At 58.5% G+C, this 113,046-nt stretch carries 111 protein-coding genes (2 of these 111 only partly in view); 42 read left to right on the plus strand and 69 right to left on the minus strand.

Annotated features, from left to right (window positions below):
- From ACNFIA_RS17275 to ACNFIA_RS17290, 4 genes are all read right to left on the minus strand, one after another.
- Nucleotides 1-23, minus strand: the start of a protein-coding gene (locus tag ACNFIA_RS17275; protein ID WP_416786961.1) for a hypothetical protein. The gene continues 469 nt to the left of window position 1, outside the view; 23 of the gene's 492 nt are visible here — the first part of the coding sequence; its start codon is at nt 21-23; its stop codon lies beyond the left edge, outside the window.
- A 147-nt stretch (nt 24-170) separates the two neighbouring features.
- Nucleotides 171-446, minus strand: coding sequence for an HU family DNA-binding protein (locus ACNFIA_RS17280; RefSeq protein WP_416786964.1), 276 nt, complete (start codon nt 444-446; stop codon nt 171-173).
- 113 nt (nt 447-559) lie between these two features.
- Nucleotides 560-880, minus strand: coding sequence for a hypothetical protein (locus ACNFIA_RS17285; protein WP_416786967.1), 321 nt, complete (start codon nt 878-880; stop codon nt 560-562).
- 49 nt (nt 881-929) lie between these two features.
- Nucleotides 930-1,277 (minus strand): hypothetical protein, encoded by a 348-nt coding sequence (locus tag ACNFIA_RS17290; RefSeq protein WP_416786969.1) that lies wholly within the window; start codon nt 1,275-1,277, stop codon nt 930-932.
- A 156-nt stretch (nt 1,278-1,433) separates the two neighbouring features.
- Here ACNFIA_RS17290 and ACNFIA_RS17295 point away from each other — a divergent pair, with 156 nt between their 5' ends.
- From ACNFIA_RS17295 to ACNFIA_RS17310, 4 genes are all read left to right on the plus strand, one after another.
- Nucleotides 1,434-1,859, plus strand: coding sequence for a TraR/DksA family transcriptional regulator (locus tag ACNFIA_RS17295; RefSeq protein ID WP_416786972.1), 426 nt, complete (start codon nt 1,434-1,436; stop codon nt 1,857-1,859).
- A gap of 124 nt (nt 1,860-1,983) precedes the next feature.
- The gene (locus ACNFIA_RS17300) at nt 1,984-2,547 is read left to right on the plus strand and encodes a hypothetical protein (protein ID WP_416786974.1); all 564 of its coding nucleotides are present in this window, start codon (nt 1,984-1,986) and stop codon (nt 2,545-2,547) included.
- 275 nt (nt 2,548-2,822) lie between these two features.
- Nucleotides 2,823-3,647 (plus strand): hypothetical protein, encoded by an 825-nt coding sequence (locus tag ACNFIA_RS17305; RefSeq protein ID WP_416786976.1) that lies wholly within the window; start codon nt 2,823-2,825, stop codon nt 3,645-3,647.
- An 88-nt stretch (nt 3,648-3,735) separates the two neighbouring features.
- Nucleotides 3,736-4,470 carry a cold-shock protein gene (locus tag ACNFIA_RS17310; RefSeq protein WP_416786978.1) on the plus strand — a complete coding sequence of 245 codons (735 nt, stop codon included), beginning with the start codon at nt 3,736-3,738 and terminating at the stop codon, nt 4,468-4,470.
- A gap of 42 nt (nt 4,471-4,512) precedes the next feature.
- Here the strand turns inward: ACNFIA_RS17310 and ACNFIA_RS17315 are convergent, their stop codons facing one another.
- Complete coding sequence (locus ACNFIA_RS17315) at nt 4,513-5,166, minus strand: hypothetical protein (protein ID WP_416786981.1); 654 nt, start codon at nt 5,164-5,166, stop codon at nt 4,513-4,515.
- A 154-nt stretch (nt 5,167-5,320) separates the two neighbouring features.
- Here ACNFIA_RS17315 and ACNFIA_RS17320 point away from each other — a divergent pair, with 154 nt between their 5' ends.
- Nucleotides 5,321-6,523 (plus strand): GNAT family N-acetyltransferase, encoded by a 1,203-nt coding sequence (locus tag ACNFIA_RS17320; RefSeq protein WP_416786984.1) that lies wholly within the window; start codon nt 5,321-5,323, stop codon nt 6,521-6,523.
- A 31-nt stretch (nt 6,524-6,554) separates the two neighbouring features.
- Nucleotides 6,555-7,631, plus strand: a complete 1,077-nt coding sequence (locus tag ACNFIA_RS17325) for a hypothetical protein (RefSeq protein WP_416786987.1) — start codon at nt 6,555-6,557, stop codon at nt 7,629-7,631.
- A 15-nt stretch (nt 7,632-7,646) separates the two neighbouring features.
- Here ACNFIA_RS17325 and ACNFIA_RS17330 read toward each other — a convergent pair whose 3' ends face one another.
- The 4 genes from ACNFIA_RS17330 to ACNFIA_RS17345 all read right to left on the minus strand — a co-directional run bounded on the left by ACNFIA_RS17330 (nt 7,647) and on the right by ACNFIA_RS17345 (nt 10,654).
- Nucleotides 7,647-8,399 carry a hypothetical protein gene (locus ACNFIA_RS17330; RefSeq protein WP_416786989.1) on the minus strand — a complete coding sequence of 251 codons (753 nt, stop codon included), beginning with the start codon at nt 8,397-8,399 and terminating at the stop codon, nt 7,647-7,649.
- Between the two features lie 45 nt (nt 8,400-8,444).
- Nucleotides 8,445-8,975: a hypothetical protein gene (locus tag ACNFIA_RS17335; RefSeq protein WP_416786992.1), complete on the minus strand. Its 531-nt coding sequence runs from the start codon at nt 8,973-8,975 to the stop codon at nt 8,445-8,447.
- A gap of 134 nt (nt 8,976-9,109) precedes the next feature.
- Nucleotides 9,110-9,649 (minus strand): OB-fold protein, encoded by a 540-nt coding sequence (locus tag ACNFIA_RS17340; RefSeq protein WP_416786994.1) that lies wholly within the window; start codon nt 9,647-9,649, stop codon nt 9,110-9,112.
- Between the two features lie 84 nt (nt 9,650-9,733).
- Nucleotides 9,734-10,654, minus strand: a complete 921-nt coding sequence (locus ACNFIA_RS17345; protein ID WP_416786996.1) for an Abi family protein — start codon at nt 10,652-10,654, stop codon at nt 9,734-9,736.
- Nucleotides 10,655-12,037: 1,383 nt separating this feature from the next.
- Between ACNFIA_RS17345 and ACNFIA_RS17350 the strand changes: the two genes are divergently transcribed.
- The 5 genes from ACNFIA_RS17350 to ACNFIA_RS17370 all read left to right on the plus strand — a co-directional run bounded on the left by ACNFIA_RS17350 (nt 12,038) and on the right by ACNFIA_RS17370 (nt 16,539).
- Nucleotides 12,038-12,958, plus strand: a complete 921-nt coding sequence (locus ACNFIA_RS17350; RefSeq protein WP_416786998.1) for a hypothetical protein — start codon at nt 12,038-12,040, stop codon at nt 12,956-12,958.
- Nucleotides 12,959-12,981: 23 nt separating this feature from the next.
- Complete coding sequence (locus ACNFIA_RS17355) at nt 12,982-13,623, plus strand: XRE family transcriptional regulator (RefSeq protein WP_416787000.1); 642 nt, start codon at nt 12,982-12,984, stop codon at nt 13,621-13,623.
- A 189-nt stretch (nt 13,624-13,812) separates the two neighbouring features.
- Nucleotides 13,813-14,328, plus strand: a complete 516-nt coding sequence (locus ACNFIA_RS17360; protein WP_416787002.1) for a hypothetical protein — start codon at nt 13,813-13,815, stop codon at nt 14,326-14,328.
- Between the two features lie 76 nt (nt 14,329-14,404).
- Nucleotides 14,405-15,151 carry a hypothetical protein gene (locus tag ACNFIA_RS17365; protein WP_416787004.1) on the plus strand — a complete coding sequence of 249 codons (747 nt, stop codon included), beginning with the start codon at nt 14,405-14,407 and terminating at the stop codon, nt 15,149-15,151.
- Between the two features lie 584 nt (nt 15,152-15,735).
- Entirely contained in the window at nt 15,736-16,539 is an 804-nt protein-coding gene (locus tag ACNFIA_RS17370) for a hypothetical protein (RefSeq protein WP_416787006.1), read from the plus strand.
- Nucleotides 16,540-16,546: 7 nt separating this feature from the next.
- Here ACNFIA_RS17370 and ACNFIA_RS17375 read toward each other — a convergent pair whose 3' ends face one another.
- Both ACNFIA_RS17375 and ACNFIA_RS17380 read right to left on the minus strand, forming a co-directional pair.
- Nucleotides 16,547-17,194: a hypothetical protein gene (locus tag ACNFIA_RS17375; protein ID WP_416787008.1), complete on the minus strand. Its 648-nt coding sequence runs from the start codon at nt 17,192-17,194 to the stop codon at nt 16,547-16,549.
- Nucleotides 17,195-17,261: 67 nt separating this feature from the next.
- Entirely contained in the window at nt 17,262-17,507 is a 246-nt protein-coding gene (locus ACNFIA_RS17380) for a hypothetical protein (RefSeq protein WP_416787010.1), read from the minus strand.
- 320 nt (nt 17,508-17,827) lie between these two features.
- Here ACNFIA_RS17380 and ACNFIA_RS17385 point away from each other — a divergent pair, with 320 nt between their 5' ends.
- The 4 genes from ACNFIA_RS17385 (at nt 17,828) to ACNFIA_RS17400 (ending at nt 22,216) form a co-directional block, all read left to right on the plus strand.
- Nucleotides 17,828-18,946 carry a hypothetical protein gene (locus ACNFIA_RS17385; RefSeq protein ID WP_416787013.1) on the plus strand — a complete coding sequence of 373 codons (1,119 nt, stop codon included), beginning with the start codon at nt 17,828-17,830 and terminating at the stop codon, nt 18,944-18,946.
- A gap of 134 nt (nt 18,947-19,080) precedes the next feature.
- Complete coding sequence (locus ACNFIA_RS17390; protein WP_416787016.1) at nt 19,081-19,587, plus strand: ProQ/FinO family protein; 507 nt, start codon at nt 19,081-19,083, stop codon at nt 19,585-19,587.
- Nucleotides 19,588-19,732: 145 nt separating this feature from the next.
- A complete protein-coding gene (locus ACNFIA_RS17395) occupies nt 19,733-20,542 on the plus strand; it encodes a 3'-5' exonuclease (protein ID WP_416787017.1) in 810 nt (269 codons plus the stop codon).
- A gap of 540 nt (nt 20,543-21,082) precedes the next feature.
- Complete coding sequence (locus ACNFIA_RS17400; protein WP_416787020.1) at nt 21,083-22,216, plus strand: hypothetical protein; 1,134 nt, start codon at nt 21,083-21,085, stop codon at nt 22,214-22,216.
- A gap of 141 nt (nt 22,217-22,357) precedes the next feature.
- Here ACNFIA_RS17400 and ACNFIA_RS17405 read toward each other — a convergent pair whose 3' ends face one another.
- Both ACNFIA_RS17405 and ACNFIA_RS17410 read right to left on the minus strand, forming a co-directional pair.
- Nucleotides 22,358-22,537, minus strand: a complete 180-nt coding sequence (locus ACNFIA_RS17405; RefSeq protein WP_416787023.1) for a hypothetical protein — start codon at nt 22,535-22,537, stop codon at nt 22,358-22,360.
- A 150-nt stretch (nt 22,538-22,687) separates the two neighbouring features.
- A complete protein-coding gene (locus ACNFIA_RS17410) occupies nt 22,688-23,383 on the minus strand; it encodes a hypothetical protein (RefSeq protein ID WP_416787025.1) in 696 nt (231 codons plus the stop codon).
- Nucleotides 23,384-23,670: 287 nt separating this feature from the next.
- On the opposite strand from ACNFIA_RS17410, the gene ACNFIA_RS17415 reads away from it, so the two are divergent.
- From ACNFIA_RS17415 to ACNFIA_RS17440, 6 genes are all read left to right on the plus strand, one after another.
- A complete protein-coding gene (locus ACNFIA_RS17415) occupies nt 23,671-24,561 on the plus strand; it encodes a prepilin-type N-terminal cleavage/methylation domain-containing protein (protein WP_017516615.1) in 891 nt (296 codons plus the stop codon).
- Nucleotides 24,562-24,715: 154 nt separating this feature from the next.
- Entirely contained in the window at nt 24,716-25,549 is an 834-nt protein-coding gene (locus tag ACNFIA_RS17420) for an Ig-like domain-containing protein (RefSeq protein WP_024765034.1), read from the plus strand.
- Between the two features lie 263 nt (nt 25,550-25,812).
- On the plus strand, nt 25,813-26,802 hold the full coding sequence (locus ACNFIA_RS17425; protein ID WP_416787028.1) for an Ig-like domain-containing protein: 990 nt from the start codon (nt 25,813-25,815) through the stop codon (nt 26,800-26,802).
- A gap of 261 nt (nt 26,803-27,063) precedes the next feature.
- Nucleotides 27,064-27,492: a hypothetical protein gene (locus tag ACNFIA_RS17430; protein ID WP_416787031.1), complete on the plus strand. Its 429-nt coding sequence runs from the start codon at nt 27,064-27,066 to the stop codon at nt 27,490-27,492.
- Nucleotides 27,489-28,751 carry a translesion error-prone DNA polymerase V subunit UmuC gene (gene umuC / locus ACNFIA_RS17435; protein ID WP_416787034.1) on the plus strand — a complete coding sequence of 421 codons (1,263 nt, stop codon included), beginning with the start codon at nt 27,489-27,491 and terminating at the stop codon, nt 28,749-28,751. The genes ACNFIA_RS17430 and umuC overlap by 4 nt, the downstream gene beginning before the upstream one ends.
- Before the next feature lie 302 nt (nt 28,752-29,053).
- Complete coding sequence (locus tag ACNFIA_RS17440) at nt 29,054-29,461, plus strand: hypothetical protein (protein ID WP_416787036.1); 408 nt, start codon at nt 29,054-29,056, stop codon at nt 29,459-29,461.
- Between the two features lie 97 nt (nt 29,462-29,558).
- Here ACNFIA_RS17440 and ACNFIA_RS17445 read toward each other — a convergent pair whose 3' ends face one another.
- On the minus strand, nt 29,559-30,974 hold the full coding sequence (locus ACNFIA_RS17445) for a hypothetical protein (RefSeq protein ID WP_416787039.1): 1,416 nt from the start codon (nt 30,972-30,974) through the stop codon (nt 29,559-29,561).
- Between the two features lie 538 nt (nt 30,975-31,512).
- On the opposite strand from ACNFIA_RS17445, the gene ACNFIA_RS17450 reads away from it, so the two are divergent.
- The 3 genes from ACNFIA_RS17450 to ACNFIA_RS17460 all read left to right on the plus strand — a co-directional run bounded on the left by ACNFIA_RS17450 (nt 31,513) and on the right by ACNFIA_RS17460 (nt 35,318).
- Nucleotides 31,513-34,110, plus strand: a complete 2,598-nt coding sequence (locus ACNFIA_RS17450) for an autotransporter domain-containing protein (protein WP_416787041.1) — start codon at nt 31,513-31,515, stop codon at nt 34,108-34,110.
- 79 nt (nt 34,111-34,189) lie between these two features.
- Nucleotides 34,190-35,011, plus strand: a complete 822-nt coding sequence (locus ACNFIA_RS17455; protein ID WP_416787043.1) for an alpha/beta hydrolase — start codon at nt 34,190-34,192, stop codon at nt 35,009-35,011.
- A gap of 10 nt (nt 35,012-35,021) precedes the next feature.
- Nucleotides 35,022-35,318: a hypothetical protein gene (locus ACNFIA_RS17460; protein WP_416787045.1), complete on the plus strand. Its 297-nt coding sequence runs from the start codon at nt 35,022-35,024 to the stop codon at nt 35,316-35,318.
- A gap of 371 nt (nt 35,319-35,689) precedes the next feature.
- Here ACNFIA_RS17460 and ACNFIA_RS17465 read toward each other — a convergent pair whose 3' ends face one another.
- The 6 genes from ACNFIA_RS17465 to ACNFIA_RS17490 form a co-directional block, all read right to left on the minus strand.
- Entirely contained in the window at nt 35,690-36,076 is a 387-nt protein-coding gene (locus ACNFIA_RS17465; RefSeq protein WP_416787047.1) for a hypothetical protein, read from the minus strand.
- Nucleotides 36,077-36,407: 331 nt separating this feature from the next.
- Nucleotides 36,408-37,979 (minus strand): alkaline phosphatase family protein, encoded by a 1,572-nt coding sequence (locus ACNFIA_RS17470; protein ID WP_416787049.1) that lies wholly within the window; start codon nt 37,977-37,979, stop codon nt 36,408-36,410.
- A 144-nt stretch (nt 37,980-38,123) separates the two neighbouring features.
- Nucleotides 38,124-39,392, minus strand: a complete 1,269-nt coding sequence (locus ACNFIA_RS17475; RefSeq protein ID WP_416787052.1) for a phospholipase D family protein — start codon at nt 39,390-39,392, stop codon at nt 38,124-38,126.
- Between the two features lie 55 nt (nt 39,393-39,447).
- A complete protein-coding gene (locus tag ACNFIA_RS17480) occupies nt 39,448-39,921 on the minus strand; it encodes a hypothetical protein (RefSeq protein ID WP_416787055.1) in 474 nt (157 codons plus the stop codon).
- 10 nt (nt 39,922-39,931) lie between these two features.
- Complete coding sequence (locus ACNFIA_RS17485) at nt 39,932-40,660, minus strand: energy transducer TonB (RefSeq protein WP_416787056.1); 729 nt, start codon at nt 40,658-40,660, stop codon at nt 39,932-39,934.
- A gap of 102 nt (nt 40,661-40,762) precedes the next feature.
- Nucleotides 40,763-41,533 (minus strand): N-6 DNA methylase, encoded by a 771-nt coding sequence (locus tag ACNFIA_RS17490; protein WP_416787058.1) that lies wholly within the window; start codon nt 41,531-41,533, stop codon nt 40,763-40,765.
- Between the two features lie 158 nt (nt 41,534-41,691).
- Between ACNFIA_RS17490 and ACNFIA_RS17495 the strand changes: the two genes are divergently transcribed.
- Nucleotides 41,692-42,330 carry a DUF6988 family protein gene (locus ACNFIA_RS17495; protein ID WP_416787061.1) on the plus strand — a complete coding sequence of 213 codons (639 nt, stop codon included), beginning with the start codon at nt 41,692-41,694 and terminating at the stop codon, nt 42,328-42,330.
- A gap of 48 nt (nt 42,331-42,378) precedes the next feature.
- Here ACNFIA_RS17495 and ACNFIA_RS17500 read toward each other — a convergent pair whose 3' ends face one another.
- From ACNFIA_RS17500 to ACNFIA_RS17525, 6 genes are all read right to left on the minus strand, one after another.
- Nucleotides 42,379-43,347 (minus strand): DUF6685 family protein, encoded by a 969-nt coding sequence (locus ACNFIA_RS17500; protein WP_416787063.1) that lies wholly within the window; start codon nt 43,345-43,347, stop codon nt 42,379-42,381.
- A gap of 118 nt (nt 43,348-43,465) precedes the next feature.
- Nucleotides 43,466-44,746: a DNA methyltransferase gene (locus tag ACNFIA_RS17505; RefSeq protein WP_416787066.1), complete on the minus strand. Its 1,281-nt coding sequence runs from the start codon at nt 44,744-44,746 to the stop codon at nt 43,466-43,468.
- 114 nt (nt 44,747-44,860) lie between these two features.
- Entirely contained in the window at nt 44,861-45,217 is a 357-nt protein-coding gene (locus ACNFIA_RS17510) for a hypothetical protein (RefSeq protein WP_416787068.1), read from the minus strand.
- Between the two features lie 210 nt (nt 45,218-45,427).
- On the minus strand, nt 45,428-46,198 hold the full coding sequence (locus ACNFIA_RS17515) for a hypothetical protein (protein WP_416787070.1): 771 nt from the start codon (nt 46,196-46,198) through the stop codon (nt 45,428-45,430).
- Nucleotides 46,199-46,351: 153 nt separating this feature from the next.
- Nucleotides 46,352-46,996, minus strand: coding sequence for an SOS response-associated peptidase (locus ACNFIA_RS17520; RefSeq protein ID WP_416787073.1), 645 nt, complete (start codon nt 46,994-46,996; stop codon nt 46,352-46,354).
- A 344-nt stretch (nt 46,997-47,340) separates the two neighbouring features.
- Nucleotides 47,341-48,624, minus strand: coding sequence for a hypothetical protein (locus ACNFIA_RS17525; protein WP_416787076.1), 1,284 nt, complete (start codon nt 48,622-48,624; stop codon nt 47,341-47,343).
- 215 nt (nt 48,625-48,839) lie between these two features.
- Here ACNFIA_RS17525 and ACNFIA_RS17530 point away from each other — a divergent pair, with 215 nt between their 5' ends.
- Both ACNFIA_RS17530 and ACNFIA_RS17535 read left to right on the plus strand, forming a co-directional pair.
- Nucleotides 48,840-49,226 (plus strand): hypothetical protein, encoded by a 387-nt coding sequence (locus tag ACNFIA_RS17530; RefSeq protein WP_416787078.1) that lies wholly within the window; start codon nt 48,840-48,842, stop codon nt 49,224-49,226.
- Nucleotides 49,219-49,620, plus strand: coding sequence for a hypothetical protein (locus tag ACNFIA_RS17535; protein ID WP_416787080.1), 402 nt, complete (start codon nt 49,219-49,221; stop codon nt 49,618-49,620). Before ACNFIA_RS17530 ends, ACNFIA_RS17535 begins: the two co-directional genes overlap by 8 nt.
- A 20-nt stretch (nt 49,621-49,640) precedes the next feature.
- On the opposite strand, the gene ACNFIA_RS17540 is transcribed toward ACNFIA_RS17535, so the two are convergent.
- Nucleotides 49,641-50,180, minus strand: coding sequence for a hypothetical protein (locus ACNFIA_RS17540; protein WP_416787083.1), 540 nt, complete (start codon nt 50,178-50,180; stop codon nt 49,641-49,643).
- Nucleotides 50,181-50,807: 627 nt separating this feature from the next.
- On the opposite strand from ACNFIA_RS17540, the gene ACNFIA_RS17545 reads away from it, so the two are divergent.
- On the plus strand, nt 50,808-52,118 hold the full coding sequence (locus ACNFIA_RS17545) for a hypothetical protein (protein WP_416787086.1): 1,311 nt from the start codon (nt 50,808-50,810) through the stop codon (nt 52,116-52,118).
- Here ACNFIA_RS17545 and ACNFIA_RS17550 read toward each other — a convergent pair.
- Nucleotides 52,067-52,648 (minus strand): hypothetical protein, encoded by a 582-nt coding sequence (locus ACNFIA_RS17550; protein WP_416787088.1) that lies wholly within the window; start codon nt 52,646-52,648, stop codon nt 52,067-52,069. The two genes, ACNFIA_RS17545 and ACNFIA_RS17550, sit on opposite strands and share 52 nt — an antisense overlap.
- Before the next feature lie 110 nt (nt 52,649-52,758).
- Nucleotides 52,759-53,196: a hypothetical protein gene (locus tag ACNFIA_RS17555; RefSeq protein WP_416787091.1), complete on the minus strand. Its 438-nt coding sequence runs from the start codon at nt 53,194-53,196 to the stop codon at nt 52,759-52,761.
- Nucleotides 53,197-53,896: 700 nt separating this feature from the next.
- On the opposite strand from ACNFIA_RS17555, the gene ACNFIA_RS17560 reads away from it, so the two are divergent.
- Complete coding sequence (locus ACNFIA_RS17560; RefSeq protein WP_416787093.1) at nt 53,897-54,211, plus strand: hypothetical protein; 315 nt, start codon at nt 53,897-53,899, stop codon at nt 54,209-54,211.
- Between the two features lie 317 nt (nt 54,212-54,528).
- Here the strand turns inward: ACNFIA_RS17560 and ACNFIA_RS17565 are convergent, their stop codons facing one another.
- The 3 genes from ACNFIA_RS17565 to ACNFIA_RS17575 form a co-directional block, all read right to left on the minus strand.
- Nucleotides 54,529-54,831 (minus strand): hypothetical protein, encoded by a 303-nt coding sequence (locus ACNFIA_RS17565; protein WP_416787096.1) that lies wholly within the window; start codon nt 54,829-54,831, stop codon nt 54,529-54,531.
- 148 nt (nt 54,832-54,979) lie between these two features.
- A complete protein-coding gene (locus tag ACNFIA_RS17570; protein ID WP_416787098.1) occupies nt 54,980-55,552 on the minus strand; it encodes a hypothetical protein in 573 nt (190 codons plus the stop codon).
- A gap of 91 nt (nt 55,553-55,643) precedes the next feature.
- Nucleotides 55,644-56,786, minus strand: a complete 1,143-nt coding sequence (locus ACNFIA_RS17575) for a tyrosine-type recombinase/integrase (protein ID WP_416787440.1) — start codon at nt 56,784-56,786, stop codon at nt 55,644-55,646.
- Nucleotides 56,787-56,873: 87 nt separating this feature from the next.
- On the opposite strand from ACNFIA_RS17575, the gene ACNFIA_RS17580 reads away from it, so the two are divergent.
- The gene (locus tag ACNFIA_RS17580) at nt 56,874-57,743 is read left to right on the plus strand and encodes a DNA-binding protein (RefSeq protein WP_416787100.1); all 870 of its coding nucleotides are present in this window, start codon (nt 56,874-56,876) and stop codon (nt 57,741-57,743) included.
- Nucleotides 57,744-57,924: 181 nt separating this feature from the next.
- Nucleotides 57,925-59,079 (plus strand): hypothetical protein, encoded by a 1,155-nt coding sequence (locus ACNFIA_RS17585; protein WP_416787103.1) that lies wholly within the window; start codon nt 57,925-57,927, stop codon nt 59,077-59,079.
- Between the two features lie 39 nt (nt 59,080-59,118).
- Here the strand turns inward: ACNFIA_RS17585 and ACNFIA_RS17590 are convergent, their stop codons facing one another.
- From ACNFIA_RS17590 to ACNFIA_RS17600, 3 genes are all read right to left on the minus strand, one after another.
- Nucleotides 59,119-60,222 carry a TrfA gene (locus ACNFIA_RS17590; RefSeq protein ID WP_416787105.1) on the minus strand — a complete coding sequence of 368 codons (1,104 nt, stop codon included), beginning with the start codon at nt 60,220-60,222 and terminating at the stop codon, nt 59,119-59,121.
- Nucleotides 60,223-61,912: 1,690 nt separating this feature from the next.
- Nucleotides 61,913-63,211 (minus strand): tyrosine-type recombinase/integrase, encoded by a 1,299-nt coding sequence (locus tag ACNFIA_RS17595; RefSeq protein ID WP_416787107.1) that lies wholly within the window; start codon nt 63,209-63,211, stop codon nt 61,913-61,915.
- A gap of 133 nt (nt 63,212-63,344) precedes the next feature.
- Nucleotides 63,345-63,749, minus strand: coding sequence for a response regulator (locus ACNFIA_RS17600; RefSeq protein ID WP_024767799.1), 405 nt, complete (start codon nt 63,747-63,749; stop codon nt 63,345-63,347).
- A gap of 511 nt (nt 63,750-64,260) precedes the next feature.
- Here ACNFIA_RS17600 and ACNFIA_RS17605 point away from each other — a divergent pair.
- On the plus strand, nt 64,261-67,056 hold the full coding sequence (locus ACNFIA_RS17605) for an autotransporter domain-containing protein (RefSeq protein ID WP_416787110.1): 2,796 nt from the start codon (nt 64,261-64,263) through the stop codon (nt 67,054-67,056).
- A 607-nt stretch (nt 67,057-67,663) separates the two neighbouring features.
- Here the strand turns inward: ACNFIA_RS17605 and ACNFIA_RS17610 are convergent.
- Nucleotides 67,664-68,434: a hypothetical protein gene (locus ACNFIA_RS17610; protein ID WP_370602034.1), complete on the minus strand. Its 771-nt coding sequence runs from the start codon at nt 68,432-68,434 to the stop codon at nt 67,664-67,666.
- A 648-nt stretch (nt 68,435-69,082) separates the two neighbouring features.
- On the opposite strand from ACNFIA_RS17610, the gene ACNFIA_RS17615 reads away from it, so the two are divergent.
- Nucleotides 69,083-70,279 carry a hypothetical protein gene (locus ACNFIA_RS17615; protein WP_416787113.1) on the plus strand — a complete coding sequence of 399 codons (1,197 nt, stop codon included), beginning with the start codon at nt 69,083-69,085 and terminating at the stop codon, nt 70,277-70,279.
- 42 nt (nt 70,280-70,321) lie between these two features.
- Here the strand turns inward: ACNFIA_RS17615 and ACNFIA_RS17620 are convergent, their stop codons facing one another.
- The gene (locus ACNFIA_RS17620) at nt 70,322-70,453 is read right to left on the minus strand and encodes a hypothetical protein (RefSeq protein WP_416787116.1); all 132 of its coding nucleotides are present in this window, start codon (nt 70,451-70,453) and stop codon (nt 70,322-70,324) included.
- A gap of 233 nt (nt 70,454-70,686) precedes the next feature.
- On the opposite strand from ACNFIA_RS17620, the gene ACNFIA_RS17625 reads away from it, so the two are divergent.
- Nucleotides 70,687-72,645 carry a helicase gene (locus ACNFIA_RS17625; protein WP_416787118.1) on the plus strand — a complete coding sequence of 653 codons (1,959 nt, stop codon included), beginning with the start codon at nt 70,687-70,689 and terminating at the stop codon, nt 72,643-72,645.
- A gap of 69 nt (nt 72,646-72,714) precedes the next feature.
- On the plus strand, nt 72,715-73,824 hold the full coding sequence (locus tag ACNFIA_RS17630) for an AIM24 family protein (protein WP_416787121.1): 1,110 nt from the start codon (nt 72,715-72,717) through the stop codon (nt 73,822-73,824).
- Between the two features lie 376 nt (nt 73,825-74,200).
- Here the strand turns inward: ACNFIA_RS17630 and ACNFIA_RS17635 are convergent, their stop codons facing one another.
- Together ACNFIA_RS17635 and ACNFIA_RS17640 are read right to left on the minus strand one after the other, a co-directional pair.
- A complete protein-coding gene (locus ACNFIA_RS17635; protein ID WP_416787123.1) occupies nt 74,201-74,758 on the minus strand; it encodes an HNH endonuclease in 558 nt (185 codons plus the stop codon).
- Between the two features lie 93 nt (nt 74,759-74,851).
- Complete coding sequence (locus ACNFIA_RS17640) at nt 74,852-76,102, minus strand: TerD family protein (protein WP_416787126.1); 1,251 nt, start codon at nt 76,100-76,102, stop codon at nt 74,852-74,854.
- A gap of 199 nt (nt 76,103-76,301) precedes the next feature.
- Between ACNFIA_RS17640 and ACNFIA_RS17645 the strand changes: the two genes are divergently transcribed.
- Both ACNFIA_RS17645 and ACNFIA_RS17650 read left to right on the plus strand, forming a co-directional pair.
- Entirely contained in the window at nt 76,302-76,877 is a 576-nt protein-coding gene (locus ACNFIA_RS17645) for a hypothetical protein (RefSeq protein WP_416787129.1), read from the plus strand.
- Between the two features lie 58 nt (nt 76,878-76,935).
- On the plus strand, nt 76,936-77,127 hold the full coding sequence (locus tag ACNFIA_RS17650; protein ID WP_416787132.1) for a hypothetical protein: 192 nt from the start codon (nt 76,936-76,938) through the stop codon (nt 77,125-77,127).
- 57 nt (nt 77,128-77,184) lie between these two features.
- Here ACNFIA_RS17650 and ACNFIA_RS17655 read toward each other — a convergent pair whose 3' ends face one another.
- On the minus strand, nt 77,185-77,532 hold the full coding sequence (locus tag ACNFIA_RS17655; protein WP_024767810.1) for a hypothetical protein: 348 nt from the start codon (nt 77,530-77,532) through the stop codon (nt 77,185-77,187).
- A 159-nt stretch (nt 77,533-77,691) separates the two neighbouring features.
- Here ACNFIA_RS17655 and ACNFIA_RS17660 point away from each other — a divergent pair, with 159 nt between their 5' ends.
- Together ACNFIA_RS17660 and ACNFIA_RS17665 are read left to right on the plus strand one after the other, a co-directional pair.
- Complete coding sequence (locus ACNFIA_RS17660; protein WP_037012122.1) at nt 77,692-78,234, plus strand: hypothetical protein; 543 nt, start codon at nt 77,692-77,694, stop codon at nt 78,232-78,234.
- A gap of 33 nt (nt 78,235-78,267) precedes the next feature.
- Nucleotides 78,268-78,948, plus strand: coding sequence for a hypothetical protein (locus tag ACNFIA_RS17665; RefSeq protein ID WP_416787135.1), 681 nt, complete (start codon nt 78,268-78,270; stop codon nt 78,946-78,948).
- Nucleotides 78,949-78,992: 44 nt separating this feature from the next.
- Here ACNFIA_RS17665 and ACNFIA_RS17670 read toward each other — a convergent pair whose 3' ends face one another.
- From ACNFIA_RS17670 to ACNFIA_RS17700, 7 genes are all read right to left on the minus strand, one after another.
- A complete protein-coding gene (locus tag ACNFIA_RS17670) occupies nt 78,993-80,132 on the minus strand; it encodes a glycerate kinase (protein WP_416787138.1) in 1,140 nt (379 codons plus the stop codon).
- Between the two features lie 130 nt (nt 80,133-80,262).
- A complete protein-coding gene (locus tag ACNFIA_RS17675; RefSeq protein ID WP_416787141.1) occupies nt 80,263-81,348 on the minus strand; it encodes a sugar diacid recognition domain-containing protein in 1,086 nt (361 codons plus the stop codon).
- 139 nt (nt 81,349-81,487) lie between these two features.
- Nucleotides 81,488-83,089, minus strand: a complete 1,602-nt coding sequence (locus ACNFIA_RS17680; protein ID WP_416787144.1) for a hypothetical protein — start codon at nt 83,087-83,089, stop codon at nt 81,488-81,490.
- A 233-nt stretch (nt 83,090-83,322) separates the two neighbouring features.
- Nucleotides 83,323-84,537 carry a hypothetical protein gene (locus ACNFIA_RS17685; RefSeq protein WP_416787146.1) on the minus strand — a complete coding sequence of 405 codons (1,215 nt, stop codon included), beginning with the start codon at nt 84,535-84,537 and terminating at the stop codon, nt 83,323-83,325.
- Between the two features lie 9 nt (nt 84,538-84,546).
- Nucleotides 84,547-86,475, minus strand: coding sequence for a hypothetical protein (locus ACNFIA_RS17690; RefSeq protein ID WP_416787149.1), 1,929 nt, complete (start codon nt 86,473-86,475; stop codon nt 84,547-84,549).
- Nucleotides 86,476-86,483: 8 nt separating this feature from the next.
- Nucleotides 86,484-87,338 carry an SH3 domain-containing protein gene (locus ACNFIA_RS17695; protein ID WP_024767818.1) on the minus strand — a complete coding sequence of 285 codons (855 nt, stop codon included), beginning with the start codon at nt 87,336-87,338 and terminating at the stop codon, nt 86,484-86,486.
- Between the two features lie 26 nt (nt 87,339-87,364).
- Nucleotides 87,365-88,633: a hypothetical protein gene (locus tag ACNFIA_RS17700; RefSeq protein WP_024767819.1), complete on the minus strand. Its 1,269-nt coding sequence runs from the start codon at nt 88,631-88,633 to the stop codon at nt 87,365-87,367.
- 407 nt (nt 88,634-89,040) lie between these two features.
- Here ACNFIA_RS17700 and ACNFIA_RS17705 point away from each other — a divergent pair, with 407 nt between their 5' ends.
- Complete coding sequence (locus ACNFIA_RS17705) at nt 89,041-90,303, plus strand: VWA domain-containing protein (protein WP_416787151.1); 1,263 nt, start codon at nt 89,041-89,043, stop codon at nt 90,301-90,303.
- A 52-nt stretch (nt 90,304-90,355) separates the two neighbouring features.
- Here ACNFIA_RS17705 and ACNFIA_RS17710 read toward each other — a convergent pair whose 3' ends face one another.
- The 16 genes from ACNFIA_RS17710 to ACNFIA_RS17785 all read right to left on the minus strand — a co-directional run bounded on the left by ACNFIA_RS17710 (nt 90,356) and on the right by ACNFIA_RS17785 (nt 105,295).
- Complete coding sequence (locus ACNFIA_RS17710; RefSeq protein ID WP_235376428.1) at nt 90,356-91,012, minus strand: hypothetical protein; 657 nt, start codon at nt 91,010-91,012, stop codon at nt 90,356-90,358.
- 412 nt (nt 91,013-91,424) lie between these two features.
- A complete protein-coding gene (locus tag ACNFIA_RS17715) occupies nt 91,425-92,618 on the minus strand; it encodes a DUF4236 domain-containing protein (RefSeq protein ID WP_416787154.1) in 1,194 nt (397 codons plus the stop codon).
- Between the two features lie 65 nt (nt 92,619-92,683).
- Nucleotides 92,684-93,751 (minus strand): lysozyme inhibitor LprI family protein, encoded by a 1,068-nt coding sequence (locus ACNFIA_RS17720; RefSeq protein ID WP_416787156.1) that lies wholly within the window; start codon nt 93,749-93,751, stop codon nt 92,684-92,686.
- A 61-nt stretch (nt 93,752-93,812) separates the two neighbouring features.
- Nucleotides 93,813-94,391, minus strand: a complete 579-nt coding sequence (locus tag ACNFIA_RS17725; protein ID WP_024767826.1) for a TerD family protein — start codon at nt 94,389-94,391, stop codon at nt 93,813-93,815.
- A 32-nt stretch (nt 94,392-94,423) separates the two neighbouring features.
- Nucleotides 94,424-94,999 (minus strand): TerD family protein, encoded by a 576-nt coding sequence (locus tag ACNFIA_RS17730; RefSeq protein WP_037012137.1) that lies wholly within the window; start codon nt 94,997-94,999, stop codon nt 94,424-94,426.
- Between the two features lie 28 nt (nt 95,000-95,027).
- Nucleotides 95,028-96,062 (minus strand): TerC/Alx family metal homeostasis membrane protein, encoded by a 1,035-nt coding sequence (locus ACNFIA_RS17735; protein WP_316866239.1) that lies wholly within the window; start codon nt 96,060-96,062, stop codon nt 95,028-95,030.
- A gap of 11 nt (nt 96,063-96,073) precedes the next feature.
- A complete protein-coding gene (locus ACNFIA_RS17740) occupies nt 96,074-96,523 on the minus strand; it encodes a tellurite resistance TerB family protein (RefSeq protein ID WP_024767828.1) in 450 nt (149 codons plus the stop codon).
- 50 nt (nt 96,524-96,573) lie between these two features.
- Nucleotides 96,574-97,782 (minus strand): TerD family protein, encoded by a 1,209-nt coding sequence (locus ACNFIA_RS17745; protein WP_416787161.1) that lies wholly within the window; start codon nt 97,780-97,782, stop codon nt 96,574-96,576.
- Nucleotides 97,779-98,372: a TerD family protein gene (locus ACNFIA_RS17750; RefSeq protein ID WP_416787163.1), complete on the minus strand. Its 594-nt coding sequence runs from the start codon at nt 98,370-98,372 to the stop codon at nt 97,779-97,781. The genes ACNFIA_RS17745 and ACNFIA_RS17750 overlap by 4 nt, the downstream gene beginning before the upstream one ends.
- Before the next feature lie 2 nt (nt 98,373-98,374).
- On the minus strand, nt 98,375-99,103 hold the full coding sequence (locus tag ACNFIA_RS17755; protein ID WP_416787165.1) for an HAD family hydrolase: 729 nt from the start codon (nt 99,101-99,103) through the stop codon (nt 98,375-98,377).
- Complete coding sequence (locus tag ACNFIA_RS17760; RefSeq protein ID WP_416787168.1) at nt 99,100-100,050, minus strand: HpcH/HpaI aldolase/citrate lyase family protein; 951 nt, start codon at nt 100,048-100,050, stop codon at nt 99,100-99,102. The genes ACNFIA_RS17755 and ACNFIA_RS17760 overlap by 4 nt, the downstream gene beginning before the upstream one ends.
- Nucleotides 100,050-101,144, minus strand: coding sequence for a cysteine protease StiP family protein (locus ACNFIA_RS17765; protein WP_416787170.1), 1,095 nt, complete (start codon nt 101,142-101,144; stop codon nt 100,050-100,052). Before ACNFIA_RS17765 ends, ACNFIA_RS17760 begins: the two co-directional genes overlap by 1 nt.
- Nucleotides 101,137-101,895 (minus strand): trehalose phosphatase, encoded by a 759-nt coding sequence (locus tag ACNFIA_RS17770; RefSeq protein ID WP_416787172.1) that lies wholly within the window; start codon nt 101,893-101,895, stop codon nt 101,137-101,139. The genes ACNFIA_RS17765 and ACNFIA_RS17770 overlap by 8 nt, the downstream gene beginning before the upstream one ends.
- Entirely contained in the window at nt 101,885-103,012 is a 1,128-nt protein-coding gene (locus tag ACNFIA_RS17775) for a phosphoribosyltransferase domain-containing protein (protein WP_416787175.1), read from the minus strand. Before ACNFIA_RS17775 ends, ACNFIA_RS17770 begins: the two co-directional genes overlap by 11 nt.
- A gap of 71 nt (nt 103,013-103,083) precedes the next feature.
- The gene (locus ACNFIA_RS17780) at nt 103,084-104,220 is read right to left on the minus strand and encodes a trypsin-like peptidase domain-containing protein (RefSeq protein WP_416787177.1); all 1,137 of its coding nucleotides are present in this window, start codon (nt 104,218-104,220) and stop codon (nt 103,084-103,086) included.
- 76 nt (nt 104,221-104,296) lie between these two features.
- Nucleotides 104,297-105,295 (minus strand): ATP-grasp domain-containing protein, encoded by a 999-nt coding sequence (locus tag ACNFIA_RS17785; protein WP_416787180.1) that lies wholly within the window; start codon nt 105,293-105,295, stop codon nt 104,297-104,299.
- A 208-nt stretch (nt 105,296-105,503) separates the two neighbouring features.
- Between ACNFIA_RS17785 and ACNFIA_RS17790 the strand changes: the two genes are divergently transcribed.
- Entirely contained in the window at nt 105,504-105,902 is a 399-nt protein-coding gene (locus ACNFIA_RS17790; RefSeq protein WP_370601750.1) for a hypothetical protein, read from the plus strand.
- On the opposite strand, the gene ACNFIA_RS17795 is transcribed toward ACNFIA_RS17790, so the two are convergent.
- Together ACNFIA_RS17795 and ACNFIA_RS17800 are read right to left on the minus strand one after the other, a co-directional pair.
- Nucleotides 105,899-106,471: a hypothetical protein gene (locus ACNFIA_RS17795; RefSeq protein ID WP_024767838.1), complete on the minus strand. Its 573-nt coding sequence runs from the start codon at nt 106,469-106,471 to the stop codon at nt 105,899-105,901. The genes ACNFIA_RS17790 and ACNFIA_RS17795 overlap by 4 nt on opposite strands.
- 105 nt (nt 106,472-106,576) lie before the next feature.
- Nucleotides 106,577-108,994, minus strand: a complete 2,418-nt coding sequence (locus ACNFIA_RS17800) for a hypothetical protein (RefSeq protein ID WP_416787182.1) — start codon at nt 108,992-108,994, stop codon at nt 106,577-106,579.
- Between the two features lie 196 nt (nt 108,995-109,190).
- Here ACNFIA_RS17800 and ACNFIA_RS17805 point away from each other — a divergent pair, with 196 nt between their 5' ends.
- Nucleotides 109,191-109,844 (plus strand): cyclic nucleotide-binding domain-containing protein, encoded by a 654-nt coding sequence (locus ACNFIA_RS17805; RefSeq protein WP_024767839.1) that lies wholly within the window; start codon nt 109,191-109,193, stop codon nt 109,842-109,844.
- Between the two features lie 14 nt (nt 109,845-109,858).
- Here the strand turns inward: ACNFIA_RS17805 and ACNFIA_RS17810 are convergent, their stop codons facing one another.
- From ACNFIA_RS17810 to ACNFIA_RS17825, 4 genes are all read right to left on the minus strand, one after another.
- Nucleotides 109,859-110,920, minus strand: a complete 1,062-nt coding sequence (locus ACNFIA_RS17810; protein WP_416787185.1) for a hypothetical protein — start codon at nt 110,918-110,920, stop codon at nt 109,859-109,861.
- 96 nt (nt 110,921-111,016) lie between these two features.
- Nucleotides 111,017-111,793 (minus strand): hypothetical protein, encoded by a 777-nt coding sequence (locus tag ACNFIA_RS17815; RefSeq protein ID WP_370601755.1) that lies wholly within the window; start codon nt 111,791-111,793, stop codon nt 111,017-111,019.
- A gap of 32 nt (nt 111,794-111,825) precedes the next feature.
- Nucleotides 111,826-112,935, minus strand: a complete 1,110-nt coding sequence (locus ACNFIA_RS17820) for an endonuclease/exonuclease/phosphatase family protein (RefSeq protein ID WP_416787187.1) — start codon at nt 112,933-112,935, stop codon at nt 111,826-111,828.
- 23 nt (nt 112,936-112,958) lie between these two features.
- Nucleotides 112,959-113,046: the end of a DUF922 domain-containing protein gene (locus ACNFIA_RS17825; protein WP_416787189.1), read on the minus strand. Its footprint extends 533 nt past the window's final position; the window shows 88 of its 621 coding nt (coding positions 534-621); its start codon lies beyond the right edge, outside the window; it ends in the stop codon at nt 112,959-112,961.

Raw genomic sequence — 113,046 nt, forward strand, 5'->3', positions numbered from 1 at the left:
GTGTGGATTTGGATCGGTTTCATGTCTTCGTTCCTTTTGCGAATAGTCGGGTGGGAGTGGCCCTTTTTCGTGGGTCACCGACAAATTGAGTCGTCAGGATTATCGTTGCTCCAGCGATTCTGCAGGCAATAAAAAACCCCGCCGGAGCGGGGTTCTACGGAGCCGTTGCCTCAGCTGTTGACAGCGTCTTTCAGGCCTTTACCAGGGGTGAAGCCCGGAATTTTTTTGGCGGCGATCTCGATAGTTTTGCCGGTTTGCGGGTTACGACCGTTGCGAGCAGCACGCTCTTTGACACCGAATGAGCCGAAGCCTACCAGGGCCACAGAGTCCCCTGCCGTCAACGCAGCGGTCACGGTTTCGATGAGTGCATCGACTGCTTTTCCGGCGACCAGCTTCGAAATGTCAGCGTTTTCGGCAACAGCATTGATGAGGTCCTGCTTGTTCACTGTCTCAACTCCAGATTGGATTAGGGAGGTAGGCAGTATAACTACCGATCGCAGCAGTCCAACTCAAACTGAGTATGGAATGTTCGGCCTGTCTCTCGCAGGCCGAAGTTTGATCAGAGCAGGCTAGATCCAAGGGCGCCGGCCAGGAAGCCAACACCAACCAGCGGCAGGATATTCGCGATGGTCTTCGAGCCAGCCCGATGGAATAGATATCCCGCGCCCCACGTGATGGGCGAAATCAGGTAGGCAGCGACGAGTTGAACCGAGGTCAGTCGGATCGACAGAGCTGCATCACTTGCAGGAACTGTCCCAATCATGGCGGCCAATGCCAAGGCCGCGACCGCCAAGCACAGCAGAACAGCCAACATGGCGTTCTCGCTGTATTTGAATGGGCCGACATGGATCTCGTTGGCGCTTTTGAAGGTTTCAGACATCGCGCATTCCTCGTGACTCACGACTCAAGGGTAGCAGCACCTGCTCGAGCTAGACAGGGGGATGAAGCTGCTGAATTTGCTCTTCAGCGGTCCTGAGGACTTCGAAGACTTCATTCGAGCAGCCGTGGGCGCTAAGGCCTTCCATCGCGCGGGCGAATGCCTTTGCGTGTGCCTCGGCGAGCTCCACGGAGTCGAAGGCGGCCTGGATCTGCGGATCAGTTGCCACAGGTGCAAGCGCTACAAGCCCATTGGCGTAGAGACGGCTTTCCCAGTGACTCGGTTCGACGCCGGCGGCTCGGAAGTAGATGAAGCTGAGTTGATCGGCCAGGGTGTACGCGGCGGCGCCATAACGCTGGTCGAATGCCTCGCGGCCGTTGGGGGTGGTTTGAAAGTTCATTGCTCTCTCCTGTGACTTGTGTAGAGAGCAAGTTAACGGGCGGGCATCTCTCTTCAAGTGACGGAACATCCCGGATTTCACCAGGACCTTCTGACTTGAACGAAATTTGAGGCTCGTTAGGATCAGGCCACTCACCAATCCTTCCCGGTTCAGAAAATGACTCAAGTGACCATCACACAAGAGCAGCTGTTGGCCATGCCAGCCTCGGACTACATGTCGGCTCCGCAACTCGCTTTTTTCAAGCATCTCCTCCTGAATCGAAAAGCGAAGCTCCAGAAATTATTAAGCGATCGTGCAGAAACTCTCCGCGGCGAGTCGGACAATCGCCTACCGGACATCGCAGACACCGCGAGTGTGGAGGAACAGCGTTCAATGGAGCTGCGAATGCTTCAACGCTACCAGTCTGAACTGAAAGAGATTGGTTGCGCGTTGGATCGGATCGAGGAGGAGGCATATGGATGGTGCGAACAAACGGGCGCGGAGATCACGTTGCCGCGCCTGCTGGTCGCGCCAACCGCGAGCCTCTGCGTCGACGCGCAGGAAACGCTTGAGCGCCGAGCTCTACATCAACGCGTTGCCTAACCGCGGGTTTTGGGGGGAGCTGCCCCCCAACATCTACCGCTCCGCTCCTGTCTCCTGCACTACTCAAATCACGCTCTAAACTCAGTCCTATCTCGGCGATAAGTCTCCAAGCAGGAGCTGCTGCATGGACGCAGGTCTTCGCGTTCCCCTGTGGGTCTCTGGTCTCTTGTATCTTGCGGCCCTCGGCATCGCTTTGTTCTGTTTCAGTGCCGGGCTGCGTTCCGTGTATCTCCTTGGGGCCTCAGCACCGAATGGTTGGGCTCTGGGGGTCGGACTCTGGTTCATCACCAACCACACCCTCCAGTTGCTCATCATTCGACGTCGGCGAAGGTATAGCGACGGGCGTGAGTTTGGTGTCGACCTGGTCAACTGCAGCATGCTCTTGCTGGCATTCGCAACCCTCAATTTCCTTGAATCGCCGCTTCCTCTCGGCCAGGTGTGGGTTGTGTACCTGGTTTTCCTTGGCTTGCCCCTGGTTGCTGTGATCAATCGAGTCGGGAGGGGAATAACGTGGCGCGGGCTTCAATGGGTGATCAGCGCTTTGGTAGTAGTTTCCCTCGGCGTGGACTACTTCAGATTCGGGATGCTGGTGCGCTTGTTCTCCCCGGATGTCACCAACGCAGTGCTGCTCGTGTCCATGTTCCTGCTCCTATGGGCGCGTCACTTCTGCGTGCAAATCGATCCCTAGACGAGGGGTGAGGTATGCGAGCTTTTGCACTGCTGGCCTGCATTTGTGTCTTAGCGGGCTGCACACACGAGCCACTGAGCCGTGGGTTACCAGTTCAAAATCAGAAGTGGGGATCAGAACCCAAAATCCAGTTCCTGGGTGTTGGAGGGTGGCTGATTCACTGGCGTGGGGAAGGGGTGCTGCTGGCGCCTTCGTTCAGCAACCCCGCAAGTTTTGGGCTCCTTGGGATACCGCCAGCCCATGTGATCGCGAACAACGAGCGCATCGATCGCCTCATGCCCCCGGCTGAAGACGTCACAATGCTCCTCGTCGGCCACGCGCACTACGATCACCTGCTGGACGTGCCGCGGATTCGTGAGAAGCACACTCCGCACGCAACCGTATACGGCTCAGAGACTGTGAAGCACATCCTGGCCGCGGCGAGGACAGCGGATGGTCAGAAGATCTTCCCGCCGGGCTCAGTGGTGGTGCCGGCGATGGACCAGATTGCTGATCACCGAAGGCCCGACCTGCCAGGCACCTGGTTCTACTCCGGCGGAGGCACGCTCAAGGACGGCGATCGCCATTCGCCTATTCCGCCTGGCTTCATACGGGCCATGCCAGTCACCAGCATGCACGCCGGCCACCTGTTCAGGCACAACTTCATAGGCGGGGAGTATTGTTGCAAGGACCTCGACCAACTCCCCACTGGGATACTGGACTGGAAGCTGGGGCAGGTAACCATTTCCTGGCTGATAGATTTGCTGGGGGAAGATGGCAAGCCCGTGTTTAGGCTGTACTACCAGGACTCAGCTGCAGAACCAACATTCGGGTATCCACCACTGATCGCAGATTCTAAGCCAATCGACGTTGTTGTGATCTGCGGCGGAGGATGGAATCAAGTGGACTACTATCCGACTGGACTCCTCAAGGTGACAAAGCCACGTTTAGTGATTCTGGGTCACTGGGAGAACTTTTTTGGCAACGACCCCGCTACTCCAGCGCGCACGATCCCGTTCCTCAACTACGACGGTCTCCTTGAGCAATTGAAGCCGTACAACTTTGTGGTGCCAGAGCCGATGTCGGATGTCTTGCTCCCGCCACCTCTTGTCGCGGACTGACCACTCAAGATCCGCTCTGAATGCGAGAAGCTTTGACTTATGCTCCGGACCGTTACAATCCCTACCGTGACGACTGGAGATCGTGGCCATGAGTAAGGATTTGAACACTGCTGAGGAGATGACCGGCTACGTGAAGCGTTTCGACGTTGAGCGCGGGTTTGGCTTCGTTGACGGAGCCGATGGCAACTCCTACTTCCTACACATCAGCGAGGTCCGCGGTGGTGAGATACCTGATGCTGGTCAGCAGGTGCAATTCACTCCTACCGCCACAGAGAAGGGCCCCGCTGCTATGGCTGCGAGCCTCGGCCAGGCTCCGTCGAAGTATTACGTCGACCTCACGAACTTCATCGTATCGTCTACGGACGTCCTCCCTGGTGGTGATGTCGAGATCATCGGCAGCGTGCATTGCCCTCTCATTGGCGCGTTCATGTCCGCCGGCGATGCCGAGCGGGAGCTTGTGAACTGCGCCAAGGCACGGGGGGCGAATGCGATCATCAACTTCCGTATCCATCGGTCGAGCCAGCCCAGCCGGGACAACCCGAACTATCTGCAGACTGTCTATTCCGCATCAGGAGAGCCGGTGTATGCACAGCGAGTAGCGTTCTCCGCGGACGCGGATCTCCTCGAACGCGAGTACGCGCGAGTCAACGCCAAGCTGGCTGCGTTCTCCCGCCAAGAAGAGCGAGACCAGACTCCGATTGTTGGCCGGGTGAGTAAGGGCACGTTGGCAGAGATCTGGGACTCGGCTTTGTTGCCTTCGCTGAGACTGGGAGGGAAAGCCTTGGAGTGGGGCTGGAAACGGCTTCAATCCCGCCGCACTTAACCAGAAGGGCCGGCTAATTGCCGGCCTTTTTCGTTTAGGCGTTCACAGGTTTGCAAGCTTAGCGAGTAGGACCTTGACCTCGCTGTAACCATACTCCTGCAGGAATTCATCGTACGTTGTGGGGTACCGGATGATGGCCTGGGCGTAATACTTGAGGGGCACCGCCACATCTTTGGCATTCAGGTACTCCCGATCTATGAAGTGGTTGAGCACAAGCATGTGGTCAAAAAATGCCTCAAAGGCATCGCGGATGAATTCCTGCTGTTTGCTGAAGCCCAATCCTTTTTGCGCCACCGCAAGTGCTGGCCGGAGTTCATTCCAATGCACGACATAGGGGTTTCCAGCGTAAGTGAAGGTACGGCCTGACCAGTCCATCATTCGCATGGCTGCTCGCGCCAGGGGGTCAGAGAAGACCTCGTTGATCATGTCATGCGATGCCGCGAGCTGGCGCTGTCGGTGATCCTCCTTCCGCTGCTTGACCGACTCCTCTGCAGTTCTTAGGCCTCGAAATAGCCCAACAATCGCAATTAATGCAGCCGTAAGACCGCCCGCAAGATCGAACCATTCCTTAAGCGTGGTCGGCCCGAACGGTGGCGGTGCCTTCGCAGTTTCTTCTGCGAAGGCTTGCGCCATCGGCGCAAGCATCATCAGTACGTAGGTCCAGAAGACGTAGAGCCTCTTCCTTGGGGCAACCATGATGAGACACCTCTGAATGGTGGTGGCACATTCACGGTAGTTGGCGAGAGAGGAGTGTGCACATTGGCGTTTGGACGTCCTCTTTGAAATCCGCCGGCGGACGTTAGACTCGCCTATCCCCAACCATCCTTTCGATTGACGTAGAGGTGCTCTGTTGAAGGGCGAATTCTCGAGTGATGACCTGAAGCAGCTGTTCGCGCTGCTCTCGGAGAAGCATCCCGAAGGCGGTACAGTGCCTTCACCTCGCAGTAGGTGCACAGAGGTCGAACAGAGACTCCTCGATAACGACTCGATCGAGCGGTCCGACTTCCAGGACCTGGTTACAGCCACTGATCGCCGAGCCTGGGGACAAGCCGGGCACTATGCGCCAGCGCTAGCGGCCTACTTTAGAATCAGCGAAGCGAGCCTGTGCCGGAAGCCCCAACACGTCGATGACCAGGTGTTCCTGTTTCAGGGCTTCTGTGCTGCAGACGCTGTCGCACTCCTGATCTACATGGAGAGCCTGGGCTTCCGGGTCTTCCCCGAACGATTGGTTGCCAAGCTGAAGAAGCGGCTCATCAATAAACCGGTGATGACCGAGTCCGAGTACCGGATCTGGACTTATGAGCAGTCTCGTGAGCGTCAGAAGCAGGTCATCAAGTCCAGCGCGATTGTTCGGCCAGGCTTTCCTGAAACGAAAAGCCACAAGGATCAGGCTGGTAACCGAGTGACCCTGACTCTACAGGGTGAAGAGGCGCTGTACCTTGAGGTGCGCGGTGCCCGGTATCGCGAGTTAAGGAACGACTTCAAGGTCTGCGAATACTGTGGGTTCGGATATCTAGCCAGCAGCCGGAGTGACCGGGTTGCCCATCGTAGTATCCACCGGGCCACTGAGCGGGTACTTGATCCGCCCCCCAACAGACTGTTCGCCGGCAAACTCACGACCGGGTTCGCAGGCGAGGAAGTCGGCCCCCAGCAACCGCAGTGGATGCATCGGGAGGTATTCAGGCGCGCAGCCCGTTTTCGGGAGGACTTCGGTTACGACTTCATTCAGTGGCCGGGGAATGGAACTGCGAAGGCCTCTGTCGACTGGCGTGGTCACCTCATCCCGGCGGGGCAGGACGGCACCATTGCTGGTGCCTGTGCCTTCAGTCGGCGACCTGAGGCCGATCAGTACGGCAGCGAATGGGCACTGGCTTGGATCTGGCTGGCGCCTTCCTACCGCCGGCAGGGCCTTGTGCGCGCTCGATGGCCCAGATTCCTGGAGCTGTACGGTGATTTTTGGATTGAACGCCCGTTGTCTTCCGAGATGGAAGCGTTCGTCAGGGTGCATGGCAGCGAGCTACAGAAGCGCTGGTTGAAGGAGAACGGTGCGTGAGCCAATCGCTCGCACCTCGAGGAGTTTGTTCGTGACCACCATCAAAGCAGTGGATCGTCGTGATCCGATGGTCTTCCCGGCCGAGGACTATGCGCTCGCCTGGGTAGCGTGCCTTGCCGGCTATTTGCCTGGCCTGAAATACCGTAGCCGGGAAGCTCTTCTCCGGCTCTCCGGTTGGCCTCATTGGAACGACATGGTTGCGGCTTGTAATCCGGCCAAGCACTGTGTCACCGAGGATATCGGGAGGAACCCGGCCCAAAGGCTAGCAAGCCTCGCCGAGCACCGCGCCATCCTCATCCATGAGTTCGGTGTGAAGCCGGCTTTCGCCAACACGTTCTTGTGGGCGAACCCCCTGGGGTCGTATGACTTGGTTCCGCTGCGGGCTGCAGCTGAAGGCGCGCTGTACGATGAGGGTGAGCGCCCGTCCGACAAGCTGGGCGAGATCCTTGATCGCCTCGATTCCGAGAACCTGGCGCTGATCCCGGGGACTGAGGACAACATCATCCGGGCGTTCACCTACACCTGCGACCGGGTCTACTTGGCAATGTTCGAACACCTGGGTTGGGCACTGAAACTGGACGACGGGAGCGATTTCGGCATCCCTCCGGGCCTGCCTATCTCACGCCTAGGTGATATTCAGGACCCGGAGCTAGGCGCCGTTCCCGTCTTCCTCACTGGAATGACACCTGATCCGTACCTGCCGTCAGACGAAACCACGAATGCTATCTACAACTGGATCACTTCGCCCACGGGCGGCAAGCAGACCACCGCGGTGGTTCTGTTCCGGCAACCTCAACTCCAGGTGATCGACAAGATCGAGACCTCGATCTTCGGCAGCTTCATTGAAGGCCATAGCGCGTTTCATCTCACTCTAGCCGCTACATCCAAGTCGCTTGGGAGTGTGGTGGGTGATGTAGTGCCGGGCGAGAGCCTGCCGGTGCCTGAGCACCAAGATTGTGGGTTCGAGTTGGCTATGCGCTTTGTACGGGCAATGGAGCGCTATTGTGATTTCCCTGAACTGCACATGGACGGCATCGCTCAGCCGGTGGTGATGGCCGGTGGTACCGGCTGGGGTTGCCTGAAGCTTCCGGTGCGAGCTATCGACTGATGAGCCAGGAAGCGGCTACCGACTTTTCCTATTCCGCCAGTGCCCAGCAGGGCTGAAACAAGCCAGCGCCTCGTCATTGAGGATCAGCACCAGGTCATAGACAGTGAAGGCACCGACCAGCTGCAGTTCCAACTGCAGTTGGTCATCAGCCTGGGCTTGAGATATTGGCTGTTCACCCCAGTTGTCATAGACCAGCAGCCAGTTCCGATCGTAGGTCCTAAATCCTGCCTTCAGAATGCCCTCCATCTTTTGGCCAACAAAATGAGCCATCGCCTTAGCCCAAGCGACGGCGCCATCGCCGGCGAAGCCATCTCCTCCCTGAAGATGGCGAAGGCTTTCATCCTGTTCAAGCCGGATCTCCTCCTCGAGGATCTGCTTTAACTGCTTGGCGGGCAGTTGAGGGGAGCCGGGAATCTCCTTCCTTGCCCAGGCAATAGAAGGCGCCTCCGGGGTCCTTGCACGAAGCACTTCAAGGCTGGCGAACGTCGGCGAGACTGCCTCGACGATCTCTACGCCGATTGTTTCCACCGGGGTCTTGATCACGATGTCCGGCCGATCGCTGTGAAAAATCTCGGCGGGGAAGGCCAGAGGAAGGTCGCGGCCGCACTTCAACGCCCCCAAAATGCAGTGAATTTCCGTATGGTCGTGGTTTCGCTGCTTGTGCCTCAGCGGAACCGTCGTGTCTATCGAATTGAGGGCTAAAACGCGATCGGCCAACTCGGCAGGGAGTGTGATGAGGAGATAGGGTTTTCGCCGTAACGAGGGCATGCTGGTCCACCTTGAGCTCAGCTTCGCCCCATTATTACCCCTTAGTCAGTGCGCCGGCAGGGGCGGGCGCGCCAGCGGGAAAGTTTGCTCCACCAGGAGAATGTCCCCGAACGGACGGATCGACTCCCAAAGCGTGCAAATAGTGTCCTCGGGCATCTGCTGGAAACCGGGCCACTCGCGGTGCGGGTCGAAGACACCAATCTCGAACTCTGGGTGCTTGAAAGCTACAGCCCAATGCCAGGCGTCCGCACCGCTGGGGGACTTGTGGCGTACCTTCAGAACACAGAGACCGGTGAAATCTGACCAGCCTTTCCAACGGCGAGTTGCTGTGATCAGGCCCGCGGTGGCCAGTGCCATCCTCATCTCCCCAGAGCTGGTGGAGAAGGGCACGCGACAACCGCGGCGTACTCCAAGTCCTTGGGAAATGAAGTGCTCGCGGGCTTGGGCGTATGTCTTTCCCCAAACCATCGCCAGGCATGCAATGCCACAACCGAAGCGGTCGGTCTGCATGATCTTCTGTACACCACAGCGGGTCTGCCAGTGTTCATCAGCAGGTTCCTGCAGGTCCCTTTCCATCGGTTCTGCTCGATGCCAATACTGGCCACGATGGTACTGGTAGAGCAGCGCGATGCCGGCTCAAAGCGAGACGTTAGTTTCCACCCATCCGCGAAGGGGCACGAGAGTAAACGATGGGACGGTTACTCTGGCGATTACTGCTGGCGCTGTTTGGGCGTGTCTACTTGAAGCACCAGGCACTGGTCTGCCCCAACGAAATAGTTGCCTTGTTTGCCGGTCACCCTGCACTGCAGCAGAGCCTCCTGCCCCTTCCGGATCTGCGCAGCTGTGTCAGTAGGAGGTACAAGTACGGGTTTTCCGTCCTTACCCTCAGCAAACTGAGCCTCAAACAAGCTGGCAAGAACCTCTTGGGGGGTGTACAGCTCCTTCCGCAGCCCGTTGAGATGGACTACAGGCTGTTGCGAGCGGCGGTCCTTGCTCAGGTTCGTGACAATCCCAGCAACCACGATGTACTTGCCCTTGAACTCCTTGTCGGCCGCGAACTCATTGCTTCCGTAAGCTGAGTACAGATTGATGGCTTCAACGACAGGTGGGTTCCGCATAGCCTTGAGAGTCTCAAGACGGGCCCTGACCGCCGGGTCGACATTGCCGAACGTGTCAGTAATTTCGTCCGCAACGGTGGCGCCGGAGGCAAGCAGCGAAGTCAGGAGCAGCGACAGGGCGAAGTGGTTCATGCGGAATCCCTTTGCAGGTTGGTGCTGGGTCGCCATTGGGGAAAGGCGACCGCGCGAGGTTTCGTTTTCTTGGCCAGGCTGTCATCACTGCCAAAAAGGCCGCTGCTCCCAGCCGATGACTAGGCCGAGCACGGCGGGAGTGATGCCGGCTTTGTTCATGCTGCCGAGCGGAAGGCTGCTGATGACCACTTTGAGTTTTTGCTTCCAGTCGGAGGTCGGGTCGATGACGTTCATCAGGGCTTGGATGGCCACCAAGCGGTTGAAGACGCGTCCTTGGTCGCGCTGTTGCTGATTGAATTCCGAGACGATGGACTTGGCATGCCTGGGGCTGTCGGCGCCGACGTTGTTATTCCACACTCGACTATGGTGAGCGCAGAGGTTGCGTAGGAGGGTAGTGCTCTTGAGCCAGGACTGCAGGATTTCTTCGTTGTACCCGAAGCAGCTGGCGATCGCCTTGCGATGGTCCAGGTGCAAGCTGCTAAGCAGCTTTGAGAGCTGGCCGATGGACAACTGCTCCAGCACGATCCACACCGGAGGCAGGGCGGGACTGTTGTAGTTGGTGTAGTAGTGGTCGACCGACAGCACCTTGTCACGCATGCCTAGTACGTTGCGCAAAAATTCGCGGTGCCCTGTCATCGAGTGGAAGTGCACGGCATCCAGATAGAAATGCGATCCGCAGGCCTTGTCGTTGGCGAGGGTGTTTGAGATGGCGGCGCGGAAGGCGACCTCAATTCGCTCGATGGCATCCATGCAGACCAGGCGCAGCTTGCGGTCGAATTCGTAGAGGGCAAGCACGTCGGTGAAGCAAACGCCGGGGTAGAACTGTTTATTGGCGTCCTGCAGCGGGCGCATGTACATCAGAAGGCGGTGGTAGCCAACGAAGTTCAGTGCCTGGGTGGCGGTGGCTAGCTGTCCACGGGTGGATAGGCCCTTGCTGCGCAGATGGCGAAGGAGGGCGGGGACGTTCTTGGCTGGCTTGGCGTAAGGTTTGCGAGGGTGGGGCACGCCTGAGCATCCTGCTTTTCTGGCCCTAGAAAAAGCTAACCCCCTGGTGCGCAGTTTCGAGACCGATGGTCCCGTCCGAGGCGTGGGGGTTATTCTTGAGACCGATTAAACCTGTTTACGTACGTAAATTCAACTGATTGTTGAATTACCGGTTCGGTGAAGACTTCGATGCTCAATTCGGGAGGAATGCGGCACGGTAGACGGTCTGCGCTTCGTTTCGACCTCGGCAGCGATTCGGTGAAGCAATCGGCCGTTAATCGGACTTCGACTTGGATTCGGGCGAGTTTGAACAACTTTTCCTAGATCCAGCCGCGGTATCAACCTAAGCGCGCCGACGCCCTCGATTGGCAGCGAGCGCAGGGCTTCGTCTTGGGGCCGAGCGCTAGAGGGCGACCATGTTGGGGTAGCGACTGCAACCACAGCGGCCATTTTTTCGGAATAGCTGTGACCGATCAACGCCGAGCCACCTGGGATGCTTTCCCAAGAATCTGGCATTGGAGCTGCTGAGGTAGGCATCTCAACAGGTTCGGCGATACTGTCTGTATTTGACGCGATACCCCAAACAGCCTTGGCACCTGGTCGAGGCGCTTATGGATCTGAATGGGATAAGGGGCAGCATGGTTACTCACTTCAGCGTGGCCACCGGCAAAGTGGCTTGCGGCCGGAACAACCACTACGTCTCGGGAACGCGGGAAAAGCAGCGAGTGAGCTGTAGGAACTGCCGGAGTACGGAGGTATTCAAGACCCACCCTGACGTCCAGGCTGACTCTGGGGGCGTCACGTCGGGGTCTACATACAACTGGCGTCATGCGTGGGCAGTGGCCGTCAAGATCCACCGGCCTCATGATCGCCTGCCTCGTGGCATCAAGCCGGTGGTTCTCCAGTAAGGCGTTCATCGCTGGCAGGCAATTGGCGAATCGCCCCACCCGGGACGGCTATGGCCCCGTGGCCGGAGAGGGACTGATCTCCCGCGACCGAGTCGGGTCCTCATCGCAATGCAGCTCTGTGATGCCTCCAGCGCGGTTGATCAGCTCACGAATCTGGTCTTCAGTAGCTGGCTGATCGTCGTCCAGCCACAAGTCATCCTCATCCTTGCTGATCCAGGTATCACCAGCGCTCCAGGTGATTTGTCCGGTATACCCAAAGACCCGGCAGAAGCCATAGTCAGCGTGGAGCAGCTCCAGCGGATCATTCGTGAGCGCTCGCTCCTTGAACCGACGCTGAGATTCGGTAATCTGCACCTGAGCGCTGGCCAGCGCTCGCACGCCCACCCTGGGCGAAGGCCGGTTTAGGCCATGGCTTAAAGGATTTCATGCTGAAGCATTGCCCTCCCGGCAGTGTGTCTAGTGGGCGTGACACAAGATTGCCGTCAAGGAGCATGCTTTGACTACTTCCAATCGCTTCCCCTCCGGCGCCTCCACCGAACAGGTCAAGAAGGACGCCAAGAAACTCGCCAAGGCCAACTCGATACCACTCCATGAAGCGCTCGATCGGGCTGCTGCAGAACATGGGGCACCGGTGCCGTGGAATCGAGTTCAGGAGTACCTGGCAAGCCAAGACAATGAAGAACTGCTGGCGCGATTCACCCTCCCTCTGTCCGCCGGCGGTGATTTTCTTGTGTCGATAACCGTGCAGCGCCCGCTGATCTCGGTGACAGGTGTTGTAGCAGTCGGGAAGTCGATCAGTGCAATGCTCATTGCCGAGCAGTTCCTGGCGCAAACCCGCGGCCGAGTTCATCTCGTGTCGGCTTACGATCTACCGGCTGATAACGATCAGGTCGCATCCGAATCATCGTGGGGGCATGTCTGGAACAGGCTCAAGTCCGAATATGGGAATCGTTGCCTCCAAGTATCGAGTACCAGGCGCCCAGGTGAACATCTCCCGGGAGAGGCACTCGATCTGACATCGACTCGCCCCGACCGGGGGGATTTGGTGATCGTCGATGAGCGTAACTACGGGGCACGTGGGCAGAGCTTCGAGGAGATCGCTTCGGTGGCTCGGATGTGGCGAGTTGGAGTCGTTCTCTGCAAGATTGGTGGCCCTTGGATTGGCGAGATCACCCGTGAGTCTGCCGATGGGGGACCCTTCACCGTTCACGTCGAGTGCTTCCGCGCGCCGCGCACCGAAGAGACGACTCTGCTGGTCACCGAGCTCCTGACCAGAAAGCGGGGTAGCTGTCGGGTCGTGCCTGGGGCTGATTTCGGCTCGCCCGCCAGGCGATTCCGATTCGACTGGAGCACTCCGCAGAAGATCGAGGATTCGCCTGTCACCCGCTCTCAGACCAACACCAGGAGTACCCATTGAAAAACCCTAAGGATGAAAGCCACATGGCCCGCGACATGGCTTCTGCGTCGAATCAGGGGATCGATGCCTTCGGTGCGCGCCTCAAGGTGGCCATGAACGGGGTATCACCGCGAGCCTTTGCTCAGCAGTGCGAGATGTCTGAGGGCGCACTGTGGAGCTACCTCCGCGGTAGCACCTTCCCAACTCTGGATCGCCTCGATCGCCTGGCCAAGGCCTGCGGACGCTCCCCTGCCTGGCTCGCCTTTGGTGTGGACGCTCCGGTAGGCCATACCGAGAGCGATCTTGCCTTTGTCCCGATCTACGAGAGCACTTGTGCTGGAGGGCATGGCTCATGGCGCGCACGCGCCAAGCAGATAGGGGCACTTCCTTTGCTGACGTCGGAGCTGAAACGGAAAGGCGTCGAAACCACCGACCTCTCCGCTTTGTCGTTGCCGGCGGAAACGGTGGTTTTCAACCATTCCCTCGCGGCACTCCAAGGGGACGGGCGCTACGTTCTGGACTTCGATGGCCAACTCTGCACCCGACGTCTGCAGCGTCAGTTTGACGGCTCCGTGCTCATCCTGGGGGAGGAGCAAGGATTCAAGGACATGCTGGTCCCCCGGCACCATGTTGACCAGATCGCAGTCGCCGGCCCATGCATTTGGGCTGACACCTGGCTGGTCTAGTGATCCGTACCGGCGTGCTTCCAGGAGAAAACCCAACACTGGTTCAGCGCGGCGTGTCGGATTGCATCCGGGCCCGCAGTCAGTGGAGTTAGATGGTCAACGCCGATGGTGGTTTGGCCTGGGAAGCGAGCTTCTGTATCACCCCGGAAGCCGGGGTTCGATTCCAGTTTTCAGCAATGGAGCCTGTTGATGGGTGAGCACGAGAAGGAAAGGATGTCCGGCTGGGAGCGATCTCTAGTCGAGGTGGTCGAGGCTGAGGTTGAGCATCTGCGCGAGCTCGATGCTGATCAGAGCGGCGATGTTGAGCCCGGTGACGTGGGCAGGGTGCTGAGCAGAATCGGTGCCCTGACAGATCTCGCCGAGGTCGATGGGCTGGCGCTGGGGGATGGTGCTAAAGCTAAGCTGGCGCATCTGGACGCTGAAGCGCTGCAGGTCATGAGGGACCGGACTGCGCGCACCCACTCCCAAGGACCGGCCGGTGAGGGGCAGCTGGCGGCCGCCAAGGCACTCTTCGACGCAATTCTCTTGAACCTGCCTGCCCTCGCCGCCGGCGAGGAGACCGGTTTTGCCATCACGATTTCGACGCAGGCCTACGAGGACCTGAACCGTCATTGCGGTGATCTCGATGGGTTCAGCCTGATATTGAGCTTGGTCCGGGTCCAGGACAGTCGCGCGATGCAACTCGCCGGCAACCTCAGAAAGTAGACCCCGGCTGTTGGGGGCTGCACATGGGAACGCTGCGGTAGCCTGTATTCATGCGTCGGACTGGGATGATAGAGCCATGAATCTGAAGTTGATTGTCGAAAAGGAAGCACTGCGCGCGGAAGCCCTATTGGCGGGCTACTTGGGGCTGTCAGCTGGCAGCATCGATCTAGCGGACTTCGAGGTCGATTACATGAAACGCGCTTCCCCGGAGCTGAAGCGCTGCGTCCGACTGATCCAGGACCTGGCTGTCTCCGAGGCCTCAAAAACCGTTGCGCACAATCTGGTGGAGGCCGTCGACAGCCTGGCCTTGTTGGTGAGGGCACCGCAGATGGCCAGGCCTATCCAGATACTGTGGGATCTAGAGGAGGGTATTCGCCACACCCCGCTGAACGTGGTGCGCCACATTCTTGCCGTTGCAGGTGCCGTGGCCCTTGGAGTGTGGGGGACTATCGAGAAAGGAGGGGCCGTCGACCTTGGCTTGGGGGTGGGCGCACTGCTGTTGATGCTGTCCTTCGCCTGCAGCTTGAGCCACGTCCGTGATTCGGGCCATGGGGTGGTCATGGGGCTCCTTGCTGCCTGCGGCATCGGCGCCGTCGTCCTGTTCGCGAAGGGTGTGCTGATCGCCTTCCTGGTGTTCGCAGTTGCTGCTGCAGGGTTCTTCCTACGCGACTTCGTTCAATGGGCGAGCAGCGCAAAGGCAGCACCAGGAGTCCACCGCAATGCAGTGGTGGGTGAAGGGGATTACTCGCTCGAGGAACTCTACGACATGAGTGGCGCTCCCGGGCCATCGCTCACTGGGTACGATAAGGGCGACAACGAGTGATGGCTTCCGAAACGCGGAGCCTCAACTGAGGGAAAAGGTGCACGTACAGACCTTGATTCCCTTTCGTAAACGGTCAGAGCATCGGGCAGAGTCTGGCGAAGAGTCCTTGGTCCAGTTTCGGCTACTCTTGGTTCTCGAACCTTCGCCGGTGTCTCAAGTTTTTCAGGAGATCATCATGTCCCCCGATTGGATCACGCTCCATGTCTTTCAAGACTCGAGCAATCCCCAGGCCTCGTATGGACATTGCGAGATTGATATAAGGCCTTCGAACATCCTAAGCATGGTCGAGTTGAGGCCTGACGCTCGGCCGAACGGCCTCAAACAGCAGACTGAACATCAGCAAAGAGGGGCGACGTGCCTCACGCTGAATGAGCCGGATGACTCTGTGATTGAGAATGATGATTCCTCCTCAGTTGCGCGGGGTCTCCGAACGATCGTCGTGTACGAAACCTTGCCAGAAATCCGCGCGCTTCTAGGCCGATAGAGGCCTATCGCCTCATTCTCCCGGCACACCTCCATTCCCTCACCTAGCATCTGTTGAGGCGACGCTCTACAAACAAGACGAACAAATGGAGGTGGTCGTTATGGCGAATTACCTGAGACTGGGGCGTCTCGCCCTTTTTGCCGCTGTTGTTGGACTCAGCGGCTGCTCCCATCAGTTGCCTAAGCTAGATGTCCAGGCCATTGATGAGGCCCTGGACGCCTATTCGTGCCCAGCCAATCTGCCCCCTAAAGAGCGGCAGGACTGTGTGAAAGCCTACCATCCTGAGCCCGACACACAGGCAGGCCGTGAGCTGCGCCTCCTTCGTGCGTATCTTTTCTTGGGTAGCACTGCGCACTATGGCGCTAGGCGTTTCGCTGTGTACTCGGACGCCCCGGCCGACGACGCCAATCAGTTGATGGGGGCGATCGCATCATCTGTTGAAGGATTGACCGTGCTTGAAAACGAACGGACGGAGCCTGCTGGGGATAGCGGAAGCCTTTTTCGGAGCAAGGTCCTCTATAAGGTCGATAAGGTAGACGTCTTTCTCCGCATCGTGACCACTGTCGATGCGGCAACGAAGCCGGTTATACGGGGGGTGACAGGAATGCTCGTCCTCAATAGCACCGTGGACCGCATCAAGAATGGCGCCAAGCTCGTTCGAGATCTGGGGGTGGACAAACTCTATGCGTCCGCTTACCAGGATGGAATGGTCCAGCTCCGATATGTTCAGATGGCTGGTGTCCCATACGATACTGCGCGAGGTCAAATTCTCGCCCGCCTGAACACATCCTGTTTGGCACTCGCTGCTCTGGCAAAACGCACCGAGCACTCCTGTGGCAAGACGGTAGAGGCTGCAGGGGCTGCTGCAGGAGTGGCTGCTACGCCTGTAGGGGTAGCACCTTAGACCTTGGTCATGGTGTGGGCGGCGCGAAAACGGTGATCGCCTTTGCAGCCCACTCGTATTTGGCCTGGTCCACTTTGATTTGGCCTTGGGCGTGCTCACCAACGACGCCCAGGACCAGGTCGAAGATGGTGTCCTCTCCCTGGACCATCCTGAATGTGAATCCGTACTCGATCCCATCAGCCGTCGAGGCGGCGTACGTCTCGTGTTTCAAGCTGGGCGCGGCCGCCGGCAGTAGTGCTTGAAGCGAAGCCGCGATCTGGCGAATCGATCCCTCACAGTTCCCATGCGTGAGAGCGATCGGTGGGAGCCCGTCATCGGTATGGCCGAGTACGCGCCAACGGACCCCGCCGTATTCCCCAATCGAGCAGCTGCAGGTTGTGTCCTCGTGCAGTAGCGCGGCGGCGAGAACCTTCGACTCGTTGTGAGCGAGCATCACGAACGTGTCACCGCTGATCTCGGTTTCGATCAGGTGTGGAGAAGGTCCCTCCAACTGAATCTCTTCGTACATCGCGACCTCTGCCAATACCTGCTCGTTCTGGCGTGCATCGATGGGGTAGAGAGCTTCGCAATCGTCGTACCGTACCCGCATGCAACGCTGGACGTCGAAACGGGTGAAGGTCAATGGCGATTGAGACAAGGAAAGGGCGGTGGCCATCGTTGGGTCCTCAGTGAGTCCTGTGTGATGGGCTCATGCTCGGTGCCACTGGAGTGTGGCACCACACTTAATTTCGGACCGCCTCCGAAGCAAGCAAGAAAGCGAACCCTAGAGCTACCGACTCGATCGATACGCAGAGCGTGGTCACGAGGAGGGTGCCGGCGCCCATGGCCAGGCCGATGAATCCACCCTCAGTTAGTGCGATGGGGATCTGGGTGAGCACCATCTGAATGACCGAAAAGGCGAAGGCCACTGCACTGGCGAAGAGCAGCATGGCCTGGAGAGCAAAGGCAGTACGGGAGTCGTTATACATGGTGCGTCCTCGATGCTGGTGGTGACTCCGAATCAGCAGACCATGAGGGGGCAATCCGTTTCAACCGAAGTACCTGCAGGTACTGCTCTGCAGTTTGCCCGGGGTCCGCAACGCCGCAGTTTGAGTCTGCCAGATGCCCTTCAACCCCCGCCTGGTCGGGACACGTGAACCAAGCGTGTCAGAGCCGTCTGCCGGTCGCCGAGCCTCCGTATACACAGGCTCAACGAGCCCAAGCGCTGAGACGGTCTGCAGCGGATTCTCTGTCGAAAGCTAATATTAATGGATCGTGGTGTCCTAGTTCCGAATCTATGAGGGCCATTATGAAACTTCCTGTATATGTTTTTAGCTCTCAAACTCGCGCTGACGAATGGATTTCTGCTGCAGCACCAATTTTAAGGTCGGTTGAACGCGCTAGAGAAATGCTCACTCGCCTCTGTGGATTCTCTTCTTGGGAGGTTTTTACTCTAGCAATCGGGCGAATTAAAGCGAGCGAATATGACGAGGAGGTAGGCGAAAAAATTCTCCTGCAACGTCAAAAGTGGTACGTCTTGATTTTAACCAGATATTACGATCTGGATAATGATGCTGCAAGGCACTTCATCAGTTCTATGTCCCCGTCTATGAAGGGTGTATTCTTATGCCCTTTCGAAGTGTCAGATGACAACTACATTAATTACAACATTGACTCAACCTTCTCGGATAACTATCAGGGCTTAGATATTGATCAGCTAATCGGGTCGATTTCGCAACATTGGAGTTCTGACCCGCGACGGTTGCAATCAAGCTTTACGATATCGGGATTAACTTGGGTGCATACATGGGAGAAGGTCTTAACGAAGCTCGGATGGCTCGTGAGAAGGTGCGAGGAGGAGGATGGGGAAGAGTACGATAATTATTTTCCTGATATTGGTCAGCCTTCACTATCTACTTATGAAGGCCCTACAAATAACCCTGTCCCCATTTATCTCTGCTCCGCTGTCCGCACCCCCGGAGAGTTGAGACATCCACCAACTCTCCTTTTTATGAAAGCGTGTGTCGGTGACCTAATTATGAACTGGCCGGACACGAGGTATTGCATAATATTTTGGGGGTATCCCCAGCGAGCGACATTCAATAGAATTCCATATTGCTGTCTCGGCGTGCTCTATGATGCGCAATTGAATAGATGGAAAGACCTCTTTTTCAATGAGGACTGTAATTCATTCGGTCGCTTATTAGAACTAAATGAATCTGTTACTGATATTATTTCTGGACAGCCAAAATTAGCAGATGTCGCGTTCAAAATGAGCACCAGCGTCGCTCATGAATTTTGTCCATCGCCAGTCGGGGCGAAGGAGTCTGATATACATTTGGAAATTCTTCAGATCAAAAAAGGATGGGAGCGTGTGAGAGCAGTCTACGGCGCTGGAGGACACTCGAACGTCTATCTTGGATGGTGAGAACTTGGCCCAGGCCCGCCCCACAGCGGGTTTTTTCGTTGGAGCTTTCAGTCTGCAGGGCTGAGGAGTGCGTCCAAGGGCAGCATGGAATACCCTTGCGCCACGCAATCAACCTCTAAGCAGTGAATTGAACGATGGGTTTTGAACAACTAGCTGAGCTACGTGATCGCCTGCGGGCTGAAAAGGAGCAGGCAAAGTCCGATAGCTCGAAACACCCCAAGCGGAAGTCCTCCCCGCAGGCTAAGCCTCGCGACTACGATCCTGCGGTTGAAGCAATCTGGCGGTTGCAGAAGCACTTCCCACAGGCTTTCCCCGTCAATCCGGCCCCCAAGGTTCCACTCAAGGAGGGGGTTTTGAAGGATGCTGAGCAACACCTGGAGCTGCTCGGATTGACCATCGAACAGCTCAAGTTAGGCATCGCTACCTGGTGCCGGGGAACTCGATACTGGGCTTGCATGGTGGAGAACGCGACGCGCCTGGATTTGAGCGGCCAACCAGCTGGCACGGTAACGGCAGCTCAGGCGCTGCATGCGAAGCGGCAGGCTTCGAAGCAACGCGGGCAGGACCGTAGAAAGCGTGAGAAGCTAAAACCGACCACGCCGGCTACCGACGTTAGTGCCTCGGATCAGGCTACGGTCTGACATCAGTCGCACTCTAAACCCAGGTGTCCCCTGCAGCTCCCAATCACTTGGGTCTGCAGCAACTGTGGAAGTCCTTACTCAGCCGTCGAACCAGGCGCGCTGCCATGCCGGCTGGCGTGGAATGCAAATAGCGATTGGGGGGAGCATGGCCAGAACTCGGATTCACCTTACCCCGGCCGAAGCCGAGGAGAAGGGGTTCCTTTGCTGTGCTCACCTCAAGGCCCGCCACCGCCTTATGCCGGGGCCGGACACCCGGCCCGCGGGCAGCGTCTGGCAAGGTCATAGGGCCTACCACGTCTACAACCCGGCCGAGTGTGTGCCGTGGCGTTGGGAACCTGGTCCTGCCCAGCTTCGCCGCCAGGCAGTCGCCGCGCAGGCCCAAGAGCTACTTGGCGGCGACTGCCTCACGCTAGACACCGAAACCACAGGCGTTGGATATGACGCCGAGATCTGCGAGATAACGATACTCGACGTGACCGGCGAGCCGATCCTCGACACGCTGGTACGTCCTACCTGGCCAATCCCGGCCGAGGCGACCGCGATTCACGGCATCACTGACGACCTGGTGGCCTCCGCGCCAAGCTGGCCCGAGGTGGCTGAGCGGTACGCGGCTCTCATTGCTGGTCGCACCGTCGTAGCGTACAACGCCGCTTTTGACGTGCGGCTGCTGCAACAGACCCATCAAATTCACGGCCTGACCGCCCCAATTCTGAAGACCGCCTGCGCGATGCTGATGTATGCCGCGTGGCACGGCGAATACGATCGCGGCCGCGACAGCTGGCGCTGGTTGAAGCTGATCGACGCGGCAACCGTCTGCGGGGTGGCAGAAGCTGGCGCACACCGAGCCCTTGCTGACGCGCGGATGACGCTGGGCGTGCTGCGCTATCTACGGAAATGCGCGAATGGGAGACGGCCGCCAAGGCGGAATGTGCCGGCCGTTGTGCAGATGACATGATTCTTCCCTCCGCAGGAGTCGAGGGGTCGCCGATCGGTGGCCTTCCCAGTCACAACATACATGAGCGTGTTACTTTCTGGCTGGCGCTCCCCTTGGACTTTTTCACCCGATGCCGACCTCCCAAAAACTAATACCACCTATCACAACATACATGTGGGGTATCGGACCAATCTTCGACTCCCTTCCCCTGAAAGCCCCACCTTTCCGAACCACCCCAGCCTGACCTCTCGACCTGTCCAACCCTTTCCCTTTTTTTCCTTTACTTTTCCTTCTTTTCCCCATCTTTTCCTACGCGCAACGCAGGCTACCCCGGGTTCGGGTAGGCCTTAAAAGAGGGTTGGACAGGGTGGGGGTCGAAGGGGGACGCCCTGGAAAAGGGGCCGCACATGTATGTTGTGATAGGAAGGGGTTCCGCGCAAACACCCGTGACCTGGGCCTCTGGGGCTATGCTGGGAAGGAAGCGCAGCAGCGGCCGGCAACACAGCCCATCGGCAGGAATTTCCACCTACCGCCCCTGAATGAGTAGAAGGACTCGCGATCTTGAATGAACCAATCATCCTTCCGTCAATTGAGCGCGCCCGAACTTGGGTAGACCTGTGCGCTAAAGGCCTCTCAGTGCCGGCGGAAAAGGCCGCCTCGATTCTGGCATCCCTCTGCGGGTTCGGGTCATGGGATGTGATGACCTACGCGATGGAATCGATGCCGCCGTCGCCGGCGGACGAGGATCTGGAGCCGGAGCAGTACCGCGATCGCCTGAAGGGCCAGGTCCGCATCCTGGTCGGTGAGCATGAGCTGGACCCGGCCGAGGCCATGATGCTCCTCCGGCTACTGCCAGCGGCATCGAGAGAGCCACAGAAGGCCTTCAAGATGACTGACAGTGTCAGCTTCACAGAGCAGCAGATGCAGGCGTTCATGGAGTACGCCGGCGAGTTTGCGAGTGAGATGCCCGATGAAATGCGGTCAGGACCTTTGCAGTCAGCTCTTGAGGACCGTGCACTACAAGACGTTGAATTGTCTCGAGCGAGCATTGCGCTTGCACTGAGTGGCGATACCGCACCTGAAATGTGGATGCGCATCTTCGACTTCCTCGATTGGGAGTACGAATACCACCAGGATGAACGCCCAGACCTTGATGAACCGTCGTACACGATTTTCGATGCATCGCTAGGCGAAATCCCTGTTTACCTCTCATGCCTCGCCAAAGCGCCGGCGCCTCGCCCACAGGCCCCCGTCGACCGCGCACATCGTGTTCAGCGAGCACTTTGCGTCGGCGACTACGTGAGCAACTGGCAGGACCGCTCCTCGGTCGCGCTTTTGCTTCATCGATGGCCAATCGTCCATGAGGTCGATGGTCAACTCTTTTGCCACCTGGGAAGTGTCTACCAAGCCGACAAGAACCAATGGACAGATCTGCTATTCAATCGGCAGTGCTCGAGCGTGGCCAAAATGCTGGAGCTGAACGGACGAATGAAGAACATCCAGAAGGGCTGTCCGGAGCTTGTCGACACTGATGAAGCCCTCACTCTTCTTTCAACAATGTGCCTCTCAGGCCTGGATCTTGAGGACATGGCTGACTTTCCAGAGCCTGGGGTGATGGTAGAGAGGACCCAGTTACCTGGGTCCAGGTGGATGGTTCAGAAGCTGGCAACTGATTTCGACAGCGACGACTCATAATTCCCGCTGTGGTCCTCCGTCAGCACTGCCTCTCTGAACGCCCAAGCCGCCGCAGACGACATGGCGCACGGTCATTTCAGGAGGGAAGTGGAGGAGGGCGGTGCCAACGGCACTTTTTTCAGTGCTTGCAGCTAGGGAGCGCTAGAAGTCGAATCCAGTTTGCTGCGGCTCAGCAAGCAGCAGCTCGAGGTCGCCGTTGAAAGCCTTCTGTGCTTCCGCCCCCCGGGCAATGATTCGCCCATCAACCTTGAGGTGTTCGATCTGAACGCGGCCGCACGGTTCACACTCCTGGTAGGAAAGCTCGGCTTCCAGCTTCTTCACGACCGAGCTTCGGCTTTTGGTTGCCGCTCCACATACGCACTGCATCGGGTTACCTCAGGCTAGGGTTCAGTACGCCTGATGGTAACGACCTGGTTCTCTACTTCACGGCGGAGGCCTACCTGTATTTTCCGGCCCGGCGCGGGCCTGGCTTCAAATACCGCGGCCGGCGTATGTCTTGATCGACCACTTCTCGATCAGCCGGCCGAACACCTCTTCCCCGGTTGGGATATTCGCCTGAATTCCATCTCGGGTCTCGTACAGAAGGCGCATTACCGCCAGGCAATCCAGAAATAGCTCATGGTCCACACAACGGAAGTCAGTGAGGTCGAACGGGTAGGACGCCCCGTCGTAGCAGCCGACAAGGAATCCGGCAACGTAGCGGCATTGGCCGCTGAATCCCATTGCAACCTGGATCAGCCGCTTCAGCGACTTGGTCCCGATCGTACGTAGTACCTCAGAGGCCACATCATCCCGGCGCGATGTCATGGTCAGCAGGCTACCAGGCTGTTTCCATCGCTCCGCCAGGCCGTTGAACACCTCACTCCCGTCCACAAGATGCTGGTGCACCTCGATCTCTGGAGCGGAGTCCATATGGAGCAGCGCTAGGCAGTCATCCAGGACGGCCCGGTCGAGCACACGGATCGAGTTCAGTTGGAACGGAAAATCACGCCCGTTGTAACACCCGAGGAGCAACGCTCTCACCACACCGCCTTGGGCATCGTCTTCATAGGCGAGTGGGATTAGGCGATGCAACGCCTCCACACCAGCAGCGCGCACCTGTGGGCGGTCTCTCTCCATGCTTTCTAGAGCTCTGGAAAGGGCCGCAGCTGGATCTACGTCCGTCATGGACTCACTCCTTGTAGCTGATCGACCGAGCCTAAGCGAAAGGTGAGGTTTGCTCCACGATTCGTCCTGATCAGCGGTGGCTGTACCGAGGCCCCAGGGCCTCGGTTTCGAAATCCCAGGTTGGCGTAGATTTCCCTAAATTTGCTGGAATTAACTGAAGGACGCTGAGGTTAGCTTACGTATGCCTACGTTAGCCTAGATTAGAAAACAGCAGGCCATTTTGACCGGGTCGTCCTGAGCCTGGCCCTTACCATGTTCCTCGCAATTCCTGCACGGAGAGGACGAACATGGGCATTAAATCCCATCAGGGTTTCACCCTGGTGGAACTGGCCGTTGTGCTGGCCATCGCAGCAATGATCGCGATCGCAACGGTTCCGAACTACATGGCGAGGCTAAACCAGACTCGCGCGGACACCACGATTCAGGACACCCAAGCGATCATCGACGCCGCCAGGTTATATCGCAGCGAGAAGGGCACCTGGCCAGGAAACGCCACCTGCTCCAATGCCATCGCGGCATTGGGAGCGACGTCCCCGCCGATGCTCGTTGGTGTGTCGACTACCAACCGCTACAACTACCCCGTCACCACTTCCTGCACCCAGTACACCTTCAGCGTCGACCAGAACACCGTGATGGACTGGGATGGTGTCGTCGTAAACGGCCTGCCTGGATCTCAGATCGTCAACGCTGCCACATACCAGATCCGCACCACCGTTGGAGCTCCCGGTACAGAGGCTGCTCTGGACGGCAAGCTCTCCAGGATCGCCACGGGCAATGCTGAGTTGAACCGTATGCGGACCAACCTGCTGATGGGCGGCAACAGCATCGACGAAGTCAACGCAGTGAATGCCCAGACACTCAACGCAGCAGGGGCGGTGAATGCGCAAACGCTGAACGCGTCCGGCAGCGTCAACGCACAGGCAGTCGTTTCGAGCGGCAACGTCACCACCTATGGCTACCTCGACATGAACGGGTACGCCGCCGAGGGAAACTGGTGCGCGAAAGCTGGCCTCGTCACCACCAACTCTTCCGGGGCAGACCTCACGTGCCAAGGAAACCGGTGGGTACGGTCCGTGATCTGGAGTCCAACGATCGTGAGCACGGGAGGCTCCTGTGCAAACGTTCCGAAGGGCTCGCTGGCATTCGATAGTGTGGGGAACCTCTATGTCTGTAAGTAGTAAGTGGCTCGCTTCAGCTGCAGCCCTAATCCTGGCCGTATTTAGCGCAGTCGCCGCGGCTGACGCTTGGAGGCCGATCCGGACCGGGGCCGGCACTGTCGGCTGGCAGCAAGTCGCGTGTGACCGCTCCGGCCAGGGGTGGCGCTCCTGCAACATGGGCCTGACCATCGTGATCCAGGCCAACCCGGGATCTGTCGCGGCTGTCGGCGAGCAGGCGAACCTCGTGGCCACGGTGACCGACTACAACGGCACCAACGTCGGCAAGGATGTAAAGATCAACTGGTCCACGTCTGACGGTAGCCTGAGCGCCTCCTCGTCGATCACCGATGCAAACGGCCAAACCTCGGTGATACTGACTTCATCCCGCAACATTGGGAGCGCAACGGTGACCGCAACATCGCCGGAAGAAGGCGGCACCGGGCAGTTGACCGTCCCGTTCACCGATAAGTGGGCAGCTACCAGCGCGGTCTATACGGCGTGGCTGGACTCGGGTGGTGCTTACAACTGCAGCGCCTGGACACCAGATCCAAGCACCGTGACTCAAGGCACCGCGTTCACCCAGTCCGCGATCTGCAGTCAGAATCAGGTGGCTTATCAGCAAAACCGTGAGGTAAGCCTCATCACCGGCCAGGTTCGCAATGTCGGGTCGCCAATTCCGCTCTACCAGACCATCCAGGTCTCCGTTACGCAGCAGGCAACCGGCACCAAGCAGGGCACTCCTAGCTGTATCTGGAGTTCCTCTCAGAGATATGGCGTCTACTCCAAAGGTTGGACCAGGACTGTGTCCCAGACCGGAGGATCGCGAATAAATCCTTACCGCCTTTACCTTGGTGATGGAACCGTGGTCGGCTCCGTTAACGCTCTCACAGACACCCTGACTTACAACGGTCGCGTGTACTCCATCGGGCGCTTCAAGCAGTCCGGCTGCATGGGTAAGAACTGCGCCTCCATGCGTGACGAGTATGAGGCCTGCTCGACCCCTCTGTGACGCTCTTTCAAGCCTCCATTAGCGCCGGCAGGGCAATCCTGCCGGCGCTTCTTTAGCTCCCTTCCGCTGTCCCTACTCGGGTATCAAACGCCGGTCACAACAGCTCAACTGCAATAGTTGGCCCAGATATCTCTGATTCCCCCTCTATTGTTTCAGTTCTGGAAATTGAGACCCCCAGTTTGGCCATGAGCTGAGCGGCGCCCCCCATACCATCTCCGCTGCACCACCCTACAGATAGGAGCACTGAGAAAATGGGGGGATTCATGCGCTTTAGAACGATAATAACTGCGGCAACAGCATTGATTTTTGCGGGACTTGGTGTCGGAGCCTTCGCGGACACCTGGAAGCCCATCCGTAGCGGAAGCAGCGGAAACGGTTGGCAGAAAGTGGTCTGTGATCGCTCCGGAAACGGGTGGCGATCCTGCAATATGGGACTGACAATTACCGTTCAGGCCTACCCGAACACCCTGGCGGCAGTCGGGGAGCAGGGAACCGTCGTGGCGACAGCTACTGACTACGATGGAAACAATGCGGGGGCGAACGTTAGTATTCGGTGGAGCACCAGCGACGGGACCCTCAGCTCCACGGATACCAAAACAGACGCCAACGGCCAGGCCAGCGTAGTCCTGACCTCATCCCACAACATCGGCGGAGCCACCGTAACGGCGATCTCGACTGACGAAGGCGGTTCCGGGCAGGTGTTTGTCCCGTTTTCCGATCGCTGGGCTCCGGCGAGTGCTGTCTACACAGGCTGGCAGAACTCGAGCGATCCCTACAGCTGCTCTGCATGGTCGCCTGACCCGTCCACAGTCGCTAGCGGTACCACATTCACCCAGTACGCAACCTGCAGCCAAAATCAGATCGCCTACCAGCAGAACCGCGAGGTGAGCCTCATCACGGGGCAGGTACGCAACTCCGGCGCGCCGATCCCCCTATACCAAACCATCCAGGTCACCATCTCGCAACAGGCCACAGGCACCAAACAGAGCAACCCGACCTGTCAGTGGGACTCGTTCACTAAGAACGGTGTCTACGCGACAGGCTGGTCTCATTCGGTATCTAACGTAGGTGGAGACCCGGGCGGATATGCCCTGTATCTTGGTGAGTACATTGCCGGTGTTTCCAGTAAATCTGACACGGTGACCTACAACGGCCGCGTCTACTCAGTTGGTAGGTTTAAGCAGTCAACATGTATGGGTAAGAACTGCGCCGTAAGCCGTGAGGAGTACGAAGCCTGCTCCGTCCCTCAGTGAGTCAGGTTCAGAGCTGACTGCAGGCCGGCAAACTCTCCTGCCGGCCTGCCACCATCTGAAGCACCACCCGACCGACGGACAAGATCCGCAGCAGGATGCACTCACTGCAGGCCATATACTGCAGACCAGAGACCACGGACGGTCCCCCTCCCAGCTCACTCTGTACCCTTGAACTGCCTGAACGCCGGCGGAGCACCTTGACGCCGGGGCGGGGCTGATCACTATACTGTACGCATATACAGCATCAAGACGACCGCCCACATGGACTGCTTCCAGTCTCCCGGCCGGCGGCTGTCCAGTCTCGCCCTCGCGCAACAGCGTCTGAAGGTCACTGGCTTCTCCAGCCCGGCCGAGGATTACGCCCTCTTTCCCCCCTCAATCGACGCAGCCGTCGGCTGGGGCGCGCCCAATCTCTGGCTCTGGCTAGTAGACAGCGACGCACTGGTTGGCCTGGGTGTGCACCGCAATGATGTGCTTGTGGTTGACCGTGCATTGGAGCCGGCCGCCGGCAACGTTGTCATCGTCGTGGCCGACCAGGAGCACCATCTCGCTCTAGTGGAACGAGTATCCCGTGAACGCCTGCACCTGGCCCGCGTCGGCGCCGACGGCCAGCACCAGGATGTGCTAGCCGGCCACGATGAGATCGAACTCTGGGGGGTGATCAGCATGTTGTTGCGGAGCATGCTGTGAAAGTTTTCGCCCTGGTCGACTGCAACAGCTTCTACTGCTCATGCGAGCGGATTTTTCGACCTGACCTTAGAAATGTTCCTGTGGTCGTTTTGAGCAACAACGACTCGAGCATTATCGCAAGAACCAAGGAGGCGAAAGCCCTTGGGCTTCAGATGGGCGACCCCTACTTCAAGGTCAGGCGCCACTTGGAGAAGCATGGCGTCGTTGCATTTTCGAGCAATTACGCACTCTACGCAGACGTCTCCAATCGGGTGATGCGAACCATCAGCACGCTGGTACCTGCCATCGAGGTCTACAGCGTCGATGAATGTTGGTGCGACCTCTCTGGCGTAACGGGTGACCTGGAACAGTTGGGCCTCGAGATCCAGAAGCGAGTGATGACCTGGGTCGGCATGCCCGTTGGCGTCGGCATTGGTCCGACCAAGACGTTGGCCAAGCTCGCCCAGTGGGCAGGTAAAAAGTGGCCTGCCACCCGCGGTGTAGTGAGCTTGCTGGACCCCGAGCGCCAGCAACGTCTGCTCAAGCTGGCACCGGTAGGGGAGGTCTGGGGAGTCGGCCGGAAGCTCTCCAGCCAACTCGAAACGATGGGCATCAAAACGGCTTTCGACCTGGCGAGTGCTGACCCGCGGCACATAGGAAAGATGTTCTCAAAAGTGCTCGAGCGCACTGCACGTGAGCTAAGTGGAGAGCAGTGGCTGGATCTCCACGAAGCGCCAGAGCCGAAGAAGGAGATCGTCTGTTCGAAGATGTTCGGCCGGCGCGTCTTCGACATCGAGGAGCTCCGCCAGTCGGTGGCTGCGTACACCACCCGCGCAGCTGAGAAACTGCGCGAGCAAAGCTCAGTCTGTAGTGAGCTTTTTGTTTCAGTCCAAACCAGTCAGTTCGATGACCCGAGCAGTCGCTACTGGAACGGTGTTCGGATTCCCCTCATGACACCAACTGCAGATACCCGCGACTTGATCCTGGCCGCCGGCCAGGGGCTGCAGGAAATCTACCGGCCTGGCGTGGCGTACTCGAAGTGCACCATTCAGCTCGGCAGGCTGAGCCAGCTCGAGGGTCTGACGCAGGACTTGTTCGCGCCCAAGCCACGCCGCAACGCGGATCAGTTGATGGCCACGATGGATCTGGTGAATCAGCGCTTCGGCCGTGGCGCACTGCGAGTCGCTTCCATTCCCGCGGAGGCTGGCTGGGCAATGCGGCGAGAAATGCTGTCCCCCTCGTACACAACCAGTTGGCGAGACCTTCCGCGCGCCCGCTGAGTGATCCAGTCATCGGCCTGAGTTAGCAATTCCCGATAAGATTGTTGATTATCACGGGCCTGCTGCACGTTCCGTAGAATTCTTCTTTTCCGGAGCGGTCGAAACCTCGCCGCTTCGCGCCACATGGATGAAATCAGCTGGATAGCATCCCGCTGATGTTTTTGCCCCCTGGAGTAATGAGAGAGGGGGAAAAAACGATGGCAATCCGATAGTATCCGGGTATGAATCATGCTTAGTAGCCGCCCCCCACAAGAGGCGCGGCTTTATGTTGCCTGACGAAACACTCTCAGAAGGGCACAAGGATGTGTAACCCCCCACAGACGCTGACGCCGATGATAGACCGCTCCCAAGTTGAGCAAAATCGCTACCTTGACTACTGCCTGGAGCACCAGGTCGAGATCTCGATCATTCTGATCTCGGGCACGCACTTCATCGGCATCGTGGTCCACCATGATCGGAAGGGACTGCTGCTGGGCGGGAAACGAGAAGACAAGCCTGCCCGTTATATTTCGAAGGGCTATATCGCCCTGATTCGCCCCAACAAGGACGAGGACCTGGACCTGTTCGTTGAGTATCGGGGGATGGGGACGTTCCTGCAGCGGAAGCGACAGAACCAAGCGCTGAAGAAACTGAAAGTTCGTGATGCGGTAGGGGAGCAAGCCACAATAGCTGCGAAGACGAAGCTCTCAATGCGGCCGCGCTCAGAATGAGCAGCTGGCCGCAGAGAGGGTAGGGCAGAGGGATAGAACTGGCTCAAGGCACTCGTCGAAGCCGCGATGACGACCTTGATAATCTGGGCTTGGAGCCTCACGCACACATGGCGATCTGTTCTGGTGCCGCCCCGTAGAGAACGCCCATTGCCCGAGTACATGGGCTCGTGCTGGGATCGCGCCGGCGCGCAACGCCAGGTGGTATCCGACTACGTCGGTGCAACTGAACCACCAAAGTTCCCCCTAATCCCTGGGCCTGGCCAGCCGGTGGCTTACGTCCATTCCTTCCGTGCTCACGGCATACCAATCCTGCATCGCAGGTTGCTTTCTGTTCCACAGGGGGCATGTCGTTGCGTGTGACTACCACTGTCAGCATGGGCTTCTGCGGCGGAGACCTCATGCCTCGGCTATCACACCGGACCTGATCCGAACCCGACTCGCCTACGGCATGCAACTGATGGAAGTCGATTGCTTGATGGTCCGCTGGATCGAGCACCAGATCCGCTGGTGGATCGAGCACCGCTGCGAGGTGATCGCGACACTTCAAGTCCGGACCGGAGACAGCCTCGCTTGCAGGTGTCCCGAATAAGGTGGAGATAGTCGGAGCAGGGAACCACATGAGCACCAGTGGTTCGCTACGCGCGACACCTCCGGACTTGGAGTCGCGCCGGGGTTTTCGATCAGCGGCCTGAAGCGCCGCCGGCACCGGGATCTTTCCTACCACCTGGACCGCGGAAGGAGCAGCAGACGGGAGAGCAATCGCCTGAACTTCCCCCTGGCCAACCGACAGCTCAAGGACCTGTTGCTTCGGTGTAGCTTGCACTTCAACAACGGGCACTTCTGGTTCAGCGGTAGCTTGCTCGATGGTGGCGTCCGCTTCGGCCTGAATGATTTCGAGGCTCTTGGGGGCAGGGCGGGTGAGGAAGTAGATAGCCTGGGGACTTGGCGGTTCCTCGGCGATGAATACCGGAGAAAGCGCTTCGTTCGCGGGGCGTGGCTTCGAGCCGAAGAACTCGATGTCATGCTCGTATGCGAAGTTCTTGAGGAATCGAAGGCTGACATTGACCCTCTTACTGACCTCTTTCATGGTCATGGTCTCAGCCAGTTCTTGGACGCGCTCCAGGAACTTGTTCTGGCGTTCCCAGTGTGCCTTCTTGGACTGCAGATCGAGTTGCGGTGGGATTTTCAGCTCGCCGGCCTGCACGTAAGGCTTGCGCGGCTCGACACGCTTCGGCTCCTTTGAAAGGCGGATCTCTTCATACAGCTTGAAGATCGCCTTGTCCTCTTCCTTGGTTCGTTTCTCAGGATCGGAGAACTCGATCTTGTGTGCCGCTGCGTATTTCCGAAGGAAACCGGCGCTCACTCCGAGCAATCGGCTGGCCTCCTTCAAAGCGAAACAGAAGTCGTTGGCGTAGGAAAGAACCTTGTTCCGGAACTCCTGCTTGGCAGCATCGTCCGCCGCCCGAGCCCTGGCCTGAAGGTTATCGACTGAAATCGTAGAACTCGACTGCATGGTACCCCCCTCCAATGGATCAGGGGGGAACACCCATTAAGGTGCGCTCTACTAAAGCAGAGACCGTCCCTTCGCTCTCGGCGAATGGAGGCGAAGGACCAGGCTAGGGCCTGTTCCCGGCTTTAGTAGAGAGCACTGCTCCCCCCTCATTTCAACGGACCCCGCGGTTGCGTAATCGCATACGCACGGAGCTTTGTGTGTCTGCTGTGAGACATCGGGAGTGATATTACTAGGCCATGCCATTTGTGAAAAGCGTCACAACCAATTTTCGGGCGCCAATTTCCCGTCGAAATATCGGGAGTGATGGGCTTATGTATATCTAAGCGACTGATTTACATCGTCTTAAGCTAGAAAAAATCATCTCCGATCTTTTGGAATGGAATGCTGGCATTTTGGCGTCAATTTTCGCTTGAATGAAAAATCACAGCCGTTAGAGTTGCGCTCACCTCCAGATACGATGGCCGGTAGAGCGTCTGACGTAGCCGACCTAGAGCGGCTCAAGGAGGAACAACACATCACACAAGGACAGAAGTACCCCATGAGTAAGAGCACCCTGCGCAAGACTCTGCTGGCCGCATCCATTGCCGCGAGCTCCCAGGTCTACGCCGCCTCTGGCGTCACCGACCTCACCCAAGATGTAAGCGGCAGTACGGAGGTTGGTTTCAACCTCACCGATCACGCTAACGTCACCCTCACCGGGGACGCGAAACGTGCCCTGGGTGAAGATGGGGTAGGTTTCGAAGGCGCGAAGATCCGCGGCGACCTGATCAACAACGCCGACATTAGCGCCGAAGGCCAGTACGTTGACGGTCTCGATCTGGATGTCGCAGACCTCGAAGGCACCATCGTCACCACCGATGTGGCAGGCGACGTCATCAACAACGGGCTCATCGAACTCACCGGCGAAGGCTCCGTTGGCATCGTTCTGGACGGCGCCAATGCCAAGAACCTCGTCAACAATGGCACCATCGATGTCCTCGACGACTCCGACAGTACCGGCGCAGACAAAGTACGTGGCATCGAACTCGGCAACAGCACGCTGAAAGGCGGCGTCCTGAACACCGGTACCATCATCGCCACTGGCGACGGTGCGAAAGGCATCACCGCTTTCTCCAACGGTCTGGGCCTGACCACCATCGGTGGTGACATCGAGAACCAAGGCAACCTGAGCATCTCCGGCGACAACTCCATCGGCATCGAACTGGACAACGTCAAGTTCGGCAACAACCTGCTGAATAACGGCGGTCTGAGCGCCACCGGCTCCAGCGCCACCAGCCTGCTGGTCGACGACACCAGCTATAACTCCATCGTCAACACCGGGGGCATCGTTGCTCGCAGCGTCGGTGATGATGGCACCCATGCAAACGCCATCGTTGTAATGGACTCGACCGGCCCGCAGTCCTACGACGGCACCAACGGCATCATCAACACCGGCAACATCATCGCCGACGGCACTGCAATCAAGATCGGTAGCCGTGAACTGAGCGATGTGGGCACCGACACCACCTTCATCACCCAGAATGACGGCCTGATCCGCGGCGGCGATAACGCCATCGTCGGCAACCAGCGCACCATTCTCCACTTCAACGGTGGCACCATCGACGGCGTCATCTCTGGCCTGCAGGCCATGGACGTGAATGGTGCAGCCGAATACACCGGCAACTCCATCGGCTCCAAGGAAGTTCGTGTAAAGGGTGGCCAGCTGAACCTGTCCGAACTGCACACCGATATCTCCGGCAATCTGTCCATCGACTCCGGCGCTGCACTGCAGGTGCGCATGAGCGATTCCACCGACGTGGCCACCCCCGTGGTCAGCGTTGGCGGCTCCGCCAGCTTCGCCTCAGGCAGTAAGCTGAACGTCACGGCCAACCCCGACGACTTCACCGGTACCCGCCAAGGCACCTCCTACACCCTGGTATCTGCCAACGACATCCAGAACTCCGGCCTCGCGGTTGAGAGCACGTCCGCGCTGCTGAAGATCAAGTCCTTCCAGATCGGCCAGAAGCTGGTTACTGCGGTGGTTACCAGCAAGGACGGCGAGGAAGCCCAAGACACCCTGAAAGACCAGGCATCCAGCCGCAACGCGCAGAATGCCATCGCCCCGTTCGTGGACTCTGTCCTGGGCCAGATGAGTGCTGACGACAAGGTCTTCAAAGCATTCACCACCGCATCCGAGGCCGAACTCGCCAAGCTGTCGGAGCAACTGGCTCCCCAAGTCAACGGCGGTGCCACCCAGGCCGCGATGGGCACTCAGTCGCTGGTCTCCTCCGCGATCAACACCCGCCTCGGTTCCTCGTCGGGCCTGTCCTCCGGTGATGTCCTGCAGGAAACCGGCGTATGGGTGAAGGCGCTGCACAGCGATGCAGACCAGAGTCGTCGCAACTCCATCGAGGGCTTCGACGCTAGCACCAACGGCATCATCGTCGGCGCCGACGGCAAGCTGAACGAGCAGACCACCCTCGGTATTGCCTACAGCTATGCCAGCACCGACGTGGATTCCGACGACAACAACAGTACCGACGTGAAGAGCCAGGCACTGACCGCTTACGGCAGCTGGGAGCAGGGCCCGATCTTTGTCGACGCAAGTCTGACCTACGGTAAGAGCGACAACGAATCCAAGCGCCACATCGCCGGCACCACCGCCAAGGCCGACTACGACTCCGACCTGTTCGGCATCAACGTCCTGGGTGGCTACGGCTTCAACGTAGGCGACGGCTACATCGTCGAACCGCGCGCGGCGCTGCGTTACAGCAACCTGAAGATCGACGGCTACACCGAGCATGGTTCCTCTGCCGCTCTGTCCGTAGACGGCCAGCGCATCGAAGTGGGCGAGCTGGGCGCCGGTGTGCGCTTCACCAAGGACTTCGCTGTCGGTACCGGCACTCTGAAGCCCGAACTGACCCTGATGGCCTACCACGACCTCATCGCCGACCAGGCCGACACCACCAGCGCCTTCGTGCTGGGTGGCAACGCCTTCGTGAGCAACGCCGCCGAGCCGACTCGCGATAGCTACGAAGCCAGCCTGGGTACTGAGTACAGCGTCGGTGCGGTAACCTTCGGCGCCTCGTACAACTACCTGCGCAAAGCGGACTTCAACGCTGACACCTTCGCGCTCAAGGCCCGATACGACTTCTAAGCTTCAACTGAAGTCATCCAGCAAGACACAAAGGCCCGCCCACCAGCGGGCCTTTGTCCATGTGACCAGGGAGATTTCGATGCTCCGCTTCATCAAGCACCGTCTCGTAGGACTCTGGGCCATCTTGGCCCTCACAGGTTGTGCCAGCGCCGTGGACCTGTCCGAGACCAGCCGCGGCACGCACCTTCGGCCTGAGGTCCTGCAGACCGCCCCTTACCCGATACAGGCATTGCTGCCGACAGGTAAGGACTACAAGACGCTGAGGGTCTACATCGAAGGCGACGGCCACGCCTGGGCAACCAGGACCCAACCCAGCACAGACCCGACCCCGAGAAAGTCGATAATGGCTGCCTTCGCGGCCGAAGACTCGGAGCCGGCGGTGTACCTGGCCAGGCCCTGCCAGTTCGTGATGGCCGATGGATGCAAACCCGCGCTCTGGACCTCCGATCGCTTCGGGCGCGCGGCCGTCGACGCAATGAATTCCGCCCTGAATAGCCTGAAAGCCCGCTACAAGACTCAGACCTTCGAGCTGGTCGGGTATTCCGGCGGCGCAGCAATCGCACTCATCCTGGCCGGTGAGCGCAACGACGTCCGGCAGGTCCGCACGATTGCCGGCAACCTCGATCCGAACACCTGGGTACGGCTGAAACACCTCACACCCTTGAGCGAATCGCTCTCACCCTTGGCATACTCGGCGCGGCTGGCGATCATCCCCCAGCAACACCTGATCGGGGAGGATGATCAAGTGATCCCCGCCGGCGTTCTGAAGGCATACCTACAGCAGCTGAAACCCCTCTGCACATCGACAGTTGTGGTGCCAGGTGCAACACACGACAACGGCTATGCCAGCGCCTGGCGAGCTGCTCGGGACCAGCCGTTCAAATGCGAAACCACCAACTGAGAGATACCGCATGCTCACTCAAACGATCATCCAGCCCGAGGGTAGCGATCTGCTCTACGAGGTCCTCGTCAACCACGAAGGGAGCATTGTCTGGGTGAACTGCAGCACTGGAGACAGCGTCGGGCGCTTCTCGAAAGCATCCGGCATTGATCTCCACCGGAAGATCGAGGACCAAATGGCCGGCCAGGGCCAGTGCCTTGACTGCACCCACGAGCCTGCCGGGCCCGAAGAGTGGGAGCGCTTCCGAGCCGGCCTAATTGAAAACTACGGTGTGACGCTGCCAGAGGATCTGATCGAGTTCCATTGAGGCGGCCCAAGCTCAAACCCGCGAACAAAAAAGCCGCCCGAAGGCGGCTTTTCTATGATGTCAGAAGCGGTACGTATTGGGGTTTATCACTCTGAATATCACCTCGATGATCAGCACTAGAAGGACCACAAGGACGAGCCGGAGACCGTTTCCAAAAGGCAGTAGATTGTCCGGCGCAATCATCGTGCAGAAACCGACAGTGATGACTAGCGCCATCTTGATCAGATTGAGCAATTGACTATTCCCCGTCGTCCGCCGGCAGTTTGTATGGTCCGGCGTGCTTTGCAGATCATCTGGTTGTCTTTCTTGCACCGGTGCACCGCAGCAAGCTCCATAGATTATACCGGTTCTCCTGCGTCCCTCAGCCTCCATCAGGAAGGCTTCGCATCAGAACCCCACATCTGCTGGACCAATTCATGGGGGAAGCGGTATCGCCCTTTGGAGCACTCGACGATCCACGGGGTGGTTCGGGCACGAGGGTTGAATCCAACCAGTCGACAGGCGCCGTGAGAGGGGTGGCTTTTTTCCTTGGTGACGTCAAAGCCGTAGGTTTTGGCATAGAGCTCTAGGGTTTCCTGCTCTCTGGTCTTCTGACCCTGGATATTGGCTTCAACCTTGATGGTGCAGTTGGTACCGCTGTAGGTGATCTTTCCGACCTGCAGGTCCACCCCAGGCACCGCGCCAGCCAAGGCCTTGGCGATAGCCTCGCGAACGTCTTTCAGATTGGCCGGGGTGAAACCATTGGTGAAGGTGATCATGGGGCACTCCTTTGAGTTGCTCGTTGAAGGTGCTGCCCATTTTTCTCGCCGCTGGATGTGCCAGAAGCCTTCCGCTGAAAAAATCCAACAGAGCGGCCCGGGCCCAGGACAGCTTCTATCCAGAAGCCTGTCTATAGGGAGCGGGTCGCGCGATAAGGGGAGGGTTGGTGCGCTACAAAGGCAGGTAGGAGCTTGGCCAGCACTGAGCGTTTATGCCTTGGGGCTGGTCATCCTCAGCCCCAAGGTACTTGCTTGTTACACACCGCACGTCTTTGGTGCTTCCGTTTCACTTTGAAGTGAAAACATTCCAAATCATCGTGAAAAACGTCAGTTAAGGCAGCAACACGGGATCAATCACCTGAGTTAGGAGGTGATCGTGACCTTCCACGTGCCAGTTGGCCCAGATCCGCCCCTTCTCATCCGGCTCCAGAGAAAGCCAATTACGCTCTGGGACCAAAAAGTGACCCTTAAAGCCAATAGGGAGCATGCGCGCTGATACCCCGTACTCAATCGACTCCTCGCCAGCCCCAAACTTCTCCATGAAATAGACGGCTACAGCAGGGGGAGGGGTGTGCACGATACCCGTCGATACCAGCTGGAAGATTACCCCAGCGCCGTGCCCGTGTTGCGGTAGCTTCGACTCAATCACGGCCGCGGCCGCTACATGAACGTCTCCACTCACAATCGTGACTCGTGACCCTCTGGCTGAGAAATTCAGGAGACGTTTGATCAGCCTCTGCCGCTCATCTCGATGAGGCTTGCTGCGCCAGTGATCTCGCAAATCGTCCTCGAGCTCCCACTGCCCAGGTAGAGCGTTCAGAGCAACCTCAGCCGCATTCAAGTCGAGGTATGCCACCGGCAGGCTGGAAAACACTATCAGGTGCTTGTGCTTGAGCGGGTCCAGATCGTTCATCCAGTTGAAAATGGCTTCCCATGTGTCTTCCGACGCGATCTGTGTGGGAGAGAAGCTCTTACCGACTTTGATGTCGGGTTGCCGTTCAGCACGTAGATCCGGCACTAGGAAAGCCAGTTCGCCCAATCCGCTATAGACCAGGCTGTACCCCTTCGCTCCTGGCTTCTGATTGGGCACGGCCGCTGGATGGACCTCTCCATCTACGAGATGTTGCTGGAACAGCCGGTAGTACCTTGAGGCAATCCTGAAAAGGTTCTGGTAGACAGGGCATGTATGAAGGTCCTGGGGATAGGACCCCCAACCATCCGTGATGTCATGGTCATCCCACATCGCGACGTAGGGGATCGACATGAGCGCTTCTCGCGGACCAGGCTGAGCCCAGCGATCGACGTAGGTCTTGGCGAAATAGCCGTCAACCTGAGCATCGAGCTTCTTGGTCCAAGGTGCGTTGATCTGTTGGCTGTGCCACAGGTCAGACCAGTCTTTCATTTCCCCAGGAATGACCATGAGGTCATCGGAATAGATCTGGTCTCCACCAAGGACGAGAAGGTTGAATTCCTTCCCTTTGACCTTGTGACGGGCTACCAGGTCGTTCCAACGTTCATTTTGGCGGTCGCGCACTTTTTTCCGGTATTTGTCGGCCGAGAAACCGTTGCAGGAGCCATAGGCAATCTGAGGGGAACACCTAAGAGGTGGGACGAAGAAGGTTGCCTTCCCAGATCCCACTTTGCAGGTACACAACGTGGAAACCGTTTTGTCCTTCTTGTTGGAGCGGTCTTCCTGGGCCGCACTCAACTCCACTCTCCAGACATCCTGGTTTGGGGCTCCGAAAGGAATGCTGGCGATCTTCGTGATGGGGGCTGCAGTGCAGTTTGTTACGTCGACGGTAGGCTTAGGATCACCCTTGTCTTGAACCACCAAGGCTGAAACCTGGTATTGGCCATTATGGATGCCGCGGAAATGCAGGATGGGACCGAGTAACAGGCTCATGGCACTGTCCTCCCTGACAAGGTGGGCTGGGTTGAGCCGTGTCCTCGCTACTCCCTGAATCCCATCAGCGTTGGCCGCGGCGCCTTCATGGTTGCAATCTGATATTAGCCCGCACCCGCGAAAATTCTCGGCCCCTTCGTCGCCTTACGTTGCCCGTACACTGAAACCAAGGAAGCGCAGCGCTTTGGCCATGCGCCCGTTGATTGGCGGCACCTGTTCGGGTTTGAGTGAGCCCACCAGTTCCAAGGCACAAAAGCGGCCGAAAGAGCCAAGCTTGAACTTCGGGTCGTACAGGACGGATGCAATGCGAACAGCGAAGTCCTCGTGGCCATGAATCAGGTGGATCAGCGTGTTCTGCACTTGGATAAGGTCGCCGTCGTTCCGCTCCCAGAATCGAGCCGGCAGAGCATCTGCGCCGCCCAAAGTGAAACGGAGCTGCTCGAGGAAGGCGTGAACAGCCATGAGCGCCTCGGCGATCGCCTCCTTGCCACTGGCCTTAATCGATTCAGGGCTTCCCATCACCGCATGTAGGGTATCCAGCAGGGCGAAGTAGTTCGCAGGGATCTTGGGGTCAGGGGTCGTCAGCCACTCCCGCGCCAGCGCCTGGATCAAAGGCTTCCGCTCCTGCTGATGAAGTCGTGGAGCATCCTGCCAGGCCGCGTCACCGGGCGCATGGGCCAGGCGGACCCAATTCAGGAAGCGATTGACCTCCGGAGCCCAATCCAGGCCCTGGAACTCTGGCCGGCGTTCGCCTTGCTCCTGAAGAATACCTCTCACCTCGTCAAAAGCGGGCCGGTACTCTTCGTAGATCATCTTCTGCAGGTCGCTGAGGTAATGCTGCTGCGCGGACTTATGGCCACTGCCGGCGAGGACGGTTTGAGGTTCGACGCTGGCAAGCTTCTGGAAAGGAGCATCCCTGTTGGGCAGCTTACTGGAAGCCTCCCAGGCGTCTCTGAATTGGAGCAACACCTGCTTCGTGAGCACAGAGGCTCCCGCCCAGACTGTTGAGAAGAAAGCCTCCACCGCCAGGCGACGGTCCTCATCGCCCGGCTGGTCGAGCAGGATGAGGGCCTCTCGATTGCTGATGAGCCCGCCGTCTGTAAGGTTCGCTGAACCCAACATGACGACTCCGTCCAGGACGAACACCTTCGCGTGATATCCGTCGGTGTAGTACCTCACGGCGACGTTCTTCGCTTCGAAGACCTGCTCCAGCGCCTTCGGGTTGGTCGCTGAGTTGAGGCACACCAAGAGTTCAATCTGCGCTCCGCGCTCTGCAGCCTGCAGCACCTCCTGCGCGCGGGTGAAATACGGCACCGCAATGCGGATGTGGGAAGCGGAAGACATCAGCCGCATGAACGGTCGAAGGACTTGATCCTCGCCCGGGCTGTTGGTGTAGATGCTTGATTCCGACATGCTGGGTACCTGATCCATAGGAGTGGACACAGGCTCGCAGCATGCGGGCGAGAGATCAACTGAGCCGGCGGGCGATGGAGAAGAGCGCCGATCGCTCGGCATCCGCGTCGGGTTGATGAAGGAAGGGCATGTAGTCGGAAGCCAGGTCCGCTTCAATCGGGGTACGGGGGAAGCCCGGCCAGTAGTTGCCCTTCGGGCAAACTACCGGGACCACACTCCGCCCCTTTGCATAGAGGAGCCCCCAGCGCGGGGGGAGGTCAGCGGGCAGGATCAGCCCTTCTGGGCAGAGGTAGAAGCGGTAGTTTCCCAGGCCTCCTGCAGTCCGCTCAGGCTTTGCGCTGTCGGCTCGGAAGTCGGCCCAACTGACCTTGACCTCAATTAACGCCGATGCAGTTTGACGAAAGGCGAGGACATCAGGCCGCTCGCGACTCCCAACGGTGAAAAGCTCGGTGGCGATGACCGGGAATCCGTTCTTCTTGAACCACCGCGCCCCCATCGCAACCAGTTTCTCATGCTCAGGACTGGGCACTGTCAGAGACTCACTTTCCAAGGCTCTCGGGTGTGAAGATGACGGTTCTCTGCAGATATAGCGCCCGATATTCCTCGTCCGAGAGCCGGGCAATCTCTGGTACCGACTTCACGTCCTGGATCGCCACGACTGCAGACCTGTCAAAGGCCTCGTCACCGCTGCCTTTCTTGACCTTCACTTGCTTGATTGCGCCGGTGCGAGCCATCTGGATTTCGATCGTGACCTGCATGCCATTCTTCGCGCTCGCCGGTCGGTGCCAGTTGTTACTGATGCGCTCCACCAAAAGGCTATCCACCTTGTCGGGGGTCACGACATCAGTAGCACCCTCAGCTTTGGGGACTTCCGAGAGGAGCTCAGCCAAGGCCAAAGTGCTCCGGCCATTCTCAGTGGTTGGTGGCGGGGCCTGATCAGCCTTGGGAGCGTCAATGGATACTGCCGGTGCTGCTGGCAGTTCCTGCGGCGCTACCTTGCCCGTGGCGGCCTTGTCTTCAACTGCGGGCGCTTTGCGATTCAACTCGACCACACTCTTCACCAACTCCACCACGCCGGTGATTTTGCCGTCCGCATCCTCTGCACGCGCCTGCAGTGCAACAAGTTGCCGCCTCAGTTGCTCAACTGCCTCAGCGTTCTGTTCTGCGGTCTTCTTAGCGTTCAGCGCCAGGAAAAAGCCGCCGGTGGACAGCCCCAATACAACGGCGCCGACGGCAACTGCCATCAGCGCATTCTGCTTCTCGTTCACTCAACGACTCCCAGGGGAAACTCTGTAGGCAGGAGGATAACGGCGGTGCCTGCTTCACCAAGGTCAAACCCCGCGTTGGATTTCCCACACGGAGCTAACGGATCAACTGGCCAACAGGGCTTTCGGCTCTGTTTGCACCGAAATCGGCTGTGCTGCACCGATGTAGGCTCGGCCCTTAGCACTGTCCAGGCTGAACCCACGGCGTAGCTTGATCTCGAACAGGCCAGACACATGGGCAGGGGTGCGCCAGCGGGAGTGCTCCTGCAGTGTCAGGGAGTTGCCATGGATCACCACCGCGGGTACGTGCAGCAGGCTGAGTTGGAGGTAGGCCATGTGTACGGCCCGGCAATCGATGTCCACCAACGTTGCGTGCAGGTGCTGCTGGTAGTTGATCCCTTCGTCTCGGAGTTGAAGAGCGAGGGAAATGATCATCGCACCCGAGCCGGAGGCTGGTTCGGAGACGGAGAAAAACCCGTTCTCCTCAATGTCCGCGCGAGCTTGGTCGCCGTTACCCAGCACCACGCTGCCAAGCAAGTCCGTTATGGACGCCGGGGTGAAGAACTGCCCGGCCTGGGCGCTCGATGCACCTAGTTCCATGAACAACTGGCCGAGGATGTCGCCAGGCGCTGCCTCAAGCGCGAGCACCAACTCGGCGAGTAGGGAGGAAAAGATGCTCTGATCCGCCGGCTTGTACTTGCTGATCAGGCGGAGGTATTCCCGCTCGCGGAGCTCACGCTGCGAGTAGTCGACTGCATTGCTGATGGCGATCGATGCCATCTCGCTGAAGTCTCGGAACACCTCGCGCGGCTGGTGGTATCCAACCTGGTTGATCAACTCGACCATGTTGCGGATATGTAGTGTGGCAAGTGACATGCTGTGCTCCGACCGGAAAGGGTGGAACTCAGTGTTCCTCTGGCAGGCGCGTGCCAGAACCGGGGGGACAAACAGTGCTGCGGTTGGGAACCGTAGGGCAGATTCGGGAGGGAGCCTGTGCAAGAATCCAAGGCCCATCTCCCACTGAGTTGTCACGGATGACCGACCCCGCTCTCGAAAAAATGCTCGCTCGCTCAGCTGAGTTGGAGGCAGAGATCCTCTCAATCGTAGGGGGTACCCCGGTCTACCCGGGCGATCGCTTCTTGGCAGCGATGATGGCCTGCGGCCTGGCAATGGAACATGCACATGCGCTGCGCGCGCTCTACACAGCAGGGTGCCCAACGTCCGCGGCCTCGATGATGCGGCTCCAGTTTGAAGCGCTTACCAGGGCATTTTGGGTGCATTGGGCCGCACCGGAGCTGGCGGTAGAAAAGCTGCTCAGCCCTCTGACAACTGAGTCAGAGCAGAGGGCAAAGAACCTTCCCTCCGTCAGCGAGATGATCGAAGCCGTGACGAAAAAGGCTCCGCCAGAGGCCTCGATCATGCTGGTGCAGTTCAAGGACCTCACCTGGGGAGCGATGAACTCGTACGTGCACAGCGGCATACACCCGCTTCAACGGCACGCGGAAGGCCATCCAATGCCCTTGGTGCTGCAGATCATTCAGAGCTCGAACGGCCTGCTGACCATGACAGGCATGCTGGCCGCAATCCTCACCGGCGATCCGCAGTGCGTCGAGCCCATGAAGAAAATCCAGATGCGGTACCGTGATTGCCTGCCAGAGCTGATCAAGCCCTGAGGTCAGGGCTGGTCAGCGGGCAGGGTTAACCTCGGCCACCAAGGGAACTCACGCAACAGAGCCGACGCTTCCTGCTTCGACGCCCACCGAGACGGATTGCTGTCCGCCCTGAAAAGGGACTTCGATCCGGGCGAGGTCCCTTAGGTGAGCGCCAAGATCGCCGTGCCCCTCTTCGCGTAGCAGGGAAGCAACTTTCATGGACCGATGGTCCGTCCGTGGAAGGAAAACCGCGCGGCCGCCAGTGTAGGGCCTGGGAAGATCGATCCAGAGGTAGCCTGCACGGTAGCTCCTCATTGCTTCATGGAACTGCACAAAAGCAGATGGATCGTCTGACAGTGCGAATATCTGGTAGTCGTCCACCAGGGCGGCAACAGCCTGCGGAGAGATCCGGTGGATGTGCAGATTGGCCTTCAGGGGTACTTTCACTCCAAGCCGGGACGCCAGGTAGCGACCAGCAACGAAGTGATGCGAACCGTCGGAGTTGCACAGAAACAACCTACGATCCCACTGGTGATAGGCGAGATGGTCCCGCGTTTGGTTCTGGTGAAGAATCGCGACCCCTGGCCAGCCCAGGCTTGCCTCAAGATTCTGCTGACTCACCTCTCCGACAAGGTAGCTGACACGCTGAACTGCCATCTCGTCTAGGGTGGAGAACGCCGCGAGGTCAGCTTTGGACGCTGCAAGCCCCTCAACGTCCTGAATCTCAGACTCCCAGTCCTCCACAACCTCGCTCGTACCCAGTCGCGCCAGCGCCTCGACTGTCAGACGGTAGCTGCAGAACTCGGGCCCCTCCTTACGCCAGCCGAGCAACTCACCCGCTGTCCGCCAGCTGCCGATCGCATGGTTACCCTTGCCCCATTGGTGCCAACAAGCCACATCGGTGATGTCGATTGTCCTTGAGCGGCCCTCGGGGCTGAATTTCAGGTCTGGGCTCTCGGCAAGAAAGTGTCTGAGTGAGGCCGGCAGGCCAAGGCTGTCCAGAATCACGCGAAGGATTTTGGTCGAGGTGGTACGCATTGCAAAAACTCCGTGGTTGGGATGTGCAACCACATGATCGAGTTGCGAAAAGGGCCTGTGTGGCTTAATCCGCCCCCAAAACGGTCACAAATAGAAATCGAAGGTCCTTCGTCTCGGATCAGCCGTTGAAGGCAGCGGCAATCTGCGGGTTCAACCAAAACCCTGGTCGCCCACGGAACAGCTCGGCACCGGTGCGGATGTGTTGCAGCATCAATTCCCCGGACATCCAGGTTCGTCCCAACAGTTCGGCCGCGAGCGACGTCATGTTCCGCCCCGCCCATGGATCAAGGACAAGATCGCCTTCTTCGGTCAAGAACTGGATCAGGAATTCGGGGATGGAAAGCGGCATAGGTGCCCCATGGGTTGGCAGGCCCAGGGCTTCAGCCGCCTTGCGGTGCTGTGTGCCATACGCACAACGGTGGCCGCGGGTAATGACGTTCCTCGGGATGGTCCCAGCAGTCGCATTGCTGAATGAGCCCGGCCGCAAGCGGTATGCGCCATCGCCGTAATTTGTGTGGCGCTTCTCGCCGCCGCCCTGGATCAGCTTTAGGTTTCGATCCGAGTGCGGCTGAAGGACGCGGCGGTTGTTCGACTTGCACTTCAACGGGTCCTTGCAGAACCAGAGGATTGGCTCATAGGAAACATTCAGTTGCTGGCGAGTCTTGCTTGCCCACTGCACCGGGCCCGGAGCCTTAGAGGGGTTCTGCCAAATCAGTCGATCCATGAGGTACAGCCCAAATCGATCGCACACCTCGAGCACCAAGCGCTCAATGTAGGTAGATCGCGCCGGCAGTCCTTCAATGAAGCAATCTCCAGACACGTTCAGGCACAGGCTCCCTTCGTCGGCGAGGGCCTCCACGATCGGCTCAAGGGTGCTGCAGATGAAATCCACAATTGCTCTTTCGTGTGGATTTCCGTACGCGCGTTCTCGCCGGAGCGGAAAGGGCGGACTGCCGAAAGCCAGCACCACTGGGGTTGTCAGGTTCTTGAATGCGTCACCACTAGCCCCCCAAATCGAGATGCCAAGGTCAGTGCGAAATCCAAGGACCTTGACCCCGCGTTTCGCTGCGTTGAGGCTCCGCTTCTCCGGTTCAGTCAGCCGCCAGACACCACGCTCTCCATGTACACGCTCGATCACGCCCAAAGCCTTGAGCGATTGCTGGCAGAAACGTACCGCTCGTTGCACGAGGCTGTGCTTGGCACCACTGGCTCCCACCGGCACCCGCTCGTTCATCACTTCCTTCGAGACGCCGAGTTGGTTCGAGATGATTTCGTAGAGAGCCTGGTTGGTGAGCGGTTGATCGGGATTCGCCTTGTAGATGTTCGCGATCTGCTCAACCGCGAAAAGTTCCCCCTGGCCGGGGGCGCTGACTTTGTGCTTCAGCCTGTTGCTACGCATGGTTTTCACTCGCGGCCGCTGGGGCCAGCCTGTTCGTTGGAGCAGGTCCGCAGGCCTGCTGATCTCCATGCCAGGATCAGCGGTCTGCGTGTGTGCCAGAAGCGGCTCGATGAATCACGCTTTGACAGGGTTGAGTAGAGCTCGCATCCGCGCCCACGTGCGCGGGGCAGCATTGCCTTTGCTCCAGTCGATACCGACTTCATCTGCCATCAGCTGCTCCAGCTCACGCCAGTGAGGAGCAATAGCCCGCCAACCATGGCCGCAGTCGGCCATCTCCGCGATCCGCTGATTCCACTCTGGGAAGGAGCGGAGCAGCCGTAGGCAGCGCCCAAGGTCACTCGGGTCGCTCGGCGAGGTGAAGCCGTCCTCAGGCACTACGCCCATCATGTGGGCCCAGATCGAGATCGAGGAAAGGCCGGTGTCTTCGCCAACGATCCATTGGGCGGCACGCTTAAAAAAATCGGGGGACATAGCAGCTCCAGCTCAAAGATTTGAGCCTGAAGCGTAAGGCCCGTCGCTGGAAACCGAGCGCAAAAGCAGGGTGCTCAAATTCCGGTGGGCACGGATCAGCGAGAAGCAGGAACGGTCAAAGAATATTGGAGGCCGGGGACATTCACCAAAGTGGCCTCTAGTGCAGAAATAGATCTGCCCACTATTTTTATTGCGTTCTTCACGAATGGATTATATGAAAAACCCAAGGAAGTCTCTGCCTTCAATGATGTAGTCGTCGGAACTTAGCCTTTCGACTGCTTGCTGGATTAGCTCCTGTCTTCCAGCAGTTTCTTTTATTATCTCTTGAAACTCAGGGCTTTCTGAATAACAGTCAACTCTGCTTTTTGAACCGCACTCAAAAGTCATTTTTTTCGAAGTTGCCACAAGGCTTTTGCTATCATCTTCCCCAGAAAGCCCCCCGTTTTTTACCATCGATACAAAAACCAAGCGCTTAACGAGATTTTGATTCTCTTTTTTTGTCAAAAAATCAAGCACTTCTGGAGAGTCGTTGTCCACAGTGTGAACTGCAATCCAATAGCCGACTGAATAGCCGGTAGCCCCACCAACGAATATTGCTGCCTTGATGCGCCAATCTTGAAAAGATGAATTTGATGCAAGAAACTTGTAAACGCCTGCCCCTGTAAGCGATAAACCGCCGCCGAGGAATGCTATGAGCAACTCACTTTTTGCCTCAGCAACCCGTGGCGTTAATGATAGTTCCAATGCATGCACATCACTAAAACCGCCTTTATTGTCTATAAGATTTTGACTCCAAAGCGGTGCACCGTTTTCATCCCGATATGTTAAAATTAATTTATTATCAGCACGAAGCTCGATGGTAGAGCTATTTGCAATTCTAGCGGCGATAACGTTCTTATCGTAAGCATATTTCGTCCCGATCGCATAGCCACTTGCTGCGAATAGTACGAACGAGCCTAAGAAGTACAATAGAATTTTCATGTTCGATTCTCTTAATTCCCAAGAGTCGCATCTTATGCTTGCGCTATAGTTTAGAACGGTGCAGAAATTGTGCAGGTTCGGGTTTAAAAATCCGGGCGCAAGAATTCCCAATAGCAAATCAGCTGCTTCAGGGACACCTGGAGCAGAGACGGGTCAGGAGATTGATATTTCTACCTGCAGCCGATCTGCAGGATAGAGGCGCACGAACTCCATACTCTGTTCGGGCGTGGCCCGCAGCCAGTCGTGGATGAGACCGTTGGGGAGGATCACGACTGACCGCTTCTCCTGGTCAGGCTTATGAAAGTTCCTCATGAGTTCGTGGTCAGCGGCGTTGAGGGTCAGCATCGAGTAGGAAAATAGATCGTTGCCTTCCGGCGTTCTCCAGTGCTCCCAGAGGCCTGCGATCGACATGACCCCACCGTCAACCCGAGAGATTCGGGTCGGAACTGCTTTCCCGGTACGCCAGTCGGGCTCGTAGATAGCCGCCGCCGGAATAATGCAGTGCTGGGCTTTCCGCCAGGCCGAACGGAATGAGTTCTTGGTTGCTACCGTCTCGCTCCTGGCATTGTAGGTGCTACGCCCCAGCGTACGATCCTTGGCCCAGTGGGGAAGAAGCCCGAATTGACCTACCAGCGCTTCCAATTCTGATTCGCCCCCATCAACGCTTTCTGCATCGCGCAGACGAATGAAGGGGCCCTCGTAGCAGGGGAATAGATCGATCTTGAACTGATCGGTTGGAGCTACACCGTAGCCCGCCAAAATCCGCTCAGACGTAGGCGATTCGTAGTGCGAACACATTGGGCTGAATCCTGTTTTCGGTATCCAAGCATAGCTCTAGACCGGAGATGAAAGACCTCCGTTCGGAAAACTGTAAAGGGTCAAGGCTTGGTCATCAGACCAGGCTTAAACCTTCACTGGAGATCAGCTATGCATGAGGACTTTCAACTTGAATGCCGGGCCTGTGGTGAGCAATACACCGTGCGCGAATACAGCCCGAAGGCATTAGGGGATAGGGATCGATGGACTCTTGAATGCCCGCATTGTGGTCATACCACGACGGAGAAGTCCGCCGGGTATCTGGAAGTCGTTGTAGAGAGCCTTTGAGAAGGGATGGCGGGCCATCTGGCCCGCCACACCTGCGATCACAGCTGAGCTGCGTTGCAGAGATCTTGGTAAGCCGTTGGGAAGTTGCTCGGGAATCCAGCAAGTGCGTCAAGGCAGAAGTAGGCTTCGTCGTATTCTCCTCTGGCCACCTCGTCACGGGTGATAGACACCTCTACCCATTCAGTTCCATCGAGGCAGAGGATGTCGAGGTAACCCTCGGGATACTTGCTCTGCTTCACCGACGCCATGAAATGCAGGAGAACAGAACCTCCGCAGGTCGCGGAGGAGGAAGCCACACAGCCCATGTCCTTTATCGGGGTCTTAGGCGTTTCCAAGTTACCGCACCAGTAGACTTCGTTATCCTGGACCCGAACATAGGGCATGACCATCGCCGCAGGTAGCTCATTCTCCTCAGGGGTGCGGTGTGTGTTCCACCATTCGCAAATGAAGCGAAGCGCGGGGTGGGCCTCAAGCTGGCCTGAACAATCGCCTTCGCTCCCTGGTGTCGCCCCTACATACCGACTCATCTGGTAAGGCACTGTTCGCGCCAGCTCGATTGCCTCCACCAGCACTCGAGCAGGCATCTGCAGAGTGCCGTTCGCCATGTGTTCCTCGAAGAATGTCGAGAGCTCATCTGCACGTCGATGAACATGCTCGTGCAGCTGCAGCTCCTGGTACTGGTGGATACCCGTTGCCTCCTCATAGGGGATAGATGGGATATCCAGCTCCTCGCGATAGAGCACGCCCTGAGATCCGTCACTGAGCACTTCAACGGCCAGGCTGGGCCGGCCGGACCAGTGCTCGGGTCTTAACAGCGAAGGCTTCAGGAACGCCATCGCGTAACGGTACATGTTCGAGACAGCGCCCCCTCGTTGCCGCCAATTCGAGACGGTCATCGTATACGTCCGATTCTCCCCAGGTAGGAGCCGAATTCGAATGAGATGGCGGACCACCCAGTCGGTGCCCCCCGGCAGCAGCCGCTCGAAGGTCCAACGAAACTCGACTTGGAAGTCATTCGGGAGGTTCTCCGCCGGCACACACCACCCATTACGGTTCGTCGCTGAACCGCCGACCAAGAACAGGGGATTAGGGTAGGGCTGGCGAATTACCACGCCGCCAGAGGGATGTAACCCTTCGACGTCGGCGAGGATCTCCAGTCGTACGGAGCGGAGTTCGAGTCGCAACGCCGTCGGATCGTCGAGGAGGAGCTTGGGAAGGAGGTGGAGAAGTTTGCGATCAGTGTCAGCGGTGCCGATAGCCACCCCATCGGCGCGGACCTGAACTATCGATCCGTCGGCCTGTAGCGCGTGCGCGAATTCCATGTGTTCTCCCTGGCTTGAGGTTCACCGGAAGAATAACGGCGGGGTAGATGGGGTAAGGCTCAAGTGAGGAGGCTGGATTCCAGGAGCGAAATGCTTCGATGTGTGGCAGCTAAATGGGCTGAGAACACGGGCTCGCTAGATGCCTGACCGGGTCGTAGCATAGGTCTATTACTGCATCTATGCTACGACGCCTACTGCGTCTAGACCTACTCAAGATGGACTTGCGTCACATGCCTTCAGACTCTCCCCAAACTCCCCATTCGACCATCCACTTACTCAGTGAGGCCGGGCTGCAGATCACCCTCGAAGCCGTTGTGGTCAGCTGCAGGTGGTTCGTAGCCGACGGCAATCGGGTGGCTAGCGTGACCGTACTGGGGAACAAGGGCGGCCCTATGGGGCACGGCATGGAGTGCAAACCTTTCCCGATATTCGAGCTTGATGCCGAGTACAGCGTCTTCGAGGCACTTGCCCAAAGGTTGAATCCTATTGAATCCGGGGGGGAGCCCACTGCGATCAGGGCTCGATTCAAGGCAGACCTGAAACCCATCTCGATCGGTGGCCGCTATGTCACCCACCTCCTTGAGCTTTTGCCCGATGAATGACGACTACCAGGCTCTAGAGGACTTCGTCAGCGCAAACGCAGGCAAGTCACTGGGCGCGCGCGAACGCTTCGAGTTTGGCGAGCTGATGGTCTATGCCCGAATCGCAGGAAGGTTGATCGAAGGGACTATGCAGTGGACTCTCGACCTAGCCGACGTCGAGATCCGGGATGAAGAGGCTAGGGGGCAAGGGCACTTCTCCAGGTTCCTGGAACGTGCAGAGCAGGCTGCTTTGGAATATGGCCTGGCGGTTTACGTGCAGTCGATCCTCAATCGGAAGCTGCTCGATATCCTCGTCGCCAAAGGCTATTCCCTGTGCGGCGGTGAGTTGTCAGTCTTTGATGCGCACCTCAGTGTCGCAGCCATGCACTCCCGAGCAGAAATGGCTCGAACCTGAATCGGCCCAGTCCAGAGCGGTTATTGCCCCCTTAATGCCAGGACCCACCGCTCTATGTCCGCGAGAAGTTCCTCGGCTGTCCTACGCACGTCGACGTTGTCCAACCCACGCTGCAGGAACCGTTTTGGGAAAAGTCCCAAGCAACCGATGCCCAGCGCGTGAGCAGAAACCAGGCCGGCGATATCGGCACCTGTCTGCCCTCCAGACCTCACGAACCGGATGGGATGTTCCTGAATCACCGCCCGCATGACCTGAAAGACCCAGCTGTTCACGGCTTCCTGGGTCCAGCCATGTCGGGCCAATGTGCAAATGCCATTGCCGGCGACGTTGAGCGAGTTGGCCGCCCGAGCAGATGCGGCCTCACTGAGCAGCTTCGCAGCATCAACTGGTGGGGTGGAAAGCGGGATGGCCACGTACGCATCCCCCGCGGCGCGTTTTGTCAGCAGTTCGCCAGGCGAAGTGAAGTCCTCAGCGAAAGCGACAGTAAGGTCCGCGCTGGTGGCATTTTCCCAGGTCCGTTTGGCGTACCGTGAGGACGAGTGCTCCCTCAACTCAAGCATTGGAGGAGTCCGATTCGGAGGGAAGGCTGTTCAAATACCGGATTTCTGCGTGCGGCCAGCACGTACACGCCCATTCAAAGATGCCGATCATCATTATGAGCGATTCATAGGACTCAGCCCCGAGCTGAGGGTCCAGACCCTTGAAGTAATCCGACCGAGCCTTGAGATCAGAGGCTGCTCTCCGAAGCTGCTCAAGTGCATCACCGGCAGTTGCCGGCGCGCCGTCGCCTCCCCAGATCGCCAGGTGGCAACCAGCCTCTCTCGCAAGAGGCAAGGCTTCGCGGGAAAGCCCGTAGCTGAACTTGCATACACCTTCTACGCGAAGTTCGAAGTCCGTCGCAGGGCCTCGCTTTACCATCGTCACACTCCTTGTCCATTCGGATCGCAAAGTACCGCACGACGGCTCCGACGTGAATCCTGAGCACTAATGGACGCTCTGTAGTCGCAGGTATCGGTTCTCCATGAAGAGATCGAAAGCGGTGTGTACGATGAAGCTGAGGACGCCGAGTGGGAGCTTCGGATGGAGGCCGTACGTCGTAGGTGTGAAAAATGTTGTACAGGCCAGCCCGATTCCGCATCCTGCCAACAACGGCAACTACCATTTCAGGCGCTGAGTAGAGGCTTCCTGTGATAACCGAACTCAGGGAAGACGCATTTCCGGAAATCTACGAGCGGTTCGTTAAGCTGCTCGGCGGAAAGCCATGGATAAAGGCGACCCAGGATCTGCAGCTGCAGATCCTGGAAAACCCACTCACACGGCCTCAGATTGAGCAGGAAAACATCGAAGCCTTTGGCTTGACGTTCTTCGACCAGTACCAGATGAGCCGACGGTTTCATCCAGCTTGGCCGAAGGTACAAGAGGCCATGAATTTCGCTGCTCAGGTTTGCGACATGGTGGAGAACGCCCTGGATGACAGAGGAACTCGGGGTTACATCGGCCGCGTGAGAGGTGCGTTCAAAAACAGCCGTGACATGCGAGCCATGCGAATCGAGCACCTTGCTGCGATTCAACTGTCACGCCAAGGGGCTTCCATATCGTGGCCCGATGAAAGCTCCGGTCCTGAGACTTTCGACATCCTGGCTTCGGGATTGACCCCGACTCCTATCGAAGTTGAGTGCAAATCCAACTCTCGTGATAAGGGTCGTCGAATCACACAGTCCGAAACGATGGCCTTCCTTTATCGAATACTGCCTCTGGTGATCGCTGAGGCTGTTCAAGGCGAGGCTCTTCTGCTTCGTGTTGTGGTCCCGAGCCGTCTCCCCACGAGGATCGAGGCTTTGGATCAGCTCGCCGGCGAGATTCAGTCGTCCCTAACTTCAGGTGCCTCCTCTACCCCTGGTGGAGTGATCCTGGAGGTTCAGCGTGGGAGTCCAGTCTTCCTGACGGAGATGGCTGATCCAAATCTAAAGCGAACGGCGCTGCTTCAGTACGCCATGCTTGAGATGGGGCGGCCAGTGGGATTCCGAGGTGGCACATGTATAGGGAGCGCCGGAGTGGTTATCGAAGTCTGCAGTCAGCGGAGGAACGATCTGTTCCGGAAACTCTGGGACACGGCCAAGAAAGCCATCCGAAACCAAATGACCGGGACCAGACCTGGCTGCCTTATCCTCAAGCTCGAAGGCTGGAGCCGTGAGGAGTTTCTCCGTGCATCAACGAGCACCACGAACGTGCTGGAGATTTTCGCTGAGGCCTTGTTCAGCGACGAAAAGCACGAACACCTGGCCTGTGTAGCCTTTGCGAGCGAGGAAGTAATGGTGTCCCTAAATGCCCTACAGGGGACCTCCCAAAGCTGCCTCTACGTTGCCGACCGCCAGGTTGGAAGGTACGCCAACCTGGGGATCGGTCAGATGTTGCTTGGAGCAACGGAGATAAAACAAATATGCGGTCAAGCCGCAGCCCTGGACGCGACCACCCAAAGCCCATCTACCCACTCATAGCCCGCGTTTAGCAGCATGGTCCGGGCGAGGGCTGTGCCAAGGAAGTACCCATCTTCCTCTATCCCTCTGCGATCAGCTGTCAGTCCTGCGGAATAGAATGCATCAAGCGCAGCTGCGCACGTCGGCTTCCTGTTGGCCATCTCTACGAACTGCTCGAAAGTGAATCCTTCCTTGCGCAAGCACTCGTGAACGAGGCGCGATTCAAGCTCGTCGACGATGGACTCAGCCAGCTGCTGCTTTTCCCGGTAGCTCATACCCTCGATGCCCAGCATTCGATCGGAGCAATGCGTAGTGCAGAACATGTACCGGAGCCCCTCCACGGTTTGATGGGCAGTCACAAAGAACCGCTCCCGGTGCTTGTTCGCCACCAAGAAGGCGAAGGGTTGCCCATCCAGGCCATAGAACAGAATCCCGCCGGCCCGTTTGGTGTAGAACCCGCTGACCGACTCGTCTCCGTTGGTAGCGGTCAGCGCTGGATCTTTTGCGGCTGGAATCCACTTCCGGCCAGGGGTTGCGATTGAGTGAGCCATTGTTAGGGCCTCCTGAGATGAGTCGTCATTTCATCTCAGGAGGCTGCGTGCCAGAAGCTCAACGACGGGGCAGATTGGCTCCGCACCGTCGGCCCTGAACGACCTGGCGCTTACCAGCGGCTCCCATCGTGGCTCTGGTTATCGGTGTCCTGCCCACCGACTATGTTTGCGTTGCTGCTGGAGTTGCCTCCGTCGCTGTAAGTGGTGTCGTAGCCGCCTTTGATGTTCGAGCTGCTGCTCGATTTTCGACCGTCGCTGTAGTTGGTGTCGAAGCCACCTTTGATATTTGCACTGCTGGAGGCCGAGGTACCGTCACTGAAGTTTGTATCCAGGCCTCCCTTGATGTTTGCTGAACTGGTGGAAGTGCGACCGTCACTGTAAGTGGTGTCGTAGCCACCCTTGATGTTCGATCGGCTGGTGGAAGTGGTGCCGTCGTCGTACGTGCAATCGTACCCACCGAGGATGTTCTCGCGGCAGCTATCCGCCACTGCGTGATAAACCGGGGAAGACAGAAGAAATGCACCCAGCAGAGCAACCTTGAGCTTCATGGAGTTTCCTTACGAGATCGACTCGTCATCCAGGGACACTAATCGGCGCACGCCTCTGATTTGAGGCATTGGCGCCAGTCAAAACGGAAGGGTTGGGGTAAGCGTGAAGGGCTGGTGGTGGATCGAGCTCCTCGATCTGGCCAGAGACAAGAGCCGTCTTCCGGGCCGGATGCAGGTTGCGGAGGTAGCGGCTTGCCAGTACAGACCCAGGCGTTGGTACGGAGTTTCCAGGAAGCAACAATCCGTTACAGATGAGCCAAAAGACGTGGCGGGTTTGAGCGTAGGGGTATCCCATCTCACTCGTTTTGCTTGCGAAGTCGCGAGTCCCTGGATGGCCCTAATGTGTCAGTAGTCGGGGCGGCCGTATCCGATTCGCTGGCACTAGGCTAGTTTTCGTCATAACTCACCGTTGATTTGGAGGGAGTTAACTATTGGTGTGTGAGAGCATTCATGAGTTGGAATTCAGACCCGATTGGATATCCTGACCAGCCGAACATGACTGGCCATACAAGGGCGCGGTTATCGCGCGCGAGAAATGGAGAACGTATGAAAGACGACGTATTTTTTGTGGGGGCAATTGCACTCTGTCTAGCCGTTGTATGTGGTCTGATTTGGTGGTCGCGACGGGGGCAGCGGAGAATCTCTAAAACTGCAGATGAAGGTTGGGAGGAGGTTGGTCGTAAGTGATAGGAAGGAGAACATGATGTCATTTGTCTTTGATGCAAAAACGTTTGTGAGGCCCGGCTACGAGACGGAGCAGGGGGACTGGGCAAGCGAAAGCATGAGGAAATTCGCGGAGTTTTATCCCGAACTCTCCCACTGGGGTGCTTTGGCATTGGCGATGGCGTGGCAGGGATACTCGCAGGATGTATGGCTTGTATCTTGGGAAGATATCAACATCAAAGAGCGTGACGAGTCGTTTCTCGATTACTGCTGTTGGGTCCAAACGAGGGGGCGTTGGGGATGGGAAAGAGACTTCGACAGACTCGCCAAAGCCAACGATTGGAAGTCTTAGAGGACATCGCATCCTAGTGGCCGATCAAGTCCCGGCCAGACCTCAACCGTAATGCTAGGAATCAGGCTTTCTCGTATCCGTCTCCAAACCGACCAGGTGCCACTCCCGATAGGCTGCAGTACACCCAAGTACACAGGGGTGTAATACGGTCCGTCGCACTGAATGTCGTCTGGTCTGGAGCACTCTGATAGCTTCCTCAACCCAGGCGCGCCTCCAGCCCCCATCGTTTGAACTGGTGGCATTTAATAGGAGGACTGTTTTGCCAGAACTGAAACGGTGGGTCGGTTTATCACTACCAACGATACTAGACTCGCGGCTTACTTAGTTCCTGAATTGATTTGGGTGCGAATTTCTTCAATAGACTCATTGACAATAAGTGAGCGAAGCCCGCGCAGGATGCTATTTTCGTCGTCTGAATAACAGTCGACAGGCTCATTCAGTACAACCTCTGTTCCAGTTTTATAGGGTGGAGGTCCCTGTAACCTGGCGTTTAGATCAGGCTCAAGAGATTGCATGCTAAGAATATGCGAGGCTTTGACGTCCATCTCAACTGGCGGAAAAATTAAACTTCTTCCGGTGTCGTATTTCACCGAAAGCCGTACCCAGTTCACATTGCTCATTACACACGTCCTAATCATTTCTGCTCGAATTGCAGCATCGTGCTGTTTATTGTATGCAGTAAATATCGATCAACTACCAATGGTGATCAGTCACCGATGGTTACCCATGCACTGTAAAATTTGCCTTCCGTTCCTATAGGGTTCGCTGTCACTTGCGGGGCTTGGGGCCGGATGCAACTACGGGCATGCCCAGGGCAGCACGCATCTCATCGCTCATTGCATCCAGTTGGCGCCTCCATATGGGCCCCGCTGCGCACATCGCTACAGCTTCTTCCAGGCTGGCCACAATTCCCCAGCTGGTGGAGCGATCCCATGCACCACCGTCCAGGCAACGCACCTCGTAGCGTGTGCCTGATGGCCATGCCTTAAACCATTCAGCCCGGCGCACTGGCACCTCTGCCTCCACCTGGTCAACAGTCAATGCGCCGTCGAAACCTTCTGAACGGAGGCGTTCCTGGTGTGCGCGAAAATGCGACTCTCGGTCTTCCCAGGTATCGGTCTCGATAAAAGGCAGATCCCACCAATGCTCTAACTCAAGCGGCTCGCGCTTGTCGTTGGGCGTTTGGTCGAACCAGTCCCGTAAGACGGGATTGAAAGGGAAGCGATCGCCAACCAACTGCTGATTCGCCGGCCAGTGCTTTTCTTGGTAGGTGTCGATTTCGATCAGTTGATCATCGTAGCCCGACGGGATCTTGCGAGTTAACGGCGTGTTCGTCGGCATAGTGCGGCTTCCTTTCTATTCGATGGGGGCGGATAGCCCGCTTTGATGCTGCCGAGCCCTTCAGAATACGGGCTTCTAGCGTCGGCCATGGTCAACCATCAGAGACGGTTTCCTGGCCCTCAGGTTGGTCTATTACAGACTCCTCAACGCTCTCAAACAAGTCTACAGAACCAAGCAACATGCTGGCCCGACTTTTCAGAAGCTCACCGGCTTGGAAGTATCCCATCACTGTCGCGATTGAGCGGTGCTCGGTCATGGCCATCACCTCTCCTAGTGACACCCCCTGACGCCCGGCCTCGCTGACAAACCCTGAGCGGAGGCTGTGCGCCCCCCAGTCGCCCTCCAGCCCGGCCAGCTGTGCGCGGCGCTGGACGATACGCGCCACCTGGTCGCTGGACAAAGCCTCAGTCCCCACCCGGCCGCCCCGGTAGACCCTGCGAAATAAGGGACCTGTGTTGGCCGGCGCCGCCGCCAACCAGGCTGCCAGCGCTTGGGCCGCCGGTCCGCGGAGGGGTTTCTCCCGGCGTATACCCTCGGTCTCTGTTTTGGTAACGCCGAGCGCATAGAGCCAAGTATCTGCATCCAATCGCCGCACATCACCCACTTGCAGGGTTACCACTTCCGAGCGGCGCCGGCCGCCACCGCTCCAGGCCAGCAGGAGCAGCGCACGATCGCGCAGTCCACGCACGCCATCGGTGCAGGTGGCGAGCATTGCTTCTAATGGTTCGCGCACGGCCGCGGTCTTCTTGCGCACGCTGACGCCCTGGCGGGCCTGAGCCTTGCGTGCTTCACGAAGCAGAGTCTTCACCGCCTTGCTGTCGGTGGGGCTGGGCCAGTCCTTGAGAGCGTGCCACTTGGCGAGCACCGCCAACCGATGGCGCACGGTGTTGTAACTCAGCGCACCGAGCTTGGTCTTGATGCCGGCATCCACCAGGACCGCGTCGATGGCAGCAGGTAAGAGATGTACCCAGCCACCGGCTTCGGGGCGCGCCAGGTGATCGAGGAGAAACTGTACCGCCACCGTGTCGGGCAACGGCCCGGCGTCCAGGCCGCGGCCGTAGCGCAGCTGCAGCCAGCCGGCCCAGTAGGCGAGGGCGCTGCGGTAGCTGCGCACGGTGTTGGCGGCGGTACCCGCGGCGACGAACGCAGCGGCCGCGGCGCGCGCCTCGGCATCGAGGCGATCAGTGGCGAGCAGGGCACTGTCGCCAAGCAAAAGGATTGGCGTATTATTCATTACGTTCAACGTATTATTTATTGGTTTCTAACGATTTATAGTCGGATAACATTTGTTTATCAGACCTAATATAGCCGGAGGCAGGGGATGGCGATAGGCGTAGCAGAAGAGGCCGTGTTTGCCGCAGCGGATGCGGTGCTGGAACGCGGTGAGCGGCCCACCGTGGAGCGGGTGCGCCTGGAACTCGGCCGCGGCAGTCCGGCGCGGGTCGGTGCCTTGCTCGATCAGTGGTGGGAGCGCCTGGCCCAGCGCTTGCGCGGAGAGACCCGTTTGCCGGCGCTGCCGGCGGAGGTGGCGCAGGCCTTTATCGCGGTGTGGCAGCAAGCGGTGTTGCTGGCCGATGGCGTCGCCGAGCAGGGGCTGGCGGAGCGGCGTAGCCTGCTGGAGACCGAGCGCCTGCGCGTCGCGGCGGTGGAGAACGACATCCGCCAGGCCGAGGCCCAGGCCCGGCAGCAGGTGGCGGCCGCGCAGGCGGCACAACGCGCGGCCGAGACCCGCCTGGCTGATCTGGAACAGCTGCTCGTTCAACGCCAGGAGCAAATGGACGATCTGCACAACCGGTGTACAGAGCTTGCTGAGGAGCGGAAAGCGGCCTTGCAGGAAGCCAGCAGCCAGCGCCAAGCGCTGCTGGCTTTGCAGCAGCAACTGAACGGGGAGCGGGAGGCTACTGCGACCTATGTACGCGGCGTGGAAGATAGGGCTCACCGCGAGGTCGACCATGCACGCGAAGAAAGCAAGGCGACCGCCGCGCAGTTGAAGGCGGCAGGTAAGCAACTGGAACAGTTGCGTCAGCGCCTGGACACTGCTTTGGCTCAACTCAGCGAGGCCCAACAGGTTGCTGCCGCGGAGTCGGCCAAAGCGGCAGTTCTTGCACAACAACTGGCTACGCCGGCGCGAACCAGTCGCGCCAGCGCCAAGCCGCCCAGGAAGCAAAAACAGCCCAGCTCTAAAGGGTAGCCATCCGGACATTGGGGCCGAGGAGTTCGGCGCCTACATCCTTATCCAGGCGGTGGTCAGGAACTACGACTCGCGCCGATAGGGCCGCGAATTCGGATCGCTACTCAAAAGATCAAAGCATCAGCCGATACAGGCGTTAGGCCTCTCGCGCCGGAAGATCAACAGGTAAGGGATGATCACAATGCAACTGCTTCGCTGCGCACCCGCGCTTCTTCTGGCCGTACTGGCCATCCACGCCACAGCCGCCAGTTTCGACTGCACCAAGGCTTCAAACTTCGCAGAGAAGGAAATCTGCCGAGATGGCTTTCTTTCGGGCCGGGATGAGTACCTGGCCAAACTCTACAAGGAAGCCCTGACAGCCATCCCCGAGAGTCAGGACACAATCAGGCAAAAGCAGCGTGAGTGGCTACAAAAACGCAACCTCTGTCAAACACAGAAGTGCCTCGACGACGCCCTGAGCGACAGGATTGTTGAACTCGAAAGAGCGCCTCAGGAAGCCCTTAGCCTGCGCATAGAGGCTCAGCGCCAGGTAGAGCTCGAACAACAGCGGCAGGCCGACTTGCAACGAGAAGCCGCGGCTAAGGCCGACTACGAGGCTCGAGTCGAAGAAGAGCGCCAGCAGTCCCTTGCACAGCAGCAGGCCCAGGCCGCGATAGTGCAACAGCAACAAGCTGCTCAGCAGACTTCCCCGATCAGCGCGGCGCCCTACACTGCAGCATCAGCCTATCCGCAGAGCAACCCGGTTAACTCGGCTCCCCAACTCACCTGGTGGCAGCAGTTCAAGAACAGCCCGGCCTGGAAGTACATGCTGCTCATTGGAGCCATCCTGACGGCCTGGGCAATGTGGCGTCACCACAAAGGCATTGGTGTGATCTTCAACGATTACACTGACGCCGCTATCACCAACCTGTTACCAGCAGCCGGCATTTTCTTGGGTGGGGTGGTGAAGTGGCTGGAGCTTCCGAAGGAACTCGCGATCGTGGTCGGACTGACCGGCGCCATGCTCGCCTTGATCTATGCGATTTTCGCGTCTGTACGAACGAACCAGGGGGTGCTGAGCATTACTCTGTCGATGGTGGCCAAGATCACACTGGTATCCGTTTTCTACGCCGTGATTGCCATGCTGGTGGCGTCGCTCTTCGTGAACACCAAGTACAAGGGCGAATCCCAAGCCCGGGCGAACTCCCGAAATCGCCGGGAGAAGAAGGAGACGATGGCCAAGATTGTCGCGCTGGCCAGCGCTTACACGGTTCTCACGGCCTGGCTCTGCCGGCGGCCGGAGTTCACTTCGCTCTCCGAATGCCTTGAGTTCGACCTATCGGCCGATCCAGCCTAAACGCTGAAATGCAGGGCGCGGCAAGCTGGCCGCGCCTCGCTAGACCAGTTCGCCTTCCGCCACATCTTCCAGATCATCCGCGTCGTCCAGATCATCAGCGTTATCAGCGGCGACAGCGGCCAGTTCCAGCTCCGATCGAATCCTCACTTCCATACCGATCTTGAGCCCGTCAACCATCTCCTCGTCGTTGTCGTTCCTGGTGATGACCCAGCCAGGCTCGATCCAGGACTTCTTCTCCCACTCTTCGAACCGCTTCTTCAGGTCGGATTTGAAGCGGCGCTTTACCTTCCCGTATTCGGAGCTCGATCCGCTCAGGCCGAAATATTTGTCTAGGCCATGCCGGTAGACCCCGTCACGATGCGACGCGATGAAGGGCAAAAGCTTCTTCCCGTACTTGTCGAGCTGATCCCAGATTTCGAAGGGGACAAGCGTAGTGTTCACCCCATCGAAGAAGATCGCTGCAATAGGGTCCAGGTTCAGCAACAGACGGCCAGTCTTGTGGTTCTTCGCCTGGTTTGTCAGGAAGCGCATGCTGATGTCGACCACAGTGTCATCCTGCTCGATGGCCGCAGCGATTTCCTTGATCTGGTCGCCGTACCGGTTCTTGATGAACTCCAGGAAGAAATCCCTATCAGGAATCCCGATCGGGGGCCGGGTCAGCAGGTCGTAGAGCCGCTTCAGTGCAGGTTTGCTAGAGATGCGGAGTTCACCGGCGGCCAGGTCATCGAGGATCTTGCGAGCCTTCTTGAAGTTGGCTCCGGAGTCATCAAGTTTGAGCCATCGGCAGACATCTGCCTGGCGGACTCGCACCGATTGGGTCAGGGAACGGCCGCGCGCCAACACCATGATGCGGGCGAAGACTATTTCGTGGTCGGTGGTGAGAGCAGGGCCTCGGTACCAAACGGCACCCGACCCCAGGGAGAAGATCTTGGTCCACTCTTTGAAGAAGGTGCCCTTCGGGACTTTGCCTGCAGAGAACAGCGCGGAGCGGACGATCGGATTGGACTGCTCGAAATACCGCTCATTTGTGAAGGGGAGGACGCCCTGACCAGAGTCGGTGTCGAACTTGGTCAACAGCTTGAAACGCCTGTCGTCTACAGCTACCTGCCGTTCTTCTTCAGGTGTCAGCTTCAAGTCGGTCATGGGCTGGCTCTCTTCTGTTGCGTGTTTCGTCCGTCTCGACAAACCTGGTGCAAGGATATATTCCCGCAGCACCATTGATTAGAGCTGCTCAAGACTAATTTAGCATAAGGCGCCAAGCATTCCCGTTACGGGGTTTGGATTACCGGAATCCTGTGAGCGCTCACCGAAATCCGGTGGTATAAGGCGTGGCATGGTACCGGCTACAACGCTCACAGGATTCCGGCTCGTCGGAGACCCGCTCACCAGTTTCCGGTTCTAGACAGGCTGACCCTGTGGCCACGTGGCACAATCCGCTCACCAGATTCCGGTCGCATAGTACCCAGCATCACCTGTGATGGGCCGCAGGGCGGCAGGCTCTCCAGGTAGCAGCAGCCAGGCGTCTCCTGGGTGCTACAGCAGCTATCGCCCCTCGACACCCCGCGCGGGGGACCGACAGGCCGGCGACACGAGATGAGCGCCATACCAGCAAGGGCAGCCTGCAGACCAACCATCGAAGCCTGTCGGACATTGAACTCCGGTCGACCCAAAGCGCCAGGGCAGCAGGTCCGCTGCGCTCACCAAATTCCGGTCCATTGAATTCAGAATACCTGGAGGCGTACACGGGATTCCGGTCCTCGGGATGGTCTTCCACCAGGTTAGGCATGGCGCTCATCAGAATCCGGTCAGCAATAAGCCACCTGGGCTTTCGTAGCCGGCATTGCGCCAAACAGGGGCGCACATGAGATTCCGGTTCTATCTCACTGAAATCAAAAGATTTTGTAATCATGACGTCGGCAACAGAGGCTGTTACTCGACCGCTCACAGGATTCCGGTATTTCCCGCCAACGCCCATGAGGCGGACCTCTAGGACGGCCGCTCACCAGATTCCGGTTCAACCCGCTCATTGGATTCCGGCCCAAGGGCCAGAAGGACATATTGGTGTCGCGAGATGCTCGAGCTGTAGAGTGAAAGTCTAGTCTGCCACCTTGACCTGACATTGGGACCGAAATTCAGTCTGCACTAGGCGCACACTGGATTCCGGGGCCTCTCGCTCAGAGGAATCCGGTCTTATATCCGCTTCCAAGGCAGAGCAGGAACAACAGGTATCGCCACCTTGCGATGGAGGTGACTTGGAGGGATGAGCGCTCAGGGAATTCCGGCGGAGATCAACGAAGCCTCTACGGGCGCTCACCAGAATCCGGTAGAGCAGGCCATTCTGAAGCTCCGTACACGAAATTCCGGTCGCAAGGTATGTAGCTGAAGCTCAGCTTTATAAATCAACGTCAATACCTTGATTTACAGGACTTTTCCACCAGTGACAGAAACGAATAAGCACAGGTTAATAACAGCATATAAACAGGAATCGCACAGAAATCAGCCAACTTATCAACAGGCAACCGGAATCCTATGTACAGGGCCGGAATCCAGCGAGCGGGCCCCGGATTCCAATGTGCGCTTGCCGGAGTCTCGTGAGCGCTAACCGGAACCTTGCGTACGGCTACCGGATTCCTTTGAACGGCCTCCGGACTCTGGTGTACACACAGACATACCGCCAGACCAGGTGTGCCGCAGGGCCTGGAAATGTGTCCACACCCTATAACCCCGTTGAGTAACCCCGCAAGAAATAAACCCTGTTCTTTAACCTGGGGGCTGACCCAGGGGACCTAATCCGATTATTGCTTTCAGCTGACCCGCGCGGAACCTGAATTCTTCACGTGCGAACCTTAAGGTCTGCCACTTCATGGGCTCGGTCTTCATCGATCGAGTTGTAGTAGATGTCTTGAGTGGTACTCATGCTCTGGTGCCGGAGGTCTTCCTGGAGGTTCTTCGCACTTCGGAAGGGTGCATCAAACGTCGCTGATGTGTGACGTAACCAGTGGAGAGTCGCAGATCGGAGGCTTTCCATTTCATCCTCGCAGCGGCCTTCCTCCTGCATTTTCGCTAGTGCCCGATCAAACACTGTTTGGACTATGTCTCGAACATGGCGGTCACTGAGATTGGCAGCCCCGTTCAGCTTCGTTAGGAGTGGGGTCTTCTCCCTTGGTGCAGGCAAGGGGGTCAGATTTCTGCTTTCTCTGTAACGCTTGAGGTACTTCAGATAGTCCAGCCTGACAGCCACGTTAGCTGCCTTACCGCCTTTGCCAACAACGTGGTACCACCAGCCATGAGCATTTTTGAAGAAGCTCCCCATCGTTGGTTTCCAACCCGGGCGACCAACGATATCGGAGACCCTCAGGTACATGGAGAACAACGTAGCGACGATAAAGAGTGTCCGCTCATGGGATTCCGGTTCGTCATTGGCCATCTGCTCAGCGGTCTCAATAACGTAGTCCCATTGGAGCTGCGACAGGGCCTTACCGACGTCGGGCTCGTCCTCATCCTGATTCTTCCAGCGAGCTCTGTTCCTTATCGACTTAAAAGGATTCCCTTGTGCGATGTCGTTGTGCACCAGGTACTCAAAGAACGAGCTGCAAATGGCAAAGACTTGCCCGACGCTCCCCTGAGACATAGCGAATCGTGCCGGCTCGAGCTCTGTGCCCAATTCCTCAGCCTTCTTCCGGTCAGCTTTGGCGACAGTGATGGCGAAAGGAGTCCATTCGGGGTTTGGCTCGTACAGGCCGCCCTTTTTTATGTAGCGATGCCGGGCTGCTCGTCCAATCCAAGACTTCGGGGGGTTTTGGTTGAAGTCCATGAACTGCTCGACATCAGTCCGTCTTAGCTCAAGGACGGATTTTCCCGCGAAGATCCAGCTCCAGAGCAGGAGACGCTCTACCTGAGTCCGGTAGGCGTTGAACGTCGTCTGGGATTTGCTGTAGGACGTCAGGAAGCCCCTGGCATGGCCATAGTCGCTGACAGCTGGAATGCCTTCACCAAAGGAAGCCAAGAAACTCCCAATCGCTGGGCGCTCCAATAGGTATTCGGCCGGTGTGGCCAGCTGGAAGATTTTGTACGTGTCGAACAACGGAATAGGGGAACGACCGCTGCTCGAAGGGTTTCCACGTGCGGACAAGCGAACCTCAGAGCACAAGAAAGAGATGCTCCAAGATTAACCGGCCAGGCGCTCAGTTCAAGCCTCAGGGTTGCCCTGAAACGCCCGCCAGACGGGCCGCACATGAAATTCCGGTAGCAAACGGGCAGGGGAGTTAAGCGACGATAGATGCCTGGCCTTTCGGAATGAAGCCTGGAACGTAGAGCTCCACCGCCTCACGCATCTTATCGACACTGGCTGGCTTGACGATGTAGCCGGCAGCGCCAGCCTCGACAGCCAGTCGCTTGTCCTCATCGGCCGACTTGCTCGACAGAACGATGATCGGGGTGATGCTCAAGTCGTCTGCGCCGGCGCGCAACTCGCGGATGTGGGACAGACCGTTGTGCCATTCGCCCAAGTAGACGTCCATGAAGATGACGTCGGGTTGATAGGAGGGTACGAGCTGCAGCAGCTCCTGAAGGGTCCCGACCACCTTCACGTCGTCAAACAGTTGATCGGCGCATTTCTGCGACAGGTAAGCGTCGGTGCGCGAGTCATCGACGATGATGGCCTTGGACATGGTGACCTTCCAGTAATTAAGGGGATGCGCAGCATGATTGCCGACTGCGTCAGCCTATCGACGGGCTAAGGAAGGTCAAACCAAAACGAGGGGCTGGAAACCCGCCTTGGATAAGAGCTGCGAGCCTGGGCAGGGTAGGAGAAATGAGAGGTTAACGTCCTCTACGACCGGATTCCTATGAGCGCCTCAGACCAATTTTCTTCCCTGCGGATCAAAAAGATGATCCAGGTCACGCCACGCCGGACACATTTCGGGTTCATTCCACGCGCGCTAACCGCAGCACCAATCAAGTGGACGTTGGTGCGCGTCTTTCGCCATGACCAGTATCCGGATTTCTAGGGGGGCAAATCGCCTCCCGAAAGGGAAGAGCTCTGTTTAACTGAGCGCGGCCAGAAGTCCCCTTAAAGGTCTTGCCAAAGCCCAGCGAGTATGGGGTGGCGCTTTTGGGAAGAGGGGAGGCTTCAAGCATCCAACCAGGTCTGGCTGGAACCTCAGTACACAAGGAATAGAAATGATAAAGCTGCAATGGCAACAATCGCTGCTGGCAATCGCAATCAGCAGCGCCGCGATGAATGTAATCGCACAGGACTACATCGTAAATGCTGGCCCATCGGACTTCACCGGTGTTCAAAGCAGTCTGAACTTCACCGGCGGTTTCACCTCTTTGCAAGCCGAACCGGACTTCATCCTGGGCCACAGCCTCTTCGCAGACAGCGTTACCAATAACGCCACCATCCAGGTCTACACCGACGGCGCCCGCCCGCTGGCTCTTGTCGACAGCTCTATCACCGGCTCCGTAGTGAACGCCGGCACGCTGAAGACCAACGGTGCGCTCTCTAGTGGCCTGACGCTGATCAACACCCTGGTGGGTGGCGACGTGAAGAACACCGGTACCATCAACACCCTTGGCCGTCAGTTCGATAACAACGGCAACAAGGCTGCCGCTCTGAATCTTCGCGACTCAGGCATCGGTGGAAATCTGGAAAACAGCGGGCAGATCTACGCCAACGGCGGTGGCTCCATCGGTGTGGACTTCTCAGGCACCCAGGAAAACCTGATCAAAGGCGGCATCATCAACTCGGGCTCCATCTCTGTTGGCGGCACCGATTCGATTGGTCTGAATGTCCGGAGCGCCAAGATCAACGGCAGCATCAAGAACAGCAGCCTGATAGGCGCGACCGGCGACGGCGCCATCGGGGTTGTGGTTGCAGACTCTCAAGTGGGGGAAATCACCAACGCCGGCAACATCAACGTGAACGCTGCCGATCGCGTCAGCGCTGACCCCTCCGTTGTCGGTGTGTATCTCCGTAATGTCAAAGGCCTTGATGCAAACGGCAATGCTGTCGACCTCACTCTGAACAACACCAGGACAATCAGCTCTGCTGGCGTCGGCATCAAGGTCGATGACGCCGATAGTGTCGTAGTCATCAAGAGCAGCAGCCTGGGCGCCATTACCGGCAAGACCGCTGCGATCGAAGGCAACGGCCACACCATCTTGAACATGGCTGGCGGCAATATCACTGGCGACCTCGTCGGCCTCGATCAAATCAACATCTCCACAATCGGCCGCTTCACCAGCTCGAAGATCGATGCCGCGAGCATGAACCTGGCGAATAACTCCACCGCCTACCTCACCGCCGCCGGCACGAAGCTCACTGGTGACCTGAATGTTTCGAGCGGCGCGAAGGTTGACATGCAACTGAGCGACGAGACCGTTGCCACCAACCCCTACCTGGAAGTCGGTGGCACTGCGGTATTCGCTGCTAACTCCTCTGTTACCGTCTCCTCGAAAGCGAACGCCTTCAACCCGACCAACGCAGGCGTCGAGTACACCTTGCTGAAGGCTGGTGCCCTGACTGATGAAGGCATGAAGGTAGCGAGCAACTCCTATCTGCTCGACGTGAAGTCATACGTCGTCAACGGCAACACCGTTAAAGCCGTAGTGGCCGCTAAATCCGACGACGACATCGGCAACATCGAGAACCCTGAAGAGCCGGGCGGTGAAACCGGTAATGGCAACACCGGCGGCGAGGCTGGTGGAAATACCGCAGGCAACGCCGGCAACGAGACTGGTGGAAATTCCGCGGGCAACACCGGCAGCGAGGCTGGCGGAAGTACCTCAGGCAACACCGGCAACGAGGCTGGCGGAAGTACCTCAGGCAACACCGGCAACGAGGCTGGTGGAAATACCGCGGGCAACACCGGCGGCGAAGCTGGTAGTAGCTCTGCAGGCGGCCAGTCACATAACGGAGCCACCGGCGCCCTGCTGGCGATGAAGAACTCGGTCCTGGGCCAGCTGGATACCTCAGACCCTGTCTACCAGGCCCTGGCAAACGCCTCCACCCGTGAAGAAGTTGCCCGCATCGCCCAGCAGCTGACCCCAGAAGTCAACGGCGGCGGCAGTCGTGCTGCTGTGGCCGGCCAGAACACTGTGACCAACGCTATCAGCAACCGCGTGAGCGGCCTGCGCAGCGGTATGTCCTCCGGCGATACCTTCAAGGAAGCCGGCGTGTGGGCGCAAGCTCTGTCGAACCATGGCGACCAGGACCGCCGTAGCGGTGTTGACGGCTATGAGTCGAACAGCGCCGGTATCGCCGTAGGCGTGGACGGCAAAATCAACGACCAGACTACGGTCGGCGTCGCGTACAGTTACTTGAACTCGAACGTCACCTCCGACTCGGGCGACAAGACCGAGGTTCAAGGCAGCGCGCTCACCTTGTACGGCAGCTACGAACTGGGCAACTGGTTCGCCGATGCGAGCCTGTCCGCCGGCAAGAACGAAAACGACAGCAAGCGCTACATCGTCGGTACCCAGGCCAAAGGCAGTTACGACAGCGACGTGCTGAGCGCGAGCCTGCTGGGCGGCTATGACTTCCGCTTCGACAACCTGGTGGTCGAGCCTCGCGTCGGCGCCCGCTACACCAACGTGAAGATCGACAGCTACCAGGAGCATGGCTCCAGCGCCGCTTTGAGCATCGGTGCCCAGCGCTTTGAAGTGGGCGAGTTCGGTGCAGGTGTCCGCGTATCGGGCGATTTCCCAGTAGGCATGGGCAATCTGGAACCTGAAGCCACTCTGATGGCCTGGCACGATGTGATCGGCGACAAAGTGTCCTCGACCTCGAGCTACGTCCAGGGAGGCAACCCGTTCGTGACCACCGGCGCCTCGCCTGTGCGTGACAGCTACGAAGCCACCGTCGGTGCGACCTACAGGGTGGGGGCGGTCACCGTAGGTGCCACATACGGTTACCAGACCAAGACCGACTTCGACGGCAACACCTTGACTGGTCGAGTCAGATACGATTTCTGACCGTAGAGAAGAAATGACAAGGGCGCCGAATGGCGCCCTTGTCATTTCTGGGTAGGGGGAGGGGAGAGGAGGAGAGGGCACCCAAAGCCGGTTTCCTCTGAGCGCTGCTAGTTCCTGTACCCTTCATACGGAGGAGGTCCCGCGGTGGAAACATACATAGCATTCCTGTCTGCAACCAATGCAATCCTTCCAGGTGCTTGCCTGTGAACAAGCCGGCCGTCATAGTCAAAGTCTCAGAGATAGGCATGCTGACGTTTGAGATTAGGATCATAAGCAACAGTACAAAAAATGGAGTTCGCACATGTGGAAGAAGGTCATCCTGCTCATGATGTTGCCTGGGGTCGTGTTTGCATCATCTGCAGACTGTTATCGAATTAAAGACAAGGACGCTCAGAGTTATTGCTTGGCGACCACAGGTCACAGGTCTACCATTTGTTACCAAATCCGAAACGAAGATCAGAAAAGACTTTGCCTTGCAGAAATCCAGGGCAACACTTCTACGTGTTTTCAGATAAGAGATGAGGACACAAGGAACCTTTGCCTTGCGAAGGTTCGCAAGTAAATTTTCCGTTTTGGCCTTCATACAAATTCGGGATAATAGATTCGTTTATTTGAGTCCAAAATACGAGAGTAGGGTGTCTAAGTCGTCATTGATGGTAGGGAAGAGAGCAGTCACAGCTTTTCCATCATAGGAGTCCTTAGGGGCAAAGGACTCAGACCTTTCAATCAAACCTACTGTCCATGCAAGGTCTCCCTTGGCGACGGGGAGACCATCCATTCGGCGCTTGGCACCATCAGCGAGCACAGAAAATGCAACTAGCTTTCCAATGAAAGAGTAGTGTGCCAGTCCGGATATACGAGCGCCCTGAATTGATTTTAAGTACAACTCTTTAAAATCCTTCTGTTCAGCGAAGCTCTGCATATCAAAGCCAAAATCCGCCTTAATTTCAGCAAGAGCAGCCACTAGCTGGGACTCAGGAGTTTCAAGATCATCATCCTGCTGCAACCCGCCCAGGGAGGATTTCTGCATCATGAAACTCACTTGCGCCTTATCAACATACGAGTAGAAGTCGTCCCAGCGCTCGCGGCTGATAGCCCCAATCTTTAAGTTGTACTCACCAATACTATTTATGAGATGTAATATTCTGTCAGCCTCTGTGTGGTTACTTTTCTCTAATTGATAGCTGTAATACAGGATCGCCAAGTAAAGTGCAGCTTCGTCTTCTGAAATACCTAGGTTGAATGCCTTATTGAGGACATCTGTATACTGGCTTAAATTCAGAAATGAAGGATTGCCCCTAGTCGAAATCTGATATTCGCGGTTCAGTTTTGTATCAACCGATCCGTTATATTTCCTACGATTTCCCAAACCCAACATATTGATTCCTTCCTATGAGTCAGAGTTTCGACCAAAGCTCTAGCCTAGATCAGCAGATTTGCTATCAGTTTGCCAGTTGGGATACGTAGTGGGAAAGCGAAGTCTGGTAATGATGCCCTGGTCCCACCTCGCAATCGAGGCCACTGAATCGCGGGCAACGATCCCCTTGTACCTCTATGAGTACACAACGATATAAAGACCAAAGGGGGACTGGCCAGGTCTTGACAATCTGAAGGAGGAGGGGCGATTCGCTTGCTATTCCTGAAATGCATGAATAATGCGATTCCTATAGCCAAATCTCCGATTACTTTTATAATCGGTGATAAGGGGGGCTCGGGACGAGGGGGTAAATAGCCGGATTCTCTCCCTTAAAAAATGGAATTCCGTCTTTAAAAGGTGGAAACTTTAACCAGGTTTTGAGGGCGCTGGCTTGGGTGCTATGGAGTTATAAGGCGGATACGCACTGCCTTTGTTGCAGTCCCTTAAGTTCAGGAGTGGTTCCGCCTTTCACCTCAACTTAACACAGCCGCTCTTATTGGCTAGACTCTTTCTTAATCTGAACCAGTTCACTCAGACCGAAATGGACTTTTAGTGCAAGTCCCCTGATCCCAGGCTTCGCCCCGAAACTGGTGATCTGCCGGAGTTTCTATGGAAGGTCAACCAAGCAATCCGGAAGCCATCGCGACAGTGAAGTCGCTACTGGACTCAGTCGCAGACAAAGAAGTCCTTCTGCTCAAAGGGACCGTGCTCATCCCTCCATTCGAGAAGGTGATGACCCTGCTCAACATCTCGCACCGCGTTCTTTGGGCAGAGAGCAAGCGGAACCGCCCTGGCCTCCCAGACATCAAGACGATGGAGAAGATCTTCGAGGACCCCCAGGCCAAAATGTCGAAGGGAACCGAAGCCAAACTCATCCGCCACCTTCCTATCAGCCAAAAGGCAGCGGCGTTTCTCGTAGATACAGCCAACCAGGGATATGGATTAAGTGCCATCACCGGATGGATTGGTGCCGTTGATTCCGGTCTGTTTGAACAGCCGGTCGCAAAGGATTTCTGGATATCCACCTGCAAGCGCATCGCCTCACTGCTCACTGCGGAGATGCATCCACTCGCCGGTATCCCAGAGCGGCTCCAAGCGTACATCTCCGCTGAAATCACTCAGAGGCTGGGGTGCCCTCTCGCACAATCGCTGTACCCAGAATTGATTGCCAGCTGGGGGGACGCACCGGATGGTCAGGCTCCAGTCCAGTACCAGCACCTCCTCTCTCTGGATTGCATGGCAACCTTGCTACGGATCGGCGCCTGGATGATGGCTGAATGGCAGGCATCGAACTGGGAGATCGTTTGCGCCGGCGAACAGCAGGACAGGATGATCGGTCTCAAACTGATCCCCAGATTCAGCCCTTCTGATGGCTGGGATTCACCTATTGGTACTGCCCTCGAGGCGTTTGCAACTGCGGCAGGCTGGCAGCAAAAGCAGACTGCAGTGACCTTCCTTGGGCGGCTGTGGGGTAAAGGTGATTCAGGACCGGATGTTGCTTCTAAGACCCGACTTTTACGGAACTGGGTTCAGCTGCGACCGAGCCGTCCGAGTTACGAAATGCTCTTTGATTTGGCCCGCGTCTGCGCGATTGAGCACGTGCGATTGCAAGGCTTGGATGTTGAAGTTGGTGATGCTGACCACATGCTGAATGCCAACCTCCTCCGCGCTGCAGAGGCCCTTTCCCGACTCGTGAAGTACCTCGATGACCTAGGCGTAGCCCCGGAATTGATCGGCTCGGCCTTGGCTTGCTATGAGTCTGAGTATCGGCTTGCCAGGACCGCTCTTGGATTTCCGGTCGAATAGATCGGCGAGAGCCCTTCGGCTCCCGCCGACTTCAGCGGGGTTTCAGTCCTCGTCGTCTTTCGCCCTCTCCTCCCAATCATCCGGGCGCTCGTCGTAGCCACGGGACTGCCAATAGGCGTCATTGTTCTCGTTCAGCTGGTTGGAGCGGTTGTCTTGATCGCTTTTCTGGCTCATTGGCCTTCTCCACTGGGCAGAGCGCCATTCGCTCTGTGCGGGGCCAGTATCTGTTTGGGGTGAGCCTCGAAATAGGGAATTGAAATGGGAAAATGAATGCGCTCGGACCACACTCCTGCTCACGAGAGAGTCAGATTCGGTGGTTCCTTTGGTGTGTCCCGTTACACTCTCCACCAGTCCACGTCTTTCCCGGGTGACCATTGCACTGGGGTTTAAGTGCCGAGGTACCCAGGATGCCCCCTACACTTCTCTTTCTGCCTATCTCCCGTCTGCAGGCAGAGGCGCTTTCTCGCCCCGGCGCAGATTGGGAGGCCCTGCTCTCAAGCTGGTCTATTCCCTCTATCGCGGCTTCGCTCGTCATCCAGGCTGCTGCAAACGCTTCCGGACAGGCCTACCCATGCACCCGCCTTGAGCGGATGCTGGCGGGCTTGGTTGAGGCCGGGATGGAGTTGGTTCGAGCCAAGGGAAAAACGGCCTTTGCCGGCCTAGTTGCTGCCAAGCTAGACGCCGCGCAGATTGAGCACGGCCTTACCCTCCTCCTGCGCCTCGGTATACGCCTCCTGGAGCAGGGGGAGGTCGACGCCGGCGAGTATCTCGATCCAGAGGGTAAGTGGGACTTCGGCTTCTCCCGTCGGCATCTCGATGAAATCAGTCCCTTCACCGAACAATTCCAAGATGCAGCTGGCCAGATCTTCAACTTGGCCCCCCAGCAGGCTCGCGCATTCCGGGTTTTCAAAGCCGAACTCGATGAGGACTTTCACCTACAGGCGCTGGCTGGCACCGGCAAGACCTTCCTGATCGAGCGACTGGTAGACAGCCTGGCTGGGTACCGACCGTTGATCCTTGCCATGACAAAGGCCCAGCTCGATGCTTTACAGGCTCGGATTGGTGCTGGCCGTGTCTCTGGAATGACCTTCGCTGAGCTTGCGGTGCGATCGCTGAGGCTCGATCCAGGCCGACAAGGCCCTGGGGCGTCTGACCTATCAGCGCGGCGGACTCAGGCGGATATGGCCCTTGTGGCCCGGCATCTGGCCTTCCATCCGGTCGGTAACCTCACAGCAAGCCAGGTTGCCAATGTCTCCTACAGATCGGTCTTCAAATTCTGCACTGGCCGAGACACAACGATCGGTGCTCACCATATTCCGGTCTATTCAAATCGGATCTCCCCCGCGGAAAAGGCTGTGTTGGTCGAGTGCGCCCAGCGTCTTTGGGATGAGACAGTCCGGCCATTGACTTCTGGCCTTGAACTACCGATCAGGGGCTACCACCGGATCAAGGAACTGTCACTCTCCCCCACAGCCTGCATAGAGCCAGGCTACACCCACGTGATTGTGGATGAGGCACATGACCTACCGCTGCCTATGGCCCAGTTCCTGGACCGCTGCCCTCTTCCAGTGATCACCCTTGGCGACTCATGCCAGCGGCTCGATGGTGCGGTCGCGGAACGCGCTCCACATGTCCGCCGGCGGGAGATCTACCACTCCCTGCGATCGGGCCGCGAGATGGAGGGCGCTGTCAACGCGCTGATCGAGAACAACCCAGTGGTTCACGTGCATCCATTGGAGGGTAATCGCCAGCAGGACACGCGGGTGATCTACTATCCCACTGATCGCCTCTCAATCCCTGAAGACCCAACGACGATCCTGGTGTGGTCTGAATGGGGGCTATTCGAGTGGTTCCAGCGCCTGGCCAATGCCAGGGCCAGGTTCAGCCTCCTTCCCGGTTGTGCCCAAGGGTTCAGGGGCTTCGTCGAGGACTGCATTCGCCTGTATCGAGACGGCATGCGGCCCACGCATGGCGCGATCTTCAAGTTCACATCCTGGGCGGCTCTCCGAAAGGAGGTGGCCGGTAAGGAGGCTTCATTCCATCGCATCGATCGCCTGCTCGAGCAGGGTTACAGCATCAGCGACTTCGAGCGTGCGCTCATCAACCTGGACCATTCAGGGAAGGCCCCGTACAAACTCGGAACGGTGGTTGCCGCAAAGAACATTGAGGTCGATTCAGTCATGCTCACTCCAGAGCTTCTGGCCTCAATGGGCTCCTCTCGCCACGACGCCGCTCGCGCATTCGCTGCGATCTATACGGGTGGCACCCGCGCCCGGCACCAGCTCTATGTCCCCGGCCAACTACACGACTGGGCGACTGATGTGGCCGCCCGGGCCGCATCCTCTCGCTCTGGCGATAAGCAGTAGCTCTATCCCCGCTTCCACCCCACATTGTTGGTACGCTTCATACATCCCTACATCTCGGAGAGAACTCTGTTGTCGATCTGGACCTTATCTGTGAACGGCAAACTCGATGGCCCGATGGATACCGAAAAGGCGAAGTTGATTGCCAGGGAATCACCAGGTTCCTGGTGCTGGCGGTCCGGTATGTCCGACTGGGAATTGGTCCACCTGGTACCTGAAATCCGCCCGGCGAAGCGTGACGGCACTCCGCTCCCCGCCCCCGCAGCTGACATGATCTCGGCGAAGCCGGCGGCACTGCCGGCCGGAGCTGTGGTCGCCCCACCCTCCTCTCCTCCTGTACCAACACCTTCGCCTGCGCCGTATGCCTCTACCGCATCGAGCAGCATGGTTCAGGATTCACCTGGCGGTGGCTCGTCCCAGGGCTATGGATCGAATCAGCGTACTGAGGGGATCGACTACAAGGTGCACGGAAGTGACCTGCAATTCGTTGAGGTGGAATTGGACGAGGGCGAGAGCGCGGTCGCGGAAGCCGGGGCCTTGATGTTCAAGTCTTCCAGCGTCGAGATGACAACGATCTTTGGGGATGGCAGCGATTCGGACAGCGGATTTGTGGGCAAGCTGTTCAGCGCCGGGAAGAGGCTCATCACTGGGGAGGGAATGTTCACCACAGTCTTCACTCAGAAGCGGCCCGGCAAGGGTGTTGTAGCTTTCGCTGCGCCCTTCCCCGGCACAATCCTAGCCCTGGATCTTAAAGCCTTCGGAGGACGCCTGATCTGCCAGAAGGACAGCTTCCTGGCCGGCTCCAAGGGCGTCTCTATCGGCTTGCACTTCCAGAAGAAGATCCTCACAGGCTTGTTCGGCGGCGAAGGGTTTTGCCTGCAGAAGTTGGAGGGGGATGGTGTGGTGTTCGTCCACATGGGCGGAACCTTACGCAAGATCGAGCTCGCTCCAGGGGAGCAGCTGGATATCGACACGGGCTGTCTTGCGGCTATGACTGCCGGCGTCGACTTTGACATTCGGCCTGCAGGTGGGATCAAAAGCATGCTTTTTGGCGGCGAGGGCATGTTCCTCGGAACTCTTCGTGGGCCGGGGACTGTTTGGATACAGTCACTCCCCTTTAGCCGGCTCGCGAGTAGGTTCTTGGCTGCAGCCCCCAATGGTGGCGGACAGCGCCAAGGTTAATGCCCGATCCCGAGCGATCAATCGCCTCTCTGCTTCCTGCAGATGATAAGGGCCGGTATTCCCCGGCCCTCTTTTCGAAGTTGTCCGTGAAATCAAGGTGTTAGCCTTCTCTGACCCGTGATTCACGTGCCTGACGATGAAGAAATCCTCTGCGGTGCCCAAGTACCGCCAGCCACAACTCGACGACAACCGGACCCTTGCCGAGCAAGCTGCGTCAGCCAACGCCAAGCCAGCACGCTCGCCAGCCGTGAAGCCCACAGCTGGACGGGATTCGAAGGTGGTTCCAATACGGCACGTTCCGGCCAAACGGCCGGCTAGTTTCTGGGGAGCTGTCCCAGGCTTGAACTCGGAGACGTTGATCGTCCTGTTCTGTTGCCTAGGTGCCGGTCTCGTATTTGGCATCCCACTCGGCGCCTGGCTGTTCGTCACCGGCGTTGCTCTCTGGTGATGCAGAGTCGGCCTTCCTCTGATCGCGTAACTCCCGCATCGCGGATACCGCCACGTCGAAGGCCTGCAGCGCCTGCTGGATGATCTGGTCAACCTGCTCCTGATCCTCACTCAGCTTGCTTTGGTCGGTGCCATCGCCTATCCAGGCAATGATCTTCTGCCGGCGCTGATCGCGGACGGCTTGATCCGGGATCTTCTGCTCCAAGAACGTCAGCCAGTCCAACTCACGCTTCTCGTCTCCGTTGCACCGGCCACACGCCAGGACGTGGTTGTGCACGCCGTTTTTGCCTCCCAGTGCAGCTGAGATGATGTGGTCGGCCTGCCCATCACGGGCTTCCTTGCTCACCTCAACATCGCAGTAGGCGCAGCGGTTGCCGAAGTGCTCCCAAAGTCTCGCAAGCTCATCGGCTGTGGGGTGTGGATCGATGATGGCCATCAGCGAGCGACGGATCTGGTTCCTCGCAATCGAGGGGCTGTGCTTGGCCATGTTTTTGTACCCCTTGCGGATTCACGGACAGGGAGATGTGCTGGGTCGCCCCTGAGAACTCCGGGTAAACGGAGCGCTCAGGGTATTCCGGCCTCAAACGTACTGCTTGTTGCCCATCCGCTCTGGCGGGTGCCCCTTGAACACGTAGGGACCATCCATCGTCAGCTCCAACTTGTCTCCCTTCCAAGTGAGCCATGGGGTGGCCTCACTGCCGGAGCGCGACGTTGTACCGCTCGGACTGATAGTGATCTCGTCTCCATCCACAACCACCGTTCCAAGGACGTAGGTGTAGACCGAACTGTTGAAGAACCCGCCTTTTTTGAACTCAAAAGCGCACTCCACAACCTGATCACCGTACTCCATCCTCATCTTTGGCTTCAGGGAGGAGATCTCTACATCGCCATTGTCGACTGCGGAATAAACGCTGCACACAAGCGCAACCCGGCCGCCCAGGAGTCTGGAGATCGCGGGGTTGATCTCCACCGTTTCGGTACCAGGAGCTGTGGCGCTCGCGCTCACCACATCGCCGGTGTGCAGCACATAGGGATCAGCAGTGAAGGCCCCGCTCTTGTCGGGAGCCTGGATGATGGACATGCGTCCGTCCGGCCGGAGGATGCCGATGCGGAGATCCAGGTCGTCGTTATCACAGCCGTCGCCATTGTCGACCCAGGTCGCAGAGACCTTGATCACCTTCGGCGCTGACGGGCCTTTCTCCAGAGATACCTTGTGCGTGGTGCCAGGCTTCTCAAGGGTGATGACGGTCTTCGTCAGTTTGACGGGGGAGGCAGGCGGCTGGGCCGCGGCCGGAGCAGGAGGCGCATCATCTACTTCGACTCCGTACATGCCACACAGTCCGGCCAGGCCGGATGCGAAGCCCTGCCAAACCGAGCGCGCCTTCGCCTGTCCGCCCCGCACATAGAGCTCGAGCACGATGATCCCCGTTTCCTGGTCGAATGCGCCAGGTACAAGCTCCAGCACCTGGTCGCCAGCGATCACGCGCGCTCGCAGATCACGGACGGCTGCGAAGCCGCCGACGGGCCCGTCTTGGGTCAGGGAGATGGCGATCTTCGTGACTCCGGCCGGCAGGCGGTTCAGGTCGAAGCTGATCGCATGCTTTACCTGGCCAGAATCCCTTGCAGGTTCGATGAACGATGCTGCAGAAGATGGATGCACCGGGGCATTGAAAAAGACCATCCCTTCGTCGTTCTGGACCTTTCCCGCGTCAGTCACAAGGAAGGCGGTGAGGTTTACATCGAGGCCATCCCCGTCCTTGTGGGTGACTTCTACCTTCCCCTGGGTGTGAGTGAGTGCTGTGTTCTCGCCTGGCTTGAGCTGTTGGGTCATGTCTTGCCTTTTCCTTGGGTTGATACAGAGGCGTCCTGCGCCTGCTCAGGGAAGATTCGAATGCCTTTGGAACCTGAATCTCGTGGCTGAAGTGTAACGGTCGATTCGGCGAAATGGCGTCTATTCGGGCTCGGGAATCCAGACCAAGTGTTTCGGCTGGGTGACGCGCGCCGGCCCGTTATCATCCCCGACTTCAATCATGAGCCTCCTGAATCTCGTGGAGATCCAGAGCAGGCTCGAAGTCGACGGAGAACAGACCATGAAGCAACACCAAGCTGTGTTCCACCTGCAGGGGCACGACGTCGGCCATCTCAGCGCCGCGGGCTTGGATTGGCTGAGCGAAGTTGGCCGAGCACATGGCACCACCCACGTACACAGCCACTCCTTCCCGCGGCTTGGAAGTATGATGTCCGCCTGGCGTGGTGAGGATCTGGTGGCCTACGTCATCCAGGTTGGTGAACACTCTGAGAGGGCCGATCTTCACTGCGTGCAGATTTTCGGTGACATGGACCACGGGATGGACCTGCAGCTTCACCAATCGCCGGACGACGCTCTGTCTTCGGGCCTGGCTTGGATGCGAGAGTTCAGCGAGTCCCTGCCCGGGCGTACCTTTGATGGGGTAGAGAATGACGCCGGGGACCTTGTCAGGGTGTGCCGGGATCATGAGGGGAGACTGGCTGGCTACTTCGCGACGTTCCAGGACCCACTCGGCTGGACCTACCTTACCCAACGGGTCATTGACCAATCCATTGCTGCTCCGGCGGCTGCCGCGTAGGTTCTGGCACGCGCATCCAGGCTCTATGGTTGAACCCTCCCCCCTTCAGGACACACCTATGAGCACCGCAGCACCGGTACTGGACCATCGCAAAAACCGTATCATCCAAATCGCCGCCGAGATTGTGGAGACGCGAGTTGCCCGTGGAGAGATTGATCCGGGCTGTCACGCGGCGATGGATGCCGCCTGCCGCGAGGCGGTGCGCGACGCGAAACAGCTGTATGACGCTGCGGTTGAGTTCGTGAGCTAATCCGAGGAAGCCCGCGGACTACCAAGGCTTCCTGGCCACATCGCTGGCGTTAGCAGTTTAATTGCAGTTCCGCGGTGGGACAGAGTCGAAGTCTTTGAGCTTCGCCCATCCGAAGATCTTGCCTGCCCCCTGATCAGGTTCAGACGAATCGTAATCAGGCGTCGTAACCAGCTGGATGTACCCGTTCGCCTCTGCCCCAACCGTGAATGAACTGAAGGTCTTCAGGACGGACTTGGTGCCTTCGCCATCTGGCTGGCTGAGGATGACGATCTGCTGCTTGAACTGCAGGTTGCCGTCAGGGCCGACGGTGTTCTTGGGGTACACGCACTGACCGATATTGCTCGCGGCAAAAGCCATGCTCGATCCGAGGGTAGACAGTGCCATGGCTAGAATCAGCTTCTTCATTGATCGTTCCTTGATGATGAATGTTCGGAGCCGCCAAGGTTATCATTCGGATGGCACATTGGGGTTGAATTGCCATCGTCGGGACGGATCTGTGGCCCCCTAGAACATCGGCTCAGCTTCGATAAGCTCGGCTGTCTTTTTCCGACTCTCGGACTGCTCATGACGGATTTTGATGACCACGACATTCCTGACGCAGCCTTCACAGCGGATGAATTGGAGGCAGGCGTTCAGCATCTTGTCCGCGGGACAAAGCCGCCCTCTGCGTCAGGGTCTTCATCCGAGCCGATATCTTTCCAGGTACCCAACATGTCCTGGCACAGGTATCACGGAGCAGCCAGAGATGACCGGTACCGCACTTACAGACTCGGCATCACTGAGAAATGTGAATTCGACGAAGACCTCTTCCTCACAGAGTTTGACCTCAGCCTCCGTTTGGGCGGCTTTGGGGAGATCCGGTACCTGGTTGAGCTTTTTTACACCAAGTCCGGTATTTCCCCTGATTTTGGGTGGAGCTTCCTCACAGAGGTGTTGACCTTGACACCAGAGCAGCGGAAGCAATTACAGCTCAATTTGAAAGCGCAGCTGGATCTGCACTACGAACGTCGTCAGATGATCGAGCAGGTGGAGTGGGAGTCGAGAGTCTCCCTCCTCCGAGAGGCGCAAGCCCTTCTCGCTGAGCAGTTACACCTCGATGAAACCTAACTTCTCAATGCTGACGTAGGATTGCTGGGCCTGATGCACGACTCCCATTTCGATGACCTGCTTCTACAAGTGGAGCACTACAGCTGCTACCCGAACCTGTTGCCGTGGGTTGGAGGCGGGTACAGCGCGTCCCCACTGAAACTGCTGATCCTTGGGGAGAGCCATTACCTCCCGGAGGAAGTGACCTATCACCATGACCCAGAGGCCTGGTACGCGGGGGTTGACCTGCCGGCAGATAATTCTGTCGCGTGGATGTGGACCCGTGGGGTCGTTGCGAAAGGCCTGGAGACGAACTGGCAGGGCAAATCCAAGACCATCTTCCGCCGCCTCTCGGTTTCCCTCGCCGAAGCTGGGTTCTCGAACGGCGCTGCTCCCTTCGCCAGCTTGGCCTACATGAACTACTTCCAGAGGCCCGCAGAGGTCACCGGCGACTCGATCCGCGTTTCTGACCTGGACCGGAAGGTGAGCGCGAAGGTGCTGGAGGAAGTTGCACAGGTCCTCCAGCCCCACGCCATTGTGTTCTGCTCAAAACTTGCCTGGAATGCAGCCGTGTCCCAGGAGCTGATCGAGTCACTCAGGGCTGCTGGCCGGGTCGTTGACCACACTCCTCACCCGGCCTCTGCCTGGTGGTACAGGACCGCCCGTAAGCGCCAGGGACGCAACGGACATGAGGTTTTCCTCGATATCCTTCGGGCAGCAACCCAGCCTGAGTGACAGCGCCGGCATGGGGCCTACCGGCTCTTTGGTGAGGCGCGGGATCATCCCCGCGCAGCGATCCCCCAGACTTGCATAACATCGGATGCACGCTCTCTGAGGAGCTCTGCCGCCCCCGAACATGCGGATTCAAGCGTCATGGGGCCAGACGTGATGGAGAAGGCTGCGGCGATACCAACCTCTCGTAACCGCTGGTAACCCTTCCCGAGAGTCCCGGCGATCGCCACAGTGGGCACGCCGGCGGCCGATGCCACGGCGGCAACACCGGCCGGCGTTTTCCCGTGCAGCGTCTGCTCGTCCAGTTTGCCCTCCCCCGTGATCACCAGGTCTGCTCCTTGAACGGCCTTGCTCAACCCCGAAAGGTCAGCGACCAGCTGCACGCCTGGGCGGAACTCCGCGTTCAGGAATGCACGCGCTGCAAACCCGATGCCTCCTGCTGCGCCTGCGCCCGGAAAATCACGTACGTCCTTCCCGAGTAATTCAGCAGCCACGTCGGCATAGGCGCCCAATGCCTTGTCCAGCTGCAGGACCTGTTCAGGAGAAGCACCTTTCTGAGGGCCGAATACGTGGGACGCACCCTTGGGGCCTGTCAGGGGGTTGTCGACGTCGCAGGCAACATCAAAGCGGGTTTTTTGTAGCCTTTTGTCCATCAAGCTCAGATCGATCTGCCCCAACGATTGCAGCGCCAGGCCGCCCTCCTCGATCGCCTCTCCGGAGGCGCTCAGGAATCTGGCACCAAGCGCTCGCAGCATTCCGGTACCGCCATCGTTGGTTGCACTGCCGCCGAAGCCCATGATGATTCGCTGCGCCCCCGCGTCCAGGGCCTGCAGAACCAGTTGGCCGGTGCCGTAGGTCGAGGCACGAGTTGCATCTCGCTGTGCCGCGGGCACCAGATGAATACCGCTAGCCGCGGCCATCTCAATCACTGCAGTCCTGGTTTCCTGCAGCCAGCCCCAGGTAGCACTGACTTCGGCCCCGAGCGGACCATGGACCGTGTTGGTCCGGCGTTCGCCGCCAGTAGCTGCAAGTACCGCGTCAACCGTGCCCTCCCCGCCATCGGCCATTGGTATGCAGACGATCTCGGCATCAGGGATGGCGTCGCGGACGCCGGCGGCGATGGCTTCCGCAACCAGTTCAGCCGACAGGCTCTCTTTGAAGGAATCTGGCGCGATCACGACTTTCATGCAGGTCTCCTTGGGCTGCATGCCCTTTCTTGTTGAGGAGATTCTTCCGCTGACAGTCGATGCCGTGTATGTGGAAAGTACGAAAATTGACAGGTGTTTTTGTGCGTTCGCACAAAGATGCGGGAGACCCCTACCCCCTGGCCAAGGTCATGCTGAGGTAGAGTTCTGCCATTCCCTTTGGGGTGGCGAGATCGATGCCGGTGATCTCCGAGATGCGCTGCAGCCGATATCGGAGCGTGTTCCGGTGGATATTCAGAGCATCCGCACTGGCCTGGATGTCGCCGCCCCGGTCGAACCACGCCTTCAGGGTTTTGCTCAGCTGGTTGTTGGAGTCATCGTTCTGAAGAGCCTCGTACGGCTTGGCCAGCTCTCGGAACCCGGCTTCGGACCGGAATCTCCATGCCGCGACCGGAATTCTGTGAGCGGTCAACTGAAGCCACCGATCGCCGGGCAGCTTCTCCTGGGCGTAAGCAGCGAGATCGGCGAGCTGCAACACCTCCTTGTGCAGGTGTTGTGCCCCGATCGCGGGATTCCCAACCATGATCCTCACTGTGCTTCTGCCGGCGGTGTCCAGCTGCTCCAATAGGGCGGGCTGAACCGGGCGCGGAGTGCACCACACAAGGCTGGTCTCGTGCAGGTTGATGCACCAGGTGTCTTGCCCCTGCCTGTTGAGCCATTGCTTCGTCTGCTCAAGCTCTGCCGGCGCACTCAACTCGAAAAGTACGGCGGTTCGGGCGAGGTCCGGTTTCAAACCCAGCCGCTGCGCGTCCGCCAATACCCGTTGGGATGGGTGGCCTTCGAGAAGGAGGCTGGCAAGCACACCCTCCCTCATCTCCTGAATCCAGATCCGGTGCTTCTGATCGCTCCGCTGTGCGACCAGCATCTCTGCGGTCATCTTGACCAGCTCTGCATGGACCCTGACCTCATCAGGCGCTCCAGAAACGCCGATGACGCCGATTACCTGGTCATCCAGGCAGAGAGGTAGGTTCACCCCTTCCTGCACGCCCCTGAGCGAGCTAGCAGCTGCACTGTCGATCTCAACGGCCCGGCTATTGGCCAACACCAGCTGCGCGCCCTCATGGCGCGTGTAGAGCCGCTCAGCCTCCCCTGTGCCGATGATCAGGCCTTGGCTGTCCATCACGTTCACGTTGCATCTCAGGACGTTCATCGCCCGGTCAGCAATTTCCTGTGCAAGTTGATGGTCGAGATCGAACATGGGGTAGGCCCGAGCAGTAGTTTCGGGCCAGTGTACCGAGGGTGACTATTGCCACCACCATCCTGCGGCTGATTTTCTCCAGCTGCCTGGGTATCTAAGCGCTCACAAGATTCCGGTCTCGCCTGACTCAACCCATAGATCAGAGGGCAAGATGCCGGCCGCAATGGCCGATCACGACTCTCTTTTCCTCTGCCACCCATTCGAAATGAATGCGCAACGTCGTAACCAGGGAGTCCGTCCAGCCGATCTTCAGGTGCTTATCCATTTGAAGCATTTTCCCTCGATACATGAAGGATCTCTCGCTTCTACCGCGCGCGCTGAGACCTTTCTCACTGGCTCCGTAGACCTGGGTTCCAAAGCATTCTTTGGCATGCTGATCCCCACCGCCGCCGGCCAGGGTTTCCCAGTATGTGGTGGCCAGGCTGATGAGTAATTCCGCGGCTTTCGCGCAGTGTTGGAACCTTGCATTGTCCGACTCTGCGGCTGAGTCGAATGCAGAGGGTAAGATCGTGACCCGATCCGGATAGAGGTGCTGAATAAGTACCAATGCTTGTCGGAGAGAGATCGATCCTCGATGAAGTGCAAGAGTCGCCTCTCTCATCGGTCCCAAGGCGTTCGGCTCACTCTCCCCTCCAGATTGGCTATGCCCCTTCTCGTAGCCGGCGGCAATCGCCTTCATTTTCGCGTTCTCGGCTTGAAGGTTGGCGATGATTTCCTTCAGTCGTTCCGCTTCCAGATCTTTGGCTCGAATTTCTGCATCCACCGATTCTAGGAGGTCCTGGTATACCTGGAGCTCCCCTTCTACAGCAGTCGACTCAAATGACATCGAGGTTGATTGCACACGTTCGAGCCGCGAGCGTACAGCTTGTTCAATGACCTTTTCGCGGGTGATATGACGCAGTGCTAACGGCACATTCGTTTGGTCAGTAATCGCGGCGAGGATCGGATTTTCAGCTTGAGAGTATCGCCCTGGCCGTGTGGACTCACGGTCGGGGGGAAGTAAGAGATAGGAGGAGCAGCTATTGCTGGTATCAAAGGGTCTACGAGTCCAGAAGATTCGTACGGCACCGCCGTAGGCACATCGATCACGACCTACCAGAGAGTCGAGATGGCGGGTATCCACTTCTCGTGGAATGAAATGGATGTCGCATAAGCCCACAAGCTGGGATTGCAACTCTCCTAGGGGCGTTAGGTAATTGCCATCTCTGTCACAGCTCAATAGCACTAGGGGATTTCGTCTGTCTTCACGCTCGACCTCGGCAACGAACTCGTCCGAAGATTCCGGCACAAGGGTTCGGATCTGAATTCCTGGTGTTGATGTGGAGGGATCGAGACGTATTAGGTCCTTGAGGAATCTTGGCTGAGAGAATTCGACAGGCGCCCTGACTAGGGTACTGCGCTCATCCGTCTTGAGCAGGACCGAACACTCAACGGCTGCGTTCGCATGAAACTGGCGGACGCCAAATTCAAGGGTCCATCTTCTGCCTGAGGTCTGAGAATCGTTGTGGGAATAGGAGCCGTTGAACAAAAATGGAAATTTATCAGGCAACCCTGGCACGACGGTTGAAATCGTCGATAGCACGCTGTTGTCGCGAAACTTCAGGTTCCGTATACCCTCAATCATTCGATCGAGTTGGATCGGCATGTGGACGCGCTGGGTCAGCCAGACCGCAAAAGTCCCGATGATTTCGTCTACTGGGCGCGTAGCCGGGAATGTCAGGAAGTTTGCATAAACAAGCATTTGGGACTCTTCGGGGAACGGTTTCGAGCTGTAATGATGGCCGAGCAGGCCCTCCAGCACCACACGTTATATTGTTCGCTCGTTGGGGTTACCTGAGGCTCGGATACGCTGCGCCAACTCCAGGCCGGTCTTCGCCGATCAAGAAAAAGGCCCGCTTTCGCGGGCCCTTCTCATCTCGTGAACAACAGTACCTGGGGCTGAACCTCTCAAGAGGCTCATCATGATCTCGAAGATCAGTTCGTTTCGAGTTCGTACGAGCGACTCACGAAGATCGATGCAAATAGCGTCTTCCCTTCGCTGAATTTGTACTCCTCTTCGAACTTGCCGTCGTCGACGAGCTTCTGAGCGATCGCGCATTCGCTATCGCTGTGCCCCTTCGCCTTGGCACCGAAGTCGCTCTGCCAGGTGGACAAACCAACCTCTTGGCAGAAGGCCTCGAACTTGGCTTTTGCGGCCTTGGCCTGGAATGCACCGAAGGCGTCTTTCAACGGGCTGAAACCCTTATAGGTCACTGAGTAGTTCTCCACCTTGGCTTTCCGCGCAAACCCGCTGGTCGCGTCGGCGAGGACGGCGAGGCCAGTGGAATTGCTATACGCGGACACAACGAAGCTGCTCAGGGCGTTCTTCAGCAGATCCTGTACATCGTCGAGCTCGGGGAGCGCAGCGAAGTCCGCCTGGCGGACGATCTGACCTACCTGGCTGCCGTCGTTCCGGTGGGTCACCACGAACTTCATGGAGCCCTCACCGTCGTCGGTGCGCTTGATGGTGAGGTCGAGATCGACCTTGGTACCGAACTCCCCGGTTGCCCCCACGATGAAAGCCCCGGTGACTGGATTGCGGACAGCCATGTTGGTGCCCCAGGAATAGGGCAGCTTGACCTCGCTGGTAGCACTGTCAGCTGCCGCCCATTCGTTGTCAGCGGCCAGGTCACCAACCAAGACCACTTCGGCGCCTTTGTGCGAGATGAAGGGGTTGGCCATCTCCATTCCCAGCAATTGGACGTGAATTTCGCCGTCCTTGCTGTCGCCAGAGTGGCTGATCTTCAGAGCGTCAGCCTTCATGTAGATGCCACCGGCGTTCCGGCCGGCGGTGGAGGACACCTGATACTTCGCCCAGCCAAGCAGACCTTCCTCACTTGAACGGCCGCTTGCCGAATCAAAGAGGCCGCGCAGGCCTTGCAAGAACTGCTCAGCACCGTTGGTTTGGGCGGCAGCGAGGCGGATCTCGGGGTTCTTGACGGTCAGGTTGCCGGAGAAGACCGAGTAGGAGACATCGCCCTCGGAGAGCACGTCCTGGAGGAAGTACCGCTCCTTGAAGCTGTCGTAATAGCTCAGCGCAGCCTTCTTGCCAGAGCTGGAGATCATTGCGGTCACGCCGCCAACCACCACCACCGCCGCAGCGATGGAAGCGATCAGGATGTGCTTCTTGTTCATCGTCGATTTAGTCATGGTGATGCCTTATTGAATCTGGGCGGAAGCGTTCTTCCAGGCGTTGACGTACTGCTGGGAGACCTCGGGAGTCCAGCTGAAATCAATGCCGGAGTCGGGGCCGAATTCACGGGCCAGAACCGCACCGAAGGAGACTTTGTCCGCGCAGTGGTCCTGTTTGCATGCTTCGGGAGCAAACGGCAGGTTGCCGCGGAAGGTCGGGATTGCGCGGCCGTCATCGAGCGGCAGGTAGGGCGTGACGTTGGCCACCGGCACCACGTACCACTCCTTTTCGAACTCCTGATTCGACATCAGGCGGCCTTTGGCTGGGAAGTCGATGTCGTAGAAGTCGCCGGATTTGCCGGTGACGTGGACCATCATCAAGTCCACACGCTTGGAGGAGTTCGGGTCCTGCAGCGCCAGCGGCGAGCCAAAGCGGACCTGGATGCCGGCCATTTGTGCAAGGGCTTCGGTCTCACGACCTTCATAGTCCTTCATGCCGGCCTTGAGCTGCTCGTATCGCGCCAGCACCCGGGTGTGTAGCTCAGCCATCTGTTCTTGCCGGAAACGCTCTTCACGCAGGCGCTGCTTCTCGCGTTGCATGGCCCAGTTGGAACCTTCCTGGACATCGAAGTAGAACTGACCGCGGTTCTCTCCAAGGCGATTGCGGACGATCTTGCCTTTGTCCTCACCCCAGCCAGAAGCGGGGTAAAGGTCGTTGAGGCTCTTCGCCACGTAGAAGTTCTGCACGTCCACCGTCGAGGGCGAAGTGGACTTCAGGAGTTGGAATACCTCCACTGCAGCCTTCTTGTACTCCACGGCGTCCAGGGCGAATGACTCGTCTGGGGTCGTCACCACGTAGTAAGGCTCGCCGTTGAACGGGCCGAGTACGCGGTAACTGCCCCGCTGGAAGGCCAGATAGACCTTCATCTGCCGCGCAGGGAGCTCGCCCACGAGAAACAGTGCCTGATCGGCGTTCGCACTCAGGAACGAAAGTGCTTTGCCTTTCACTGCTGCTTCCAGGCCCTTGTTGAACATCAGGCCGCTAGGATGGACGTATACCCGCTGCCAGTTATCCCCTCTGTACGAATTCGGGATCTTCCAGGTCAGCTTGTCGAAGGAGCCTTCAGCGAATCCCGAGGCAGGGCAAGGCATTGACGGGGACGAGCCAAACGCCAGGCCAACTTCGCCCTCTACGGCAGTCTTGCTCATCACCCATTTACAGCCAGCGTCGTCAGTGACCTCGACGAGTTGGGGGTGACCAACCACGAGCCCGCGACCAAAGTCGGTAGTCGGAGCTGCAGTTACGGCGGTGGGGGCTGCCGGTGCTGGTGCCGGCACAGGTGCGGTCGGAGTTTCGGCCTTGGTTTCAGCTACTGCAGGCTGGCTGGGAGCAGGTGCTTCGGCCGGGGTTGCAGGGGCAGGTGTAGGCTGCGCCGGCGCGGTGGCAACTGGAGGCTGTGCAGCCGGTTCTGCCGGCGTCTGTACAGGCTCGGCTGCTACGGAGGGAGCAGGGGGGGCTTCGGGGGCAGGTGCCGGGGCTGGGGTCGCCACCGGAGTCGCCGGGGCAGGTGCTGGAGTCGGCGCTTGGACGGGGGCAGGTGCTGGAGCTGTCTGAGCCGCGGCGAGGGTCACCAGACCCAGGTTAGAAGCAGTACCCGAACCGCTGGCGTACAGATTGCCGCTGGCATCAACAGCTTTCCAGGTCACCTTTGCCGTCGGGCAGTCTTTGCCGAGGACGAACGGCAGCTTGGAGACCAGGCCAGCCAACATGGCTTGGTTGTCCCAGGCCGGCCGGCTGATGGTCATTTCCAGATCGGGCTTACACCAGTTGCTGGCGTCGCCCGGGACTTCAACCTTGATGTTGTCTTTCTTCGAATAGGCCAGCTCGTGGGCGAATGCTTGCGGCACAAGGCCGCAAGCACTGATCACTGCCAGCGCGAGAGCGCGCTTTTTCATGGTCGTCCTTAGATCAGTTCCCAGGTGCCGTTCGCTTGTTTGCAGAAGGTGTTCTGCTGTTCGGACTGGCCTTTATCAGACTTGAGGCTCACGGTCACCGGGCGGCAGGAGGTCTCGGCCGCGACTTGTTCGGTCGGCAGGGACTGGATGGAGTCCAGGTCGAACGCCTTGGTTTCCTTGCTGGCGGAGACGTTCATTTCGTCCAGGTTCACAGCGGGGGTACTGGCCTTCGCCACTACCTGGGACTTCGGCTGGACGTAGTCCTTGTGCACGTAACCGACGGTCACGCCCTTGCGGCCAACCAGAATCCAGTCGCCAGTGGAGCCGACGGCGGTGAACTCGGTGTTGGTGGGCAGGCCGCCGACCTTGTCCGCTTTCTGGTTCGGTGCGGCGCGGACGTTTAGGCTTGCCGTGCTGACGTACTGTTCGTTGATCAGCTTCATGCTGGGCACGGCTTGGATCTTCGGCGCGCGCTTCACCTCAACGGTCTTGGTCTTGGTGAATTCCTGACCTTGAGTGATCTGCGCGGTCGCGCCGGAGTGATCGGAGGTCCAGGTGACCGGCTGAGCAGAAACGGTGGCCGGCTGGCTCAATACTTCCTGGGTACGCAGAGCGAGGGCTTGCTGATCCTTCTCATCCAGCATGTTGCCGATGCGGTTGCCGATGTAACCGCCAATGCCGGCAGCGATCAGCGTCGCGGCGATCTTGCCATTGCCCTTGCCCATAGTTGCGCCGATGGCCGCGCCAGCCAGGCCGCCGATGATGGTGCCCGCCTGCTCCTTGTTGATGCCCATTTCGGCACAGCCCGAGGCAGAGGCTGCAATGGCAACTGCCAGAATCGATGCGACGAACTTCTTACGCACGATGGATCACTCCCGTGTGGTGGTAGTTACTCTGCCTTCAGCAGAGGTTTGGTCAGGTTGTAGAGAATGGCTTCGGCAGACATCGCCCAATGGAAGATGCCGGCCATGATCGTTGGGCCTTTCTCGATACTTCTGAATGCCGTCCGGTACCCGTTCGACTTGATGATTGCGTTCCCCGAGAACAGGGGGACCGCGATGATGAGAAGGATTGCTATGGCTCGAACCATGCGCCGGCGCCCTTGCACCAGACCGCGGCGCTCAGCTGCGGAAAGCACCAAGCCAACGATGTTGAGCGCACCCATGAAGAGCCCGCTGATCAGCGACCAGGGCACGAACCACATGTGCTTGAGGACAGTGACGCCCTGCGCTCCCTGGATATCCGTGTGCGCGACGTCGAAGGCCATGTTTGCGGCGATGCCCGGAAGGTACTTGTCGAACTGTGCTCGGCTGGCGAGCACGTCCATTCCCTTCACGTAGAGAGGGCCGAGCGCTTCCTTCGCCATGTAGCGGACTTCGAGGGTGTTGGCGATTTCTTCTCTGGAGCGGAGGCCGGGCTTGATCGATAGGGCAAGGTCACGGACGGTGGGTTTGTATCCCAGCGCTTCACCCGGTTTGGGCCATGCGATGGGCTTCCACTCGTAGCCAGGAACGCGGGTGGCGCGAAACGCCTCGAGCTTGGCGTATTCCCTGATCACGTCATCCGCGACGGGGACCACCTCTTCCTGCAGGCGCTCGTACAGCGAGTCTGCATTCCGGCGTGTGTATCCGCGGAACACCACGGTCGCGAAGCCTTGGAAGTTCTGATCTATCTGCTCTACATAAGAGCCCTGCAGACTCATGAGGACGCCGATATTTGCCAAAAACGCTTTGCCCTCACCCGCGTCTTTGTAGGTGCTGTAGGGGACGCCGGGGATCTGCAAGGAGTCGTAGAGCAGCCCCTTTTTCGTCACATAGGCGTACAGGCTGTACACCCGCAGGGTGGACGGGAACTTCTCAGCAATCAGGTCGGGAGCTTCGCCCTGAACTACCCAGGTGAGTGGGCCCACCAGCAAGGTGCTGGCCAGGACCGACCATGCGATGTACTGCGCGCCACCCCATCGTCGGTGCGCCCAAATGCACACTCGCCAACCGAACAGGCACACGCTGACCGCGGCCAGAATCTGGCTGTAAATCTCTAGGGATTGGAGCTGCTTGAGGGGGACATCTGCGCCGGCAAGGTTTAGGAGTTCGGCGTTGAAAATGAGGCCGCAGATCAGACAGATCGCGTTGAGAACAACGAGAGCGACGAGAAGCATCCAACGGGTCCTTGTCAGAAATCGGAACCAGCGGCCCAAGCACCTTCGATCCTGGAGGCGGCCACTGTCTTACTAGTGGCATTTTGCCTGCTTACTCGAAAGCTTGCTACCAATTTTGACGCCAGAAAATCTGCGATCTCCCGACGTACTCCGAGCCTAACGGTGGGGTTCTGATCTTCAAGCCAAGTCGCACCCCGCATTTCCTGGGGCGGTGTGGGTTGCTACCGAAGGTCATTCACTGGGGGTATGGGACAGGGTTGCCAGCCTCCCTTGGCTTTTCCGCCTCGGCGGTTAGGGTCTTGGTAGGGATGGAACTGCCATCTCAGTTTGCAGCACCAGATTCAGCCGGCCGCGCTAATATCTCGGCCAGCACCTGGTGCGCGTTCGTTTAATCAAGGAAGCCTTAGATGCAGCAGATCAGCCAAGGACAACGAATGCCGTTGTCGAACCTCATCCAGGGTCATGCCCTGTCGGTCTCGGTTCAGCTCCAAATCGGGACACCCAACTCTGTCGACGTTTCGTGCTTTGGCCTCGACTCGCGCGGCCATCTGAGCGACGACCGCTACATGACCTTTTACAACCAGCCGACTTCTCCCTGCTCCAGCGTTCGGCAGACCGCCCCGGGTGAGTTCGCGCTGCAGCTCGGCACACTCCCCTCCTCCATCGATCGCCTGGTGTTCACCGCCGCTATCGATGGCCCCGGTTCGATGCGCGAGATTCAAGCCAGCTCCTTCTCGATCAAGGATGCTGCTGGCCAGGTTGTCGCCACGTGCTCCTTCAGCGGCAGCACGTTCGCCGGCGAGAAGGCGATCATGCTGGCGGACATCTATCGCAAGGACGGGCAGTGGCGCCTGGCGTCGAATCTGCAGGGGTTCAATGATGGCCTTGCTGCGCTCGTCAAACACTTTGGCGGTGAAGTGAGTGACCCCGCGCCAGCCCCAGCACCCGCAATGGTTCAGGCGACCATCTCTCTGGAAAAGAAAATTGAGGCGGCCGCACCTCAACTGATCAGCCTGGCAAAGAAGGCGACCATCTCGCTGGAAAAAGCCAAGCTCACCGATGTGAAGGCCCGCGTTGCGCTCGTGCTGGACGGCTCCGGCTCCATGAATGGCCAGTATTCCAAGGGGCGAGTGCAAGAGGTCGTCAACCGTCTGGTGCCTCTGGCAGTGCATTTCGATGACGATGCTTCGATCGACTGCTGGGCATTCGGGGCCAAGCCGCAGCGCCTATCCAACATCACGCTCACCAATTTCCACGACTTCATCAACACGGATCACTACGGTTGGCGTGATTGGGATCTCGGTGCGCGCGTGAACGATGAGCCCAAGGTGATGGAGGCCGTTATTGACTTCTATACCAAGTCCGGCGATCGCTCCCCGGTGTACGTGCTCTTCATCAGCGATGGTGGGGTTCACGAGAACCGGAAGATCACCAAGCTCATGACCGATGCAGCCAAGTTGCCGCTGCATTGGAACTTCGTGGGGCTGGGCGGCCGGAGCTACGGCATCCTTGAAAAGCTTGATGACATGGGGGGGCGCCTGGTGGACAACTGCAGCTTCTTCGCCCTTGATGATCTGCACGAGATCACCGAGGAGAAGCTCTACGACAAACTGATGGAAGAGTTCCCGAGCTGGCTCAAGGAAGCCAAAGCTAAGGGCATCATCAGCTGATCAGCAAACCCCGATGGCGAACCCTTTCGCCATCGGGGCACCGGCGCTGTCTTCAGATGCCGTAGCGTTTGTTCCCCCCCGAAGTGATGCAGAAACGCCCGCCGCGGGGGCCGTAGCAGACGTTCCCGCCGGCACATGAGCATCCACCTCCCCCACCGCTTCTGTACCCGCTCCCCTCCGACTCAGCACGATGCCATGCCCGGGCGCGCTCGCGAGCTGCTTGCTTGCCGACGGCCTCCGCACGCTGTAACTGTTCGGCGAACTGCTGGGCATATGGCACGGCCACAATCTCCTGCAGGTCGGTAAGTCTGCCCTTTGATTCACGAACCAGTTGTGGGGCTTGGTCTCGCATCTGGCTCACACTCCTGATGGCGGACTCTGCGGCCAGGCGCAGGTAAATGTCCGTTGGGGCGGTTTCGTTCACCACCTGCAGAGCGTGTGCTCGGAAGTCGAAGGGCGGCGGGACATCGATGACCTTCAGGATGCTATCCCCGACCGCTTGCGCCTCCTGAAGGGCTGGACGAAGGTCCTCAAGATCCGAAATTGTCTTCATGACCTTTTCGTCGGACGTTTCCATGCCTTCGCTGACGATATTCAGGTAACTGGCGGACTCCAGCTGGTAGTCCTTCACACGTTGCTCCACCAGGTCTTTTAAGGTCCACACCGAGTTGATGAATCCCTGTGTGGTTCTACCGTCGATGTAGGCCACATATGTCTGCCCATTGCGCCCACTAGCTACAAGCGACCAGGGCTGGTAGCCCGGATTCTGGTATTGCGGAGGCAAATTCATGAGTTCGGAGCCTGGAGATTTCCGCGAGACTTGCCTCCTCACGTATGTCTCGCAGAGCTTTATCAGTCCTGCTGCCTGACTGCACTTGTAGGTCTGGTCGTCTGCAGAGCACTGCAGTCTTGGTGTGCTAGGTGAACAGAAGGACCGGTATTCTTGCCGGCTCTGGCAGCCCGACATGAGGGCGATTACAACGAACAGACCACCGATCCCGGCCCACATGCCGGCACTATTAAGCTTCAAAACTGATCCCCAATTGAAAAACCTGACTGGCCACCCGCGCTTCTATCGAGCTCCGTTGGCCCGTAGATAGTCGGCCACGCTGACCCACTCCTCAACCAAGTGCCTCCATGTCCAGAGGTTCGATCTCTGTGAACCGGGAGGAGCGATCCAGCTTTACCACTGCGCCGAACGATTTCAGAGCTGCCCCCGGATCGACAATTGCCAGCCGGCTATGGTCTATGGTTTCCCACTGTTCACGGGATACCAGAGCCGAGATTACGTACTGATCCTCGACCCGGCCGGTTGCTGCGCTGGTTCGCTGGATGTACCCGGACACGAGGCAGTTCTGAATGCCAGGAAGCAGGGCGAAGACCTCGCCTACTACGCGGAAGACGGTTCCGTAGCAGAGCGTCACGTAGTCCCGGCGCGTTTGGGCTTCGGATCTGTTTTTGAACGTCAGTTTGCCGTTGCCCCTTGCCTCTGCTGTCCTGCAGGGCACATCGCCTTCGTCGGGGAGGTCCACGTCCACCGCAATGCCGGTGACGTCGTGAGAGAACTGGTACTCGACCAGGGTCTCTTTCGGCCAGGCAATTCCAGAGAGCACGTAGTCGAGAGCACGCTCCATGTGGGCGCTGAACCCTTTTGCTGCCAGGCGGATTGCCTTCTCGATATCCGCTCGGGCTTGTTCGTGAGCGTCACGGGCAGACTTCCATTCAGCGAGATCCTGCTGGTACTGGGCCTCGCGCTCTTGGGCTTCCCGTTCCATCTTGGGGCCCCGCAGCAGCATCTTGTCTAGGAGGCCAGGAGAGTCTGCAACAGGTCGCCTCGGTTCTTCTTGAGCAAAGGGCGGCGGCAGCGCTGGCAGCGATCCCGGATGAGGGGTATCCATGTGGACGCCCAGACACTCCTCAAGCGCCTGGTTCACTTTGGCCGCGGCCGCCTCCAAAAGGTCCTGGATGTCCTCGGCCTTTTCTTGCTTCACCCGCTTCACGATCGCGGCAGGTAGGGCGTTGTCGTCGAGGTCGGTGATGATCAGCGATCCATCATCATCGACCTTTACCTTGATGGGCCCGTCATAGCCAGGTGCTTCTGGAGTGGGTTGAGCTGTGGAGCGTCTGCTTGGACGGTCGAGGCGCTCCCGATAGGAAAGGCCTGTACCGGGCAGACCAGCGTTTAGGTAAGTGCCTCGCTTGCCCATCGTGAGACTCAGGCCGCGTGGCCCGACTGACGTGCTGATGCCTGATCCACTGATGTTCAGGCGGACGCCAGGGACGATCGTGATCCGTTTGCTGAATCGGAATCCCATGTTTCCCTCCGAGATTCTCTGGGAGTGAAGGCCTGCCCAGGTGCAGACCTATGTCCATGTGCCATCTATGCCCGGCCAGCGAGGTAGTCGTCAATGTGGCTGAAGCTGCGGTTGCGGCACATCCAGGCGGTGAAGAATGCGAACAGCGCGGCGGCGGCAACTGCCCAACTACGGCGCCGACGGCGATCAGCCTTGGTGTATCCGCCGAGCAGCAGTAGGGCCATCAAGAAGAAGAAAAGGATGAACAGTGCGATCTTCGCGTAGAGCGCGAGGATGAAGTACGGAGAAAAGCCATTGCTTCGGAAGGTCTGGATCAAGACCTGCAGAGACATGAGTGAGAACACAGCCAGCGCGGACCACCCGGCAACAGCCTCCGAGAGTTCAAGCCATCTTGCGAGGAAGAAAGCTCCGATCGCCAATACAGGGGTCAGGGTAGTCCAAAGGGCGTCGGTCAGATCACTGTAAATGACCATGCTACCCCTTGAGTGCAGCCAGATGCACACCAGCAATAGGGCGACCATTGCGACCAACGCGATCTTGAATGGACGCATGTCCTGAGTCGGATGCGCTGGTCCCTGTTCGGCTGTCTCGGAAGTGAGAGCCGTTGCCGGATGAACTTCGGGAATGACAGCGCTGGGCGCGCCGCGGTTGATGTCGAATTCTTCTTGCGTGGCCGGTGAGATGGCCTTCGGAGCCTGCCGCGCAGCTGCTGGCACAGGTGAGGTGAAGGCTGCAGGCTTTGCCACTGGCGCGGCACCTGGTTCAGCTCCCCAATGGGCAAGCGTTCGAAGTTGCTCCGTCATGGCCACCGAGATACAGCTCGTTGTGGTGCAGGCATTGCGCCGTTTCAACCACGATCTTTGGGACTGACGGACGTCCGCCTTTTGATTATCCGGCACCCGATCGACTGCTTTTACATAAGCGGAGTTAACGTCTTCATCGGCGCGCTGTAGCGCGGGTGAGGAGCAGATGGTCATTTCTGCGAAGTTCTGCGCTTTGGTGCAATCGAAGCTGGTCGCCTCGGCGGTGGAAATGCTTGTCGCGAGCCAGGCAGAAAGGACAGCAATACCCTTCATCAATCGGCGCATGTTGGACTTCCATGAATACTTGGTGGTGTCGTCGGTACGGTTCATTCCCTAGCTGCAGATGTGAAAAAGCCCCAGCCGGGGCTGGGGCTTTTTCAACGTGCAGGCCTTAGCCGATGCTCACGCCGTGAGCTTCAGCCAGAGGCTTCAGGCCGCCGGCGAAGCCTTGGCCGATCGCCTTGAACTTGAACTCGTCGTTGTGACGGTACAGCTCGCCGAAGATCATTGCGGTCTCGGTGGAGGCGTCTTCGGACAGGTCGTAGCGGGCGATTTCCTTGCCGTCGGCCTTGTTCAGAACGCGGATGTAGGCGTTCGAAACCTGGCCGAAGGACTGCTTACGAGCTTCGGCTTCGTGGATGGTGACGGCGAATACCAGCTTCTTCACGTCAGCGGCCAGGCCGGTGAGCTTGACGTTGACCTGCTCGTCATCGCCGTCGCCCTGACCGGAACGGTTGTCGCCCAGGTGTTCGACAGAACCGTCCTGGCTCTTCTTGTTGTTGTAGAAGATGAAGCTGGCATCGTTCAGGACTTTGCCGCTTTCGCCGGTCACGAAGATGGAGGCATCGAGGTCGAACTCAGTGCCATCGGTGACGCGCGGGTCCCAGCCCAGGCCCACGATTACTTCGCTCAGGCCGGGGGCTTCTTTGGACAGGGAGACGTTCGAACCCTTAGAGAGGGAGACTGCCATGATGCTGTTCCTTGTTCAGTTGAGGTGAGGGATCAGAAGTTCATGCCGTAGCCGTTGGCTACAGCGCGCAGGCCGCCTGCATAGCCTTGGCCAACAGCGCGGAACTTCCACTCGCCGTTGTTGCGGTACAGCTCAGCGAAGATCATCGCGGTCTCGGTGGAAGCATCTTCGGCCAGATCGTAGCGAACGATCTCGGCACCGGTGGCTTCGTTGACGATGCGGATGAAGGAGTTGCTGACCTGGCCGAAGTTCTGCTTGCGAGCCTCTGCGTCGTGGATCGTGACGGTGAAGGCGATCTTGTCGATATCAGCCGGCACGCGGCTCAGGTCGACCTTGACCACTTCGTCATCGCCTTCGCCGGCCCCGGTGCGGTTGTCACCGGTGTGCTCGACGGAACCGTCAGCGCTTTTCAGCTGGTTGTAGAAGATGAAGTCGGCTTCGCCACGGACCTTGCCGTTGGAAGCCAGCAGGAAGGCGCTAGCGTCCAGGTCGAACTCGGTGCCATCAGTGGCGCGCGGGTCCCAGCCCAGGCCGACCAGGATCTTGGTCAGGCCGGGAGCCTCTTTGGACAGGGAGAGGTTACCGCCTTTTTGAAGAGTCAGTGCCATGAGTACAGCTCCTTGTGGTTGCTACTGATTACTGGTTTTCGGCCGATGCTTCTTCCTTCTCAGGGAAGAGCACACTAGCCAGGATGCCGACAGCCAGAACGACCAGAACGATGATCAGGCTGGTGTTCGGGTCGATGCTGACGCCGTGGTGGAACAGGTGGTCGGTAGCATTCAGGCCGAGCTTGCCGGCGATGAAGAACAGCAGCACGATCACCGCTTTCTCGAGGTGCACCAGATAACGCTTCAGCGCTTCGAGGACGAAGTAGAGGGTCCGCAGGCCCAGGATGGCGAACAGCATGGCCGAGTAGACGATCAGCGGCTCACGGCTCACAGCGATGACGGCCGGGACCGAGTCGAAGGCGAACAGCACGTCGGACACCTCGACCACCACCAGGCAGAGGAACAGCGGGGTGGCGAAGATCGCGCCCTTGGCAGCCAGGCTAATTCCCTTGTTCTCGGCCTTCTGTACTTCTACTTCGAGCTTCTTACGGCCTACGAAGAAGTTGTGGCCATACAGCTTGGGCCATACCGGGAACAGCTTCTTGGCGAAGCGGTAGGCGAGGTGCTGGGAGTAATCCTCTTCCTCCTCGTCGTCGTCACCGCCCTTGAGCATCATCACAGCAGTCCAGGCGACGATCAGGGCAAAGACGATCTCGACCCACGGACCGAAGGCCAAGAGGCCGGTACCGATGGCAACGAATACGCCGCGGAAGACGATAGCGCCGATGATGCCCCAGTACAGAACGCGGTGGCGCAGACCATCCGGCACTTTGAACCACGCGAAGATGGCCATGAAGACAAACAGGTTGTCGACGGAAAGCACCTTCTCCAGGGCGTAACCAGTAACGAACAGGCTGGCGACTTCCGGGCCGTGCTGCACGTAGAGGAAGCCGGCAAATGCTAGGGAGATCGCCACCCAGAATACGGACCAGATCGAGGCACGGGCCAGGGTGATCGGCTTGTCATCGCGGTGGGTGACCATGTCCAGCAGCAGGGCGGCGAGCGCCAGGCCGACGAATACCGCCATGGTCAGCGGTGGGAAGCCAATGTGAGTCGATTCCACGATTCAGTTCCTTAGAGTTCGAAATCAGCCGGGTTCAGACCCAGCTCCAGGCAGATCAGGCGACAGGCAGCCTTCTCCTTGTCGTCGAAATTGCCGTCCGAGTTGCCAATGGCAATGCAGACGCGCACGAGCAGGCGAGCCTCGCCGTCTTTGCCCTTGATCTTGCTGATGGCCTTCAGGGCTTCTGCCTGACCGATCTGGAAGTCGAACTCGAACTTGCTGCAGGCGTCGTTGAAGACCTTGATGACATCGGTCAGGTTGAAGGCCTTGAGCTCGGGCGAGTTGTTGATGAAGCCGGTCATCTTCATCTTCTCTTCGGACTTGACCTCGCCGTCGGCGGCAGAGATCAGCGCGCAGCCGTTAGCAGCGGCTTCCATGAAAGTCCGGTTCTTCAACTTGGAGACCTCGGTGGTCAAGGTCTCTCTGGCTTTCGCTGCGTTGGTTTTAAGCCATTCCAGCATTGGTTTTCCCCCTCAATTGGCGGAGCCGTTGGGCTCCGCCGTAATGGTTATTACTTGGAGCCGGCAGTCCATTTCATGCCCCAGCCGTAGGCTTGGTCCATGTAGCGATGCCCCTGATGGAAGTCGACTCGGCGGGTGACCTTAACGGCGCCATTCACGTTTTCAAGCATCGCGATGGCGCACATCTTGAGGTTCCCGCCCTCCTCATTCATGCGAACTTCAATCTCCGGTTGGCCAGGGATAAAGATCGTCACGACCCCGTCGGTTGCTCGCCAATTCGCTGCGCCGTCATATATGAAGGCATAGATAAGAACCTTTCTTATTTCGCCCCACTTTCGGCCGTTGATGTGCAACCACTCGCCCCCGGCAACAGAGCCGGTACGGTCGTCTCCCATGAGCTGGATGTAGGGTTCGTCGTTCAGATCGCCGAAGGCGTTGCCCAGAGCCTGCACAACGCCCTTGTAGCCGTCCTGCAGCTCGAAGAGACAACCCACGTCGAGGTCCATGGATTTGCTGCCGAAGAGGCCGCCCAGCAGGCCGCCTTTACCTTGGTTCCAGTTCAGGTTGACCTTGATCTCGCCGAAGCCAGCAGCCGGTTTATCCAGGCTGATGGTGGAGCGGGACTTGTCCAGGGTGACCTTGCTCAGGCTGATCGAGGACTTGGGCGGTGCCGGTGGTACTGGTCCAGGTGCTGGAGCAGCTGCGGGTACAGGTGCCGGAGCCGGAGCCGGAGTAGGTGTCGGAGCGGGGGCCGACGATGCGATTTCAACACCGAAGTGCTTCGCCAGCGGCTCAAGGCCGCCGGCAAAGCCTTGGCCGACGCAGCGGAACTTCCAGGCGCCTTGGCGGAGGTAGAACTCACCGAGGATCAGTGCCGTTTCGTTCATGCCGCGAGTCGGGATCTGCGCCTCGATGCCACCGGTGACGGCCAGGGCCAGCGTCGAAACCCGATCGAAGGAGGCCTTGTTCTCGTAGATGGTCGCCGTCAGGGCGACCTTCTCGACGGCCGAGTCGATTCGGCTAAGGTCCAGAGTGAACGCTGCAGCGCCAGCCGAACTACTTACCTGCTGAACAGCACCGCCCAGGATGTTGGGTTGGCCGTAGAAGCACATGTCGCCGTCGCCGCGGACTTTGCCGGCGGTGGTCAATGCGAATGCCGAGATGTCGATATCCGCCCCAGCGATCGGGGTGTAGTTGATATCGACGCGCAGTTGGCCGGTGGCGACCGGCGCATTACCGCCAGGAACCAGAGTGGTCATGCACGCACCGCCTGAATGGCCAGGTTGACGAGGTCTTCGGCAGTCCGTCCGTTGGTGGTTTGGCCGATAGCCTTGAATTCCCAGCCGCTTGCACCGCGGCTCAGGCTCGACATGACCACGCCGGTATGACGGCCTTTCTCGGCCAGATTGAAGCGCGCGATTTCCTTGTTGTTGCCTTCATTCAGGATGCGGCAGTAGGCGTTTTCAACCTGGTCGAATGTCTGGCCGCGGAAGCTGTTCACGGTGAATACCAGGTGTTTTGCCTGCGCCGGCAGACGCAGCAGGTCGACGTAAATGGTCTCGTCGTCGCCGTCGCCCTCACCGGTCAGGTTGTCACCGGAGTGCTTGATCGAACCATCCTTCGAGGCCAGCTGGCGGAACCACACGACATCGATGGGTTGGTAGCTACCGTCCAGGATGATGCAAGAGGCATCGAGGTCGATTTCATCATTACCGCCGCCCAGCAGTTTGGAGAAGAAGCCGCCGGCTTTCACCGGGTCCCAGCCCAGGCCCATGCTGACTTTGCTCAGGCCGGTGCCAGCTTCTTTTTCCAGCGAGATGCTCTGATTTTTGCTCAGGGTGAGTGCCATGATTACGCTCCTTGTTGATCTTCAGTGTTCGGTTGGGGCTGAGTGGTAGCTGCGCTCCCCTGAACCCCTACTTTCTTCAACCGCAAGCGGGAACGCCGCCATGCGGGGTGGAAATGTCGCCAATGTGCGTCTTGGGCCGCGGCGAGGAGCTCGTGATCTCCACGGGTGTCGCCCCAGGCCCTGAGTCGGTATGCGGTCAGCGGCCCGTAGACTGCTTCCAGTCGAAGGACCTTGTTCTCACATCTGCAGTTGTTGCCGGTGATCCGCCCAGTAAGGCGGCCATCGACGACCTCCAGCTCGGTACCGATCAGCTTGACCCCCAGGCGATTTGCAAAGGGGCGCAGTACCAGCGCCGGCGAGGCAGAACAGAGGGTCACTTCCGCCCCCGACTCCAACTCGAGCGCGACGGATCGTAACCCCGACGGGCGCATCAGCTTGGTCCAAACGAGGCTGCAGAATTCCTCGGCTTTCTGGCCTACCCATTTGGCTTCAACGCCAGTCAAGAAAGTGCTTATCAGCTGGGCCTTCAGCTCATCCCGGGTAAGTCCCTTGGCGACAAATCGCAGGCTTGGAATGACAAGTCTGCAGATCCGGCGCGTGAACTCGCGCCGGCCGAATGCGAACCGAAGGAAGGGAACAAAGCTGTCGTGCCGAGTGAGAGTGCCGTCGAAGTCAAACACCGACAGCACCTTCGCCCCCTTCGGGCCTGCTTCCAGCATCTCGATGCTCACCCGTTCGCCTCCGCCAGGCGGAAGCTGGGCTCGCTCCCGGTAACCTCGGCTGGCTTGACGCCCAGCCACTTGGCGCGCTCCAGGATGTTGGTTGCCCACTTGAAGTGGGTGGCGGGTTCGCACATTGCGTTGTTGTGCTTGAACACGGCCGGCGCACCTTGGTTGACGACCAACTTGGCGGTGTTGAGGTCCTCGATGCTGACGCGCAGCGCGTCATGGATGAGACTGATCTGAGTGGGGTGGATAGCGGTCTTGCCCACCAAGCCGTGAGAGATATCCAGCTCCAATTCGGCTTTCAGAAGGTCAGGCGTGGCGAGCTGCTCGAACACAGGCGCAGTCAGAGCGAAACCCTGCGCTCCCATGACACCGGTGAGCATCGGGATGACGTAGCTCATCGGAGTGTCGTAGAGGGTCTTGGCCGGGTTGCGGCGAAGCCCCAGGCAACCCATCAAGTCGTTTCCACCAATGCGGAGCGCGATGATTCGCTCGTTGAGGTTGGCCTTTAGCGCCAGCCCGAGCTCTACCATTGCACCAGGGTTGTAGACGTCCGCGGTCTCCAGCGTCGGCATCAGCAGAAGCGCTGGATTGCTGACCGCACTCTCCCAGGAGGGCAGGCTTTTGAGCGTCAGCTTCGGAACCACGAAGCCATCCACGTGCTTCATCAGCGGCCAGTCGTTGAGCAACGCGGCCATTTCCGAATCACGTGGCCGAACGAACAGCAGCGGGCCGTTATCAGGACGACCGCCGTGTGCGTCGATTTCGCTCAGCAGCACCTGCAGGTTCATCAGCGCGCTTTCAACATCGATCTCCGCAACCGCATCTTCGAGGCAAACCACGAGCGAGCGGAGTTCCGAGAGCTTGGTACCAAAGACCACTTCCAGGATGTCGCTGCGGGTGGCTGGCATGTACAGAGTCGCCCCAAGGGCGAACGGTGAAATCGCTTTCATCAGCTCGCACTCCGGATGATGGTTACTGCGCGGTAAGGGCCAAGTGCCGCACCTGCTTCTTCGACGGTCACGCCCGCGCGCTCTGTCAGATGCATCAGCAGCTGGACGTCACTGTCATCGCGGTCACGGACCAGCACGTGATCCGGTACACGGCGAAGGACCGCCCGGGTTGCTTCGGCGATTCCCGGCTTCACGCGGTTCATGTTGGTGATGCCGAAGCGCGCAGCGAGAGAGGACACGACATCTGCGGCTTCCGCCTGCAGTCGTTCACGTTGAGCGTCGGTCCAAGGGCTTGCCTGCTGCACTTCGCCGAGTCCACGACGTTCAGATTCGATCTGCTCGATGAACTCGCGGGTTACGTCGTGCTCATGCAGATGGTCGTAAACAACGCAGCCATGGAGCCCGCCCTCTGCCGGCCAGATGGATCGGGAAACCAGCCCGGAGACTGTGGCTCCCAGTATTCCGGAAGGAATGACCCAGTCCTCGGCGGAAGCTGCCAGCCAGGCGCGCCCGCACGGGTCCGCCAGGACAACGAGCCGTGGATCGTCAGGGAAGCGCTTGTCTGCGCCCAACGTCCGCTTGAGTTCGCCGGAGATCGCCCCTTTGCCGGTCCAGCCGTCTACGAAGACGACGTTCTCGGCGCCGTGGAGACGGATGATTGCCTCGAGGGCAACCGTATCGATGCCGCGATCGCGGATAATGCTGACGCCATAGTGGTGGGCATCACGGCCCATCTCAACCAAGGCGCGTCGCAGCAGAACGCCCAGCGGAAGGCCGGCACGTACGAACGAAACGAGGGCGATACTCTTGCCGGTGTAGGCGGCATTCAGCGCCTGGGCCAGGGCCTGCACGTCGACGGCCATACGCTTGCCGTTCTGCACCATCGCACGTGCATAGAGGCGCTTATGCACCTCAGTTGGTGCGTTCTCCATGCTGATCATCTCGGAGTAGTGCTTGCGGTTCGTCTGGATCAGACGCTCCTTTTCCTGCACGTCCGTGACTTCCATCTGCATGGGCTGCAGGAGGAAATGCACGTCCTCCTGGGCGTAGCTGCCGCTACCGACGGTGTTGAGGGAAGAGAGAAGTTCACTCATGGAGCAGGCCCTCCACTACCTTGGCCAGCTGGCTGCGCGCAGGCGTGGCCCACATGTGGCACAGGTCCATGAAGCCGAGGTCAGTGATGCTGTCACCGAAGCCCAGCACCGGGCGTTCGCCGTTGACGGCTTGGTCGCGGCGGAGCCATTCCTGAACAGCCAGGCGTTTGGACAGACCATCGGGCAGGAAGGCCAAATTGTTGCCGTTGGCGTGAATGTGCATGCCTTGGAGCAGGCTTTTGCCCTTGATTTCGGCCAGCACCTTGGTGAGCACGGAGTCATCCGACTCGTTGTGCTTGGTCACCACGTAGTGGCGCAGGCCTTCCTCTTCCACGACCCAGCCGCGAAGAGAGAAGCCCAGTTCGGTACCAAGCTGAAGCGTGGTCTCGCTCAGCACTGGGAGTCGGTCTTGGAACGTCCAGAGGACTTCGGCCATTTGACCGTGCCAGTCGCGGTCGATGGAGCCGTCGGGCTGGAGGATCACTCCGCCGTGCGAGCAGATCGCGCCGTGGGCGAAGGGCAGCTTCACACGGCTGTAGGCTTCAACGCTGCGTGCGGTGACCGGAACTACGTCGGCGGAAGCCAGCAGCCAATTGATGAAAGATTCCTGGACGGGGTTCATGTACCCGTTCGGCTGGCCGTTCACGTCCAGCGTGGCTGGAGTGCGCGGGGTCCCTTCGGGCATCTTGCGCGCGGTCTGGAACAGGGTGTCGTCGAGGTCTACGAGCACCAGGGGACGTTTACTGCTCATCGACGATCACCTCCGCACCCAAGGCCTGTACCAGTTCTGCAGGCAGCGCCTCGGCCGGGGTTTCAGAGCAGATAAGCACGCGGTCGAACTGTCCCGGTTTCACGTTGTAGATGAAGTTCGGGATACCCAAGCCGTAGTTGTCCGAGAAGCTCAGCGCATGCTGGATGGCATGGCCCAGAGCAATCGGGGAGCGGGTGGTGGAGCTGAAGTGGACATCCGCGCCAGCGCGCTCCAGGCGCTCCGCCAGCAGGAAAGGACGCCATACGAACTCACTGGTACCGATGACAATGATCTTCTCGCCGGGGTTGACCTGCAGATCAGGAGCGAGAGTGTCCTCGACGCTGCGCACGCCCAGGCGTCCCCAGTCTTTCTGGGCAGAGAGAGGCCATTCCCCGATGGAAACACGACCGACGTCCGGCATTTCCGGCAACGGCGCCGACGGATCTTCATTGAACTGGTACGAGCCTTTCATCAGCGACACAGAGGTTGCCGAGTCTCCGATGGCTTTGCCAACGGCCCCAGCGGACCAGTCGGTAAGAACGCAGGTGACAACACGCTCGATGTTGCTCAGCCCGGCGTCTACCAGAGCACGGTGCAGGTTGACGAAGGTCTTGCCGGTCGATGCTTCATCGTCGACCAGTACCAGCGACCGGGCCTGGAGCATCATTTCCCGAACTTCGGGATCGACTGGCATGTGGATCAGGTGCGCGCTGGCGTGGGAGTGTTCCTCTTCGAATCGGGTGAAGAGTTCAGTGCCGAGCGGGTGCCGGGTGCTGACCAGGTACATGGTATCGGGGCGGGTGGCGCTGAAAGCGCGGTGCACCCCTGCTCCGAGCCCAACGGCCGTTTCGGCCATGCCGATAACCAACACCGGACCGGGGAGATTTGTCGGGATTTCTGCAGCAAGGCTCTCGAAACTAGCCGCCATGATGGAGGGGCGAACCGGGATGTGCCGGCCGAGGACCTTGGACACAAACAGGAATGCGCGCTTGGGGTTGCGACGCTCGGCGAATCCAAACAAGTCGGACGGAGGCAGAACAGCGTCGTCAACTTTGACTTCAAGCTCGCCGCGCATGAGTTGAGCGCGGAGGGAGACCGGTACTACTTGGTTGTCCATAACTGCTTCCTAAATTGGCGCGAGGTGGGAGAACCTAACGCCCCTTCCGTGGGATTCAAGTCAAAGTGCCTCTATGGGTTCCGTGCCTCGATCCGCCATAGAGATTGCTGTGCCTCACGGGAAATTTGCGAGGTGGTGAAGGTCTTTCCTGTCGGACTTCTTGCAGCGTTCACGCCACAGGCGTCCAGGAATGCGAGTGTGAGCCCGGCCTTCACCGCGAAATTCATGTTCTGGGCATCGGGTACCGTTGAGGTGACCATGCCCACTACCGCGCCGGATGAGTCAAAGAGGGGGCTACCGCTCGATCCTGGCTGGATAGGTGCTGTGAACTGGAGGAGGCTAGCGTCGTTGTGAAGACCAAACAGAGCCGAGACACCGCCCTGGGTGACGTGAACTCCCCCGCCTGCCAGCCCAGCCAGTGGGTAACCCATAGCAACAACCTGTTCCCCTAAGTCGCAGCCCATCCCGTCACGGAAAGATACTTGCTTGAATGCGGGTGCTCCCTGGATGCGCAGGAGCGCCAAGTCATTCCGTCGATCGACTACAACGGGCTCGGCGCGGTGCCGACCCTCGAAGGAGGCAATGTGGATTTCCTGCATGTCTTCGATGACATGTGCGCAGGTGAGGATGTGCGTCGGGGTTACTGCGAAGCCGGTTCCGGTGGCGCTGCTAGAACGCCCGGAATCAGATGAGCTGGAGCGTCTTTGCGGATGTGCATCGTCGATCGGCAGTCCGATTCGGCGGCCGAGTGCGGCCAGACCGTAAGCGGAGCCTTCTGCCAACGCACGGAACTTCCACTGCTGATTTCGGCAGTAGAACTCTCCGATGATGATGGCGGATTCGCCGTTCTCTGCCAGATTCAGGCTGAACTCGATCTGGTCATCAACCTGCAGGCGAAGGCTGCGGAGCTCGCTTACCGGTCCTATAGCGGAGAAGGCGTAGACGACAACGAGAACACGGTCGGCTCCGGCTGGCAGAGCAGTCAGGTTCAAACGGCAGCCGATTTTCTCCTGGCTACCGTTCCACTCCATCCAGCCCTGACTGACCTGGAACAGGGCTGCCTCTCCCTTGGGTAGACGCTTGTCGTCAACCGGGAGTAGAGCGACTGCAGCATATTCACCGAAGGCCGAGGTATTCGCGCATTCCAGCGTCCAGGAACACTGCGGTGCTCCTAAAGCGGTGTTTGCGCCAGGCGCCAGCACCATCATCCCTGCATCACTCCTTGAAACCGATCCTTTTACCCTGACAAGGCAAAATAGTATCACCTTAAGGTTTCATTAAATATCAGGTCGATACAGGCACCGCAATGGTCACCGCTTTGACTCGGACATTCGGTCGCCAAGTTGCATCGGGCTCCGGCAGGCCAAGCCGACGTGTAGCGAAGATTCCCGGCAGGTTGATCCCGGTATGGCGGGTGTAGCCGATGCCACCGGAGTATCGCGGATTGATCTCCAAAAGGTGGGGCACGCCGTTGTCGTCGTCCTTGGTCTGGACGTTGATCAGACCATCGCATTTGAAGTGGGCGGCAGCAGCAAGCGCCAGCTCCACCGCCGGGGTGTCACGCTCGAAGGTCTGATGAAGACCTTGCTTGCGCCGGCCAACATAGGCCACCGGGCGGCCGCCCTCGCACACCATGTCGATCGAACATTCGCTGCCGGCGAAGTACGGCATCACCAGCAGAGGAGCGCGCTCCGCCCCAGAGCTGTACGCCTGAAGATAGGTCTCGAAGTTGATCTCTCGGCTGTCAGGATTGGCGAAGCAACGGAATGGATCAGCGCCCTCCTTGAAGCGCCAGAAACCCTGGCCGTAAATCCCAACCGCAGGCTTCACACACACTTCACCCTGCTTCCGCAGCTGCTTGTAGGCCTCGATCAGCTCCTGGGCGTTGTTGGCGGTGATTGCAGGGACGCAAGCGAGTCCGGCCCGCTCAGCTTCCGCAGTGAACCTGCTCTTGTCATCGACCAGGATGAAGGTCTCCATCGAGACTCCACCCGTGACCAAGTCCAGCCCTTCGGCCTCGAACCGGTGCCGCTGGGCCTCGAATACACTTCCAACACGCCCGGCCAGAATCACTTTGATTCCGTTGGTAATCGCGACATCGAGTACCCAGTCGATGCGCTCTTGATTGTCTTTCGGCTCAGTGAGGCTGACGTCGGCGTTGCCGGTGATCTCCGGGCGGTCCCCTCGGTGTGATGCGAAAACTTTGACCTCAGGCGGTAGCGCTTCCCGGGCACCGGTAATGACTTCGCGTTGGCTGGACTGCCCTTCAAGAAACCAGATCAAGATAAAAACCCTCGGAAAGCCGGGCCTTCGTGGCCCTGGCAGGATGGAAATGTGAAGGGACGATAACGGGCGAGACGCGCGTATCAACCGGCGGCCGGCATTCTACTGGACCTTCTGTCCTAGATTCGCTGATCTAAGGCGTCACTTTGCCACTAGATGCGTCAGGCAGGGCTACACTCGGCTGAAAGTCATCCGTTGGTGCCCAACTATGGACGATGAAGCGCTGAGTCCTGTCGTATCGATCCTGGAGAAGCAGGAGTCGAGATACTGGTGGTCAGCTCTGCGATGGAAGGTTGGGTACCGGATGTTGCTCACATCTTCCGCGCTGCTGTCAGCACTGGCGGCCATTGTTGCCAAGCTTTCCATCTTCGAACCACAGCTGGGCTCAGATATTTCATCGATACTCGCCGGGTGCGCGGCGGTAATGACCACCCTGATGGCCGTTCTAAATTTCGAGACCAATTCACGTCTGAGCCAACGGAGCCTCCACCAAATACAGGTCCTGCTGCTCGAAGCGAAGAAGTCTGGCGCTAACCCAGACAAGCTGCTGGAGTCAGCTCAGAAGGTGATCGAAGCCCAATCACGGGAGATGGACAAACTGGACTAAGCGCAGGCCGCGGCCGCGGGCCTAGCCCAGCGCTTCTTGAAGTCCTCGATCCTGCTCACGCGCTCTTCATCCGTCCACTTCGTGGACCAGGTGACTTCCCTGGCCAGAATCCGCTTCTGTGGCTGCGGGTATACGAGGCCGTGCTCATCCTGGCGCTCGTATCGCCATGAGTCCGGAATGTAGGAGAAACAGGATCTATAGTTGGCCGGCTGCGACAGGTTGACCTGTCTGTTCTCTGGACTTTCAAACACCGGGTTGAGAAACACGCAGGTCACCAGTTGAATCTCCATGGAGCTGTTAGCGTCAACCTTGAACCGCTTTGCAGCAGTGTTTGCTCCTAGGTCAGCAGGGTCGATGGAGCTAAAGAGGCCGCACCAGTCACTGGCACAAGCTCCGCTTGATACCACCTCCCCCCCATGCACAAACTCCAGTTGCGTCTCCGACTCCTGGAGCCAAACGACCTCCCTTTTGAACTCAACACGCTGACGTTCTCCGCCAATGCTCACGAACTGGACGAAGGTCTCAATGGTGCGCTCCGCTACAGGGCAGACAGTACGGATTTGGCTCATGATCGGGTCCTCAGGTCGGTTTGATCAGCTTACCGACGACGAATCAGGGTTCCAGCGAGATCGCTACCCTGGTTTCCCCGCAGCCGCTGTTGCCGATGTCATACCCTAGCGTTTGTCGACGATTGCCCGGCTCACGACTGGTGTCGATGAGCTGTTGCCATTGGCTTTCGCCGTTGCGGCCGGGACCAACCAGAAGCATCGTGCCCGGGCTCTACCCATGCCGAGGTAAACCAGCCGTTCACACTCCTGATCGAGTAGTGCATCGAAGTGGTTTGTACCATTGCTGGCCCAGCGACCTGCGAGGCCAAACAGTTGGTTCCGGAAGTCCGACTTCCCTTTGCGCTGGAACATACCGACCAGGATCACGGTATCTGCCACGAAGGAGCGGGCGCGCAAGAATGAGGTGACCTTGATGGTTCCCGCTTTCCCAGACTGTCTGAGGTCTGCCACGACATCGGCCAAGGCACTCTCCGCCATTTGAAAGCTGGCCGGTGAATCAACAAGCACTAACACATCGCCGCCGATCCCGAGACCGGCTTGCACCAGGCGGATCAGGTGTGTCGGATCGAGGTGGTGAATTTCAACGGGTACCTGCTTTGACTTTGGTACCAGCGATGTTGCTGGTTGAACGTCCTCGAGCTGGTTCCGCACTACGCTGAATGCCGCATCCACCAGGAGTTGCTGGCTACGGAAACACTCAGTGAGCTGGGCTCGGGTCGGGGCTGCGACGCGAAGTTCATGTTCGAAGTGCCGGACCAGACTGCTGGAGCTTCCGTGGCTAGCCCCGACTGCCTGCATCGGGTCACCAGCAACCGTCAGTGTTGGGTGGGAGAAACCCTCATCGCGGCTGGCGACCCCACGTCGCTTCAGTTCCCAAAGGAGGCCTCGAAGTAGGTTGGCCGTCGGCGCGCAGGTGTCCTGCCCGTCATCGAGAAGGATGTGTCGGAACCTGTTCAGAGCCGAGGCCGGCAAGTGCCGCAAATTCGCACTATGCCTCTCATCGAATAGGTCCTGCAGGCGGTTGGCAGTCATCAATGGCTGCTGGTTTGCCAGAAGTTGACGTTCAAACTCGGGCCAGAAATGGCTCAGAGCCTCGAAGAACAGGGCGTCAGGGTCACCCTGGAGGAAGTTCAGCTTGCCGACGGCCTGGCTCACCCCCAGCCCAAGGTTCTCGATCAACATTGCCACTTGAAAGAAGCCAGCTTCCACCGCGGCACCCTCGGACTCGCCGCGGAGTTTGTAGTTGAAACTAGGCGGTGCGACTGGCAATGCCTTCAAGGTGGCTACCAGGCGCTTGGCGTCCTCGTAGCTATCCAGTTGGATTACTGGCTTGTCGAGATAAGCCTGCAGGATGCTCTGCTTGACGGCGCATTCCTTGAAGAGTTCGAGCCGGACACTGGGGGAGCGGGTGAGGTACCGGTCCTCTGAGCGGTCGAAGCCAAGCAGCACGTAGGCATCAAGCCGCGGCACGTACCCGTTCAGGCTGAATTCGCACCCTCGAACTACGACCTTCTGCCGCGCGGATGTAATGCCCTCTAGCGGCCACGCGCCGGCGGCCTTCCACAAGCCCTCAACCTTCTCGCAGAGGTCTTGGTCCTGCTGCGAGAGGGTCCAGCCGATCGCCGCCCGCTTCTTTACGTCAGGGTGGTCGACTTCAAGCGGCTCTAGGAGCAACGACTGCCGGTACAGGCCTGTCATCAGCTCCGCAAAACGGCTGTTGATGCGATAGAGCGCGCTGATGCTGGTCCGAAGTAATTTGAGCTGCGCCGGGGAGAGGCGGTAGTCGAAAGGCTTGGGGTCCACTTCGGTCGGCTTTTCCAGAAGCTCGAACGGACGGATTTTTTCCATGCCCGGCAACGTGTGGAGCAGCTCCAGGGCGGCGGCCGTCGGTGTTGAGATGCTGGCCATCACCTCGTCTTGGGAGTGTTCCATCCCCCAGCGCTTGAAAAGCCAGCTGAGCCGCTTCATAAACTCTTCGCGAGCATCCTGGCTCCCGACCAGCAGCCGGATCGAGGCTAAGGGCTCGTTGAGGTAGTGGGTCAGGAAGATGACCCTCAAGGCGAGTGCGAGGGTTTTGCCTGTCCCCGCCTGACCGGTGACGAGTACACCTCTTGTCGCCGCAGTGATTGCCCTCCATTGGCTGGCGGTCGGCTGCAGATCTGCAGGCAAGTACGATGCGGCGTCGCGCTGCATTGCTTCTGCTGCACCTAGGGGGACTGTGAGCTTGCGCTCATCGATCAGCACCTGATCAATCTTGGGAGCAGAGACAGTCCTTTCGCGCAGATCTCGGATCTCCAGGTGCCCTTCCTGTCGAGCAGACGACTGTTGGAGCCGCAGCGTCTCTGCAGCCTGCGCCAGTCCTTCAGCCACGCCGGCGATATTCCCCTCCTCCCAGGACAGATCGTGCCGTGCCGATAGCATGTCCATGCCAAATGCCAGAGCCCCAGCGAGCGATCTACGCCAGCCTGGCAGGTCGTCAACTGGCATGAGGTCCGTGGATTCGTTCGGGTACTGGGACGGCAAGGGTGTTCTCCGGCGTAGATGGTCCGATCGCTTGGTCGGCGGCTCAGAAAATGTTGCCTCCCTCGGCCTGCGGACTCCACTCAAACCGTGGCCGCGTTTTCCCATCCGACGTCTGAATTTCAGAGGGGCCACTTGACTAACGGTCACTCCAGAAGAGCTCTAAGGTGAGCTCCTGAATGAGTAAACGGAGCAGGTCATGCAGTCGTCGTTACCATCATCCCTGAACAGCCGTGCCGCGCTGTTCTTGGCGAAGTCGCGTGCTCGCAGCCACAGGGCAAAGTCTGTGATCCTGGTACCCGAGGTGAGCAGCACCAGCGCCTTCCTCCTGGTCAAAGGAAGTGCTCAGCTCGAGATGGCGAGCGACGGAAAGGTCCTCATCCTGGGCCTGCTCAAGCCGGGCGACTTCTTTGGTGACTTGCCCTTCTCCACGGCCGCCGACGGTCACCTTGTGAGCGTACGAGCTCGAACTGAATGCCAGGTCGCTTCAATGCCTACCAGCCAGTTCAAGTCGATGATGATGGAGAGACCGGAAATGCTGATGGACGTGTGCAGTCAGCTGAACGACCGACTCAGCTCGGCCACGCGTAAAGTGGGCGATTTTGCTTTCCTGGATATTCCCAGTCGGATCGTCAGCGTGATCCAGGACCTGGTCCACGCTAGTTTCGCGGTTACGACGAGTGAGGGGACTCTTTTGCCTGTCACTCGCCAAGACCTTGGTCGTCTGGCCGGCTGCTCGCGGGAGACTGCGGGCCGCGTGCTGAAGATGCTCGAGGAAGAGGGCCTGGTGAGCTGCTCGGGCCGCAACATCACCGTGTTGAATACCAAGGCCAGGATGACTGAAATCAGCTGATCCGCGGCTTGTCCTCAGTCGCGCTCTCGGCGATAGGCGCCCGAGATGCGCGACATCACTTCATCGAACTCTTCAGCAGTACCGAAGCGAGCCTCAAATTCTCCTTTCTTCCCGTTGAAGACATACTCCGCGCATTGGCAGTCGGCCTCATACTCACGACAGTTAAGGCAATGCGGGTGCATCATGTCGAGAAAGCGATCAATGGGGTCGTCCCAATCATCGTCGCCCCAAATACGCGCATCTGATGACCAAGGGAGCACTTCAAAGTCGCCGCGAGCAAACCTGCGAATGTCGTCGGTCGTGCTGAAATTCCAATCACACAGAGCTTCGAAAGCAGGCAAAAGGACCGCGCGAGCGTAATCGAAGCGAAATCCTTCCAGGATGCAGAGGACGCGCCCCTTATCCTGAACCAAGCACTGGAATGACACCGGGCCGTATATCTTCTCGACCTCTGGATACCGCTTGAGATCGATTCTGATGTGCTTGAATGCATTGTTGACGGCATCAATCAGCTCAAACTTCCGGTTTCGAATTCGAGCACCGTCAACGCTGATCACCTTATCCATCGCCGCCACTAGATCTTTCCGCCCCTCCTTGAAACCGTCGGCGTTCCTGATCGCGTAGATGTAGTCCACTGCGTGGGCGACGCACAGGTTTGCGCCAAATAGGCGGTGCAGCACGACTGTGCCTGCGTCTACCTCAGCTTGGAGGTCCCTGCGAGCCGGTTCAACGATTGTGCGGATGTACTCAAGGAACTCAGCGCAGGCCTGCCTTGTTTTCTCGGTCAGTTGTGGCAGTTCGACGTAGGAGGAGCTGACAAAGCCTTCATACCGCTTGGCATCTCGCTCCACTGTGACTTTCCAACCGTTGAATTTCTGCTGAATTGCAATCACATCCTCGGGGCGAAGACCTGGAAGCGGCTGAGGAGGTTGCAGATGTTCCCGATCGGATGCGGTCTTGAGCAGATCTGGTGTGGCTGTTATGGCTTCAACTACTTTCTTCATCGCCCCGGCCGGAGCATGTCCGGCCTTGCCGCTATAGCCGCCCTTGTTGCTTTTGTCCTTCCTCACGATCACTGTTGGCCTCCGTCTCGGACTCGGTCACAGGCCGTCGGCGAACCAGCCGACGGCGGCGCGCAAGGATAGGCCGATCAGTGCTTCTCCTCCAAATAGCTAGCGGCGATTGAAGTCCTTGATTTGCTCAATGAGCCGTGCCTTGGCGTTGTCTAGAGAGGGGCCGTTCGTCTTGACCGAGAGCGCCTCCTTCGCCTTCAACCCGAGGAAGTATTTGATTCGCTCTGCACTAGCTGGCGAAGGGTGAGGTAGCCCATGCAGAACCTGCTTCGGATCGACTACCCCCTGCCCCTCCAGCCATCTAAAGACCTCTGAGACCTTACCGCCCAGGGGCACAAAGACGCATTGCCGGCCTAGGCTCGATATCTCCGTGGCCAGGTGCTGGCTGATCTGTGCCCTTTGTGTCTCGAAGCCGAGCATGGCCGGCGCTCCGCTGTAGTTGGCTCCGTTGAGAAAAACCGGATTGCGTAAAGCTGATGTGAAATGGGCAAGGTGCTGATGAGACCCGAAAAGCTGGTTGCATGTCTCAATGCCTAGGAGCTTATGAACCCCGATGTGGTCAAGCATGCCCACCAGATTGGGGCGCATGCGGCCCGAGAAGCTCGCGTGGACCTTCGCGGCTTCAAGCGCCTCTGCATCAGAAGCGCCCTGAAGAATGTGCCGACGAGCCTCGTTCAGTGCATTCAATGCCTGCTGCAGCCCTGGGGTGATACCGCAGATTGCGATGGTGGCTTTACTGTTCACATGGTCGAAGGGCGCATAGAAGGTTTCCAGCCCTCGCTCTCTACTGACTGACAGTTCACGGGCCAGTGGCTGGCCGGTGAACTGGAATCTGGGATCAGCAAGCCAGTCTCTGTATCGCTCGAATGTGCTCATTTCACTTCCTTGTTGGGGCCGCCCACGGCGCCTTAGTTGTTACGGCAGTTGCCGGCCAGCTTGTAACCAGCAGCCTCAGCCGCCTGTGGTGAAGAAAACTGCACGATATTCTTTGCAGAGATCTTGTCGTAGCTCGGACAGCCTGGGAGGTGGAACACGTGGCTGTTCGCGTTGCCTCGAACGTTCCCGCCCTGGCTCCCAGCGTTCGATGCAATGGACTCGGTAGGCTTGGTCTGCCCCTGGAAGATATTTGGAAGGCCAAAAGGCTTCGACGATTGTTGTTTGGCGGCCTCGGGGCGGACCAGAACAATGCCACCAGGCAGCTGATCTTTGCCGAGAACGGCAATAACCGGTGCGTGGTCGCTGACGTGCTTTCGGCTCTTCTCATGCGACCACCCGATCATCCGCGGATAGTCGATGATCCCTGCAGCCGAGATCGGCAGTCTGTTCCTTCGTGATACCCAGATGTTGTCGTAGAGCGAGGCGTAGTATCCGTCTTTTGCGGAAAGGGTCGAGGCTCCACGAGTGATGAGTGGGGCTGCGTACTTGCTCAGGTCTGCGAAAGATTGGTCCGACGGCGGGGTATTGAAGTCCCCCGCGAGCATCACCGGAGTTCCCGGGTAAATTTCCTCCAACCATGTCCAGTAGTTCGCCAGCTCGCGAACCTCCGGAGCGCGATCTTCTGGCCCCTTGCCATACAGCACATGGATTTGAGCCAGCGCGAAGACACTACCGTCGCGCTTGGACTTGAATCGTGCGGAGAAGGGCTCCCTGATAAACCGGTCACCCCGGTCCATGTAGACCACGGCCCCGTCTTCGTAGGCGACGGTACTGTCCCTCATCAGGAAGCCGTAAAGCTCCTTGTAGGCCTTGGACCCTACTGCGTGGCTGGCCAGGTGGGACCACGACTCACCGGTGGCCTTCTCCAACGCCGTTTCCAGATTCTGCAGCGCGTCTTCGGTCATCACTTCTTGAACCGCCAGCAGATCCGCATTCCGTGCTACAGCGGCCAAGGCTGGGTAGCTCTTCTCGCCGCTCTGCCCCATCCTCATGGTGTTCCAGGACATGAGCGTGGTGGCCGAGGCGGCCGATCCCATCAGCATCGCCGAAGCGATCAACAGTCCCTTGATGAAGTTCTTCAACCAACTACTCCTTCTGCTTGCGATCAGCGCACCCGGAGATCGAGGAGAGCCCCTTGGGTTGCGCCATGGTTTGTCTGTTGATCGAGCTGGGTATCGTACTGGCCCAGCTTT

It is taken from the genome of Pseudomonas sp. NY15437 (genome assembly GCF_048068435.1).
GTDB classification, from domain to species: domain Bacteria; phylum Pseudomonadota; class Gammaproteobacteria; order Pseudomonadales; family Pseudomonadaceae; genus Pseudomonas; species Pseudomonas nitroreducens_B.

Bases quoted from the DNA above. Each gene is read 5' to 3' on its own strand.
- ACNFIA_RS17335 (WP_416786992.1), bottom strand. From the start codon at position 8,975: ATGGAAAGGGACCTGCAGGAACCTGCTGATGAACACTGGCAGACCCGC.
- ACNFIA_RS17355 (WP_416787000.1), top strand. From the start codon at position 12,982: ATGGCCCGCGACATGGCTTCTGCGTCGAATCAGGGGATCGATGCCTTC.
- ACNFIA_RS17620 (WP_416787116.1), bottom strand. From the start codon at position 70,453: ATGAGCCAGAAAAGCGATCAAGACAACCGCTCCAACCAGCTGAACGAG.
- ACNFIA_RS17670 (WP_416787138.1), bottom strand. From the start codon at position 80,132: ATGAAAGTCGTGATCGCGCCAGATTCCTTCAAAGAGAGCCTGTCGGCT.
- ACNFIA_RS17525 (WP_416787076.1), bottom strand. From the start codon at position 48,624: ATGGAATTCGCGCACGCGCTACAGGCCGACGGATCGATAGTTCAGGTC.
- ACNFIA_RS17615 (WP_416787113.1), top strand. From the start codon at position 69,083: ATGGAAGGTCAACCAAGCAATCCGGAAGCCATCGCGACAGTGAAGTCG.
- ACNFIA_RS17640 (WP_416787126.1), bottom strand. From the start codon at position 76,102: ATGACCCAACAGCTCAAGCCAGGCGAGAACACAGCACTCACTCACACC.
- ACNFIA_RS17730 (WP_037012137.1), bottom strand. From the start codon at position 94,999: ATGGCACTGACTCTTCAAAAAGGCGGTAACCTCTCCCTGTCCAAAGAG.
- ACNFIA_RS17460 (WP_416787045.1), top strand. From the start codon at position 35,022: ATGCTCACTCAAACGATCATCCAGCCCGAGGGTAGCGATCTGCTCTAC.
- ACNFIA_RS17365 (WP_416787004.1), top strand. From the start codon at position 14,405: ATGAATCTGAAGTTGATTGTCGAAAAGGAAGCACTGCGCGCGGAAGCC.
- ACNFIA_RS17575 (WP_416787440.1), bottom strand. From the start codon at position 56,786: ATGAATAATACGCCAATCCTTTTGCTTGGCGACAGTGCCCTGCTCGCC.
- ACNFIA_RS17285 (WP_416786967.1), bottom strand. From the start codon at position 880: ATGTCTGAAACCTTCAAAAGCGCCAACGAGATCCATGTCGGCCCATTC.
- ACNFIA_RS17765 (WP_416787170.1), bottom strand. From the start codon at position 101,144: ATGAGTGAACTTCTCTCTTCCCTCAACACCGTCGGTAGCGGCAGCTAC.
- ACNFIA_RS17515 (WP_416787070.1), bottom strand. From the start codon at position 46,198: ATGAAAATTCTATTGTACTTCTTAGGCTCGTTCGTACTATTCGCAGCA.
- ACNFIA_RS17475 (WP_416787052.1), bottom strand. From the start codon at position 39,392: ATGTCGGAATCAAGCATCTACACCAACAGCCCGGGCGAGGATCAAGTC.
- ACNFIA_RS17645 (WP_416787129.1), top strand. From the start codon at position 76,302: ATGAGCCTCCTGAATCTCGTGGAGATCCAGAGCAGGCTCGAAGTCGAC.
- ACNFIA_RS17655 (WP_024767810.1), bottom strand. From the start codon at position 77,532: ATGAAGAAGCTGATTCTAGCCATGGCACTGTCTACCCTCGGATCGAGC.
- ACNFIA_RS17555 (WP_416787091.1), bottom strand. From the start codon at position 53,196: ATGAAGCTCAAGGTTGCTCTGCTGGGTGCATTTCTTCTGTCTTCCCCG.
- ACNFIA_RS17740 (WP_024767828.1), bottom strand. From the start codon at position 96,523: ATGCTGGAATGGCTTAAAACCAACGCAGCGAAAGCCAGAGAGACCTTG.
- ACNFIA_RS17305 (WP_416786976.1), top strand. From the start codon at position 2,823: ATGCCCCCGGCTGAAGACGTCACAATGCTCCTCGTCGGCCACGCGCAC.
- ACNFIA_RS17590 (WP_416787105.1), bottom strand. From the start codon at position 60,222: ATGACCGACTTGAAGCTGACACCTGAAGAAGAACGGCAGGTAGCTGTA.
- ACNFIA_RS17465 (WP_416787047.1), bottom strand. From the start codon at position 36,076: ATGATCACCTTCACCAATGGTTTCACCCCGGCCAATCTGAAAGACGTT.
- ACNFIA_RS17570 (WP_416787098.1), bottom strand. From the start codon at position 55,552: ATGCCGACGAACACGCCGTTAACTCGCAAGATCCCGTCGGGCTACGAT.
- ACNFIA_RS17700 (WP_024767819.1), bottom strand. From the start codon at position 88,633: ATGCTTCTCGTCGCTCTCGTTGTTCTCAACGCGATCTGTCTGATCTGC.
- ACNFIA_RS17760 (WP_416787168.1), bottom strand. From the start codon at position 100,050: ATGAAAGCGATTTCACCGTTCGCCCTTGGGGCGACTCTGTACATGCCA.
- ACNFIA_RS17625 (WP_416787118.1), top strand. From the start codon at position 70,687: ATGCCCCCTACACTTCTCTTTCTGCCTATCTCCCGTCTGCAGGCAGAG.
- ACNFIA_RS17685 (WP_416787146.1), bottom strand. From the start codon at position 84,537: ATGACTAAATCGACGATGAACAAGAAGCACATCCTGATCGCTTCCATC.
- ACNFIA_RS17385 (WP_416787013.1), top strand. From the start codon at position 17,828: ATGAAACTTCCTGTATATGTTTTTAGCTCTCAAACTCGCGCTGACGAA.
- ACNFIA_RS17445 (WP_416787039.1), bottom strand. From the start codon at position 30,974: ATGCAGTCGAGTTCTACGATTTCAGTCGATAACCTTCAGGCCAGGGCT.
- ACNFIA_RS17540 (WP_416787083.1), bottom strand. From the start codon at position 50,180: ATGCTTGAGTTGAGGGAGCACTCGTCCTCACGGTACGCCAAACGGACC.
- ACNFIA_RS17395 (WP_416787017.1), top strand. From the start codon at position 19,733: ATGGCCAGAACTCGGATTCACCTTACCCCGGCCGAAGCCGAGGAGAAG.
- ACNFIA_RS17300 (WP_416786974.1), top strand. From the start codon at position 1,984: ATGGACGCAGGTCTTCGCGTTCCCCTGTGGGTCTCTGGTCTCTTGTAT.
- ACNFIA_RS17430 (WP_416787031.1), top strand. From the start codon at position 27,064: ATGGACTGCTTCCAGTCTCCCGGCCGGCGGCTGTCCAGTCTCGCCCTC.
- ACNFIA_RS17750 (WP_416787163.1), bottom strand. From the start codon at position 98,372: ATGGCACTCACCCTGAGCAAAAATCAGAGCATCTCGCTGGAAAAAGAA.
- ACNFIA_RS17745 (WP_416787161.1), bottom strand. From the start codon at position 97,782: ATGACCACTCTGGTTCCTGGCGGTAATGCGCCGGTCGCCACCGGCCAA.
- ACNFIA_RS17805 (WP_024767839.1), top strand. From the start codon at position 109,191: ATGCAGTCGTCGTTACCATCATCCCTGAACAGCCGTGCCGCGCTGTTC.
- ACNFIA_RS17450 (WP_416787041.1), top strand. From the start codon at position 31,513: ATGAGTAAGAGCACCCTGCGCAAGACTCTGCTGGCCGCATCCATTGCC.
- ACNFIA_RS17375 (WP_416787008.1), bottom strand. From the start codon at position 17,194: ATGGCCACCGCCCTTTCCTTGTCTCAATCGCCATTGACCTTCACCCGT.
- ACNFIA_RS17660 (WP_037012122.1), top strand. From the start codon at position 77,692: ATGACGGATTTTGATGACCACGACATTCCTGACGCAGCCTTCACAGCG.
- ACNFIA_RS17535 (WP_416787080.1), top strand. From the start codon at position 49,219: ATGAATGACGACTACCAGGCTCTAGAGGACTTCGTCAGCGCAAACGCA.
- ACNFIA_RS17550 (WP_416787088.1), bottom strand. From the start codon at position 52,648: ATGGCTCACTCAATCGCAACCCCTGGCCGGAAGTGGATTCCAGCCGCA.
- ACNFIA_RS17495 (WP_416787061.1), top strand. From the start codon at position 41,692: ATGACCGACCCCGCTCTCGAAAAAATGCTCGCTCGCTCAGCTGAGTTG.
- ACNFIA_RS17410 (WP_416787025.1), bottom strand. From the start codon at position 23,383: ATGACGGACGTAGATCCAGCTGCGGCCCTTTCCAGAGCTCTAGAAAGC.
- ACNFIA_RS17290 (WP_416786969.1), bottom strand. From the start codon at position 1,277: ATGAACTTTCAAACCACCCCCAACGGCCGCGAGGCATTCGACCAGCGT.
- ACNFIA_RS17295 (WP_416786972.1), top strand. From the start codon at position 1,434: ATGACTCAAGTGACCATCACACAAGAGCAGCTGTTGGCCATGCCAGCC.
- ACNFIA_RS17715 (WP_416787154.1), bottom strand. From the start codon at position 92,618: ATGGGATTCCGATTCAGCAAACGGATCACGATCGTCCCTGGCGTCCGC.
- ACNFIA_RS17585 (WP_416787103.1), top strand. From the start codon at position 57,925: ATGCAACTGCTTCGCTGCGCACCCGCGCTTCTTCTGGCCGTACTGGCC.
- ACNFIA_RS17315 (WP_416786981.1), bottom strand. From the start codon at position 5,166: ATGGTTGCCCCAAGGAAGAGGCTCTACGTCTTCTGGACCTACGTACTG.
- ACNFIA_RS17770 (WP_416787172.1), bottom strand. From the start codon at position 101,895: ATGAGCAGTAAACGTCCCCTGGTGCTCGTAGACCTCGACGACACCCTG.
- ACNFIA_RS17505 (WP_416787066.1), bottom strand. From the start codon at position 44,746: ATGCGTAGCAACAGGCTGAAGCACAAAGTCAGCGCCCCCGGCCAGGGG.
- ACNFIA_RS17635 (WP_416787123.1), bottom strand. From the start codon at position 74,758: ATGGCCAAGCACAGCCCCTCGATTGCGAGGAACCAGATCCGTCGCTCG.
- ACNFIA_RS17705 (WP_416787151.1), top strand. From the start codon at position 89,041: ATGCAGCAGATCAGCCAAGGACAACGAATGCCGTTGTCGAACCTCATC.
- ACNFIA_RS17725 (WP_024767826.1), bottom strand. From the start codon at position 94,391: ATGGCAGTCTCCCTCTCTAAGGGTTCGAACGTCTCCCTGTCCAAAGAA.
- ACNFIA_RS17500 (WP_416787063.1), bottom strand. From the start codon at position 43,347: ATGCGTACCACCTCGACCAAAATCCTTCGCGTGATTCTGGACAGCCTT.
- ACNFIA_RS17720 (WP_416787156.1), bottom strand. From the start codon at position 93,751: ATGAACCGTACCGACGACACCACCAAGTATTCATGGAAGTCCAACATG.
- ACNFIA_RS17815 (WP_370601755.1), bottom strand. From the start codon at position 111,793: ATGAGCACATTCGAGCGATACAGAGACTGGCTTGCTGATCCCAGATTC.
- ACNFIA_RS17780 (WP_416787177.1), bottom strand. From the start codon at position 104,220: ATGATGGTGCTGGCGCCTGGCGCAAACACCGCTTTAGGAGCACCGCAG.
- ACNFIA_RS17665 (WP_416787135.1), top strand. From the start codon at position 78,268: ATGCACGACTCCCATTTCGATGACCTGCTTCTACAAGTGGAGCACTAC.
- ACNFIA_RS17565 (WP_416787096.1), bottom strand. From the start codon at position 54,831: ATGAGCAATGTGAACTGGGTACGGCTTTCGGTGAAATACGACACCGGA.
- ACNFIA_RS17370 (WP_416787006.1), top strand. From the start codon at position 15,736: ATGGCGAATTACCTGAGACTGGGGCGTCTCGCCCTTTTTGCCGCTGTT.
- ACNFIA_RS17470 (WP_416787049.1), bottom strand. From the start codon at position 37,979: ATGAGCCTGTTACTCGGTCCCATCCTGCATTTCCGCGGCATCCATAAT.
- ACNFIA_RS17510 (WP_416787068.1), bottom strand. From the start codon at position 45,217: ATGTCCCCCGATTTTTTTAAGCGTGCCGCCCAATGGATCGTTGGCGAA.
- ACNFIA_RS17690 (WP_416787149.1), bottom strand. From the start codon at position 86,475: ATGAAAAAGCGCGCTCTCGCGCTGGCAGTGATCAGTGCTTGCGGCCTT.
- ACNFIA_RS17675 (WP_416787141.1), bottom strand. From the start codon at position 81,348: ATGTTCGATCTCGACCATCAACTTGCACAGGAAATTGCTGACCGGGCG.
- ACNFIA_RS17530 (WP_416787078.1), top strand. From the start codon at position 48,840: ATGGACTTGCGTCACATGCCTTCAGACTCTCCCCAAACTCCCCATTCG.
- ACNFIA_RS17610 (WP_370602034.1), bottom strand. From the start codon at position 68,434: ATGTTGGGTTTGGGAAATCGTAGGAAATATAACGGATCGGTTGATACA.
- ACNFIA_RS17440 (WP_416787036.1), top strand. From the start codon at position 29,054: ATGTGTAACCCCCCACAGACGCTGACGCCGATGATAGACCGCTCCCAA.
- ACNFIA_RS17310 (WP_416786978.1), top strand. From the start codon at position 3,736: ATGAGTAAGGATTTGAACACTGCTGAGGAGATGACCGGCTACGTGAAG.
- ACNFIA_RS17795 (WP_024767838.1), bottom strand. From the start codon at position 106,471: ATGAGCCAAATCCGTACTGTCTGCCCTGTAGCGGAGCGCACCATTGAG.
- ACNFIA_RS17775 (WP_416787175.1), bottom strand. From the start codon at position 103,012: ATGGACAACCAAGTAGTACCGGTCTCCCTCCGCGCTCAACTCATGCGC.
- ACNFIA_RS17380 (WP_416787010.1), bottom strand. From the start codon at position 17,507: ATGTATAACGACTCCCGTACTGCCTTTGCTCTCCAGGCCATGCTGCTC.
- ACNFIA_RS17580 (WP_416787100.1), top strand. From the start codon at position 56,874: ATGGCGATAGGCGTAGCAGAAGAGGCCGTGTTTGCCGCAGCGGATGCG.
- ACNFIA_RS17650 (WP_416787132.1), top strand. From the start codon at position 76,936: ATGAGCACCGCAGCACCGGTACTGGACCATCGCAAAAACCGTATCATC.
- ACNFIA_RS17605 (WP_416787110.1), top strand. From the start codon at position 64,261: ATGATAAAGCTGCAATGGCAACAATCGCTGCTGGCAATCGCAATCAGC.
- ACNFIA_RS17520 (WP_416787073.1), bottom strand. From the start codon at position 46,996: ATGTGTTCGCACTACGAATCGCCTACGTCTGAGCGGATTTTGGCGGGC.
- ACNFIA_RS17560 (WP_416787093.1), top strand. From the start codon at position 53,897: ATGATGTCATTTGTCTTTGATGCAAAAACGTTTGTGAGGCCCGGCTAC.
- ACNFIA_RS17360 (WP_416787002.1), top strand. From the start codon at position 13,813: ATGGGTGAGCACGAGAAGGAAAGGATGTCCGGCTGGGAGCGATCTCTA.
- ACNFIA_RS17790 (WP_370601750.1), top strand. From the start codon at position 105,504: ATGGACGATGAAGCGCTGAGTCCTGTCGTATCGATCCTGGAGAAGCAG.
- ACNFIA_RS17420 (WP_024765034.1), top strand. From the start codon at position 24,716: ATGGGCCTGACCATCGTGATCCAGGCCAACCCGGGATCTGTCGCGGCT.
- ACNFIA_RS17455 (WP_416787043.1), top strand. From the start codon at position 34,190: ATGCTCCGCTTCATCAAGCACCGTCTCGTAGGACTCTGGGCCATCTTG.
- ACNFIA_RS17330 (WP_416786989.1), bottom strand. From the start codon at position 8,399: ATGCCCTCGTTACGGCGAAAACCCTATCTCCTCATCACACTCCCTGCC.
- ACNFIA_RS17415 (WP_017516615.1), top strand. From the start codon at position 23,671: ATGGGCATTAAATCCCATCAGGGTTTCACCCTGGTGGAACTGGCCGTT.
- ACNFIA_RS17390 (WP_416787016.1), top strand. From the start codon at position 19,081: ATGGGTTTTGAACAACTAGCTGAGCTACGTGATCGCCTGCGGGCTGAA.
- ACNFIA_RS17600 (WP_024767799.1), bottom strand. From the start codon at position 63,749: ATGTCCAAGGCCATCATCGTCGATGACTCGCGCACCGACGCTTACCTG.
- ACNFIA_RS17340 (WP_416786994.1), bottom strand. From the start codon at position 9,649: ATGAACCACTTCGCCCTGTCGCTGCTCCTGACTTCGCTGCTTGCCTCC.
- ACNFIA_RS17680 (WP_416787144.1), bottom strand. From the start codon at position 83,089: ATGCTTGTTTATGCAAACTTCCTGACATTCCCGGCTACGCGCCCAGTA.
- ACNFIA_RS17490 (WP_416787058.1), bottom strand. From the start codon at position 41,533: ATGTCACTTGCCACACTACATATCCGCAACATGGTCGAGTTGATCAAC.
- ACNFIA_RS17425 (WP_416787028.1), top strand. From the start codon at position 25,813: ATGCGCTTTAGAACGATAATAACTGCGGCAACAGCATTGATTTTTGCG.